Origin of the sequence: Pseudomonas kurunegalensis (assembly GCF_030291635.1) — a bacterium.
GTDB lineage: Bacteria > Pseudomonadota > Gammaproteobacteria > Pseudomonadales > Pseudomonadaceae > Aquipseudomonas > Aquipseudomonas monteilii.
Genome location: NZ_CP127871.1, coordinates 169,799 through 285,141 on the forward strand (window position 1 = coordinate 169,799; position 115,343 = coordinate 285,141).

Sequence of the window (115,343 nt, forward strand, 5' to 3'; positions counted from 1 at the left end):
CCTGCCGGTTTCGCCCGGTGGCGCGGTGTTTGGTGTGGAAGACACTGACTACGTGTTTGCATGGAGTGATTTCAAAACCACCGATGCCGATGGCAACACTGGCTTGTCCGTAACCATTACTTCGCTCCCGGCCGCTGGCACCCTGCAGTTCTTCAACGGTACGGCATGGGTGAACGTGACGGTCAACCAGGTGATCAGCCAGGCCGACATCACTGCCAATAACCTGAAGTTTGTGCCGGCCCTCAACCAGTCGGGCGCAGACAACTATGGTGGCAACGGCGTAGGCAACCAGCAGGCCGACTACGCGCAGTTCAAGTTCAAGCCGAACGACGGCACCAACCTGGGCAGCGAAGTGACCATGAAGGTCGACATCAGCCCGGTTGCCGACAAGCCGACCCTGAGCTTCGGCAGCGCTGATATCGACTCCAAAGGCCTGACCAAGGAAGTCTGGAACACCCTGAAAAACCTGGGTACTGGTGGTAATGGCATTACCGGTGACGACCTGAAGACGGTCTTTGCCAACTCTGGCAGTGCCAACTCCAGCAGCACCATTACCAACGTGCAGTCCGATGGCAGCGTCACCGCTGGCACCGGGTCGAAGACTTCGGGCCTGATCTACCTGGAGGCTGGCAAGACCTATACCTTCAGCGGTACTGCTGACGACAGCTTCGTGCTCACCATCGGCGGCAACACTGTGGTCACGGCTACCTGGGGTGCTGGTGGCAAGATTTCGGGCACCTTTACCCCGACCACCAGCGGTTACTACCCGATCGAGGTCTACCATGCCAACCAGTCCGGTCCAGGCAGCTATGACCTGAACATCCAGGTAGGCTCGGGTACTGTTACCGACCTGAGCAGCTCGAACATCAAGATGTACCAGAACGTGACCGAGATGGCCAACGCTGGCCTGGGCGTGTCCGATCTGCACACCGTGAATGGTCAGAGCTACTACGACGGCTACAAACTCAACGAAGGGCCGGAAGGTGGTTCGGTGAAACTGGTCGGTATCACCACCGCCCTGACCGATACCGACGGCTCGGAAACCCTGAACGTAACCCTCAGCGGCATTCCGAAAGGGACCGTGCTGAGCGATGGTGCTGGCCATACCGTAACGGTAGGCAGTAGCCCGGTTGATGTGACGGGCTGGAAACTCGGCAGCCTGACACTGACTCCGCCGGCTTACTACAAAGGCTCGTTCGACATCACGGTCACTTCGACTGCCACCGAAAGCCTGGGCGGCTCGGCCATCACTACCGGCAATATCCCGGTCACGGTGTATGCCGCAACCTACAAGGCCAGCGTGGGTACATCGGGTAACGACACGATGACCGGCAGCGAAGGCAACGACATCATCGTCGCTGACGTGGCGGGCCTGAACGTGGTTCAGGGCAAGAACTACAACATCGCCTTCATGGTCGACAGCTCGGGCAGTATGAGCGACAAGTCGATTGCCGACGCGAAGACGCAGCTGGCTTCGGTGTTCAATTCGCTCAAGGCCAGCCTGGGCTCCGACACCTCGGGTACCGTGAACATCTTCCTGGTCGACTTCGACACTCAGGTGAACAAGAACGTGGCGGTGAACCTTGCCGACCCGGATGCCCTGAGCAAGCTGCAGGCGGTGCTGAACTCGATGGTGGGTGGCTACTACGGTGGTGGTACCAACTATGAGGACGCGTTCAAGACGACGGCCAACTTCTTCAAGAGCACCATGGCCACCAGCAACACCGGTGCGGAGAACCTGACGTACTTCATCACCGACGGTAAACCGACGTACTACCAGAATGGAGAGTCGACCAACCCTCGTCTGTGGACAGGTGGCAAATACCTCGATGATGTTGTGAACGTCAACAATTTCAAAATTGGCGACTCGTTCAGCACCATGGTCGATAGCACGCACAAGCTGGAAATCAGCAGCAACGGGACAGTCACGCTTTATACCTACAAGAGCAATGGGCGCCTGGACTCGACCAACGAGCTGGGTACGATCCACGCTCAAGGTGACGGTACTTACGAGCTGTCTTACCTGGCTGGTAACGGCGGGACGAGCTCGAGTAACCTTTACTATGCTGCTGATGGTTCGACGGCCAGCTTCAGCCTGCTTTCTGGTGTGACCAAGGTGCAAGCCATCGGCCTGAACAGCGATGTCACCCTGAGCGACCTGAAACCATACGACAGTGCCGGCAAGCCGCAGACCAACATCGACCCGTCCGACCTGGCGAAGGCGATTCTCGGTCACACCGAAGCAACGGTGCCAGGTGCCGACACCATCGATGGCGGCAACGGCAATGACATCATCTTCGGTGACTTGATCACCCTCAACGGTGTTGTCAGCGAGGGTTACCAGGCCCTGCAGACTTACGTCGCGCAGAAGAGCGGTGTCGAGGTCAGCTCTGTTACCACCAGCAATGTCCACCAGTACATCACCGAGCACTACACCGAGTTCGATATCTCCGGTGCCAAAGACGGCAACGACATCCTGTCGGGCGGCAATGGCAACGATATCCTCTTCGGTCAGGGTGGTAACGACACGCTCGATGGCGGCAAAGGTAATGACATCCTGCTGGGCGGTACCGGCAATGACACCCTGATCGGTGGCCAAGGCAATGACATCCTGATCGGTGGCAGCGGTGCCGACACCTTCGTGTGGAAGGCGGGCGACATCGGCAACGACGTGATCAAGGACTTCAAGGTGGCCGAGGGTGACCGTATCGACCTGAAGGACCTGCTCCAGGGCGAGAAGGGCAGCACCATCGACAACTACCTGAAGCTCACCACGGTGGAAGGCACGACGACGCTGCAAGTCAGCAGCGAAGGCAAGCTGAACGCCGAAGGTGGTATCGCCAACGCTGACGTGACCATCAAGCTGGAAGGGGTGAACTGGTCCAACACCACGGTCAACTCGTTGATCAGCGGTGCCGACCCAACCATCATCATCCACAACAAAGACAGCTGATAGACCACCGGGGCCGCCTAGCGGCCCCGGCTCTTTCCTGCCATCCGCCAACAGCGCATACTCTTGCGCCGGGCCTGCGTGCCTGGCGATCTTTGCCTATGCTGCTGTCTACCAACAAGGAACCAACGTGACGAGGGACACCGCCATGTTCTACGTGCAACGCGACGCCGCTGGCCAGTTGCTGCGGGTAGAAGCAGCCGCTTTTGACCAGTTCACCGAAATGCTCCCCGCCGACCATGCCGATGTTCAGGAATGGTTCGCCGATGACGTTGTGGAAAACAGCCTGAACCAGCTCAAGCAAAGCGACCTGGACATGATCCGCGTGCTTGAAGACCTTATCGATGTGCTGACCGCCAAGGGCGTATTCAAGATCACTGACTTGCCCCCAGGCGCGCAGGCCAAGCTGCTCAACCGTTCCACGGCGCGCAAGGCGCTCAGCAGCCTAAACAACCTCATCGACGAAGAAGAGCAGGGCGGGCTGATCTGATCGCGGGCCGCCCCGCCCCCAGTGCTATGGTTATGCGTTAAAGGTATTTAAAATATTGCTCTTATGACTTTATAGTCACTTCCACTGCGTACCCGTCGACCAATCGATGCGCCGCACGACTTGAACCCACACGGGAAAACCCCGTGCGTTTCTGATCGTTGCGCGCCATTGAAGTCGCGCACTGCGTGGGAGTGAAAAATGTCAGCCGCCTTGAACGCCTTGTCGTCCATCGACAGCGCCCAGCCGCAAGTTTTCGAAATTCGCCCCTTCTCGGGTGCCGTCGGCGCCGAGATCATAGGCCTGGACCTGGCCAAACCGGTCAGCGCCGAGGATTTCACCCGTATCCATCGCGCCCACCTCGACCACCATGTGCTGGTGTTCCGCGACCAGCGGATCAGCCCGGAACAGCAGATCGCCTTCAGCCGCCGCTTTGGTGAGTTGCAGATCCATGTGCTCAAGCAGTTCCTGCTGACTGGCCACCCCGAGATCCTGATCGTTTCCAACATCATCGAAAACGGCCAGAACATCGGCCTGGGTGATGCCGGCAAATTCTGGCACTCGGACCTGTCGTACAAGGAGCTGCCAAGCCTTGGTTCCATGCTGCATGCCCAGGAACTGCCCAGTGAAGGTGGTGACACCCTGTTTGCCGACATGCACAAAGCCTGGGACGCTGTGCCTGACGCCCTGCGCAAAGTGGTCGAGGGCCGCAGTGCCGCTCACTCCTACACCGCCCGCTACGCCGAGACCAAATTCGAAGGCAACTGGCGCCCGACCCTGACTGCCGAGCAACTGGCGCAGGTAAAGGAAGTCATTCATCCGGTAGTCCGCACTCACCCGGAAAACGGCCGCAAAGCCCTGTTCGTCAGTGAAGGCTTCACCACCCGCATTGTCGGCCTGCCAGACGACGAAAGCCGTGACGTGCTGCAGCAGCTGTATGCCCTTAGCGTGCTGGAGCAGAACATTTACCGCCACCAGTGGCAGCCCCATGACCTGGTGTTCTGGGACAACCGCTCGCTGATCCACCTGGCCACCGGCTGCCCCGCGCACCTGCGGCGCAAGCTGTACCGCACCACCATCCAGGGCGATGCCCCGTTCTGACGACTGAGGAAACCATCATGCGCAAATCCATCAGCCGCCTGGCGGCAAGCATCGGCCTGGGCGCAAGCCTGGTCGTCGGCAGCCTGGCTGCCCCCGCCGTGGCCCAGGCCGAAGGCAAGATCCGCATTGCCGAACAATTCGGCATCGTCTACCTGCTGCTGAACGTGGTGCGTGACCAGCACCTGATTGAGAAACACGGTAAGGAGCAGGGCATCGACATCGAAGTCGACTGGGCGCAGCTGTCGGGTGGCTCGGCCATCAACGACGCACTGTTGTCCGGTTCGGTGGACATCGCCGGCGCTGGCGTCGGGCCGCTGTTGACCGTCTGGGACCGCACCAAGGGCCGGCAGAACGTGAAGGCCGTGGCTTCGCTGGGCAACTTCCCGTACTACCTGGTCAGCAGCAACCCCAACGTGAAGACCATCGCCGACATCTCCGACAAAGACCGTATTGCCGTTCCGGCAGTGGGTGTTTCGGTGCAGTCGCGCTTCCTGCAGTACGCCGCTGCTCAGCAGTGGGGCGACAAGGAATACAACCGCCTCGATAAATACACCTTGGCTGTGCCGCACCCGGACGCCACCGCCGCGCTGCTGGCGGGCGGTACCGAGCTGAACGGGCACTTCTCCAACCCGCCGTTCCAGGACCAGGTGCTGGCCAACAAGGACGTGCACGTGGTGCTCAACAGCTACGACCTGCTCGGCCCCAACTCGCCGACCTTGCTGTTTGCTACCGAGAAGTTCCGCAAGGACAACCCTAAAACCTACAAGGCCTTCGTCGATGCCCTGGCCGAAGCCGCAGACTTCGCCCAGAAAGACAAGGCGGCTGCCGCCGACACCTATATCCGCGTAACCAAGGCCAAGATCGACCGCGACGCGCTGATCAAGCTGATCGACAACCCACAGTACGAATTCACCGTTACGCCCAAGAACACCTACAAGCTGGCCGATTTCCTCTATCGGGTAGGCGCCATCAAGCACAAGCCGGAGTCGTGGAAGGACTACTTCTTCCAGGATGAACGCCCGCTGCAGGGGAGCTGACCGATCATGACCGCCCCATTGCCAGGCCACACGGCCAGCAACCTGAGCCGTGTCGCAACGCCGCCTTTGCTCAAGGTGGATAACCTCAGCCTCGAATACCGCACCGCGCAACGCGTGGTGCGGGCCACCCATCAGGTCAGCTTCGAAGTCGACCGCGCTGATCGTTTTGTACTGCTCGGCCCCTCCGGCTGTGGCAAGTCCACCCTGCTCAAAGCCGTGGCCGGTTTTATCCAGCCGCAAGAAGGGCAGATTCTGCTGCAGGGCCAGACAGTGCGTGGCCCAGGCCCCGACCGCATCGTGGTGTTCCAGGAGTTCGACCAGTTGCCGCCGTGGAAAACGGTGAAGCAGAACGTCATGTTTCCGCTGCTGGTGTCTGGCCAGCTCAAGCGTGCAGAGGCGGAGGAACGGGCGCTGCATTATCTGGAAAAGGTCGGTCTGGCCGCCTTTGCCGATGCTTATCCACACACGTTGTCCGGAGGTATGAAGGCACGTGTGGCAATTGCCCGGGCCTTGGCCACCCAGCCCAAGATCCTGTTGATGGATGAGCCGTTCGCCGCCCTGGATGCACTGACCCGGCGCAAGATGCAGGAAGAGCTGTTGCTGCTGTGGGAGGAAGTGCGGTTCACCCTGTTGTTCGTCACCCACTCCATCGAAGAAGCACTGGTGGTTGGCAACCGTATCCTGCTGTTGTCGCCGCACCCGGGGCGAGTGCGTGCCGAAGTGCACAGCCACCAGTACAACCTGGGCAGCCTGGGTGGTAGCGACTTCCAGGCCAGTGCCCGGCGTATTCACCGTTTGCTGTTCGACGAGGCGGATACCCCGGAACAGGCTGACGACCTTGGCTTCAACGATATCCGCATCGCCTACTGACAGGAGCTTCAGCCATGACCACTACACCTGTACGCCAGGAATACGAGGTGCAGCTGGAGCCGTTGCTCAGTGTGCCTTTGGAACGACAACTGCCGTTGGCCCAGCGCTTGTGGCAACAAGGCTGGCTGCGCAAGGCGGTGATCCTGCTGGTAATCGCCATGCTGTGGGAGGCCGTAGCCCGTTATCAGGGTAACGACCTGCTGCTGCCAAGCTTCTTGCAAACCGCCGCCGCCCTGTGGGACGGCCTGGCCAGCGGTGAACTGCCCGCCAAAGTCGGGGTTTCGCTGGTGATACTGCTCAAGGGCTATGTGCTGGGTATCGTCCTGGCCTTTGGCCTGACCAGTCTGGCGGTTTCGACCCAGCTGGGCCGGGACCTGCTAGGTACGCTGACGTCGATGTTCAACCCGTTACCGGCCATTGCGCTGTTGCCACTGGCCTTGCTGTGGTTCGGGCTGGGCGACAACAGCCTGATCTTCGTGCTGGTGCATTCGGTGCTGTGGGCGTTGGCGCTCAATACCTACGCCGGTTTCCTTGGTGTGTCGGAAACGCTGCGCATGGCTGGCCGCAACTATGGCCTGAAAGGGCTGCGGCTGGTGTTGCACATCCTGGTGCCGGCGGCCTTGCCGTCGATCCTGTCGGGGCTGAAGATCGGCTGGGCGTTTGCCTGGCGTACCCTGATCGCTGCCGAACTGGTCTTTGGTGCCAGCAGCGGCAAGGGCGGGCTAGGCTGGTACATCTTCCAGAACCGCAACGAGCTGTATACCGACAAGGTGTTTGCCGGGTTGGCGGTGGTGATCCTGATCGGGTTGTTGGTGGAAGGGCTGGTGTTCAACACCCTGGAGCGGCTGACTGTGCGGCGTTGGGGAATGCAGCGTTGACCTGATCCGGCCCTATCGCCGGCAAGCCAGCTCCCACAGGAAAGCCACAAACCTCAAGACCTGTGGAGTACCTGTGGGAGCTGGCTTGCCGGCGATAGGGCCAGTTCAGGCTATACAGTCTGGTACTGCGCAGCTGCATTACTGAGGATCTTGCCAATTTCCTCGCGCAACCCCGCAGGCTGCTCCACCACCACCCCATCCCCATGGCTCAACAGCCACCAGCGCAATGGCCAGCCATCGTTCACCGTGGCCCGCAACCGATGCCCATGCTCCAGCGCCGTCAGCTGCATATCGTTGCTCAACGGTGCAACCCGCAACTGCCGCGCCAGTGCGTCGCTGATCCGCGCCACCAGCTCCACACCTTCACCCTGCGTCGGTTGCAACGCGTCCCCCCGCAGGTGCGTCAGCAAGTCGAAATTACCGCGCAATTCGCCCACCGCACTTGCCGACCAGTGCCAGCCGAACGGGATGCTCTTGTCATTGCGTTCCAGCGGAAATATCAGCGAAAGCTCGTTGAGGTCACGCTCGACCGTGCGTTTGCTGACCGTGAAGCCCACGTCACGCAGGCGCCACACCAACTCGGCGCTGGTTATGCCTGGAGAGCGGCTGGGCAGCTGGCGCAGCAGTGCCCACTGTCGGCTGAGGGTGGCGCGGGTGGTGGCGAACGGCAAAAGATAACGTCCTTGTCTAGGCTTGCCGCAATAGGATGGCGGCACGCGAGGGGCATGGCAATTGGCCACAGCCTGCTCAGATCAAGGAAGTCGCATTTGGTTGCCTGGTACCGAATCGTTCGCGACAGGTTTTGACGTGACGTCACGCAGAATCACGCCTCATCACAGCCGAAGGTTGGGGTTGTGCGTCGTTCAATGAGGATGAACATGTCTGCTGCCAGCAATATCCATTCGCTGCTTGCCCGCCTTCTGCCCGAGCGGGTCATCGCTCCACCGACCCCCGTCGGGAGGCGGCTACCCCTGTTCGCCGGCGTGGGCTTGCCCAGCCAGCGCTCATTGCTGGTCAACCGCCTGGATGAGGCCAGTGATCTGCAGGCGGTATACGTCGACCTGCGCCGTCAGGCGTTGCAAGGCAGTGTGGCGGCCCTGAACGACCTCGGCTGGATCTGGCTCAACGGAAAGTACTGGCGCGCCGATACCGTTCTGGCCGGTCACCTGCTGCGCATGGCTGCTCTGCAGGGCAATGCCGCCGCCTGGTTCAATCTCGGGCAGCAGCATTATTTTGGCAAAGGCATCGACCCCTCCTACGTGCAGGCGGCGGAGTGCTACCGGCAGGCCTTCGAACGGGGCATGTTGCACGCGGCTGCAGCGTTGGGTGACCTGTATGAGGAGGAAGTGTGCGATAGCGACCAGGATTGGCAGGTCGACCTGGTGCAGGCTTACCAGTGGTTCATGCGTGGGGCCGAGCGGGGTGAGGCTCGCTGCCGTTTCGAGGTGGGTTACCGGTTGATGCACGGGCTGTATGTGGATGCCGACCTCAAGGCCGCGTTGTACTGGCTGGAGCTGGCGGCAGCGGCGGGGGTGGTACAGGCCGCCGAGGAGTTGGCGGTGCACTTCAGCAGCCGGGACGCGGTGCGCTACCAGGAGTGGCGGGACCGGGCGGTGCAGATGGGCAGTACATTGGCCCTGACCATGAAACTGGAAGATCAGATTCAGCCCTGACCTTCTGTCGTCTGTACCCGCGAAGAAGCCGGTACAGGCGAAAAAATGAACAACATTTAACCTGGGCTATCCGTCGCCCCCTGTTGACGACAGGGGGAGGGCAAGGCGTATATTGATAGTTAGCAAACTATGAATATCCTTGGTTCCTTCCATGTCCCTTGATCTCCTGCGCCTGCAAGTCAGCAGCGGCATGGTGGTTGCCGCCCGCCACTGGCGGCGCATCTGCCACACCGCCCTGACCGGTTACGGTATTTCCGAGGCCTGCGCCGCGCCTCTGCTGATGATCGTGCGCCTGGGTGATGGCGTGCATCAGGTGGCTGTTGCCCAGGCTGCCGGCCTCGAAAGCCCGTCGCTGGTGCGCCTGCTCGACCAACTGTGCAAGGCCGGCCTGGTATGCCGCAGCGAGGACCCACTGGACCGCCGCGCCAAAGCCCTGAGCCTGACCGCAGAAGGCCGCGCCCTGGCCGAAGCCATCGAAGCCGAGCTGGTTCGCCTGCGCCGCGATGTGCTGAACGGCATCGACCAGGCCGACCTGGAAGCTGCCTTGAGGGTGCTGCGTGCCTTCGAAGCGGCCGGCCTGGGCAGCACGGGCGGGGCGGCATGAACGGTTTCTTCAGCTCAGTCCCCCCGGCGCGTGACTGGTTCTACGGCGTGCGTACCTTCGCGGCCTCCATGATCGCCCTGTACATCGCGTTGCTCATGCAGTTGCCACGTCCCTACTGGGCGATGGCCACGGTGTATATCGTCTCTAGCCCGTTCGTCGGCCCGACCAGTTCCAAGGCCCTGTACCGCGCCGTGGGCACACTGTTGGGGGCCGGTGGTGCGATTTTCCTGGTGCCGCCACTGGTGCAGTCGCCGTTGTTGCTGAGCATCGCCATTGCCCTGTGGACGGGCACCTTGTTGTTCCTGTCGCTGAACCTGCGGACGGCCAACAACTACGTGCTGATGCTGGCCGGCTATACCCTGCCGATGATCGCCCTGGCGGTTGTGGATAACCCGCTAGCGGTATTCGATGTGGCGTCTTCCCGTGCTCAGGAAATCTGCCTGGGCATCGTCTGCGCGGCAGTGGTCGGCGCCATTTTCTGGCCGCGCCGGCTTGCCCCTGTGGTGGTTGGCGCCACCGGCAGCTGGTTCACCGAAGCGATCCGCTACAGCGATACCTACCTGGCCCGCGAAGTCAGTGCCGACAAGGTCGGTGGCATGCGCGGGGCGATGGTCGCCACCTTCAACTCGCTGGAGCTGATGATTGGCCAGCTCGGCCACGAAGGTGCCGGCCCCCACACCCTTAAAAACGCCCGCGAGTTGCGCGGGCGCATGATCCACTTACTGCCGGTGATCGACGCCCTTGACGACGCGCTGGTGGCCCTGGAAGGCCGTGCCCCAGCCCAGTTCACCCTGCTTCAGCCCGTGCTCGATGCTGCCCGCGAATGGCTCAAGGGCACTGCCGACAGCGCTTCGGTAGCGCGTTGGACCGCACTGCATGAACAGATCGATCGCCTGCAGCCCGGCGCGGCCGCCCTCGACCAGCGCGCCGAGCTGCTGTTGTCCAACGCCCTGTACCGCCTGAGCGAATGGGCGGATCTGTGGCAGGACTGTTGTACCCTGCAACACGCCCTGCGCACCGACGATGCCAAACCGTGGCGCGCGGTGTACCGCCACTGGCGCCTTGGCCGCCTGACGGCGTTCTTCGACCGTGGCCTGATGCTGTATTCCGTGGCCTCCACCGTACTGGCGATCGTTGTCGCCTGCGGCCTGTGGATCGGCCTGGGCTGGAATGACGGTGCCAGCGCGGTGATCCTCGCCGCTGTGTCGTGCAGCTTCTTTGCCGCCATGGACGACCCGGCACCGCAGATCTACCGGTTCTTCTTCTGGACGTTGATGTCGGTCATCTTCTCCAGCCTGTACCTGTTTCTGGTGCTGCCCAACCTGCACGACTTCCCGATGCTGGTGCTGGCCTTCGCCGTGCCGTTCATCTGCGTCGGCACCCTGACCGTGCAGCCGCGCTTCTACCTGGGTACCTTGTTGACCATCGTCAACACCTCGACCTTCATCAGCATCCAGGGCGCCTACGACGCCGACTTCTTCACCTTCCTCAACTCCAACCTGGCCGGCCCCGTGGGCCTGCTGTTCGCGTTCATCTGGACCTTGGTGATGCGCCCGTTCGGTGTGGAGCTGGCGGCCAAACGCATGACCCGCTTTGCCTGGCGCGACATCGTCGAAATGACCGAACCCGCCACCCTGGCCGAGCACCGCCAGGTGGGTGTGCAAATGCTCGACCGCCTGATGCAGCACCTGCCGCGCCTGTCGCAAACCGGCCAGGATAGCGGCGTGGCACTGCGCGACCTGCGCGTAGGGCTAAACCTGCTCGACTTGCTCGCCTACATGCCGCGTGCCGGCCAGCAAGCCCGCGAACGCCTGAACACGGTGGTCGAGGAAGTTGGCGCACACTACGCCGCCTGCCTGCGTGCCGGCGAACGTCTGCACGCCCCGGCCGCACTGTTGCGCAACATGGAGCGCGCACGCCTGGCGCTGAACCTGGATGAGCTGTACGAGCGTGGCGATGCCCGCACCCACCTGCTGCATGCCCTGAGCGGCTTGCGACTGGCGCTGCTGCCGGGTGTGGAAGTGATGCTCGAACCCGCCGAACAACCGCAACTGCCCCCCGGCCTCGACGGAGCGCCCCTGTGATTGGTGAACTGGATATCAGCGGGGTGTTCCTGCCCACGCTGCTGGTGATGATGTTTGGCACCTACCTGTTGTTCCTGGGGGTGCACGCGGTGCTGGTGCGCCTGCACTTCTACCGCCTGGTCTGGCACCGGGCGTTGTTCAACGTTGCCCTGTATGCCGTGCTGCTTGGCGCGGTGGACCACTTTTGCCGAAACCTGATGCTGCCATGAAAAAACCTTTGCTGACCCTGGGCCGTGTGGTCCTGACCTTGCTGGTAGTGACCTTCGCCGCCGTGCTCGTGTGGCAGATGGTGGTGTACTACATGTTTGCCCCCTGGACCCGCGACGGCCACATTCGCGCCGACGTGATCCAGATAGCCCCGGATGTGTCCGGGTTGATCCAGAAGGTCGAGGTGCGCGACAACCAGACCGTCAAACGCGGCGACGTGCTGTTCACCATCGACCAGGACCGCTTCACCTTGGCCCTGCGCCAGGCCAAGGCCACCCTCGGCGAGCGCCAGGAAACCCTGGCCCAGGCCTCGCGCGAAGCACAGCGCAACCGCAAGCTGGGCAACCTGGTTGCCGCCGAGCAACTGGAAGAAAGCCAGTCCCGCGAGGCCCGCGCCCGCTCGGCTGTCAGCGAGGCACAGGTGGCGGTCGATACCGCCCAGCTCAACCTCGACCGCTCGGTGGTACGCAGCCCGGTAGACGGCTACCTCAACGACCGCGCCCCGCGTAATCACGAATTCGTCACCGCCGGCCGCCCTGTACTGTCGGTGGTCGACAGCGCTTCGTACCACGTCGATGGCTACTTCGAAGAAACCAAGCTGGGCGGTATCCAGATCGGTGATGCCGTGGACATTCGCGTGATGGGTGACAACACCCGCCTGCGCGGCCATGTGCAAAGCTTCGCTGCCGGCATTGAAGACCGCGACCGCAGCAGCGGCGCCAACCTGCTGCCCAACGTCAACCCGGCGTTCAGCTGGGTGCGCCTGGCCCAGCGTATTCCGGTGCGCATCGCCTTCGACGAAGTGCCGGCAGACTTCCGCATGATTGCCGGGCGCACCGCCACGGTGTCGATCATCGAGGGCCAGCACCCATGAAACAGCTGATCCTGGCCGGCCTGTGCCTGTCGCTGGGGGCCTGCATGATGGTGGGCCCGGACTATGAGGTGCCGAAGGACGCGGCGGTACAACGCAGCGACCTTAGCGGCCCGTTGCGCCAGGATGCCGACAGCGTGGTTTCGGCACCGGTGCCTGAGGACTGGTGGCAGCTGTATCAGGATCAACGGCTGAACGAACTGGTGCGCCAGGCTTTGAGCGCCAATACCGAATTGCGCGTAGCCGCCGCCAACATCGCCAAGGCCCGCGCGCAGGTCGAAGTGGCCGAATCGCAAGGTGGCTTCAACGGCGGCGTCAAACTGGGTGCCCAGCGCCTGCAGGAGTCGGGTGAAGCCTTCCTGCTGCCCGAGAAGGTGCCGGTGGCCAACATCGGCGAGGCCATTATCAGTGCTTCGTACCAGTTCGACCTGTGGGGCACTTTCAAGCGGGGTACCGAGGCTGCCAAGGCCAATGCCGACGCAGTGCAGGCCGCTGCCGACACTGCCCGCATCACCCTGGTGGCGGATGTGGTCAAGGCTTATACCCAAGTGTGCTCGGCCAACGAGGAATACCACATCGCCCGCGAGTCGCTCGATTTGCAGGAGCAGAGCGTGAAGCTGAACCAGCGCCTGCGTGATGCCGGGCGTGGCGACGAAACCCAGGTCACCCGGTCGCAAACCCAGTTCAAGTCGTTGCGTGCCGAACTGCCGCGTTTCAAGGCCGAGCGCGAGACCGGCATGTATACCCTGGCGGCTCTGCTGGCCAAGCCTGTTGACCAGTTGCCTGCCGGTACCGCCGATTGTGCCGAGCTGCCGCACCTGAACCAGCTGGTGCCAGTGGGCGATGGTGCCGCGTTGCTCAAGCGCCGTCCCGACGTGCGTCAGGCCGAGCGCCAGCTGGCTGCGGCCACCGCGTACATCGGTGTGGCCACCGGCGCGTTGTACCCCGACATCAGCATCGGTGCCCAGGTTGGCACCATCGGCATCCTGGAGAACCTGGGTGAGCCCGCGACCAACCGCTGGGGCTTCGGCCCGCAGATCAGCTGGAGCATCCCTACCAACGGCACCCGTGCGCGCATTCGCATGGCCGAAGCCTCTACCCAGGCGGCCTTGGCAAACTTTGATGGCGTGGTGCTGAACGCCATTCGCGAAACCCAGACCCGCCTGGCGCAATACAGCGCGTTGCTGGACCGGCGCGATGCGCTGGCCGAGGCAGAAAAATCGGCCAAGGAAGCGGCAGACCAGACGCACCGGTATTACCAGGCGGGGCGTGAGTCGTTCCTGGCGGATTTGCAGGCGACGCGGACCTATACCGATATGCGTGCGCAGTTGGCAGCGGCCAATAGCCAGGTGGCGATGGGGCAGATAGGCGTGTTCCTGGCGCTGGGTGGCGGCTGGAAGGACACTGCCAAACGCTGAGGCACTAAAGCCGTAAGATATTTCCGAACCTGAAACCAAATGCTTCAGTTTGGATGCGCTGTCGAATTATCCTACGACACCTATCGAAAGCTGCTGACTTGGCGAGGAATGGCTCTGGGAATAACGTTCCTAAGGTCGCCTACCAAGGCGATTCGGGCGTGAGACACCCGGGTCATAGTAGCGTCGCTAAATGGCGGCCGTGCGCGTGCAGGCTTTGGCCTGGCCGGGTTCCCTATGTCCCGTGTCTCACCTCGCGCATGGCTGCCACCAATTCCGTGAGACGAAATGGAAGGCAGCTCCTAGCTTAATCATAGGAGCTACAAGATGATCAATGATCCAGTAAATACGTCTACTGCTGGCGTGGAAACTTTCGACCTTTTCCGCCTTCTACCCAACGTTCCCTTCAGTCACGCTTTCTCACAGTTATCGGTATTGCTCGGCTGTATCCGCCACCTGACCACCGAGGCGGAGATGGAAAACGACCGCATTGCCGGTAGTGCTGCTCGGATACTCAGTGAGATGGCCAAGGCACTGATCGATGATATGGAGCGAGGGCTGAGCAAGGTTCTTCAATAGCCTTCAGGAACTTGAGTCGCTGTTGGAGGCTTTGCGTTAGGGCTGGCAGGTGTTCGCCGCCAAATCCTCTATGCCTGTTAGATCGAGCGCCGCCCGCGCGGCGCATCGCGAGCAAGCTCGCTCCTACATTTTTTCGAGCGAGTTATTCCTGAGGCAGAGGCGCGCGGCCCTCTGGCGTTCACCTCAATATCGTGTGGAACAAACAAGGCGGTCGCGCACGTTAGCACAGGCGTTATTGGCCCGAAACAGATGTAGGAGCGAGCTTGCTCGCGATGCGCCGCGCGGGCGGCGCTCGATCTGACGGGCGAAGAAGACCCAGCGGCGAACTCTATGGCCATCCCGCCCCATCAAATTTGTAGCAAGATTTTTCATGAAATCCGCCCAGCACCCTTGAGGGAAGCCAAGTCGGAGTGAACAATGTTCTCTTTCGCATTCCCTTCGAGACTGGCCATGAAAACCCGTTCCCGTCTGCTTGCCTGGCTTCTGTGGCCGGTGCTGGCGCTGTGCAGCACCATGGCGATGGCCGAAGCCCCCGCCGAGGCCGCCAAGGCCTTGCACCTGCTCGATTACATTGGCGCCGACTACCCGCCGACTGTGCGCGAAGGCAAGGTGATCGACGATGGCGAATACCGTGAACAACAGGAGTTCAGCACGGTATTGGCCGACTTGGTGAAGGCCTTGCCGGCAAACGCCGAGCAAGCGGGCCTGGAGCAGGGCGTCCAGGCATTGAGGCAGGCTATCGACCAGCGTCAGGACGGCGCGACCGTAGCCAGGCAGGCCAGGCAGTTGGGTGCACGCCTGGCGGTGGCTTATGAAGTCAGTCAGGCCCCGGTGATTACCCCGGACCCTGCCCGTGGCGCTGCGTTGTATGCGCAGAACTGCTCCATCTGCCACGGCGACACGGGCGCAGGCGATGGTCCTGCGGGCGTTGGGTTGGAGCCTGCGCCTGCTAACCTGCGTGACGCTGCGCGCCTCGACCAGTTGAGCCTGTTCGACCTCTACAACACCCTGGCCCTTGGCATCGACGGCACCGAAATGCCGTCCTTCGCCGACCAGCTGGACGACCGTCAGCGCTGGGATGTGGCCGCTTACATCGCCAGTTTCTCAGCCAACCCACAGGCCGCCAAAGGCGACAAAACCTGGAACATCGCCGACCTGGCACGCCAGACCCCAGCCGAGGTCGCGGCCAACGAAGGCGCGGCGGTACTGGAGGCATTCCGCGCCCAGCGTGCCCAGCCGCCGCAGGTCAAACGTGGCCCGGCGCAATTGCTGGAATACACCGCCAGTACCCTGGACAAGAGCCTCGCCGCCTACCGTGCAGGCGATCACGACCAGGCCTATGACCTGTCGGTGGCGGCCTACCTAGAAGGCTTCGAGCTGGTGGAAAGCTCACTGGACAACATTGACACCCAAGTGCGCAAGGACACCGAAAAATCCCTGATGGCCTACCGCCAATCGTTGCAGGATGGGCTGCCCGTGGCCCAGGCTGAGCAGCGGCTGGCCGAAGCCAAGACCAAGCTCGACCAGGCCGCGAAGCTGTTGGGTAGCGACGGTCTGAGCTGGTCGCTGAGCTTTATCTCCGGCTTGCTGATCCTGCTGCGCGAAGGCCTTGAAGCCATTCTGGTTCTGGCGGCGATCCTGGCCTTCCTGCGCAACACCGGCCAGCAGTCGGCGGTGCGCAGCGTCAACATTGGCTGGGGCCTGGCGCTGGTTGCCGGCTTTGCCACCTGGGCGCTGGCGGCTTACGTGATCGATGTGGGTGGAGCCCAGCGCGAGCTGCTGGAAGGTTGCACGGCGTTGTTCGCTGCAGTGATGGTGTTGTGGCTCGGCGTGTGGATGCATGACCGACGCCACGCCGCAGCCTGGCAGAACTACATCAAGAGCAGCCTGGTCAGTGGCGGAGGGCGTTTCGGCTTCGCCTTGCTGGCGTTTTTCTCGGTGTACCGCGAACTGTTCGAAGTAATTCTGTTCTACGAAACCCTGTGGCTGCAGGCAGGCCCGGCCGGGCACCAGGCGGTGCTGGCGGGTGGCGCCACGGCGCTGGTGCTGTTGGTGGGGTTGGCCTGGGTGATCCTGCGTGGCTCGGCCAAGTTGCCGCTTTCACTGTTCTTCAGCATCAACGCCGCGCTGCTGTGCGCGCTGTCGGTGGTGTTTGCCGGGCATGGCGTGAAAGCGCTGCAAGAGGCTGGTGTACTGGGTACGCGGCCGGTGGCGTTCTTCGAGTTCGACTGGCTTGGGATTCATGCCGATGCCTACTCGCTGTCGGCGCAGGCGGTGGCCTTGCTGGCCATCATGTTCCTGTATGGGCGCTCGCGGTTGGCGGAAAAGCGCAGGGCGGCGGCCAACTGAGGCCGCCATCCTGAGAAACCTATTTGATCAGGCAGGTTGTGGCGCCTTGAGAATGTTCTGCAGCAGCTGGACACTTTCGACGGCGTCATGACCCAGGCTGGTCAGGTAGCCGCCATCGGGTTGATCGGTCAGCCCTTTTTCATGCAGACGTTGCGCAGCCGCGATCAGGGCAGGGGCGGCGGTGCTGGTTATCTTGATGCCTTCCTGGCTGCTGTCGTGTTTGAACAGCGCGAGTACTTCCAGTTCGTCGATCAGATCGGGGGTAAAAGGCATGGCGGCTCCTGACTTCCAGACAAGGATGGCGGCACCGTCAGCGGTGCCTGACCTTGGAGTGTAGTCGGATTATTCGTCCTCGCCTTGATCCATCTCAGGCGGCAGTTCAGGCAATGCACGCAGGGCATTCTCGTACCACTCGCCGTTGAACTCGCGGTCTTCCGTCAGCATGTTGTCGATCTCGAAGGCCAGCACATGGGCCATCAGGTTGAGGATGTCCTCGCGCTCGTAGCCAACCAGCGTCAGCTTGTTGAACGTGGCCTTGGCGGCTGGCGGCTCGCCGCTTTCGATCTGGTTTTCGATGGCCTGGGTCAGCGTTGCCTCGGCGAAGGCTTCGTCGTCGTCATTATCGATGTCGGTGGGCTCGCTCATGGCGGTACTCCTGTGATGGGATGCACAGTGTGCCACGCCTGTGGCGGCAATGCCCGGGCATTGACGGGGTGCATGACGCTGGTCAGGGGCGGGCGTACGGTCTATAAAAGCCGAGCCAACCCCTTACGGCCTGGAGGCTGTTACCCCATGCTCAAGCTTTACGGATTCTCGGTCAGCAACTACTACAACATGGTCAAACTGGCCCTGCTGGAAAAAGGCCTGCCCTTCGAGGAAGTCGCATTCTATGGCGGCCAGGCGCCACAGGCGCTGGCAGTGAGCCCTCGCGGCAAGGTGCCAGTGCTTGAAACCGAACACGGCTTTCTGAGTGAAACCAGTGTGATCCTCGACTATATCGAACAGACCCAAGGCGGCAAGGCACTGCTGCCGGCCGATCCGTTCGGGCAGGCCAAGGTGCGTGAGCTGCTCAAGGAAATCGAGCTGTATATCGAACTGCCGGCGCGTACCTGCTATGCCGAGTCGTTCTTCGGCATGTCGGTTGAGCCGTTGGTCAAAGAGAAAGCCCGGGCCGATCTGCTGGCCGGGTTTGCCACCCTCAAGCGTAATGGGCGCTTCGCACCCTATGTTGCGGGTGAGCAGCTGACGCTGGCAGACCTGATGTTCTGCTTCTCGGTCGACCTGGCTTATGCCGTGGGCAAAAAGGTGCTGAACATCGACTTCCTGGCGGACTTCCCGCAGGGCAAGGCGTTGCTGCAACTGATGGGTGAGAACACACACATGGCGCGGATCGTGGCGGACAAGGAGGCGGCGATGCCGGCCTTCATGGAGATGATTCGAAGCGGTAAACGCTAAAAGCTGGGGCTGCTTCGCAGCCCATCGCGACACAAGGCCGCTCCTACAGGAGATACGCGATCCCTTGTAGGAGCGGCCTTGTGTCGCGATGGGCCGCAAAGCGGCCCCAGGTTCTGATCAGCGCGAAGCCAGCAAGGCCTTGCCACGAACGACGGCCGCACGCACCTGCGCCGGCGCCGTACCACCAATGTGGTCACGGGCATTCACCGACCCTTCCAGGGTCAGCACGGCAAACACGTCCTGCTCGATCTGGTCGCTGAACTGGCGCAGTTCGTCCAGGCTCATCTCGGCCAGGTCCTTGCCGGTATCCACACCATACTTCACCGCGTGGCCAACGATTTCGTGGCAGTCACGGAACGGCAGGCCACGGCGTACCAGGTAGTCGGCCAGGTCGGTGGCGGTGGAGAAGCCGCGCAGGGCCGCTTCACGCATGATGGCGTGCTTGGGCTTGATCGCCGGGATCATGTCGGCAAAGGCACGCAGCGAGTCGCGCAGGGTATCGGCGGCGTCGAACAGCGGCTCCTTGTCTTCCTGGTTGTCCTTGTTGTAGGCCAGCGGCTGGCCTTTCATCAGGGTCAGCAGGCCGGTCAGGGCGCCGAACACGCGGCCGCTCTTGCCACGTACCAGTTCTGGCACGTCCGGGTTCTTTTTCTGCGGCATGATCGAGCTGCCGGTGCAGAAGCGGTCCGGCAGGTCGATGAACTGGAACTGCGCACTGGTCCACAGCACCAGCTCTTCGGAGAAGCGCGACAGGTGCATCATCGCCACGCTGGCAGCGGCGCAGAATTCGATGGCGAAGTCGCGGTCCGACACGCCGTCCAGCGAGTTGCCGGCCACGGCTTCGAAGCCCAGCAGCTTGCAGGTGAGTTCGCGGTCGATCGGGTAGGTGGTGCCCGCCAGCGCGGCACTGCCCAGCGGCATGCGGTTGGTGCGCTTGCGGCAGTCGACCAGGCGCTCGTAGTCGCGGCTGAGCATTTCGAACCAGGCCAGCAGGTGGTGGCCGAAGGTGACCGGCTGGGCCGTCTGCAGGTGGGTGAAGCCAGGCATGATGGTTTCGGCTTCACGCTCGGCCTGCTCCAGCAGGCCCTGCTGCAGGCGGGTGATTTCGGCCAGGATCAGGTCGATTTCATCGCGCAGCCACAGGCGGATATCGGTGGCCACCTGGTCGTTGCGGCTACGGCCGGTGTGCAGCTTCTTGCCGGTGATGCCGATACGGTCGGTCAGGCGTGCTTCGATGTTCATGTGCACGTCTTCGAGGTCGACGCGCCAGTCGAAGTTGCCAGCCTCGATCTCGCCCTGGATGGTTTTCAGGCCATCGATGATGGTGTCGCGCTCGGCATCGCTGAGCACGCCGACCTGCGCCAGCATGGTGGCATGGGCGATCGAACCCATGATGTCGTGGCGGTACAGGCGCTTGTCGAAATCGACCGAGGCGGTGAAACGGGCGACGAAGGCGTCGACGGGCTCACTGAAGCGGCCGCCCCAGGACTGATTGGTCTTGTCGGTGCTCATGGATTCACTCATTGCAGGCGTGAACGAAAAAGTGGCGCCGATGATAGCAGGGTTGGGCTGGCCGCCGCAGGGCGCTGGTCGAGAGAAATGCCCGGAAAATGGTGGTGAACGATTTTAAGGAATGAACGGCAGTGTTCCACGGACCGTCTACAGTTGGACAGAGGACTGGCAGTGAATCTGCCGGCCGAGTGAATCTTTGGCCATCGCACCGGTCTAGAGCGTGACCGCAGTGTCGCTCGAACCACACCTGTCTACGCTATACCTGTGCGAGACTCATTCAGGAATCCAGCGCAATTATGAATGTCCTGATCGTTGATGACGAACCCCAAGGCCGTGAACGGCTTAGCCGGCTGCTCGGCGAACTGGAGGGTTACACCGTGCTGGAGCCTAGCGCCACCAACGGCGAGGAGGCCCTGGCGCTGATCGAAAGCCTCAAGCCCGATGTGGTCCTGCTGGACATCGGCATGCCAGGCCTGGATGGCCTGCAGGTTGCCGCACGCTTGTGCGAACGCGAGGCGCCGCCGGCGGTGGTGTTTTGCACCGGGGATGATGAATACGGTGCCGAGGCATTCAAGGACAGTACCCTCAGCCATGTGACCAAGCCGTTCCAGGCCCAGGCGCTGCGCGATGCCTTGCGCAAGGCCGAAAAACCCAACCGCGCCCAGTTGGCGGCGCTTACCCGGCCGGCCAATGAAGGTGGCGGCCCGCGTAGCCACATCAGTGCCCGCACGCGCAAAGGTATCGAGCTGATCCCTTTGCCTCAGGTGATCTATTTCATTGCCGACCACAAATACGTGACCTTGCGCCATGAGGCCGGGGAAGTGTTGCTCGACGAGCCGCTCAAAGCCCTGGAGGATGAATTTGGCGAACGCTTCGTACGGATCCACCGCAATGCGCTGGTGGCCCGCGAACGCATCGAACGCCTGCAGCGCACCCCGCTGGGGCATTTTCAGTTGTACCTGAAAGGTCTGGACGGTGATGCCCTGACCGTCAGCCGGCGGCATGTGGCAGGCGTGCGCAAGATGATGCAAAGCCTCTGACTTCACTGGGGTTGCGCGTGTCTACAGCCGGCTGCATATTGCCTGTTGATCCACATCTGCAAGGGATACCGGCGATGCTGTTATCATCGACGGTATTTCTCTGGATCGGGGCGTTTCATGTCCACTCGCGAAATCCGCATTGCCACCCGTAAAAGTGCCTTGGCCCTGTGGCAGGCCGAATACGTCAAAGCCCGCCTCGAGCAGGCTCACCCCGGTCTGCTGGTGACCCTGGTGCCCATGGTCAGCCGTGGTGACAAGCTGCTCGATGCGCCGCTGGCCAAGATCGGCGGCAAGGGCCTGTTCGTCAAGGAACTGGAAACCGCCCTGCTGGACAACGAAGCCGACATCGCCGTGCACTCGATGAAGGACGTGCCCATGGACTTCCCCGAAGGCCTGGGCCTGTACTGCATCTGCGAGCGCGAAGACCCGCGCGATGCCTTCGTTTCCAATACCTTCGACAGCCTTGAAGCGCTGCCTGCCGGCAGCATCGTCGGCACCTCCAGCCTGCGCCGCCAGGCCCAGTTGCTGGCGCGCCGCCCAGACCTGCAAATCCGCTTCCTGCGAGGCAACGTCAACACCCGCCTGGCCAAGCTGGATGCTGGCGAGTACGACGCCATCATTCTCGCTGCAGCCGGCCTGATCCGCCTGGGCTTCGAAGACCGCATCACCTCCACCATCAGCGTCGATGACAGCCTGCCGGCTGGCGGGCAGGGCGCGGTGGGCATCGAGTGCCGCAGCGCCGACGTCGAGATCCACGCGCTGCTGGCGCCACTGCACCATGCCGACACTGCCGACCGGGTAGTGGCCGAACGTGCCCTGAACAAACGCCTGAATGGCGGCTGCCAGGTGCCGATCGCCTGCTACGCGGTACTCGAAGGCGACCAGCTGTGGCTGCGTGGCCTGGTCGGTCAGCCTAGCGGCGGTACTTTGTTGGTGGCCGATGCCCGCGCCCCTCGCTCTGCCGCTGAAACGCTCGGCGTACAGGTAGCCGAAGACCTGCTGGGCCAGGGCGCCGAGGCCATCCTCAAGGAAGTCTACGGCGAGGCCGGCCACCCGTGAGCCAATGGCGCCTGTTGCTGACCCGCCCTGCCGAGGACTGCGCAGCACTGGCGCAAAGCCTGGCGGCAGCGGGTGTGGGCAGCAGCTGCATGCCGCTGCTGGAGATAGAGCCCGTCACCGTGCAGGCCCGGCAACGCCTGTTGCTGGAAGGCCTGCATGGCTTCCAGGCGATCATCGCGGTCAGCAAACCTGCCGCCCGGCTGTTGCTTGAGCAACTGGCCGAGACCGGTTTGCAGCCGCCACGGCAAGGCTGGTTCACCGTGGGCGAGGCCACTGCCGCAGTGCTGCAGGAGAAAGGCCTGGAGGTGAGCTGCCCGCCGCGTGGCGATGACAGCGAAGCCTTGCTGGCGCTGCCGGCCCTGCGCCAGGCCGTTGCCGTGCCTGCACCGCGTGTGTTGATCGTTCGCGGCGTCGGAGGTCGCGAACTGCTGGCAGAGCGTCTTGCAGAGCAAGGTGCTAGTGTCGAATATCTGGAACTGTATCGTCGCTGCCTGCCGGCTTACCCGGCGGGCACCCTGAAGCGTCGCATCGAAGCGGAACGCCTCAATGGCCTGGTGGTCAGCAGTGGGCAGGGTTTTGAACATTTGCAGCAGCTGGCCGGCGCCGATTGGCCGCAGTTGGCACAGTTGCCGCTGTTCGTGCCCAGCCCGCGGGTCGCCGAGCAGGCCAGGGCCGCCGGGGCCCAACAGGTTGTGGATTGCCGTGGCGCCAGTGCCACGGCCTTGCTGGCAGCCGTGCAGCGCAGCGCTGCACCTGCCTCTTAAGGCGCTAAGCTGAACGCGATGCGCCCCCATGCAAAGGATGGATACGTGAGCGAGACTGTCTTGTCCAATAACGATCAGCCGTCGGCACAGGCGCCGTCGGAACCCGTCACCGCCCCACCCGCCAAGCGCTCCGGCAGTGGCCTGGCAGCGCTGGCCTTGCTGCTGGGTGCAGCCGGGGTGGCGGTAGGTGGCTGGGGTGTCTGGCAGGTACGCCAACTGCAAGGCAGTGAGTTCAACCAGGGCCAGCACATCGAAGCGCTGAACCAGCGCGCCGAAGCCCTGCAACAACGCGAACAGCAAATCAGCGCGCAACTGGCCAGCCTGCCGGCTGCCAGCGAGCTGGAAGACCGCCGCCGTCTGGTGGCGCAATTGCAAGGTGACCAGCAGCGCCTCAGCCAGCGTCTGGAAACCGTACTTGGCGAGAGCCGCAAGGAATGGCGCCTGGCCGAGGCCGAGCACTTGCTGCGCCTGGCCACCCTGCGCTTGTCGGCGCTACAGGACATCACCAGCGCCAAGGCCCTGGTCGAGGGCGCTGACGAAATTCTGCGCGAACAGAGCGACCCAGGTGCCTTCGCCGCCCGCGAACAACTGGCACGCAGCCTGGCCACGCTCAACAGCACCCAGCAGCCAGACCGTACCGGCCTGTTCCTGAAGCTGGCCGCTCAGCGCGAGCTGGTGCAGCAGCTCAGTGCCCAGTCCCCCGAGTTCACCAGCAACGCCGATGCACTCGGCGCCCTGACTGCCGACGGTGATGGTGCCAGTCGCCTGTCGCAGTGGTGGGCAGAAATCTCCAAGTACTTCCAGATCGACTTCAATGCCGATGACAACGTGCGGCCGTTGCTGGCCGGGCAGCAGCTGAACCAGCTGCGCCTGGCCCTGAGCCTGACCATCGAGCAGGCCCAGTGGGCCGCACTCAATGGTGATGCCAAGGTTTACACCCAGGCGCTGGACGATGCCCGCAGCGTACTGTTGGCCAACTTCAACGCCGACAACCCACAAAGCAAGGCCATGCTCGACAGCCTGAATGCCCTGGCCGATCAGCCGGTGTCGGTGGTTACCCCCGACCTCAGCGAGAGCCTGGCGGCCGTGCAGGCCTACATTCAGCGCCGCCACCTGCCGGCCGAGGCTGAAGGGGGCAAGCCATGAAGCGTGTCTACCTGCTGGCTGTGCTGGCGATCGTGGTCGCTGCGGCGTTGGGGATCGCAGTCGCCAAGCACAGCGGCTACGTGCTGATTTCCTATGGTGGCTTCCGCTATCAGTCGGGGCTGTGGGCGGCCTTGGCCGGCCTCCTGGCCGTGGTCGCACTGCTGTGGCTGTTGCGTTACCTGGTTGGCCTGGTGCTGACCTCCAGCGGCGTGGTCAACCCGTGGTCGCGGCGCAACCGTAGCCGGCGCATTCGCGTGGCCATCGAACAGGGCCAGCTGGACCTCGCCGAAGGCCGCTGGGCCAGCGCCCAGCGCCACTTGCACCGTGCCGCCGAGGCCGAGCGTCAACCGCTGCTGTATTACCTTGGTGCAGCGCGTGCCGCCAACGAGCAAGGACGCACCGAAGACAGCGACAACCTGCTGGAGCGGGCGCTGGAGCGCCAGCCGCAAGCGGAACTGGCCATTGCCCTGACGCATGCCCAGTTGCAGATGGACCGTGGCGAAAGTGACGGGGCCCTGGAAACCCTGCTGGCCATGCAGGAACGTCACCCGCACAACACCCAGGTGCTGCGCCTGCTGCAACGCCTGCACCTGGAACGTGGTGACTGGTCGGCCCTCATCCGCCTTTTGCCCGACTTACGCAAGGGCAAGGTGCTGCCGCCCGCCGAGCTGGCTGCCCTTGAACAACGCGCCTGGGGTCAGAACCTGAGCCTGGCCACCACCCGTGGCGAAGACGCACAAAGTGCGCGTCAGGCCCTGGAGCGAGCGTGGCAGCAATTGACCGCAGCCCAGCGTCAGGAGCCACAGCTGGTGCTGGCATACGCCGAGCAATTGCGCCAGGTGGGCGCGCAGAGCGAGGCCGAACAGGTGCTGCGCACTGCGCTCAAGCGTGACTACGAAAGCCACCTGGCCCGCTTGTACGGGTTGGTGCGCGGTGATGACCCGGCGCGCCAGCTGCAAACCGCCGAAGGCTGGCTCAAGGCTCATCCGCAAGACGCCAGCCTGCTGCTGACCCTGGGCCGCCTGAGCCTGCAGAACCGCCTGTGGGGCAAGGCACGTGACTATCTGGAAAGCAGCCTGCGCATGGAGCGCAACCCCGAGGCATGTGCCGAGCTGGCCCGCCTGCTTGCTGGCCTGGGCGAGACCGAACGCAGCAATCAGCTGTTCCAGGAGGGCCTCGGCCTGCTGGACGAGCGCCTGCTGGCCCTGCCGTTGCCAGAAGGCGTGCGCGCCTGACCCACCCCAAAGCCCGCGCCAAGGTGCGGGCTTTGGGGGTTGGTAATTTATCTACGCCTGCACGTTGGCGCTGCAATCCATTTCTTCAGTCACCTCCTACCGCCACTCTGGAAATTTCCTACACGATTCAGCGACTTGTCGTTGCTGTCGCGCCTTGAAACAAAGCGCGTCTTTCCTCTACCGTTTCAAGCCACTCCATCTTCCCCGGGACCTTCACCGCCCATGCTGCCGGCCCGTTTGCGCTCCTTTTTCCTTCCTGCCTGCCTGGCCGCACTGGCGGTGCTGGCTGCGTCTTTCCAACTGGAAAACATGCCAGGGCTGGTGCCGTGCCCCTTGTGCTTCAGCCAGCGTTTGCTGCTCGCGGCGTACGCGTTGCTGTGCCTGGGGGCTGTGCTGCAGGCGCCAGGCTTGCAGGGCATCCGCCAGTACGCGCGGGCGACGCTGGGCTGCTCGCTGGCCGGTGCGTTGCTGGCGGCGCGGCATGTCTGGTTGCAGGGCGCTGGTGCGGTCATGCATGTATGCCCGGTGCCGATTGGGCGGGTGTTCGAGCAATCCTGGGGCGAGGCGGCGCGGCAACTGTTGCTGGGTGGCCCGGATTGCAACTCGCTGACCTGGAGCTTTCTCGACCTGACACTGCCCGAGTGGAGCCTGCTGGCCTTCCTGCTGCTGGCGGCGCTGCCCTTGAGTTGCCTGCTGGCGTATCGTTTCCGCACCCTGGCAATAAACTGACCTGGCGCAAGGTTGCGTCATGAGTGCGACCAATGGCGATGTAACGGGGTATTAAACACTTGTATGAACTTTGTGCTCTGCGTACCTTGATGGGCAGCACGCGCGGGAATAATCTCGCAGCACGTATACCGAAAACACAACTGCTCGATGCCGTCCTGCTGATGTCACCTTTGTGCTGCGCGGTCGTGGTGCGAGGTGCAGCGGCATCTACCCAGAAGGGAAGAGATCGCCATGCTCGATAGTTGTCAGAATGCTCAGGAACGCTGGGGTGGGGTTCACAAGCTGATCGACCGTTGGCTGGAGGAGCGCCAGGAACTGGTGCAGGCTTTCCGCGCCCTGCGCGATGTGAAGCCGGCCTTCGCCGACAAGGATACGCACGGGGACTTCTGCGCACTCCTTGTCGACTACGTTTCGGCGTGGCACTTCGAGGTCAGCGAACAATTGGTCAGCGAAGCCAAGGCGTTTGGCGATACGCGCGGCCTGGAGCTGGCTACGCAGATCAATCCCCGTATTGATGACAGCACCCAGATTGCGCTGGCCTTCAACGACCATTGTGCAAAGGCCGAGTGCTCGGACCCGGAACGATTCGCCGAGAAGCTGGCGAAGTTGGGCGCCTTGCTGCACGAGCGCTTCGAACTCGAAGACTGCCTGATCGAAGTGCTGCACACCGCGCACAAGGAAGAGGGCGCTGTCCAGGCCTGAAGGTTGGCGTCAGTCGCCAACCGCCAGCAGCTCGATCTCGAATACCAGAGGTGTATAGGGTGCGATCAGGTCACCCGCTCCTTCGGCGCCGTAGGCCTGCGCTGAAGGAATCACCAGGCGCCATTTGGCGCCAGCGTGCATCTGCGGCACGGCCACCTGCCACCCTTCGATCACCGAATCCAGGCTGAACCACTGGGGTGTCTGGTTCTGGTCGAACACCGAGCCATCCGGCAGCCTGCCCACATAGCGAACCTGCACTTTGCCGCCTGCTTTGGGTTGCGCGCCCGTGCCTGCCTGCAGTTCACTGTACAGCACACCCTCCGGTAGTTCGTGCACACCATAACGTCCACGCTCATTGGCCATGAAGCGTGTTTCGGCTGCCCGCAGTTTCTGCGTGTCGGCATCACCTGCCTGTGCTTCATGCTGCTGGAGCACGGCCTGCATGCGTGCCTTGTCCAGCTTCAGTGGTTGGCCCTGATAGGACTGCTTCAGGCCTTCGACCAGTGCATCCAGTTGCAAGCCCGGCATCTCTTGGCGTAACCGCTCGCCCAGGCTTGCGCCCAGGCTGTAGGCCAGGTCGTGCTCGTCACTGTCGGCCATGGCGATGGGGGCCAGCAGGCATAAACCTAATACAAGATATCGAGGCAACACCCTGGCTCCCAAAGATCAGCAATGATTAATTCAGCAACTACACTTTCACGCAGCTGCAAGATAACAACTTTGCCCAGGCATGCAACGCGGCGTCACTATTACGGTCAACATGCCCTAGCGGCGGTAGCAGCAGAAGCATAGTATGAGCCGCAATCTCGTCAGCCAGGAGGTAAACCATGTCGGCCAAAAAGAAGCCAGTAAGTACGCCGTTACACCTGCTCCAGCAACTTTCGGGCAGCCTGCTCGAACACTTGGAAGATGCCTGCTCGCAAGCGCTGGCTGATGCGGAAAAACTGCTGGCCAAGTTGGAAAAGCAGCGTGGCAAAGCGCAGGAAAAACTGCACAACGGTCGCCTGAAATTGCAGGATGCGGCCAAGGCAGGTAAAGCCAAGGCACAGACCAAAGCGCAAAAAGCCATTGGCGAACTTGAAGAACTGCTCGATTCCCTCAAGGAACGTCAAACCCAGACCCGCTCTTATATTCAGCAACTCAAGCGTGACGCTCAAGACAGCCTCAAGCTGGCCCAGGGTGTAGGCAAGGTTCGCGAAGCAGCAGCCAAGGCGCTGGATTCGCGTGCTGCCAAAACCACCAAACCAGCGGCTGCCAAGCCAGCTGCCAGAACCGCTGCTGCTGCCAAGCCTGCCGCGAAGCCAGCTGCCAAAGCGACCGCTGCTGCCAAGCCTGCCGCGAAGCCAGCTGTCAAAGCGACCGCTGCTGCCAAGCCAGCCGCGAAGCCCGCTGCCAGGGCGACCGCTGCTGCCAAGCCTGCCGCGAAGCCAGCCGCCAAAGCGACCGCTGCTGCCAAGCCAGCCGCGAAGCCAGCCGCCAAAGCGACCGCTGCTGCCAAGCCTGCCGCGAAGCCAGCTGCCAAAGCGGCTGCTGCAGCCAAGCCTGCGGCGAAGCCAGCTGCCAAAGCGACTGCTGCAGCCAAGCCTGCGGCGAAGCCAGCTGCCAAAGCGACTGCTGCTGCCAAACCCGCAGCCAAGCCAGCCGCGAAACCAGCTGCCGCCAAAGCTCCGGCACGCAGGGCCGCCAAACCTGTTGCCAGCAAACCAGCCGAAGCCAAACCGGCTACGCCTGCCGCCAGCACCCCGGCTGCTGCAACCAACTCGGCCACCCCGGCTGCTTCGGTAGCATCGTCGACACCCGCCAGCACCCCGGCTCAGGCGCCGTCTTCGGCGTCCTGAAGCGTAGCCGCTGCGGCGCGCAACTGATCCAGCGCGTCGTGGCGGCGGGCAGGCTCCGGCGCCAGCCGGGCCAGCCAGTCGTCCGTGAGCCCATGCGAGTCCGTGGGCCACTGTCGCGAGCGCTCCTGCAAACGCTCAAGCAAGGTCTTTTCGGCCTGCAACTCCAGCCCCTTCACTTGTTCACGCAACGCCGCCAGTTGCGCATCACCCGATGCCGCCGTTCGCCATTGTTGGCGAAGGCAGCGTAACGGGGCGACCACGTCACGCTGCCAGGCCCCGGCTATTTCGGTTAACGCCTGCACGCGCTCATCCAGTACCGCCACGCCTCGCGCTTGCAGCCAGGTTGCGCACAACAGCAGGCAGACATCGCCACCCAGTGCCTGTAGCTCAAGGCAGGCCGCTTCCGCGCCGGGCCTGGCATAGAGGGCCAGGGCGTGATTCCACAGGTCGGTGTGCATGGTTCCACTCGCGCTATGGGCCGAGGAAGCTGGTAGACTCCGCGACCATCATGATCAGACTATCCAACCTCACTTTACAGCGTGGTCCGCAGCGCTTGCTAGAAGGCGCCGAGATGACCCTGCACGCCGGTCACAAGGCCGGCCTGATCGGCGCCAACGGTGCCGGAAAATCCAGCCTGTTCGCCTTGCTGCGCGGTGAGCTGTCACCCGATGCCGGTGACTGCCAACTGCCCGGTGACTGGCGCATCGCCCACATGCGCCAGGAGGTCGATACCCTCGACCGCCTGGCCGTGGACTATGTGCTCGACGGCGACGTGCGCCTGCGCAAGGTCCAGGCTGAACTGGCCGCCGCCGAGCAGGCCCACGACGGCACTGCCCTGGCGCGCCTGCACAGTGAGCTGGAAAGCGCCGACGGCTATACCGCCGATGCCCGCGCGCGCAAGCTGCTGGCCGGCCTGGGCTTCACCAACGAGCAGATGGATCGCCGCGTCGGCGACTTCTCAGGTGGCTGGCGGATGCGCCTGAACCTGGCTCAGGCGCTGATGTGCCCGTCCGACCTGCTGCTGCTCGACGAGCCCACCAACCACCTCGACCTGGACGCCATCCTGTGGCTGGAAGACTGGCTCAAGGGCTACCCTGGCACGCTGCTACTGATCTCCCACGACCGCGACTTCCTCGACGCTGTGGTCGACCATGTGCTGCACGTCGAGCAACGCAAGCTGAACTTGTACAAAGGCGGCTATACCGCCTTCGAGCGCACCCGTGCCGAGCGCCTGGCGCAGCAGCAGCAAGCCTACGAGAAGCAGCAGGCGCAGCGCGCGCACATGGAAAAATACATCGCCCGCTTCAAGGCCCAGGCCACCAAGGCTCGCCAGGCGCAAAGCCGGATCAAGGCCCTGGAGCGCATGGAAGAGCTGTCGGCGGCGCATGTGGATTCGCCGTTCGACTTCGTCTTCCGCGAGTCGCAGAAAATCTCCAGCCCGTTGCTGAGCCTGTCCGAAGGCCGGCTGGGGTATGGCGACAAGGCCATCCTCGACAAGGTCAAGTTGCAGCTCACCCCAGGCGCGCGTATCGGTTTGCTTGGCCCTAACGGCGCGGGCAAGTCGACGCTGATCAAGAACCTTGCGGGTGAGCTGGAACCGTTGTCTGGCCGCCTGGTACGGGGCGAGAACCTGGCCGTTGGCTACTTCGCCCAGCACCAGCTCGACTCGCTGGACGACAAGGCCAGCCCGCTGCTGCACCTGCAGCGCATCGCGCCCACCGAGCGTGAGCAGACCCTGCGCGACTTCCTCGGCGGTTTCGACTTCCATGGCGCTCGTTGTGACGAGCCGGTCGTGAACTTCTCCGGTGGCGAAAAGGCCCGCCTGGCGCTGGCGCTGATCGCCTGGGAACGGCCGAACCTGCTGCTGCTCGACGAACCGACCAACCACCTCGACCTGGAAATGCGCCTGGCGCTGACCATGGCCTTGCAGGAGTTCGCCGGTGCCGTGGTGGTGGTATCCCACGATCGACATTTGCTCAAGAGCACCACCGACGACTTCCTGCTGGTGGCCGATGGCAAGGTGGACGCCTTCGACGGTGACCTGGACGACTACAGCCGCTGGCTGGTCGAGTACCGCCAGCGCAGTGCGCCGGCCAGTAGCGCCCCGGTCAACCCGGACAAGACCGACAAAAAAGCCCAACGCCAGGCGGCCGCCGCTTTGCGTCAGCAGCTTGCCCCGCACAAGAAGGCCGCCGACAAGCTGGAAACCGAGCTGAACCAGGTGCATGCGCAACTGGCCGAGATCGAGACCGCATTGGGCGACGGTGGCCTCTACGAGGCCGCGCGCAAGGATGAGCTGCGTGACCTTCTGGCGCGCCAGACCAAGCTCAAACAACGCGAAGGTGAGCTGGAAGAAGCCTGGATGGAAGCGCTGGAAACGCTGGAGGGCATGCAGGCCGAGCTCGAGGCGCTGTCCTGATGGAGGAGCTGCGTTCGCTGCTGCCAGGGCAATGGATGGACACCTTCTGGCTGGGCTTGCAGATCCTGTTGATCCTGGTGGCAGCCTTCGTCCTGCAGCGTATCGTCGCCCGCGGGTTGAGCCGCCTGGGTCAGCGTTACCCGCTGCCACCGGAGCTGCTGGTGCCGGTGCGGGGCGGCTTGCGCTGGCTGATCATGGGCAGCGCGCTGTTGTTCGTGCTGGAGCGGCTGGGCGTTTCCGCAACGGTGCTGTGGACTGCACTGTCCGGCTTCGTCGCGGTGGCGGCAGTGGCCTTCTTCGCCATGTGGAGCGTGCTGTCCAACCTGTTGTGCGCGGTGCTGATTTTCACGGTGGGGCCGTTTCGCATCGGCGATGTGGTCGAGCTGGTCGATACCCTGGACAAGCCGGGCGTAAAAGGCCGGGTGATCGCCATCAACCTGCTGTTCACCACGCTGATGGAGCTGCCCGAGGCGGGTGGGGCGCTGGTGCAGGTGCCCAATAGCCAGTTCTTCCAGAAGTCGGTGCGGCGCTGGCGCGGGGCTGAAGTGCAGGCGATGCACAAAGATCCGACGGTCGAGGCAGATTAAACCTGAAGAATTTGCTGGTTATTTTTTCACCAACGCCTTAGCTTAACGTTTTGCAACATATGTTCGAGCGAGGTGTGTGATGTCGATGGAAGTATGGCTGGGCTTCTTTGCCGCCTGTTGGGTGATCAGCCTTTCACCCGGTGCCGGGGCGATTGCCTCGATGTCCAGCGGCCTGCAATACGGCTTCTGGCGTGGTTACTGGAATGCCTTGGGCCTGCAACTGGGCCTGATCGTACAGATCGCCATCATCGCCGCCGGCGTCGGTGCCATCCTTGCCGCCTCGGCCACGGCCTTCCAGATCATCAAATGGTTTGGCGTCGCTTACCTCGTCTACCTGGCCTACAAGCAATGGCGTGCCTTGCCGATGGACATGGCCGATGAGTCTGGCGTGCGCCCGATCGGCAAACCGCTGAGCCTGGTGTTCCGCGGTTTCCTGGTCAACGTCAGCAACCCCAAGGCACTGGTGTTCATGCTGGCGGTGCTGCCGCAGTTCCTCAACCCGCATGCGCCGCTGCTGCCGCAATATGTGGCGATCACCGTGACCATGATCAGTGTGGACATGTTGGTGATGGCGGGCTACACCGGGTTGGCTTCGCGGGTGTTGCGTCTGCTGCGTACGCCCAAACAGCAGAAGCGCCTGAACCGTACCTTTGCCGGGTTGTTCATTGGGGCGGCCACCTTCCTGGCCACGTTGCGCCGCGCACCTCTCTGATAGCCAGCTGGGGCCTTGTAGAGGCCCCAGCTATTTCTGTTTGTCCACCAATCCCTTGAGCAGATCCACCGGCAACGGGAAGACAATGGTCGAGCTCTTGTCCCCGGCAATCGTCCCCAGCGTCTGCATGTAGCGCAACTGCATCGCCCCCGGCTCCTTGCTCAGCATCTGTGCCGCCTGCATCAGCTTCTCCGACGCCTGCAACTCGCCTTCGGCATGAATGACCTTGGCCCGCCGTTCACGTTCGGCCTCGGCCTGGCGGGCGATGGCACGCACCATCGACTCGTTCAGGTCGACATGCTTGATCTCGACATTGGCCACCTTGATGCCCCAGGCATCGGTCTGCGCATCCAGCACCTGGCGGATGTCCAGATTCAACTGCTCGCGTTCGGCCAGCAACTCGTCCAGTTCATGCTTGCCCAGCACCGCGCGCAATGTGGTCTGGGCCAACTGGCTGGTCGCCACCAGAAAATCCTCGACCTGGATAATCGCCTTCTGCGGATCGAGCACGCGGAAGTACACCACCGCGTTGACCTTGACCGAGACGTTGTCGCGTGTGATCACGTCCTGCGGTGGCACATCCAGCACCACGGTGCGCAGGTCGACCCGTACCATCTGCTGGACCACCGGGATCAGCAGGATCAGCCCCGGCCCTTTGACCTGCCAGAAGCGGCCCAGCTGGAACACCACGCCCCGCTCGTATTCGCGCAGGATGCGAAACGCCGATAGCAACAGCATCGTCAACACGATCAGCACCGCGCCGAAACCCACTTGCATGAACATGCTCATTCTCCTTGCGCCGCAGGCGTGGCGGCGCTCACTTCCAGCATCACGCCATGGCGCGCGGTCACCCGCACGTTCTGGCCAGCTTGCAGTGGCGTTGCACACTGCACTTGCCATTGCTCGCCCTGGGCCAGCACCACGCCACAGAACGGGTTGCCTGGCATCACCTGGGTGACGCTGGCCAGGCTGCCGACCAAACCGGCGTCGCCGCTCACCAGCGCCCGCCGTCGTGCCTTCAGGGCCATGCCCAGCACGCCACCGATCAGCAGCGCCGAGAGCACGGCCAAGGTACCGATCAAGGTCAGCGGGATACCGAAGCCTGGGGCATCGGTGTCGATCAGGATCAACGCGCCGACCACGAAGGCGACGATGCCGCCAAAGCCGACCACGCCGAAGCTGGGCAGGAAGGCTTCGGCGATCATGAAGGCGATGCCCAGCAGGATCAGCGCCATCCCGGCGAAACTCACCGGTAGCAGTTGCAGGGCATACAACGCCAGCAGCAGGCAAATGCCGCCGACCACACCGCCCACCGTAGAGCCGGGGTTCATGAACTCGAACAACAGGCCGTACACGCCGATCATGATCAGGATCAGTGCAACGCCGGGATTGGTAATCACGGCCAGCACCCGTGTGCGCCAGTCCGGCAGGTGCTCGACCAGGCTGGCGCCGACAGTCTGCAGCGGGTGCGGTTGGCCGGCGACCTGCAGCGTTTTGCCATCCAGCTTGCGCAAAAGGTCGGGCAGGTCATCGGCTATCAGGTCGATCACATTCAGCCGCAAGGCTTCGCTGGCGGGCAGGCTGACGGCCTCGCGCACGGCCTTCTCCGCCCACTCGGCATTGCGGCCACGCAGTTGCGCCAGGCTGCGGATGTAGGCCGCAGCGTCGTTGACCTGCTTGCGTGCCAGGGTTTCATCATCGCTGCCCTTGGTCTTGTCGTCCTTGGGTGAACCTGGGGGGCCGCCGATCTGTACGGGGGTGGCGGCGCCCAGGTTGGTCCCGGGCGCCATTGCGGCAACATGGCTGGCGTAGAGGATATAGGTGCCAGCGCTGGCGGCGCGGGCACCGCTGGGCGCAACGTAGGTGGCCACTGGCACGGGGCTGGCGAGAATCGCCTTGATCATCTGGCGCATGGCGCTGTCCAGCCCGCCTGGGGTATCCATGCGGATGACCACCAGCTGCGCGCCCTGCGCCTGGGCCTGGTCGAGGCTGCGTACCAGGTAATCGGCGCTGGCAGGGCCGATGGCATCGTCGATGCCCAGCACCCACACTGCGCCGGGCGCTGCTTGACCGCCGGGCGTAATGCCAAGCAGCAACAGCAGCAACAGCCAGCGCCAGCAGCGGGCGATCACCTGTCGTCACCTCGTTTGCCTCTATTGCACAAGTTTAGCCCTGCCTGCCGCTGCCAGGCCTAAAATTGGAGATTGGGGGGCGAAACCGGAGGTGCATCATGCGTATGGCTAAAACCCTGCAGGCCCGCCTGGACAAGGCCAACTGCGATTACGACATCATTCCCCATCCCCATTCGGCCACCAGCCTGGAGTCGGCCCGTACGGCCGGCGTGCCCGCCGAGCGGGTCGCCAAGTCGGTGATGCTCGATGACCGTCATGGCAACTACATCATGGCCGTGCTACCGGCCAACCGGCACCTGGACATGACCAAGGTGCGCATGTCCGGGGCCTGGCAACTCACCCGGGAAAGCGGCTTGCCTAGCCTGTTCAGTGACTGCGAGTGCGGCGCCGTGCCGGCCCTTGGTGATGCCTACCAGATAAAAATGCTGCTCGACCCGAGCCTTACCCGCCAAGGCGATGTCTACCTGGAGGCGGGTGACCACGATCACTTGATCCACATGAGCATGGAGCAGTACATGAAACTGGTGCCGCACGCCGAAGTGCGCGAGCTGTGCTGATGTTTTCACACCACTGCCAGGCGGGCGTCGTGGACGGCTTGCCTGGCACCGAGGAGGAACCATGGAAGCGCCGATTCATCGCTTTGCCGACCTGTTCAAACAGCTGGGCCTGCCCGACGATCCCAAGAGTATCGATCAGTTCATCACCAGCCATTCACCGCTGAAGAACGAAATCAAGCTGGTGGATGCGCCGTTCTGGACCGACTCTCAGCGTGCCTTTCTCAAGGACAGCATCATTGAGGATGCCGATTGGGCGGAGCCTTTCGATCAACTCAACGAAGCGTTGCGCCGCCCCCGAAAATAAAGCGCCGAGCGGCACCTGACGAGTGATTGGCCGTTGCTATGCTCAGGAAAACAATAAGGGGATAGCGCGATGAAAGATCCCTACGCACCAGGCTTCTGGTGCTCCGTGACGATCCTGGGCACCCTGACGGCCAGTTACTTCTACGGCATCAGGCAGACGCAGCAGATGAACCAGGCAGTGCATTTCCTGTATGCCGCTGCCGCAGTCACTGTGGCGGTTGCACTGGTGGCGCTGACCTGGATTGCCTGGCAGCAGTTGCACCTGAACAAGCGTGAAGTGATTCAGGGGCGAACGTTGCTGACCATCTGGAACACCAAGGTGGCGCTACGCCGCGTCGAAACGGTATTCGACCGCTACTTCTGGGGCAGTTACTGGCATTCGGGGCGTACGTTCGAAGAGGTCATGGGCGAGCTCAAGGGCACGCCGCTGGAGCAGAGCCTGGATGCCCTGAAGCGCCAGTGCCGAGCACTGGACCGTGAAATCCATGACCACCATCACCACTGGCTGGCCAACGCCCGCGACCTGTCCAGCGTGGCCCAGGCCATGGCCCGTGAACGCTACCAGCTGGACCTGGGCGAGCCCACCTGCAGTGGCCATGGCAATACAGCCGTGCTCAACCGAGACCTTGAGGTGCTGGTGTACACCTGGTCGGCGCGCCTGCGCAGCTTCGACCATCAGCTGGACGAGCTGGAGCGCGCCTACCATTGAGGGGCATCATTCACCGCGGATGTACTGCTCCAGTTGCAGGATCAGGCTGGCCTGTTCGGCGATGGTTTCCTTGACCAGGTCACCGATCGACAGCAGGCCCAGCAGTTCGCCATTGCTGACCACCGGCAGGTGGCGCAGGTGGCGGTTGGTCATCAGGTTCATGCAGTACTCAAGGTTCTGCTTCGGTTCTACGGTAACCACCGGAGCGCTCATGATTTCGCGCACAGGGGTGGCGGCGGACGAGCGGCCCTTCAGTACCAGTTTGCGCGCATAGTCCCGTTCACTGACGATACCCACCACCTGGTTGCCCTCGACCACGGGCAGCGCACCGACGTTTTTCTCCGCCAGCATTTTCAGGGCGTCGAGCACCGAGTCATCCGGGCCGATGGTGTACACGGTCTGGTGCTGGGACTTGGTCTTGAGGATTTGTTCGACGGTCTTCATACGGGCCTCTGCGGGTGAAAAAAGCGCTGTCTCGGAGTAACTAAAGCATCCGGCACGGCGCTCTGCACGGCAATGCAGGAAACGGCATGGAGTCGATTGAAAAACGTCATGGGTGATCGCCTGTTCCGGCCTCTTCGCGGCTGAAGCCGCTCCCACAGGAACTACACCGCCTTCGAAATCTGTGCGATCCCTGGACTGCCCCCAAGAAGTTGGACACCAATCCAATTTCTTGGGGTGTCCACATGAGCAAGTATTCAGACCAATTCAAGCTTACTGCCGTTCAGGCTTACTTGGAGAGTGGTGAAGGCTTCCGAACAGTAGCCCGCCGATTTTCCGTGGATTTCAGCCTGCTGCGGCGCTGGGTCTCAAGCTTCCAGAAACATGGACAGTTCAGTCTGCGCAAAATAGGCCAGCGGTACAGTGCGACCTACAAGTGCTCAGTCCTTGAGTACATGCACAAGCATCAGCTTTCCTTGCGTCAGACCGCCGCCCATTTCGGTCTCGGCCAGTCCTCGCAGGTAGGCATTTGGGCGCGGCAACACTACAGTGGTGACCCTGCACTGCCTGCTCCCAAGAAAAGAAAACCTGCTGCCATGCCGAAAAAGCCTTATCCCATCAAACCTACGACTTCCGATGACACAGAGAAAAGCCGCGACCAGTTGCTGGCCGAGCTTGAGTGGCTGCGCATGGAGAACGCCTACCTAAAAAAGCTGGAAGAACTGAAGAAGCAGGAACGAAGGCAGCCCAAAAAGCCCTGATCGTCTCGGCGCTCAAGGACCGGTTTCCCTTGGCCGCCGTTCTACAGTTGGCGGATCTGCCACGCAGTACGTTTTATTACCAGCTTCAAGCGCAGGCCAAACCTGACAAGCATGCTGCTCTGAAGCAGATGATTCAGCGTGTCTATCACGAGGAAAAAGGGCTATACGGTTACCGGCGCGTTGCAATCGTGATCCGCAATGGCGGCACCTTGGTTAACAAGAAGGTGGTGGAGCGTTTGATGGTCGAGCTTGATCTTCGCTCACTAGTACGGCCAAAAAAGTACCGGTCGTACAAGGGGGTTGTCGGCACCATCGCGCCCAACCTGCTGGAGCGAAACTTCCTCGCGCAGCGCCCGAATCAGAAGTGGGTGACCGATGTTACCGAGTTCAAAGTGGCTCAGGAAAAGATCTATCTCTCCCCTGTGATGGACTTGTACAACGCCGAAATCGTGGCCTACGAAGTGGCCAGCAGGCCGTGCCTTGGGCTGGTTACCAACATGCTGGACAAGGCCTTCGAGCGCCTGGGAAACAAGCCGAAACTGGTGCTTCACTCAGATCAAGGCTGGCACTACCAACACTCGCAGTACCGCCACAAGCTGGCAGAGCAAGGGCTGAAGCAGAGCATGTCACGCAAAGGAAACTGCCTGGATAATGCGGCTATGGAGAGCTTTTTTGGTACGCTTAAGTCCGAGTTTTTCTACCCGAAGCGCTTCGAGAGCGTTGAAGAACTGAAAGCTGGTCTGGATGAGTACATCCACTACTACAACCATGACCGCATCAAGCTAAAGCTCAATGGCATGAGCCCTGTGAAATACAGGACCCATGCTGCGGCTGCTAGCTGAAACTGTCCAACTTTTCGGGGGCAGTCCACCCTGTGGGAGCGGGTTTACCCGCGAAGAGGCCAGTACAGCCAATCAAAGCTTAGGCATCTGCCCAAGGCGCGCCACCATCTCGCTCACGATCTGCAGGTCCAGCATGAACTGCTCCACCGTCTTGAACTCGTTGTCGTTGTGCCCGGTGTATTTCACATCCGGCATGGCCAGGCCGAACTGCACACCGTTGGGCAGGTCGTGCACCGAGGTTGCGCCGGCTGAGGTGCCGAACTCATGCTTCATGCCCAGGTTCTCGGTGGCCACCGCGAGCAGGGCCTTGACCCATTCGCCTTCGGGGTTGCGGTACATCGGCTCGTCCAGGCTGTAGTCGAAGGCTACCGAGGTGTGGCTTTGGCGGGTCCACTTGCCCAGTTTGTCAGCCAGTTCGTCCTTGATCGTGGCGATTGGCTTGCCCTTCGGAATACGCAGGTTCACCGCCAGTTTCAGGCCTTTGTCATCCACCCCGACAAACGTCAGCGAAGCAGTCAGCGGGCCCATGAATGCGTCCTTGAACGCCACGCCGAGTTTGTTGCCCAGGTAGTCCAGGCCCCAGTTGTCGGCAGCATAGCGGGCGGCGTCGGTGAAGTGGTTGTGCTTGAGCGGTAGCTGCTTGCCCACGCCGTTGATGAAGTCGAGCATACGGGCCACCGGGTTCACCCCGGACTCCGGCTCTGAAGAGTGGGCGGAAACACCGGTCACCGTGAGCAGCACGTTGTTGCCCTCAGCTTTGGCGTCGATGCTGAAGTCGCCGCCATGCTGCTTCACGTACTTGGCACCGGCTTGCTGCAACTGTTTGGCCAACTGCGTCGGGTTGTCTGAAGCCACGGTCGCTACCGAGGTGGTCGGGATCTGGTTGGTGGCCAGGCCGCCAGTCAGGTTGACGATTTCTGCGCCCTTGCCAGTGCCCGCCCGTTTGCTGAAGCTGGCCATGACCGTGCCGTAGCCTTTCTCGGCGATTACCACCGGGTAGCCGCCGTCGAGGGCCAGGTTGTAGTCGGGGGTGGGGTTGCGCTCGAAGTAGTAGGGGATGGCGTCACCGCTGGTTTCTTCGGTGGTGTCGATCAACAGCTTGAACTGCCGGGCCAGCGGCAGGTTCTCGTCCTTGGCCACTTTCAGCGCGTACATCGCCACCACGATGCCGTTCTTGTCGTCTTCGGTACCACGGCCGTACATGCGGTCGCCAACCAGGGTGACCTTGAACGGGTCCAGGCGTGTGCCGTCGGCCAGCTTCCAGTTGTCCGGGTTGACCGGCACGACGTCGGCATGGGCATGGATGCCGATCACTTCCTTGCCGCTGCCGAGCGAAATCTCGTACACCCGGTTGTCGATGTTGCGGAAGGCCAGGCCAAAACTGTCGGCCAGGGCTTTGATCTTGTCGGCAATCTTGAGGAACTCAGGGTTCTGGTACTGCGGCGTACCCTCGACATTGAAGGTGGGGATGGCCACCAGCTCACGCAGGGTTTCGGTGGCGGCCTTGCCATACTTGATGCGGGTATACAGGCCAAGCAGGCGGTTGATCTCGTCTTGCTGCTCGGCGGCCAGTGGCTTGCCGGCCAGGTAGGCGTCGAGGGTAGCTTCAAGGTTGTCGGCCTTGGCCAGGTCACTGCCTTTGAGCTTGCCGAGGAACTGCTTGAAATCGCTTGGGTTGCTGCCGTCGAAGGTTTTGACGATGGCAGCGGACTGCTGCTGGGTGAGGTTGGCCTGGGCCGGCTGGGTGAACAGGCCGATGCTGGCCAGCAGCAGGGTGGTGGCGGTGAGTTTTTTCAGGTGCATGGTTGCGTGCATTCCTTCGCCAATCATTGTTGTGGGTTACCCGTTCGAAAAACGGGAAGACGCCCACGCTAACACCAATGACCCGTGGCACGGGAGTGCCAGAAACGCGACATGTCGCATGTCTAGTCCTGAAATAGGTTTACACCTGTTCAGGTAGGCCGATAGGCCTCAAAACGCCCGATGCACCGCATCGGGCGTTTTGTTTTTCAGGGCCATGTGGGGCCGCTCTGTGTTGTAGATTTGCACTGCCTCATCAACCATCTTCCTTGCCTGCTCCAGGTTTTCAGGGTTACTCAGCAGCAGTTCTGTTTTGAGGATTCCGTTAATGCGTTCGGCTAACGCGTTCTGGTAGCAGTCATATCCATCAGTCATCGAGCATTGGACTCCGTGCCGCGCATGCAGTGACTGGTACAGCGCCGAGCAATATTGGATGCCGCGGTCCGAGTGATGGACCAGTGGCTGGCGATGCCGCCGCTTGCGCAGAGCCTGTCTGAAGGCTTGCGCAACTGACTCGGCGTGCAGGCTTTCGTGTACGTGGTGACCAACAATTTTTCTGGAGTACGCATCCGTTACCAGGCTTAGGTACAACGGGCCGCTACTAGCTGGCAGGTAGGTAATGTCCGCGACCCAAACGTGCTCCGGCCCTGACGGGATAACCTGATTCGGGCCCGGTTTGAGTAGGTTCGGATGGCGGTAGAAGTGATGAAAGCTTTGTGTTGTCTTGTGATACGCCCGCTTGGGTAGCACCAGCAAGCGGCGCTCTCCCAAAACCTGAAATAGTCGGTCTCGACCAACCTGGACTCGCCTATCAGGCTGGCAATGCAGCAGATAGTGCAGCTTCCGTGTGCCTAGCCGTGGCTGACGCATCCGGATTTGTTGAACAACCTCGACAACCCGATCTGCCTGGCGATCTTTGCCATCAGCAGCTCGATTGCGCTTGTAGTAAGCCTGCCGGCTAATGCCTAGAAACTGACAAGCCCTGGCAATGCTCAGTCCTGCGACTTGACCTTGCGAGAGGACTTGCCGGATCGCTTTTTTACGACTGATACACCGTAGTCATTTTTCAGGACATCAACGACGGTCTCGAAGAACTGAGCCTTCTGGCTCATCAGCTCAAGCTGCTGCTCAAGCTCTTTGATCCGCTGCTCTGGAGTGAGCGTTTTAGGGTCGGACATCGCGCAGCTCCTCTCGGCCCGGATCGACGCCCCTTGGCTCCAATCCTGCCGACCATGCTTACGCAACCATACCAGAACCGTCGAGCGACCCTGGATGCCATACCGCACCTGAGCCTGCTTGTAGGTCAGCTCGCCTTTTTCGATCTGATCAACGACGGCCAATTTAAAAGACAGCGAGTAATCTCGCTGTGTGCGCTTTACACCTTGCTCCATCTAGCTCTCCGGAAAATCGGGATGAGAGGTGTAAACCTTATTCAGGACGGGACAGCACAAACGAAAAAGCCCCGGTCAGGCCCAGGGCTTTTTTGATATGGCGCACTCGGCGGGATTCGAACCCACGACCCCTGCCTTCGGAGGGCAGTACTCTATCCAGCTGAGCTACGAGTGCAACGCGCACGCATGATACCCATCTGAATCGGTGGCGTCCATCGCCTTGATCTGTAGCTGTTTTTACCTGCCAAGTCACTCCGGCTGGGCGTTTAGCCCGATCAGAGCGCGATCAGTTCTGGCCTTAGCCCTTCCACGCGACGTACTGGCGGCAGGTAACCGCCAGTTCCCGTAATCTGGTGCAGCACCTTCTCGCGCAGGCCATGCAGTGCAACGCCTGTGCGCAACCGGGGGTGCGGCAGGTCGATTTCCACCACCGACTTGATCCTGCCCGGGCGTGGCTCCAGCACCACGACCCGGTCCGCCAGGTACGTCGCCTCTTCGGCATCGTGGGTGACCAGCAAGGTGGTGATGCCGGCACGTTCGCGAATGGCCAGCAACTCGTCCTGCAGTTGCTGGCGGGTCAGCGCATCCAGCGCGCCGAATGGCTCGTCGAGCAGCAGGATCCGAGGGCTGGCGACCAGGCCACGGGCGATAGCCACGCGCTGTGCCATGCCGCCGGACAGCTGGTGCGGGTAAGCCGATTCGAAGCCCACCAGCCCCACCAGTTGCACGAACTCATGCACGCGCCGCGCACGTTCACCTTGCGTCAGCGACTCATTGACCAGGCCCAGGGCAATGTTCTGTTCCACGGTCAGCCATGGGAACAGACGATGCTCCTGGAACACGATGCCGCGCTCACCACCAATGCCTTTGACGGTATGGCCGTCGACGCGAATGCTGCCGCTGTAGTCGGTATCCAGCCCAACCAGCAAGCGCAGCAAGGTGGACTTGCCACAACCGGATGCGCCGACAATGGCGATGAACTCGCCTTCGTTGATCGACAGGTTGAAGTTGCGGATGGCCTCGAACGGTTGGCCGTCAACGGTGAACACCTTGCCGACCCCTTCGAAGCTGACCAGGGGCGGGGTGGTGTCGGGCTGGTTGGCCGCGTGCAGGTGCGAGGTGTTGAAGGCGTTCATGCGGTTCTCCAGCGCGTGGCGCGCGATTCGAGGCGTTGTCCAAGGTTGCCGAGCAGGGCGCCGACCAGGCCGATCAGGACCATGGCGGCCATTACCTGGTCCATGCGGAACAGTTGCTGGGCGCCGATCATCAGGCTGGCGATACCGCCGTCCGAAGGCATGAAGTATTCGGCGCCGATGGTGCCCAGCCAGGCGTAGATCAGCGACAGGCGCAGGCCGGCGAAAATCGCCGGGGCCGCACCGGGCAGTACCAGCAGACGCAAGCGTTGCCACAGGTTCAGGCGCAGCGTGCGGGCGGCTTCGCCCAGCTGTGGCGAGAGGCTGGCGATACCCCGCTGGGTAGCGATCAGCAACGGGAAGAACGCGGCCAGGCCTACGAAAACGTGCTTGGCCCCTTCACCCAGGCCGAACCAGGCGGTGAGCAGCGGCACCCAGGCGAACAGCGCCACCTGGCGCAAAGCTGAAAGGCTTGGCCCGAAAAGGCGTTCTGCGTGGTTTGAAAGCCCTAGCAGCAACCCGGTCAGCAGGCCGGCGCCACCCCCCAGCAGCAGGCCGGTGAGGGTGCGTTCCAGGCTCAGCAGCAAGGCCTGCGGCAGCGACCCATCGGCCAAACCGACCAGCAGCGTGCGCAGTACCTCAAGAGGTGAGGTGAGAATGTTCGGGTCAACCCAGCCAAAGCTGCTGCTGGCTTGCCACACTGCCAGCAGTGCCAGTGGCAGCAGCAGGCTTTGCCAGCCCCGTGGCACTGGCCCGCGCTGCTGTTCGCCGGTGGCCGGTTGTGGCCAGAACAGCACGTGCTTTTCCAGGGCCGAGAAGCTGCGCTCCAGCACGGCACCGACCAGGCCGATCACCAGGATGCACAGCAGCACAAGGTCGAGCATGAACAGCTGCCGACCCCACACCATCAGGTAGCCGATCCCTTCGCTGGAGGCCAGCAACTCGACTGCCAGCAGCGAGGTCCAACCGGTGGCAAGGGCAAGGCGCACGCCGGTGAGAAACGCGGGCAGGGCAGCCGGTAGCAGCAGGCGCAGAAACAGCAAGTGCCGGGGCAAGCGCAGGGCCAACGCGGCTTCACGCAGTTTGGGCTGGGCATCGCGCACACCTACCAGCGTGTGCAAGGTGACGGGAACCACCACGGCCTTTACCAGCACCACGAGCTTCAACAACTCGCCGATGCCGAAGAACAGCATGAACAACGGAATCCAGGCCAGCGTAGGAATCTGTGCCAGTGCCACGAAGGTTGGCAGCACCAGTGTCTGTGCCCGCTGCGAAGCGCCCAGCCATACGCCCAGCAGCAAGCCGCTGCCGATACCTACCGCCAGCCCCCAGAACAAGCGTTGCAAGCTTATCCACAGGTGCCCCCAAAGCTCACCGGAGCCGAACTCCACTGCGCTCTGCCACACCAGCGCTGGCGCCGGCAGAATCTGCTCGCTCATCCAGTGCTGCCGGCTGGCTATCACCCACAGCAGTGCAATTGCCACAGGCAACACCCACGACAGAACCCGCTTTGCGGAGAAGACGCGGACCCTGTGGGAGCGGCCTTGCGCCGCGAATGGGCCGCGTAGCGGCCCCCCCCGATTCCTGCTCAGAACTCCATTCATCGGCCATCTCTCAAAGCGTTGTTATGTTATTCACTTATGGAATTAGAAATTCTCAAAAGCACATTTCAAGAGATAAGAGCATGCGTCCCCTGCATACGGAAGCCCCCCGCCGTTGCGTTTTCCTCATATTTTCCATGCGCTTTTCGCAAGCCTGTCGCAGGCCCGCATGCCGCCTAATTTATGCCTTTCAGTTACTAAAAAATGAAGTTTTGATCTTTGTAGGTTCTAACCAGACCTGCCTAGCTTCTGGCCAAAGCGCCGGCCATCGCCGGTGGCAGCCTGCCAAGGAGCCTTGCCATGAAAACCCCGTTGCGCCACCTGATCACCGCCCTTGGGCTGGCATTCACCCTCAGCGCCCATGCGACCGAGCCAGCCAAGCCTGAAAGCATCCGCATCGCCGTACCCGACCTCAGCGCCGGCAGCAAGCCCAGCGCGGGCGGCGTAGTCGATGTATTGCGTGACCAGCAGTTGCTGGAGAAGGAATTCGCCAAGGATGGCATCCGCATCGACTGGCACTTCTTCAAGGGGGCCGGCCCTGTGGTGAACGAGGCGTTGGCCAACGGCCAGGCTGACTTTGCGTACCTGGGTGACCTGGCTGCGATCGTTGGCAAGGCCAATGGCCTGGATACCCGCGTGTTGACGGCGGGCGTGCGTGGGGTCAAGAGCTACCTGGGCGTGGTGCCTGGCTCTGGCATCAAGACCCTGCACGACCTCAAGGGCAAGCGCGTAGCGGTGTTCCGCGGCACAGCCAACCAGCTGTCGTTCGCCAGCGCCCTGGCCAGCCAAGGGCTGACCGAGCGTGAGCTGAAAGTGATCAACCTGGACTTCAACGCCGCCAACGCTGCGCTGGCGGCCAAGCAGATCGACGCCACCTGGGGCCTGTCCAACCTGCTGTCGCTGCGTGAACGCGGGCTGGTCGAGCTGCCGGTCAACTCGCGGGACCTCGAAGGCGCCGGTAGCACCCAGGCAGTGCTGCTGGGCACGGGTGACTTCATCCGCAAGTACCCCGAACTGGTCCAGCGCCTGGTCAACGTCCAGGAGCAGGCCAGTACCTGGTTGCGTGACGAACATAACCGCGACGCCTACATCAACCTGGTGGCCAACAACGCCAACTGGCCACGCAGCATCCTCAGCGATGACCTGGCCAAGGAAGACCTCGCCCACTACTTCGACCCACGCCTGGACGCCGAATTCGTCGGCCAGTTGCAGCAGGGCGTCGACCTGGCAGCCAAGGAGCGGCTTATCCGCCGTGGCTTCCAGGTTGCCGACTGGATCGAACCGCGCTTTCTCGATGCCGCGCTGAAACAGGAACAGGCCGTGCAGGCCGCCCGCTGAACCTTCAAAAACCCGACAATGACCGTAAGGACCACGACCATGAGCAATGCCGCCCTGGCCACCGCGCCACAAACCCTCGACCTCGACATTCACCCGGTTGCCGGCCGTATCGGCGCCGAAATTCGCGGTGTGCGACTGTCTGCCGACCTCGATGCCGCCACCCTGGACGCCATTCAGGCGGCGCTGGTGAAGCACAAGGTGATCTTCTTCCGTGGCCAGACCCACCTGGATGACCAGAGCCAGGAAGCCTTCGCCAAGCTGCTTGGCGAGCCGGTAGCCCACCCCACCGTGCCGGTGGTGGACGGCACCAGCTACCTGCTGCAACTCGATGGCGCCGAAGGCCAGCGGGCAAACTCCTGGCACACCGACGTGACCTTCGTCGACGCCTACCCCAAGGCCTCGATCCTGCGCAGCGTGGTGGCGCCGACATCGGGTGGTGATACCGTGTGGGCCAACACCGCTGCGGCCTATCAGGAGTTGCCCGAGCCGCTGCGTGAGCTGGCCGACAAGCTGTGGGCGGTGCACAGCAACGAATATGACTACGCCAGCATCAAGCCCGATGTGGACCCGGCCAAGCTGGAGCGCTATCGCAAGGTATTCACATCGACCGTTTACGAGACCGAGCACCCGGTGGTGCGTGTGCACCCGATCAGTGGCGAGCGGGCGCTGCAACTGGGGCATTTCGTGAAGCGCATCAAGGGCTATTCGCTGGCGGATTCACAGCACCTGTTTGCGGTGTTGCAGGGGCATGTGACGCGCCTGGAGAACACCGTGCGCTGGCGCTGGCAGGCGGGGGATGTTGCGATCTGGGATAACCGGGCGACGCAGCACTATGCGGTGGATGACTATGGGACTCAGCCACGAGTAGTGCGCAGGGTGACGTTGGCGGGTGAGGTGCCGGTGGGGGTGGATGGGCAGTTGAGTCGGACTACGCGTAAAGGCTGATATCGCCGGGGCCGCTTTGCGGCCCTTTCGCGACACAAGGCCGCTCCTACAGGCGATCGCGTACCCCTGTAGGAGCGGCCTTGTGTCGCGAAACGGGGGCAAAGCCCCCGCCAGCTACAACTCGGTATCACAGGCAATAAGCTGCCTGACCAGCCCCTGAGCCAGCGGCGACAAGCCATACCCCACCCGGCTCACCACCCCATAACGGGTATAGAACGTCTCCTCCTGCTCCGCTGTCAGGTCCGCCAGCTTCAACGCCACCAGCCCCCGCTCCATCTCATACGGCCGCAAATTGGCATTGCAGGCAATGCCGATGGTGTCCGAATGCATCACCACATTCAGCAACGCATAGCCATGCTCGCACTCCACCGATGGCAGGAAGTCCTGCCGCCCGCTCAGGTCGCTGAGGATTTTGCGGATATTCGGCGGCCTGAAGGTCGTGGCCAGCGGGTAGTCGAACAGGTCACGCGCCTGCACGCTCTCCTGTTCGGTCAGCGGGTGCCCGGCGCGGCAGCAGAAATGCCAGCGTTGCGGGGCCAGCTTGTGCACCTGGTAATCCGGGTCGGACTCGAACTGGCGGGTGTCGGCAACAAAGAACTCGATCTCTTCGGCAACCAGCTTGCGGTTCAGCGCCTGCCAGTTGTCCACCTGGAAGCAGGTGCGCGCCGCCGGGTACTCGGCCACGAAGCGCGCCACCGCCCGTGGCACCAACCCTCCGGCTGGCGCCGGGCCGGAACCGAAGCGCACCACGCCCGTGGTGGCGCCGTTGAACTGGTGGATTTCGTTGACCAGGTTGTGCGCCCCATGCACCAGCCGCCGCGAATGCTCCAGCACCAACAAGCCTTGGCGGGTGGGCGCCAGCTCCTTGCTGGCGCGGTCCACCAGGCGGCAGCCAATGTTGTGCTCCAGGGTCTGGATGCTGCGGCTGAACGCCGATTGCGACAGGTTCACGGCAGCCGCAGCGGCCACGAAACTGCGGTGCTCGACAAGGGCGATGTAGTGGCGCAACTGACGCAGATCGATATGCATTTTCTACATTAAAACCTTCGGTCAAATGCAATTGCTGACAAGGGTGAGTCCCCTTATAAAGGGAGTTACTTATTCCACTAAATATGAATTGCAAATATTTATATCACTTAAAAGAATATAAGCCCGACTGACCGCGATTCGGTTCCGCCAACGGAAATGCTCGCCAGGGCCCATGCCTCAAGGAGCATTTGCATGTCCGGACTTTCCCGTTGGCCTGCGCGCGCGTCGCGTTTCACCTTGCAACCCTTGGCCGCTGGCGTTCTGCTGGCGGCGTCCTCTGGCAGCTTCGCCGAAGAACCGGTCAGCGCCAGCCCGGCGGTGGAGCAGGAAGCCAAGCTTGGCACCGTCACGGTCAATGCCCGCCGCCGCGAAGAAACCGCGCAAAGCGTGCCCACGCCGATCAGCGTGCTGGACAGCGAGACCCTGGAAACCCAGCGCATCTACCGCGTGCAGGATCTGCAACAGCTGGTGCCCAGCACCAACGTCGCCTATGTGCATGCCCGCCAGTCGAGCATCTCGATCCGCGGCCTGGGCAACAACCCGGCCAGCGATGGTTTGGAGGGCAGCGTCGGCATCTACCTGGATAACGTCTACCTCGGCCGCCCCGGCATGGCGGTGTTCGACCTGCTGGACGTGGAGCAACTGGAGGTGCTGCGCGGCCCGCAGGGCACGCTGTTCGGCAAGAACACCACCGCTGGGGTGCTGAACATCACCACGCGCAAACCCACCTTCCACCGTGAGGGCAGCATCCAGCAGTCGATTGGCGAAGACGGCTACCTGCAGACTCAGGGCAGCTTCTCGGGGCCGATCAGCGAGACGCTGGCTGGGCGCATCAGTGCCTACCGTACCGAAGACGATGGCTATGTGAAGAACATCCACAACGGCGACGACCTCAACGGCGGCAAGCGCCAGGGCTTTCGTACCCAGTTGCTGTTCAAACCCAGCGAAACTTTCAACCTGCGCTGGATCGGCGAGTACAACGAGGAGGATTCCAACAACGGCATCCTTAGCCTGTACAGCACCGGCCCGACCATCAACGGCGTCAACCGTTACGAAAGCCTGGCCGCCCAAGCGGGCGCGACGCTGGTGTCGGGCAAGGACCGCAAGGTCAATTTCGACGCCGATCAGCAGGTGACGGTGTTCCAGGGCGGCACCTCGGTAGAGGCCAACTGGACGCTGCCCAACGACTTCACCCTGACCTCGATCACCGCCTACCGCTGGTGGGACTTCACCCCGCGCAACGACGATGGCCTGAACGTGCCGGTGTTCTACAGCGCCGGGGTGTCGGTGCGTGACAAGCAGTACTCGCAGGAAATCCGCCTGGCTTCGCCCACCGGTGGCGCCTTCGACTATGTGCTGGGGGCGTACTACTTCAAGCAGGACCTGGACAACAAGTCCTTCACTTATTACGGACCGCAGGCGGATGTCTGGAACCTGACGCCCGCCGGTGCCTTGAACAATGTCGACACCATCGGCAACGGCCATATCGACACCGACAGCTACGCGCTGTTCGCCCAGGGCACCTGGCATGTCACCGACCGCCTGGATTTCACTGCCGGCATTCGCGGTACCTATGAGGAGAAGAGCGCCTGGGTAACCCGCGATGCACCAAGCGGCGGTGCGGCTGTAACGGGTGCTGCTGCAGCGGCGCGGCAGGCCCGGATAGGGGCCTACGATTCGGGCGACCTCAACCAGTACAGCTTCAGCCCCTCCGGCCTGCTGGGCCTGAGCTACCGCTTCAACGAGCAGTTGCTGGGCTACGCCACCCTGACCCACGGCGAGAAGTCGGGCGGCGTCAACCTTACCGTTGGTGCTGCGCCACGGTTGGGTACCGATTCGCTGCTGGTGGGCACCGAGCGGGTCAACAACGCCGAACTGGGTTTGAAGAGCACCCTGTTCGACGGCCGCTTGCAGCTCAACAGCAACCTGTTCTGGGCTGAAGTGCATGGCTACCAGGCCAACGTCTACGACCAGATCAACCGCGTGCAGTACCTGGCCAACGCCGGTCGCGTACGTTCGCGAGGCCTGGAGTTCGAAGCCACGGCGCTGCCAATCCGTGGCCTTACGGTCAACTTCAACGGCTCGTGGAACGATGTGCGCTACACCGAGTACAAGGATGCCCCGTGCCCACCTGAGGTGAGCCTGGCCAATGCCACCGCCACCTGCGACTTGTCCGGCCACCAGGTGGTCGGTGCCTCCAAGTACATCGCCAACCTCAACACCCAATACAAGTGGCAGGCCACCGAGCACGTAGAACCCTACGTCACTGCCAGCTACGCCTTCCGCTCGAAGGCGGTGGGCACCATCGACGATTCCGACTTCGGCCAGATCCCCAGCTACGCGCTGGTCAACCTTTCCGCCGGCGTACGCCTGGACCAGGGCGACGGCGTGGTCGACCTGTCGCTGTGGGTGAAAAACGCCGGCGACAAAACCTATTTCACCAGCCTGTGGAACTCCGCCAACGGTGGCTATGCCGGTGTACTCGGCACCCCGCGCACCTTCGGCGCAACTGCCCGTTACGACTTCTGAGCACAAGGAGCTTTGCCATGAATGCCAAGACTGAAACCCCTGCATTGCCTGAAGGCGCCTGCCTGACCGCGAAAGTGCCGGAACGCGACGAAACGCTGCTCGGCGACGTGGTGGTCAACCCGTACCGGCTGGCACCGCTGACCGCGATTATCCGCGACGGTGGGCGCAGCCTGAGCGATGCGCATGTGCGCGTACTGGGGCGCGGCGAGCGCGGTGTGGACATTGTCTATGACGTGTCTGATCGCTCGTTATGGACCTACGGCGGCATCCCGGTGTTCGGTTTGTACCCGGATTACGTCAACCAGGTGGAAGTGACCTACAAGCTGGACGGCGAGCGTATTCGCCAGCAGTACCAGATCTACGCCCCGGCCGTGCGCCTGCCGGTGGTGGCGAAGCAGACCGCCGCGTTGCCGGAAGTGGAGCCGATCAAGGTGGCGCCGGGCTTTGAAAAGCGCCTTTACCTGTTCAATCACTTGCAAGGTGACATCCCGGGTGGCCGTGCCTTCAAGTGGAACGCTCTGGGCGGTGCGGCGGAGTGGGACCAGGTGGGCAACAATTGGATCGCCGACACCAATGGCGACGTGCGCTGGTACCTGGATATCGAGCAGATCCACGACTCCAGCCGGCGTGACAGCCTGGGTGGCACCATGGGCTTCCAGCAGACCCGCGATGGCAAGCTGATCTGGGGCCAGGGCCAGACCTATTCCAAGTACGACCTGCTGGGGCGGCGCATCTGGCAGCGCACGCTGCCCGACAAATTCGCGGATTTCTCCCATGAAATCCGCGAGACCACCAATGGCACTTATCTGCTGCGGGTGGGTACCAGCGACTATCGCCGCCCGGACGGTAAGCGCGTACGTTCGATACGCGACCACATCATCGAGGTTAACGAGGCCGGGGATGTGCTGGACTTCTGGGACCTCAACCAGATCCTCGATCCGTATCGAGGCGACTTGCTGGAAACCTTGGGCAAGGCCGCCATTCAGCTGCCGGAGGGCGTGCAGAAGCAGGACGACCGGCTGGCCAACGAACTGGCCGAGGGTGATCTGCCCTTTGGCGATACCCCGGGCGTGGGTACCGGGCGTAACTGGGCACACGTCAATGCCATCGACTACGACGCCGATGACGACAGCATCATCGTTTCAGCACGGCACCAGGGCGTGGCGAAGATCGGCCGCGACAAGCAGGTGAAATGGATTCTGGCCTCGCCCCAAGGCTGGCCGCAACATCTGCGTGAAAAGGTACTGAAACCGGTCGAAAGCGAGGGTTTCGACTGGTCCTGGACCCAGCACACGGCCTGGCTGACCGGCAAGGGTACGCTGACCGTGTTCGACAACGGCTGGGGCCGTGACTTTGCACCGACCAAGCTGAGCGGCAACTACAGCCGGGCAGTGGAATACCGCATCGACGAGGCCAAGGGCACGGTCGAGCAGGTGTGGGAATACGGCAAGGAGCGCGGTGACGAGTGGTACAGCCCGGTCACTTCGGTGGTGGCTTACCGGCCGGAGACTGATACCCAGTTCATCTACTCGGCTTCGGTAAACTTCCTGACGCCGGAGAAGCTGACCACGACCGTGCTCAACGAGGTACGGCGTGGGACCCAGGAGGTGCTGGTGGAACTGAAGGTGCACAGCCGACAGCCGGGCAGTGTCGGCTACCGGGCACTGGTGATCGACCTGGCCAAGGCGTTCTGAGCTTGGTAGGCCTGACGTAGATTTTGTGTGGGTGCGTAGATCGAGCGCCGCCCGCGCGGCGCATCGCGAGCAAGCTCGCTCCTACATTTTTTTCGGGCCAGTAACGCCTGCGCCAACGCGCGCGACCGCCTTGTTTGTTCCACGCAATATCGAGGTGGACTCCAAGGGGCCGCGCGCCTCCGCCTCAGGAATAACTGGCCCGAAACAGATGTAGGAGCGAGCTTGCTCGCGATGCGCCGCGCGGGCGGCGCTCGATCTCACAAGTGCCAAAAATCCCACGGCGTGCCCCACTTTTCACATTTCCCTCCGCTCGATCGTCTAACCTGAAGCGACATTTCCGGACGGGGTGTTCAACCATTCGTTCTTTTTTTCGAACAGCCTATTGTCCAACACCCCAGCAGCCGCTTAGCATTCGTTTGAGATTTCAAACGCTCGATGCCCTGCCTTGGGCGCTTTTCAACAATCAACAATTCGGGAAGCCGACATGCAGCTCAAAGACGCTCAGTTGTTCCGCCAGCAAGCCTATATCAATGGTGAGTGGCTGGATGCGGACAACGGCCAGACCATCAAGGTGACCAACCCGGCCACCGGTGAAGTCATCGGTACCGTGCCGAAGATGGGCACCGCGGAAACCCGCCGCGCCATCGAAGCCGCCGACAAGGCCCTGCCGGCCTGGCGTGCCCTGACCGCCAAAGAGCGTTCGACCAAGCTGCGTCGCTGGTTCGAACTGATGATCGAGAACCAGGACGACCTGGCTCGCCTGATGACCACCGAGCAAGGCAAGCCACTGGCCGAAGCCAAGGGCGAAATCGCCTACGCCGCCTCGTTCATCGAGTGGTTCGCCGAAGAAGCCAAGCGCGTCTACGGTGACACCATCCCTGGCCACCAGCCAGACAAGCGTCTGATCGTCATCAAGCAGCCAATCGGCGTTACCGCGGCCATCACCCCGTGGAACTTCCCGGCCGCCATGATCACCCGTAAAGCCGGCCCGGCCTTGGCCGCTGGCTGCACCATGGTGCTCAAGCCTGCTTCGCAAACCCCATACTCCGCCCTGGCCCTGGTCGAGCTGGCCCACCGTGCCGGTATCCCGGCTGGCGTGCTGAGCGTCGTTACCGGCAGCGCTGGCGAAGTGGGCGGCGAGCTGACCGGCAACTCCCTGGTTCGCAAACTGTCCTTCACCGGCTCGACCGAAATCGGTCGCCAGCTGATGGAAGAATGCGCCAAGGACATCAAGAAGGTTTCCCTGGAGCTGGGTGGCAACGCCCCGTTCATCGTGTTCGACGACGCCGACCTGGACAAGGCGGTCGAGGGCGCGATCATCTCCAAGTACCGTAACAACGGCCAGACCTGCGTCTGCGCCAACCGTATCTACGTGCAGGACGGCGTCTACGACGCGTTCGCCCAGAAGCTGGCCGCCGCTGTCGCCAAGCTGAAGATCGGTAACGGCCTGGAAGAAGGCACCACCACTGGCCCGCTGATCGACGGCAAAGCTGTCGCCAAGGTTCAGGAACACATCGAAGACGCCGTTGGCAAAGGTGCCAAGGTGTTGTCCGGTGGCAAGATCATCGAAGGCAACTTCTTCGAGCCGACCATCCTGGTCGACGTACCGAAGACCGCTGCCGTCGCCAAGGAAGAAACCTTCGGCCCACTGGCGCCGCTGTTCCGCTTCAAAGACGAAGCCGAAGTCATCGCCATGTCCAACGACACCGAGTTCGGCCTGGCTTCGTACTTCTACGCCCGCGACATGAGCCGTGTGTTCCGTGTTGCCGAAGCCCTGGAATACGGCATGGTGGGTATCAACACCGGCCTGATCTCCAACGAAGTGGCACCGTTCGGTGGCATCAAGGCTTCGGGCCTGGGCCGCGAAGGTTCCAAGTACGGTATCGAGGACTACCTCGAAATCAAATACCTGTGCATCAGCGTCTGATAGCACGGTAAAGGCTTTACCTCTGCCAGCGGGGCGCGAGAGCGACGTCTCGCTGGCCTTTTTTACATCGCAGTACCTGGTGGCCAGGGCGTTTGCGGCAGTCGATCAACGAATACTGTTCGCGAGCACTCCCAGCCACCCCCGAATAAAAGCGCCATTCCTGTCGGCGCAATGAGGGCATTATGAGCAAGACCAACGAATCCTTGATGCAACGTCGTGTAGCTGCCGTCCCACGTGGCGTCGGCCAAATCCACCCGATCTTCGTCGACACCGCGAAGAACTCGACCGTGATCGACGTTGAAGGCCGCGAACTGATCGACTTCGCCGGCGGCATCGCAGTACTGAACACCGGTCACCTGCACCCGAAAGTGGTTGCAGCCGTGCAAGATCAGCTGACCAAAGTCAGCCACACCTGCTTCCAGGTGCTGGCCTACGAACCCTACGTAGAGCTGTGCGAAAAGATCAACAAGCTGGTACCAGGCGACTTCGACAAGAAGACCCTGCTGGTCACCACCGGCTCCGAAGCCGTTGAAAACGCCGTAAAAATCGCCCGTGCTGCCACTGGCCGCGCTGGCGTCATCGCCTTCACCGGCGGCTACCACGGCCGTACCATGATGACCCTGGGTCTGACCGGCAAGGTCGTGCCGTACTCCGCTGGCATGGGCCTGATGCCAGGCGGCATCTTCCGCGCCCTGTTCCCGAGCGAACTGCACGGTATCAGCGTTGACGACGCCATCGCTTCGGTCGAGCGCATCTTCAAGAACGACGCCGAGCCACGCGACATCGCCGCGATCATCCTCGAGCCAGTACAAGGCGAAGGCGGCTTCCTGCCAGCGCCGAAAGAGCTGATGAAGCGCCTGCGCGAGCTGTGCGACAAGCACGGTATCCTGCTGATCGCCGACGAAGTACAGACCGGCGCTGGCCGTACCGGTACCTTCTTCGCCATGGAACAGATGGGCGTTGCGCCTGACCTGACCACCTTCGCCAAATCCATCGCTGGCGGCTTCCCGCTGGCCGGTGTGTGCGGCAAGGCCGAATACATGGACGCCATCGCGCCAGGCGGCTTGGGCGGCACCTACGCCGGTTCGCCGATCGCTTGCGCCGCGGCCCTGGCCGTGATCGAAGTGTTCGAAGAAGAAAAACTGCTGGACCGCAGCAAGGCTGTGGGTGAGCGCCTGACCACTGGCCTGCGCGAAATCCAGAAGAAGTTCCCGATCATCGGCGACGTCCGTGGTCTGGGCTCGATGATTGCTGTTGAAGTCTTCGAGAAAGGCACTCACACCCCGAACGCTGCTGCTGTTGGCCAGGTTGTTGCCAAGGCACGCGACAAGGGTCTGATCCTGCTGTCCTGCGGCACCTACGGCAACGTCCTGCGTATCCTGGTACCGCTGACTGCTGAAGACGCCCTGCTGGACAAAGGCCTGGCCATCATCGAAGAGTGCTTCGCTGAACTCGCTTGATGTGACACGCTTCAGAAAAAACCCGCCTCGGCGGGTTTTTTTTGTGCCCAGAAAAGCCATGGGGCGCTATCGTTAGCGGAGGATTTGCTTTGGAAGCTGCGACGGACTGTGTGTCAGGCTAATCAGGAGCTGTTGGCGATGAGCGCTGCAAACCCCACCGCACCAAACGTACTGATTGTCGAGGGCGATCCCTGGGTACGTGACATGCTCAGCGAGATGCTGCTCAGCGTGCGCTGTGATGCCCGGCTGCAGGTATGCGCCGACGGCTCGCAGGCACTCAACCTGTTGGCCAACAAGCCTGACCTGATCATCGCCGCCCGCGAGCTGGCCGGTGTCGACGGCCTGGACCTGCTGCGCAAGGTCCGCGCCAAAGGGCCGGGCTTGCCGTTTATCCTCATGAGCAACCGCAGCGACAGCGCCAGTGTGCGCGAGGCGTTGCCTTTGCACCCTACCGCCTACCTGAGCAAACCACTGAACCTGGATAACCTGCGCAAGCGCCTGGAAGAGCTGCTGGTGGCGGTTGGCGAAGAGATCGCCTGCCCGGTGGCGCCGGCCTTGCAGGCTGGCGCCAGCCTGCCCGCTTACCTTGAGCAGCGCCGTGCTACCGCCGATGGTGGGCCGCTGTTGGCCGATGTGCAGGTGGCGATCAAGCGAGCGCTCAACCCCCAGGGCCTGAACCTGAAGGTGCTCGAAGAGGAAGTGCGTAACGACCCTCAGGTTACCGCCGTGTTGATTGCCGCCGCCAACAGCGCCGCGCTGCACCGTGACGCCCCGGTACAAACGTTGCTGCAGGCCTTGAACAAGCTTGGCAGTACCCAGAGCATGAACCTGATCCTGGGCATGACCCTCAAGCGCAGCGCACGCCTCAGCGACCCGTTGCTGGCGGAACATGCGGCCCGTTACTGGGACCTGTCGCTGCATACTGCCGAGTATGGTCGTACCTTGGCGCGCATGCTCGAACTGGACGAAGGACGTTGCTATTGCGCGGGCTTGCTGCATTGCCTGGGTGACCTGGCGGTGCTGCGTTGCCTGCAGGAGTGGCGCCTGGCCGGCGGCGAGCTGGACGAGGACAAGGTGCAGCTGTCGCTTAATGAATTCGGTGCGGCGTTCGGCTCGGCGCTGCGCACCCGCTGGCGCTTGCCGTTGGCGCTGCGGGAGTTGATCGCGGCCATTTACCAGCTTGGCGGTGGCGTCTACTCGCGGGAGATTCTGGCCATGAACCTGGCTGGGCAGTTGTCGCGGCTGCCGGCCGAGCAGGGGATGGAGAAGGTAGCCAGCGGCAAGACGGCGCGGTTGCTCAAGCTGGGTTTGCCGGAGTTGAGCCGCCTGCGCAAGGTGGAAAACCCCGAAGCGAAACCCGTGCAGTTGGCCGAGGCACCCTTGAAAATCGACGAACCGACGCCCCCCGAGCAGCCCGAGCCAACCGAGCCAACCGCTTGAGCGTGTGCATGCGCTGTGCGCCCCAGGGTGGCCGCGCAGCGCCCTGAACCCGCTACCAGACCGCTGCTTCATTTTGTGTTAGTTGCGACAAAACACGACTTTTCGTGTGGGAATTGCTTCACAAAAAGCTATTTTTCACCAATTTTCTTCCCATCTGCTGCAACTTTTCCTGCTCTCGCCCGTCACATCGCCCGATAAACGCTTCCGTACTTATCGGTCCACAAGGATGTGATATGCCTACCATCGCCCTCCGCCTGCTCCTGCTGGCCGGCTGCCTGAGCGCAGCGCAAAGCAGCCTTGCTGCCACAGCCGACGACCCACTGCTGCGCCAACAGCAGCGCGAACGGGCATTGCGTGAGCAGCTTGAAGCCCAGCCGGATGTGCGCCTGGACGCGCCCACCACCGCACACGGAATACTGCCCGCCCGAGAAACCCCGTGCTTCAGGATCAACGATATTCGGCTGATCGGCGACGCCGCCGAGCAGTTCCAGTGGGCCCTGGCGGCGGCCAACCCCAACGGTGACCCGGCGCTGGGGCGCTGCCTGGGGTCGGGTGCTATCAACCTCACTATGAAGCGCTTGCAGAATGCGATTATCGAAAAGGGTTACGTCACCACCCGTGTACTGGCCGAAGCACAAGACCTGAGCAGCGGCATCCTGGTACTGACCCTGCTGCCGGGGCGCATTGGTGATATCCGTTTTGCCGAAGGCACAAGCCGCCGCGCCAACCTGTGGAACGCCATGCCGGCCCAGCCCGGAGACCTGTTGAACCTGCGCGATATCGAGCAAGCGCTGGAGAACTTCAAGCGTGTGCCCACAGCAGAAGCCGATATCCGCATTGCCCCCGCCAGCGGTCACAAGGCCAAGCCCGGTGAGAGTGATGTGATCATTGCATGGCGCCAGCGCTTCCCGGCGCGCCTGAGCCTGTCAGTGGACAACGGCGGTAGCAAGACAACCGGCAAATACCAGGGCGCTGTCGCGCTGTCGCTGGACAACCCGTTGAGTCTCAACGACCTGTTCTACGCCAGTTTCAACCATGACCTGGGCGGTGGCGAGTCGGGCGACAAAGGCTCCAAGGGCCATACGCTGCATTACTCGGTGCCGCTTGGTTACTGGCAGCTGGCGGTGACCAGCAGTGAATACGACTACCACCAGAATGTGGCCGGGGTTAACCAGAGCTTCCAGTACCGTGGCGAGAGCCGTAACAACGAACTGCGCCTGTCGCGCCTGGTTTACCGCGATGCCGTGCGCAAGACCACGCTGTGGAGCAGCCTGTGGACGCGCTCGTCCGACAATTTCATCGATGACACGCAGATCCAGCAACAGCACCGACGCATGGCTGGCTGGCAGGCGGGCTTCAACCACCGCGAGTTTATCGGGCCTGCCACGCTCGACCTGGGGGCCAGCTACCGCCGTGGCACCGGTGCCCATGGTTCGCTGGAGGCCCCTGAAGAGGCGATTGGGGACGGCTCGTCGCGCTCGAAAATCATCCTGGCCGATGCCCAGTGGCAAGTGCCGTTCAGCGCCTATGACCAGCGTTGGCGTTATCTGGGTGCGTGGCGCGCACAGTGGAACCGCACCGAACTGGTTCCCCAGGACCGCTTCAGCATCGGTGGTCGCTACAGCGTGCGTGGCTTCGATGGTGAAAACATCCTGGCCGCCGACCGCGGCTGGACGTTGAGCAACGAACTGGGCCTGGCCTTGGGCAGCAGCGGCCAAGAGCTCTACACCGGTGTCGATTACGGCGAGGTGGGCGGCAATTCCGCCGACTACCTGGTTGGCCGGCGCCTGGCCGGCGCTGTGGTGGGAGTACGCGGCGGGTACCGCAACCTGTCCTACGACTGGTCATGGGGCACGCCGCTGAAAAAGCCGGACGGTTTCGAGACTGCCCACTTCACCAGCGCCTTTACCGTCGCGTTGTCTTTCTGAGTGGCCATCATGCGATTCGACACCTTTGAAATCACGGCCCCTGGCGTGTTCGACGAGCCTTGGAACGAGGCCACGGCGCTGGGCAGCGCCACCTGGTTGTGGATGCACTCCCAGGCGCACCGTGACGTGCCGCTGCACACCCTGTCGAGCCTGTTGCTACCGGCCCTGAAGCACCGCCAGTTCGTGCTGGGCAGCGAGGGTGGCAAACCGGTGTTCTACCTGTCGTGGCTAAGCCTGGACGAGGCCGCCGAGCGCCGCTACCTGACACGCTCGCCCATCGAGATGGAAGACGCTGACTGGTGCAGCGGCCAGCGTCTGTGGGTCAACGACTGGGTTGCGCCGTTTGGCCACACCGAGGCGCTGAGCCGGCTGTTGCTAAGCCGCGTGTTCCCCAACAGTTGCGCCCGCGCGCTCTACCATAAGGGCGAACAGCGTGGCCTGAAGATCAAGACATTTCATGGCATCGGCGTGATCCCCGAACAGGCCCGTGCCTGGTTTGCCGCCCACCCCGTCGTCACCGCTGCCTGACCTGCAAGCGCAAAGGGAATTGCAATGAACAAGCACCTTTACCGGATCGTTTTCAACAAGGCGCGCGGCCTGCTCATGGTGGTGGCCGAAAATGTCAGCGCACAGGGCAAGGCACCGGGCAACACACAGGCGCCAGGGCGCAGTGCCGGGCAGTGCATCGCAACCTTGGGCCGCTTGCGCTTTGCCGTGATGGGTGCCCTGGGCTTGGTAAGCCTGAGTGCTGCGCCAGCCTGGGCTGCGGGCATTGTTGCCGACCCATCGGCTCCGGGCGGCCAGCGGCCTATGGTGATGGAAAGCGCCAACGGCACACCTTTGGTCAACATCCAGGCGCCCAGTGCAGCAGGTGTTTCGCACAACACCTACAACCAGTTCGACGTCGATGGCCGAGGTGCCATCCTCAATAACGCCGGGAGCAACAGCCAGACGCAATTGGGCGGTTGGGTCGAAGGTAACCCGTACCTGGGCAATGGCAGCGCGCGTGTCATTCTGAACGAAGTCAACGCCAGCAACCCTAGCCAGTTGCGCGGTTATGTCGAAGTGGCCGGCAAGCGCGCCGAGGTTGTGATCGCCAACCCGGCGGGTATTACCTGTGACGGCTGCGGCTTCATTAACGCCGACCGCTCCACGCTGACCACCGGGCGTGCCCAGCTGGAGAATGGCCAGATCACCGGCTACCGCGTTGAAGGCGGTACCTTGAGCATCTCTGGCAAGGGCCTGGATGCCCGTGACAGTGACTACACCGACCTGATTGCACGCACCGTCGAGGTTAACGCCGGGGTGTGGGCCAGCGACCTGAAAGTCACCGCCGGGCGCAACCAGGTCAATGCAGCTAACACCCAGGCTACTGCGCTTGCAGGCGACGGCAGCGCCAAGCCGGAAGTGGCAATTGATGTGGCTGCACTGGGTGGCATGTACGCCGGCAAGATCAAGCTGGTGGGCACCGAGGCTGGCGTGGGCGTGCGCAACGCCGGGCAAATCGGCGCCATGGCCGGTGACGTAGTGGTCAGCGCCGATGGCAAGCTGGTCAACCAGGGGGCGATCAGCAGTGCCAGTGCCTTGCAGGTAGCGGCCGGGGCTGTTGATAACAGCGGCAGTGCGTATGCCAAAGGCTCACTGGAGGTGACCAGCGCCGGTAGCGTGACAAACAGTGGCGTGCTGGCTGGCCAAGGCGATGTGAGTATCCAGGCCGCCACGCTCAGCAACAGCAAGGCGTCCTTGCTGGCGGCTGGCGTAGATAGCGCAGGCAAGTCCAGTGGCAATGCCCGCCTGCAAGCCAGGGCAGAACAGATCGCGGCCAATGGTCAGGTCCATGCCAGTGGTACGCTGGACCTGCAAGGCAAAAGCGTCGACCTGCAGGGTAGCCAGACCCAGGCCGGTGACATGCGGCTTGATGCCACTCAAGGTGACCTGGACCTGGCCGGCAGCCAGCTCAACAGTGCAGGCACGCTCAATGCCAGCGCCAGTGGCACCTTGCGCAGCGACAGTGCCAAGGTCAACGTGGGTAACCTGCAACTGACGGCCAAGCACATTGCCAACGTCGGTGGCGAGTTGGTGCAGACAGGCCAAGGCGCTTCCAGCCTCCAGGCCGCAGGCACGCTGGACAATCACGACGGGCGCATCGCCAGCAATGGCCAGGGCCTCACCCTGCAAGCCCGCCACCTGAACAACCAGCAAGGCAAGGTTGAACACGCTGGCAGCGGGCAACTGAAGGTGCGTGCCGATCAGTTCGACGGCAAGGCGGGGACCTTGGCCAGTAACGGCAGCTTGCAACTGACGGCGCAGGACGCCGTGCTCGCCGAGGGGCAGACCCAGGCCCGCAAGCTGGTGCTCGACACGCGTACCCTCGACACCCGCGATGGCACGGTCATCGCCACGCAGGGCGGCACCCTCGAAGTGCGCAGTGCCCAGCGCCTGGACAACCGCGGTGGCACGCTTGCCGCCGGTGGCGCGGCCAGTTTCAACGTGGGTGAGTTGCTCAACGACGATGGCACCCTTAGCGCTGGCGGCGCCTTGAACATTCAGGCCCAGCGCCTGAGCAACCTGGCCGGCACCGTGGCGGCCACTCAGGCCATGCAAGTGATGGCCGGCCAACTGGACAATAGCGGCGGGGTACTCGGCTCGGTGAATGCCCGCTTGCAGCTCACGTTGGATAACAGGCTGCTCAACCTGGGCGGGCGCCTGGAAGCGATGGGGGACATTCAGCTGAGTGCAGCGGGTGTGGATAACCGTCAAGGTGTGGTCAGTGGCCGCAACCTGTTGCTCGACAGTCGCGGCCAAAGTGTCGAGAACAGCGGTGGCACGCTCGATGCTGTTGCCACGCTCGACTTGCGCAGTGGCGAGTTGCTCAACGCCGCTGGCCTGATCCAGGCCGGTGGCCGCCTGCTGGTCGACACCGGCGACAAGGCGTTGCGCAATAGCGATTCTGGCACCACACAGGGCATTGTCGGCCAGGGTGAAGTGCAACTGCACAGCGCACAGCTGATCAACGACCAAGGTTTCATCGCCGGCAAGGGTGACGTATTGCTGACTGCCGAAACCCTGGTGAACCACGGCCAGATCATCGGCGAAAGCCAGGTCCGGCTGATCGGCACCCAGCTGGATAACCAGCAGGGTGAAGTCCAGGCTCGCGGTGCGCTGACAATCGAGCAGGCCAGCACGGTCGACAACCGCAACGGCCTGTTGCGCAGCGCCGGCCAGCTCACCTTGACCACGGCGCAGTTGGACAACAGCACCAGTGGGGGCCTGGACCAAGGCATTGAAGGCCAGTCGCTGCTGCTGCGCGCCGACAGCCTGGACAACCGTTCGGGCGCACTGCGCGCCGACAGCGATATCGACCTGGGCCTGAGCGCGGGCCTGAACAACGATGCAGGCCTGATTTCGGCAGGCCGCAAGCTGTTACTGGCCGACCGCGACAGCAATGCGGCGCGCCTGCGCATCGACAATGGCAGCGGTACCCTGCTGGCCGGCAGCCTGCTGTCGATGAATGCCGCCTACTTCAGCGGCAGCGGCCAAGCCTTGAGCCTGGGCGACTTCATCCTGCGCCAGCAGGGCGACCTGACCACCCGCGGGCGCCTGCAAGCCAATGGCACGCTGGACATCGCTATTGGCGGCAACCTGAGCAACAGCGGTCAGCTATTGGCCGGCAAAGCCCTCACGCTCAGCAGCCAGACGCTGGATAACCAGGTCAGTGGCGAGCTGTCTGCCACCGCAGTGAATGTGCGCGTCGGTGGCCAACTGACCAACCGGGGCCTGTTCGACGGCCAGCACGTGCGGCTCCAGGCCACTACCCTCGACAACCTTGGCACCGGGCGCGTTTACGGCGACCAGTTGGCCATCTCTGCCAGCGCGTTGAACAACCGCGACGAGCAGGGGCGTGCGGCGGTGATCGCTGCCCGCGAGCAACTGGACATCGGCGCCCAGTCCATCGACAACCGCGAAGACGCGCTGTTGTTCAGCGCCGGCGATCTGGCCATTGGTGGTGCACTCGACGCCGACGATCACGCCACCGGCAGTGCCGCAGCGTTGCGCAATGCCAGCGCCACTGTCGAGTCGCTGGGTGACCTGCGCCTGGCGGTGGCCGCATTGCGCAACACCAACGAACATTTCAGTACCGCCCAGGTGCAGGTCAGCAGCGAGCAACTGCGTGAGTACCAGATCAGCGGCTCGCCGAACCGCTACAGGCCGGACGAGGTCAGCGTCTACAACGACGAAGTGGACCATCTGCGCACCCCCACGGGCACCCGCGACAACTTCAACCGCTACGACTACACCCGTACGGTGACCGAAACCCGTATTTTGGCCTCGGCGCCAGGACAGATCCTGGCCGGTGGCAACCTGACCTTCAGCGGCGATTCGGTTTACAACGACAAGAGCCGCATCCTCGCGGGTGGCCTGCTGCAGGCCGGGGCAGCCACGGTGACCAACACTGAGGTGGATGGCCAGCGTGTAACTACCGACGCCGGTACCGCCACCAACTTCTACCGTATCCAACGCAAGGGACGTGACCGCCAAGGCACCAGCATCACCGCCTATCGCCCGGCCCCCTTGATCCAGGACATCGACCTCACTCCCACCGAGTATGGCGAGCACGCCACCATCAACGGCAGCGGCACCCAGATCAACGGGCGTGAGCAACAGGCGGTGGGCCAGCAGGTCGCGGCGGTGGGGGATGTCGATGCGCAGGTCAGCCAGCAGCACCAGGTGGGCGCTGTGGTAGAGGTGAAGCTTGATGATGGCCAGGGCGTCGCCGACCTGGTACGCAGCGGCGCCCCGAGCCTGGCACTGCCGAGCAACAGCCTGTTCCAGACCAACCCCGCAGGCACCCAGGGTTACCTGATCGAGTCGGACCCGCGCTTCACCAGCTACCGCCAATGGCTGTCGTCGGACTATATGCTCGACCGCCTGCAAGTAGACCCGGCCACCACCCAACTGCGCCTGGGCGATGGCTTCTACGAACAGAAGCTGATCCGCGAACAGGTCGCCCAGCTCACCGGGCGCCGATTCCTCGACGGTTATGCCAGCGACGAAACCCAGTACCGGGCGCTGATCAATAATGCCGTGACCCTGGCCAACGACTGGAACCTGGTGCCGGGCGTGGCCCTGACTGCCGGGCAAATGGCCCAGTTGACCAGCGATATCGTCTGGCTGGTGCAGCGCTCGGTAACCCTGGCCAACGGCGAGACACGCCAGGTGCTGGTGCCGCAGGTGTATGTGCGGGTGCGTGAAGGCGACCTTACTGGCAATGGTGCCCTGATCGCCGGCCAGCAACTCAAGCTCGACCTCAGTGGCGACCTGCTCAACAGCGGCAGCCTGGGTGGGCGCAGCGTGATGGCGCTGACCGCGCAGAACATCGACAACCTCGGTGGGCGCATCCAGGCCAACAACGTGTCATTGCAGACCCGCGACAGCCTCAATAACCTCGGCGGCCTGATCGGTGCCACCGACAGCCTGGCCATCGACGCCGGGCAGGATATCAATGTGCGGTCGCTGACCCGCGACAGCAGCAGCGAACAAGGCAGCCGCACCAACGTGTCGCGGGTGGCCGGGCTGTTTGTCAGCGGCGCCGAGGGCACGATGCGGGTGTCGGCCGGCAATGACCTCAACCTGGCCGCGGCGCAGGTAGTCAACACTGGCGCTGGGGGCGTCACCCAGCTTGAAGCCGGGCGTGACGTCAACCTGACCACGCTTGGCGAAAGCCATCAGCAGTCGCTGGTGTGGAACTCCAGCAACTGGCGCAACGAGGCCAGCCGTGGCGAGGCTGGCAGTACGGTGCAGACCACCGGCGACCTGCGCGTCCAGGCCGGGCAGGATATCGCGGCCCGCGGCGCTACCTTGAGCAGTGAACAAGGGATGGTGCTGGCCGAAGCCGGGCGCGACCTGACACTGGCCGCATCCGAGCAGTACCAGTTCGCCGATGAAGCCCACAAGTTCAAGGGCAGCAACGGGCTGTTCTCCAGCAAGACCACCACCCTGCGCGACACCGTGAGCCAGACCCAGGCCAGCGGCAGCACGCTCAGTGCCGAGCAGGCCTACCTGCAAGCGGGCCGCGACATCAACGTGCGCGGCAGCGATGTGGTATCCACCAGCCAGACCGTGCTGGCGGCTGACCGCGATATCAATATCGAAGCCGCCAGCGAAAGCAGCAGCGAGCGCCATGACAAGGCCACCAAGAAAAGTGGCCTGTTCAGTGGTGGCGGTATCGCGGTCACCATGGGCACCCAAGAGCAGAGCGTCAAAGACCTCACCACCCGTGAAACCGCGCGCGCCAGCACCGTTGGCAGCACCGAAGGCGACATCCTCATCGAAGCCGGTCGCGAGTACCGCCAAGTGGGTAGCGACGTGATGGCGCCCAAAGGCGATATCGATGTGTTGGCCCAGCAGATCGTTATCACCGAGGCCCGGGAAACCACCGAGCGCACTCGTGAGACCCTCTTCAAGCAGACCGGCTTCACCCTGACCATCACCAACCCGGTGATCAGCGCCATCCAGACCAGCCAGCAGATGCACGACGCCTCGAAAAAAACCGAGGACGGCCGCATGCAGGTACTGGCGGCGGCGACCAGCGCGCTGGCAGTCAACAACGCCGCTACTGCCGTGGCCCAGGACCCAGGCATGGCCGGCGGCATCAACATCAGCCTGTCGCTCGGCACCAAGCAGCAACAGAGCACCACTGTGCAGCAAAGCGATGCCGCCGCAGGTTCCACCCTCGTTGCCGGCAATGACGTGCGCCTGCACGCCACTGGTGCGGGCAGCAACAGCGATATCACCGTGCAGGGCAGCGACATCCGCGCCGGGCAGGATGCGTCGCTGGTAGCCGATGGTGATATCAACCTGCTCGCTGCGCGTAACACCAGCCAGCAAGACAGCGACAGCAAGGGCAGCAGCGCCAGCGTGGGCATCGGCTTCTCGTTGGGCGGCAGTCGCAACGGCTTTACCCTCGACCTGGGGGTGAGTGGCAACCGCGGCGAGGCCGACGGCGACACTCTGACCCACACCAACAGCCATGTGCAGGCTGGCAATACCGCCACGCTGGTGTCCGGTGGCGATACCAACTTGCGCGGTGCGGTGGTCAGTGGCAAGCAGGTGATTGCCGATGTTGGCGGTGACCTGAACATCGAAAGCCTGCAGGACACCGACACCTTCAAGGTCGACGAGAGCAGCATGGGCTTTGGCCTCAGCCTGTGCATCCCGCCGTTCTGTGCCGGCGTGAGCTCGGTGTCGGTGGACGGCGCCAGTGCCAACTTCGGCGGCACCAACATGGACTCGGACTACGCGAGCGTCACCGAGCAGTCCGGCATCAAGGCCGGTGATGGCGGCTTCGACGTGCGTGTAGGCGGCAACACCGACCTGGTCGGTGCAGTCATTGCCAGCAGCGACAAGGCCGTACAAGACGGCAACAACCGCCTGGTTACCGCCAGCCTGACCAGCAGCGACATCCGCAACAAGGCCGAATACGACGCCAGCACATTCAACATCGGAGGCGGCTGGAAGGCAGCGGGCAAGGACCAGGAAGGCCAGGTACAGACGGGCGGCAAGGTCAGTCCAGGCACCGAACTGCCAACCAACGAAGATGAACTGGGTGCCAGCCTGCCCATCGCGATCAGCGCCAGCGACAGTGCCAGCAGCGTGACCCGTAGCGGCATCAGCGGCGGATCGATCCTGATCACCGACGAAGCCGCCCAGCGCGAGCGCACCGGCCAGGGCGCAGAGCAGACCATTGTCGAGCTCAATCGCGATGTGTCCAGCGACCGCGACAGCAGCAACGCGCTCAAGCCGATCTTCGACGAAGAGCAAATCCGCGCAGGCTTCGAGATCGTCAATGCCTTTGCCAACGAGGCCGGGACCCTGCTGGCGAACAAGGCCAAGGAAGTGGACGACAAGCGCAAAGCCGCCGACGAGGCCGACGCCAAGGCGCGCTCCAGCACCGATGATGAGGTCGCGCAGGCCCTGCGTGACGAAGCCCAGCGGCTGCGCGGCCAGGCCGATGGCATCGCCGGCAACTGGGGCTCCGGCGGTACCTACCGGCAGATCACCACCGCCCTGGTGGCGGCTGCCAGCGGCAATATCAGCGCCGGCAACGGCGCCTTCCTGCAGGGCATGGTGGTCAACTATGTGCAGCAGCAAGGCGCTGGCTATATCGGTGACCTGGTGGCCAACGGCACCTTGGTCGAAGGCTCGCCCCTGCACGCGGCCTTGCACGGCATCGTTGCCTGCGCCGGCGCGGCGGCCAGCAGCCAGAGCTGTGGCAGCGGCGCGGCTGGCGCGGCGGCGTCGAGCTTGCTGACCGGGTTGTTCTCGGAAGCTAGCCCGACCGAAAGCGAACGCCAACGTGAAGCCAAACGCAACCTTATCGTCAGCCTTGTCACCGGCCTTGCGGCTACCACCGGCCTGGATGCTGCGACCGCGACGGGTGCGGCTTCGGGGGCTGTGGATAACAACTGGTTGGCGACACAGCAGCTGGTGCAGGCGAAGAAGGAGCTTAAAGAGGCCGACGGCGTAGTCGCTGAACTGAAGATCCTGGCGAAGTGGGGCTTTATCAGCAAGAAGCAGGATTTGATTACTCAAGCTGGGGTCGGCGTGGGGCTGGTCCAAGCTGGCTTCAACGATATCCAGGGCTTGGCCGAGTTTATCGCTAACCCGATCGACAGCCTCAATGGCATGAAGGCCTTGATCAACGATTCCGAGGCCCGCAAGGCCTTTGGCGATCAAGTGGTCAACGAACTGAGCGGCAAGATCGACCGCATGAAAGTGGCCTTGGAGCAGGGTGGGGACGAGCAGGCGTTGCAGCTTGGGCGGGACCTGGGCGAGCTGGTGTGGCAAGTGGGTGGCATTGCTACTGGTGCCGGTGCCGTGGCCAAAGGTGGCGTGAAGCTGGCTACCGTCGGCATCAAGCTTGGGCGGGGAACGCTGGAGAAGATGGCGGCGGATGGGGCCAAGCTTGCGAAAGTGGAAGCGGTGGCCGGGGATGCAGGCAAAGCGGTCCCCTCCAAACCAATTACCGAGCCACCGGCAAATACGAGCGCAGACGTAGCAGGTACTGGTAAGCCTGTTCAAAGCCCCGAAGGCAAGCCTGAACCCAGCAAAGCCGACCCGGCACCTACGGTTGTGCAAATGGACGAATTCGCTGTCGAACCGTTCAACCCCTACAACAGCAAGAAATTCAAGGCCATGACGCCTGAGCAGCAGCAGGCATATCTGAAGGAATACAACAAGCAGTTGCAGGCGCAGCAGGATGCGCTTAACAACCTCACCTTGGATCAGTACAAGCAGGCACGAGATTACTACAAGGATATTGGTCGTAATCCTGACGCTGAGGCGGCTCAGAAAAAATTTGGCAAAGAATTCGAAGAAAGGGTAAGAGACAGCCTCATTGAGAGCTTGATGAACGATAAAAAAGATTTCAAAACGGCTACCGCTGAAGCGACCGAACGAGCCAAGGAAATTCGCTCGAGCCTGGCGGCCTTGCACGATCCCGATATGGTGGCCGGTGGCTGGGGTACTCCCAAACCTGTCAGAATGGGCAATCCGCAGGTCAATTCAGCGATTGGAGGTAGTTGGTCAAGTCGGCTGAGCGCCTTGGACAACGCCGTCGATGCGGCCATCGCCAACGGGGCAGGCTCAGCGAACATGAATGTGAAGCTGGAGCTGCTCAGAGGAGGAATCAAGTGAGAGACGAATTTTTCCAGCAATTTATCGAGACATTCGGAGAAGCCTCGACACGCGAAACCGTTCCTGACTCAAGCATCGAAAAGTATCGATCAAAATTGCCAGACGCTTTATTGCGTTATTGGCAGGAAGAGGGTTGGGGATCTTACGCTCAGGGGCTTTTCTGGATTGTCGACCCCGATAATCACAAAGATACGCTCGACATGTGGCTTGCTGACACAGAGTTGGCGGATATTGATAACTACCATGTCATCGCCAGGGATGCGTTTGGATCCCTGTATGCCTGGGGCGAGCGTTATCATCGCGGCTTTACCGTATCCAGTTTGGCCGGTGGCATCGTTGCGCTGAAAAATCAGCTGCAAAAACCGAACCCCAATCCTGACCGTTCGCTAGGCATTTTTTTTGGCGCTTCTACGCCCGATCGATTTGATTTTGACGACAGGGACGGGAAGCCGCTGTTCCAGCGGGCACTGAAGAAGCTGGGAGCCGTTAGTCAAAGTGAGATGTATGCCTTTATTCCCGCATTGCGGATCGGAGGAAAGGCTGATCTTGAGCACTTGGCCAAGGTCGATATGGACGTTCATTTGGCGATTCTGGACCAGCTCAGGCGCTGAGGGGCTGGACGGTTGTTTGTTCCACCCGAGCGAGCGCCATGGAGAGCATGCCCGGCGCGAATTCCCAAGGCGTATCTGATGGATGATCAAGAGATATATCAGAAAATCGGACAGCTCTTAGTGGATGTGGGCCCAGCCGATGCGAAGAAGCTGATAGTTAGAGCTGAACTTTTTCCTGAGGGAGATGGCGGAAAGTATGAGTTTGACTATGTTGATGAAGCAGGCGCTCTGAACTGGTTTGACCCAGATGGTCGATCCGTGGGGGACTTGACGTATCTGTTGGTTCAGCTGCGTGAATACTTTGCTACCTGTAAATTGACTGCCGGAGCAGGTGTCTGGATCGGCTGCGAGATTTGCTTGGCCGTTAATGAAATGAACGTTGAAATCAAATTTACATATTAGGGCATGTTTCAATACGTGCTCACCCAACATCTGCCTCGTGCAGCGGGCTGTGCATGACTACCGGTGACGAGATTTACCAAGGTATAGGCAGGAATTCTGCTAACTATTGCGCCAGCTCAGGTAACCGAATATGAATAGCCTACGCAGCATCCTGAGCCAACACCGCCAATGGCTTTTCCAGGCTGAGGGCATGGTGGCGCGCGAACTCGACTATATCGATGAGGACCTTGCCGAGGGGTCGCTGGGTGGCTTGGCGAATGTCTCCGACTCGTTGGGGATGTTGGCGACGTACCACGGTATTCAAGGCGAAGTTGCGATCTGCTCTGGCGACGCCAGTGGCTGGCGTGCAGTTTCGATTGCGTTGGTCTATCGGTATTGGGCGCTCAAGCTCAAAGCCCATGGATTTTCTGCAACACACTTCCTTGGAAGCCTGAACAAGGGGCCTAACCTCACCAATCAGTTGAGCAATGCGGGCTGCTTGTTGGCGGCGTTCATTGCTGCAGACCGGCGCGATCTGGCCGGGTCCGTCGCTGAAATGTTGGCTGGGATGTTGCGCGTAGAGAGGGCCATCGATGCTCATTATTTGAAGCGTCGTCAGTTCGAGCCTTTCATGCTCTGGCTTTATGGACGGTATTTGGCGCAGGCCACTGCGCGAGTGGGCTCTGAACTCGGTGTTTATCAACAGGTCATCGATTGTTGGGTTGACGAGCAAGGGCTTGGCGAGGCGTTGCGAGAGGTGTCTCAGTACCATTTGGCCAATATGGATGACCAAGGCGGAGATTGGGACCCGGAGTTCAAGCACCCACCTTTCGATCTGCTGCCGCTTGAGGTTGTTGCCATTCTCAAGGTTCGGCAGAAAGTCGGATTGGCTTCACCGGTTATCGAGCATCCCCTGATCTGCACGCAGACAATAGCCGTGGAGCAACTGGTTCTGGAGCCGGATGACGTTGTTCGGAAAGTCGAAGCGGCTTATGAGGCTTTGAGGGGATGAAAGGCTTGGCTGTCATGCACGATTCGTTCGATTCGGAGGGCGGTTTCAGCGACGAAGTGTTGGGGTTCGTCATTACCTGCCTGTTTTGCGGGGCTATCAACTGTGAAGAGCTGCAGATTTGGAGTGCGCAGGTATTGGCGTCTTACCAGGCGCCAGCATTTCTGAATGATCTGATGACATTTGACGAGCCACTGTTCAAGGTTTTTGCCGTGATTGGACATGTGCCACATTGGCCGCATGTTGATACTGAGGAGCACGCGCTGTATGGCATTGCCGTGTGCAGAGGCATTGAGCCTTTCGACATGCCGGTGTCCCTGCAGGAGGCCAGGCAGGCGCTAGTGGCTGAGCCTGCTATCGAAGCTGCGTTCCGTCAGGTATTCGACTTTATTGCCTGGTGAGGCGCACGTAGGTGTTGCGCAAGATTTGAAGGCTTCATCACTCCCTGAGTGAGCAACTGTTTTGCACAAAACCTAAACGCTGGCGCGATCACCGTGAGAGCGGGCGAAGCCCGTGCCATCCACCGCGCAGCCCAAGGGGCTGCCAGTCTCCTCACAGGCTGGCGTATCAGCCGCAGACGATCTGGTTCTTGCCCTGCCGCTTGGCCTTGTACATGGCTGCATCTGCCCGTGCATACAAACTGTCCAGCGTTACATCCTCATCCGTCAGCCCAGTCAGCCCTTGGCTCACCGTCACCCCGTAGGTCTGCTCTTCATGGCTGAAGCTCAAACGCTGGATCGCCCGCTGCAAGCGCTCGGCAATCTGCTCCGCCGCCTGGGCATTGCAACCCGGGAACACCGCCGCGAATTCCTCGCCACCAATACGCCCGAACAAGTCGCCACGGCGTAGCACGGCCTTGCCGCTGTCGGCGATGCGTTGTAGCACCTGGTCGCCTTCCTGGTGGCCGTAGCTGTCGTTGATGCGCTTGAAATCATCGATATCCAGCAGCAGGAAGGCCAGCGGCGTGCCATCTTCGCGGGCGTTGTCGAAGGCTTGCTGAGCACACTCGAAAAAGTGCCTGCGGTTGCTGCTCTGGGTCAGCACGTCAGTGGTGGCCAGGCGTTGCAACTCGCCTTCAAGCTGCTTCTTTTCGGTGATGTCTTCGGCGATGCCGACAATGATCACCCGGTCGCCGTCGTGCTGCTGGTTGATGTAGCACTTGTCGCTCAGCCAACGCAGTTGGCCGTCGGCATTGAGAATGCGGTATTCGCGGTCTTCCACCGAGCCCTTGAGGAGCACCTGGGCCAGGCTGCGCTCGGCGTACTCCAGGTCGTCGGGGTAGATGCTGTCGCGCCATTCGTTGTAGTCGGCCAGCACCAGGCTGACCGGGCGGCCGAAGATTCGCTCGTAGGCGGGGCTTACGTACAGCACCTGGCGGGTTTCCCAGTCGAAGGCCCATAGCACCGCATTGACGCTGTCGAGCAGTGAACTGAACAGTTGCTCGCGTTCGCTCAGGCGGGCGACTTCGCCTTGGGCGTGGAGCAAGGCCAGCAGGGTCTGGGCGGCTTCAGGAGGCGGGGTACCGGGCAGGATCGTGGGGATGTTCTTGGCCATGTGCACGAATCAGGTCTCGACTTGAAAGCGTGCGGCCAGCATCCTGCCCGCCACGCGGGCGATGTGCGAGTTTGAGTGGTGGCGAGGGGGCGAAGTTCCGAACGGCATGCCCCGAAAGGGGGCATGCCGACTAACGGCGGTCAGGCGCCGGAGGGGCGTAGGGAATAGGTTTTCAGCTGCGCTGCGAAGTCGCGCAGGGCATGAATGCCGCTGGTTTCGGCCTCGTGTACCCAGTCCTTCATGGCCGCTAGCATGTCGTGCCCGTTGGCGCTGGTACGCGCCCAGATCTGCTGCAGGGCCAGGCGTTTTTCGTAAATGGTCTTCAACGCCTGGCTGTGCGCAAGCATGGACTCGATGCGCATGTGGTGGCGGTCTTCCAGCAGGCTGGTTTCACGCGACAGCAGGCGTTTGGCGCGGCGGAAGTGGTGACTTACCGAGGCGTCTACCCGGGCCAGCTCCTGCTTGACCAGCGGGCCGATCACCAGCTTGCGGTACTGCGCCATGATCTGGAAGCGGTTGTTGAGGATGGCCATGGCGGTGTCCATGTCCAGGCTGGCCTTGCCCGCCACCCGGTGAGCGATCGGCGCCACACGCTGCACCTTGGCCAGGCGCAACAGGCAGAACAGGCGTATCCAGGCCCAGCCCATGTCGAACTCCCAGCGCTTGACCGACAGCTTGGCCGAGTTGGGGTAGGTGTGGTGGTTGTTGTGCAGTTCCTCACCCCCGATGACGATGCCCCACGGCACCAGGTTGGTGGCTGCGTCGCGGCATTCGAAGTTGCGATAACCCAGTGCGTGGCCCAGGCCGTTGACCACGCCGGCCGCCCAGAACGGAATCCACATCATCTGCACGGCCCAGATGGTGATACCGATGGTGCCGAACAGCAGCAGGTCGATAACGGCCATCAGTGCAATACCGCCCAGCTTGTAGCGCGAATAGAGGTTGCGCTCGATCCAGTCCTCAGGGCAGTTCTTGCCATAAATGCGCAGGGTTTCGGGGTTGCGCGCCTCTTCCCGGTACAGCTCGGCGCCCTTGCGCAATACCGTGCTCAGGCCCTTGTGCACCGGGCTGTGCGGGTCGTCGGGGGTTTCGCATTTGGCGTGGTGTTTGCGATGGACAGCGGTCCACTCGCGTGTGTTCTGCGCCGTGGTCAGCCACAGCCAGAAGCGGAAGAAGTGCTTGAGCGCGCCGTTGAGCTCCAGGGCCCGGTGCGCGGAGTAGCGATGCAGGTAGACCGTGACGCTGACGATGGTCACATGGGTCATCAACAGAGTGATGCCGACCAGTTGCCAGGCCGACAAGTCGAGCAGGCCGTTGTACCACATAGGTGTAAAAACCCTCGGAATGCAGGAGGAGGGGCTGATTATCCCTCGGGAGGGAAATAAAACCAGTCACCCGTTCAGATAGGAGGTCACGACATGTTTCAGCCTTTATACTGCCCCATTATTTCTGATGGGCTATCCCACCCGACATGTCTGTTTCCGTTCGCGACGCCTTGCGCATGGCTGCGCTGTATGTGGTGCTCTCGATCCTCTGGCTGGTGCTGGCCGAGGTGGTGCTGCACGGCATGACTGACGATCCCCTTGCATTGACCGTAGGGCGGCAGATCAATGTGGTGCTGTGGGTGCTGTTCAGTGCCTTGCTGATTTACGTGTCGCGGGTGCGCCTGCTCAACTTCATCGGCCGTGGTGCCCGCTTGCGCTGCGAAGACCGGGAACGGCTGCGCATGGCGGCTGCGGTGTTCGACAGCACACTCGAAGGGGTGTTGGTCACCGACCGCCAGGGTCTGATCGTGCACGTCAACCGTGCGTTCATGCGCATCACCGGCTACCAGCAGGATGAGGTCATCGGGCAGCGCCCGAACAAGTTCAAGTCAGGCCGCCATGGGTTGCCGTTCTACGAACAGATCTTCGCCACGCTGGCCGATAAGGGCGAGTGGAGCGGTGAAATCTGGAACCGGCGCAAAAGCGGCGAAATCTATCCGCAATGGCAGACCATTTGCGCCATTCGCGACGACGATGGTGAACTGAGCCATTACGTGGCGGTATTCAGTGACATCAGCGCAATCAAGCATTCGGAGCGGGAACTGGCCTACCTGGCCCACCACGACCCGCTGACCGGCCTGCCCAACCGCCTGCTGTTCACCGACCGCGTCGAGCAGGCCTTGGCGGCGGCCCAGGCCAACAAGCGCGGTTGTGCCCTGTTGCTGCTGGACCTGGACCACTTTCAGAGCATCAACGATGGCCTGGGCCACACCATTGGTGACCAGTTGCTGAAGCTGGTGGGCGAGCGCCTGGGTGAGGTACTGGGTGCAGGCGTGACCTTGGCGCGCCTGGGCGGCGACGAATTTGGCGTGCTGGCGGAGAACTGCCAGCAGGTCGGCCAGGCGGGCAAGCTGGCGCAGTGCATCATCGAGCGTATGCGCGAGCCGTTCCAGTTCGATGGCCATCGCCTGTTCATCAGTGTCAGTGCGGGCATCAGCCTGTTCCCCAGCGATGCGTTGAGTGCCGAACAACTGCTGCGCAATGCCGATTCGGCGCTGTTCAAAGCCAAGAGCAACGGGCGGGCGTGTTATGCGCTGTATACCGAAGAGCTGACCGCCCATGCCCAGCACCGGGTAGAGACTGCCGGTGAGCTGCGCCGGGCCTTGGAGCAGAATGAGCTGCGGGTGTACTTCCAGCCGGTACATGACCTGGCTTCAGGCCGACAAGTCGGGGTCGAAACACTGGTGCGCTGGCAGCACCCCCAGCGCGGCCTGGTGCCGCCGGGCGAGTTCATCCCGATTGCCGAGCGCACGGGGCTGATTGCCGAGATCGACACCTGGGTGCTGCGCCAGGCCTGCCGGCAAATGGTGCAGTGGCAGGCCGAAGGCCGGCAGCTGGCGTTCGTGGCGGTAAACATCTCCAGCCGCCTGTTTGGCCAGCACGAGTTGTACCGGCAGGTGGCCGAAGTGCTGCACGAGACGGGCCTGGCCCCGGCCCTGCTGGAGCTCGAAGTAACCGAAAGCGCGGTGATGGAAGACCCGGAAGTGGCCCTGGAGCAGTTGCACCGGTTGCGTGAGCTGGGGGTGACCTTGGCCATCGATGACTTTGGCACCGGGTATTCGTCGCTGCTGCGGCTCAAGCGTTTGCCGGTGCAGAAGCTGAAAATCGACCAGGGCTTCGTGGCCGGCTTGCCGCATGATGAAGACGACATCGCGATCGTGCGGGTGATCATCGCCCTGGCCCACAGCATGGGTATGCAGGTGCATGCCGAGGGCATCGAGCAGGCAGAGCAGGCCAGCTTCCTGTTGCAGGAGCAGTGTCAGCTGGGGCAGGGCTATTGGTTCGGGCGACCGGTGCCGGCTGGGGATCTTCGCTGGGATTGAGATCTTGGGGCCGCTTTGCGGCCCTTTCGCGACACAAGGCCGCTCCTACAGGCGACCGCGTACCCATGTAGGAGCGGCCTTGTGTCGCGAAAGGGCTGCAAAGCAGCCCCCGGCATTCAACGCTTGTTCAAGCCCTTCGCCAGGCGGTCCCCGCCCAGCTGGATCAACGCCACCAACGCCACCAGCATGGCGATCACGGTCAGCATGATCTGGCTGTCGAAACGCTGGTAGCCATACCGGTAGGCAATATCCCCCAACCCTCCCGCACCAATCGCGCCGGCCATGGCCGAAGAGTTGATCAGGGTTACCAGGGTAATGGTGAAGCCGCCAACAATGCCGGGCAGCGCCTCAGGCAAGAGCACATGCCAGACGATGTGCCAGCGCCGGCAGCCCATGGCCTGCGCAGCTTCCACCAGGCCATGGTCCACTTCGCGCAGGCTGACCTCGGCAATCCGCGCGAAGAACGGTGTGGCGGCAATGGTCAGCGGCACCACCGCCGCCCATACGCCGTAAGTGGTGCCGACCACCAGGCGGGTGAAGGGGATCAGCGCGACCATCAGGATCAGGAACGGGATCGAGCGGAACAGGTTGACGAAGGCGCCCAACACGCGATTAAGCAGCGGTGCTTCGAAGATGCCACCCTTGTCACTGGTGACCAGCAGCACCGCCATCGGCACCCCTACCAGCAGGGCGATCAGCGACGACACGCCGACCATCAGCAGGGTATCGAGCAAACCTTCCAGCAGGCGATCAAACCACATGGCCCAGTACCTCCACGTCCTCGGCCCAGCGGCGGGCGCGCTCCAGTAATTGATGCGTGTCATGCGGCGAGTGCCGCACCGACAGGATCAGTTGGCCCAAGGCATGTTCGCCAATGGTCTCCACGCCGCCCTGCAGCAGGCGCACACGCCCGCCCAGTTCGTTGAACAGGGCAGACAGTTCAGGTTCGCCCAGCACCGTCAGTTTCAACACCACGGCACTGTCGCGGCTCGCCGGGCTGGCTTGCAGGCTGGCTTGCAGCGCGGCAGGCAGCCTGGCCTGCAGTGGCGCAAGCAAGGTGCGGGTGACCTCGTGGCGAGGCGAACCGAACACCCGCCAGACCTCGCCCTGTTCGACCACTTCGCCACGTTCGAGCACCACCACCCGGTGGCAGATATCGCGGATCACGGCCATTTCGTGGGTGATCAGCACGATGGTCAGCCCCAGGCGCTGGTTGATGTCGCGCAGCAGTTCAAGGATCGAGGCCGTGGTTTCCGGGTCCAGCGCGGAGGTGGCTTCGTCGCACAGCAGAATCTCGGGGTCGTGTACCAGCGCCCGGGCAATACCGACGCGCTGCTTTTGCCCGCCGGACAGCTGCGCCGGGTAGACGTGGTGTTTTTCCTGCAGGCCAACCAGCTCCAGCAGTTCACGCACCTTGCGCTGGCGCTCGGCCTTGGCCACGCCGGCCACTTTCAACGGCAGCTCGACGTTCTGCCACACGGTCTTGGCCGACATCAGGTTGAAGTGCTGGAAGATCATGCCGATGCGCCGACGCAGCGCCACCAGGCGGTCTTCGTCGAAGGGGGCGATGTCCACCTGATCGATCAGCACCCGGCCCTGGCTGGGTTGCTCCAGCCGGTTGATGGTGCGCAACAGCGATGACTTGCCGGCCCCGCTGCGGCCGATGATGCCGAAGATCTCGCCATGGCGGATGTTCAGGTCGATGCCTTGCAAGGCCGGTTGTGCCTGGCCAGGGTAGGTCTTGCCCAGGCCGATGAAGCGCACATGGGCTTCATTGACCTCCGGGCGCAGGGCCTGTTCCTTGACCGTTGGCGGCAATGGTTGGGGGGTAGGCGCCCTGAGCGCGCTGGCCTGGCTCATGTCAGCCTTCCCAGCCGGCTTGGTAGAGCTTGCCGTGGGCTTTGTCGAGCGCTGCACGCACGGCTGGCGAGTGCTGGTAGATGTCAACGAACTTGGCCAGGCGCGGGTCGTCCTTGCTCTGTGGGCGAATGACGAACTGGATCACGTATTCCTTGTTCTCCAGGCCGTCGAACAGCAGCGCAGAGCCTGCGTCGAAGCTGTTGGCCAGGCGGATGTAGGCCGGGTACCCCTGCACCAGGTCGGCGTCATCGTAAGCGCGGACCAGCTGAACCGCCTCGACCTGAAGGATTTTCAGCTTTTTCGGGTTGGCGACGATGTCGTCCTCGGTGGCCTTGTAGCCAACGCCCGGCTTGAGGGTAATCAGCCCGGCCTTGGCCAGCAGTTGCAGGCCACGGCCGCTGTTGATCGGGTCGTTGGCAATGGCCACGCTGGCGCCTTCAGGCAGCTCGGCAAAGCTTTTGTACGTTTTCGAGTACAGGCCAACGTTGTTGATGATGCCCGGTGCGTAAGGCACCAGGTTGAAGCCGGCAGCGGCCTTGGCGTTTTCCAGGAACGGGATGTGCTGGAAGTAGTTCACGTCGATGTCGCCGCTGTTGAGGCTGACGTTGGGTGCGATCCAGTCGCTGAACTCGATCAGCTTCACTTCCAGGCCTTGCTTGTGCGCTTCTTCCACGGCGGCTTCCAGCGGGATCGCAAAGGCCGAGGTGGTGCCGATCTTCAGTGGGTCGGCTGCGAGGGCGTGGGCGGACAGGCCAAGGGTAAGGGCAATGGCCGCGACGGGCCGGAACAGTTTCTCAAGCATGGTGCGGGACTCCAGTCGGGGCAGGGGAAGGGACAAAGCGATAGGCCGAACCAGGGTGATCGGCGGGCAAGTGCGGGTGGTCGGCCTGGAACAGCTTTTCGCGCAGGGTGCCTTCGGCGTAGGCCGTTTTGTAGCGGCCACGCTGCTGCAGTTGCGGGATGACCAGGTCGATGAAGTCTTCGAAGCTTTCCGGGGTGACGGTGCGGGTCAGGTTGAAACCGTCCAGGCCGGTTTCATCAATCCACGCGATCAACTGCTCGGCCACCTGGTCAGGTGAGCCGACCAAGGTTACGTAGCGGCCACCAAGGGCGTGCTGCTCAAGCAGACGGCGGCGGGTCCAGGCGTTGTCTTGCAACTGGCGCGTGGCGGACTGAATGGCGTTGCCCTGGCTGAAGCCGATTGGCTCGTCCAGTTCATAGGCCGCAAAGTCGATGCCGGTGGATGCCGCGAAGTGCGCGACGCCGGCTTCAGGGCTTGCATGGCGCAAGTACTCGGCATGCTTGGCCTGGGCCTCTTGCTCGGTGGCTGCGACGATCACCGTGATACCCATGAACACCTTGATCGCCTGCGGGTCGCGGCCGGCGGCCTGTGCAGCGGCGCGCACCTTGTCGACCTGTGCGCGGGTGGCGGCTTTGTCCTGGCCACTGATGAACACGCATTCGGCATGATTGCCGGCAAAGGCCAGGCCGCGCTGCGAGCTGCCGGCCTGGAACAGCACCGGCGTGCGCTGTGGCGAGGGTTCGCTCAGGTGATAGCCGTCAACGTTGTAGAACTCGCCGTGGTGGCTGACTTTGCGCACCTTGTCGGGCTGGGCGTACACGCGCTGCTGGCGGTCGGCGACCACCGCATCGTCGGCCCAGCTGCCTTCCAGCAGCTTGTACAGCACCTGCAGGTATTCGTCGGCCTGGTCGTAGCGGCGGTCATGCTCCGGTTGTTGCGCCAGGCCCATGGCCCGGGCGGCGCTGTCGAGGTAGCCGGTGACGATGTTCCAGCCCACCCGGCCATTGCTCAGGTGGTCGAGGGTGGACAGGCGCCGGGCGAACAGATACGGCGCCTCGTAGGTGAGGTTGGCGGTAAGGCCGAAACCCAGGTGGCGGGTAACTGCTGCCATGGCCGAGACCAGCAGCAGCGGATCGTTGACCGGCAGCTGGATCGACTCCTTGAGGGTGACGTCCAGCGACTGACCGTAGATGTCGTAGGTACCCACGATGTCGGCAATGAATAGCCCATCGAACAGGCCGCGTTCCAGCAGGCGTGCCAGGTTGGTCCAGTAGTCCAGGGTCTTGTACTGGGTCGAAGTGTCCCGTGGGTGGGTCCACAGGCCGTGGTTGATGTGCCCGATGCAGTTCATGTTGAAGGCATTGAGCAGGAGCTGCTTGGCCATCAGATAGTCCCCCTGCGTGGCGGGTTGGCATCGTTGAGGTAGTAGTTGCCGATGGCGTGGTACTTCCAGCGCACCGGGTCGTGCAGGGTGTGCACGCGGGCGTTGCGCCAGTGGCGGTCGAGGTTGTGTTCGGCCAGGGTGGCCTGGCTGCCGCCCAGTTCGAACAGGGCGGTACCGGCGGCAAGGGAAATCTCGGTGCTGATGGCCCGTGCTTCGGCCACGGCGATGGAGGCGGCGGCCACATTGTCGGCGGTGCTGTCGTCGCGGGCGCGGTCGAGGTATTCACCGGCGCGCTCCAGCAGGGCCTCGGCGGCGTGCAGGCGGATGGCCAGGTGGCCGAAGCTTTTGAGTGTCAGCGGATCATCGGTGGCCTTGTCCAGCCCGGAATCGACCCACGGGCGGCTGCGGGTACGCACGAAGTGCAGGGCATCTTCATAAGCGGCGCGGGCGATGCCGGTGTCGATGGCGGCATGAAGGATCTGCGCCAGCGGGCCGACCGGAGTAGGGCGCTCGAAGGCGCTCTGGAACGGCACGACGTCGGCAGCGCTGACGTACACGTTGTCGAACACCACCGAGCCACTGCCGGTGGTGCGTTGGCCGAAACCGCTCCAGTCGTCGATCACTTGCAGGCCCTGGCTGTCGGCCGGGACGAAGGCCAGCTGTTGCACACCCTGTTCGTCGACGACCGAGGTGGGAATGCGCTGGGCGTAGATGGCGCCAGTGGAATAGAACTTGCGGCCGTTGATGCGGAAACCGTCACCGTCACGGCTCAGGCGGGTGGTGCGCTCGTTGGCGGTTTTGGTACCCAGCTCGGCCAAGGCGTTGCCGAAACGCCTGCCGGCCAGTACTTCGGCGTACAGGCGTTGCTGCTGCTCGGGTGTACCGTTTACCCGTAGCACTTCCAGGCCGTAGAAGTGGTTTTGCGGGATTTGCCCGAGCGAGCCGTCGGCCTGGGCGATACGGGCAATGACCTTGGCCAGGGTGACGTTGGACACGCCAGCGCCGCCGAAGGCCTTGGGTACGCTGATGGCCCACAGGCCGGAGCGGGTGAACAGCTCCAGTTCGGCGTGGGGCAGGCGACGTTCGCGGTCGCGCAGGGCGCTGTCGCGGCGCAGTTGCTGGGCGATGTCTTCGGCGACGGCCAGGGCTTCGGTGTCGCTGGTGATGATATTTGTAGTCATGGTGTTCTCCGGGGCCACTGGGGCCGCTTTGCGGCCCATCGCGACACAAGGCCGCTCCTACAGGGGTACGCGATCCCATGCCGGCATGGGATTTCATGTCGGAACTCGATCCCGTGTAGGAGCGGCCTTGTGTCGCGATGGGCTGCAAAGCAGCCCCCAAGGCCCAAAAATCAGATCCAGGAATGCCGCGCAGGCAGGGTGCCGTTAAGGTGGTACGCGCCCACCGCGTGGTACTTCCAGCGCACCGGGTCATGCAGGGTATGCACCCGGGCATTGCGCCAGTGGCGGTCGAGGTTGAACTCGGCAAGGGTGGCGCGGCTGCCAGCCAGCTCGAACAGCTTCTCGCTGGCTTGCAGGGAAATCTCGGTGGTCAGCACCTTGGCCTCGGCCACGGCAATCGAGGCTCGCGCCGCACTGGCTGCGTCGATTGGCGCGGCATTGACTTCGTCCAGTACCCGCGCAGCCTTGCGTAGCAGGGCTTCGGCGGCGTGCAGCTCAAGCTTCAGGCGGCCGATGTCGGCGATCACATACGGGTCGTCACTGGCACGGTCTACGTTGGCTTCGATCCACGGGCGAGACTTTTCGCGCACGAAGGTGATCGCATCATCAATCGCCGCTTCAGCGATGCCGGCATCGATTGCCGCCTGGATCAGCTGTGAAGCCGCACCCTGGATGTTGGGGATATCACGCTGGCGCCAGTTGTCGATCACCAGCTCCGCGTCGACCGGCACCTGGTCCAGCAGCACGGTGCCGCTGGCGGTGGTGCGCTGGCCAAACCCGGACCAGTCATCGACGATGCGCAACCCCGGGCTGCCACGGCGCACGAACGCCAGGCGCTGACGGCCTTCGTCGTCCAGTGCCTTGACGGCCACCCAGTGGGCGAACAGGGCGCCGGTGGAATAGAACTTCTCGCCGCTGATGCGATAGCTATCGCCAGCGCGAGTGATCCGGGCCTTGAGGGTGAGGGTGTCTTTGGTGCCGCGCTCGGGGCCGGCATTGCCGATGCGCCAACCGTCCAGCACGCTGCGGAAAATCAGCGCCTGTTGCGCCTCGGTGGCTGTCAGGCGAATCAGTTGCAGCATGCCGAACTGGTTCTGCGGGATCTGCCCCAGGGCCGGGTCGGCGGCGCTGATCACGCGGAACACTTCGGCAACGGTTTCGAACGACACGTCGGGGCCGCCGTGGGCTTTGGGTACGCTGATGCTGCCCAGGCCGCTGCGGGTGAACAGTTCGATTTCCGCCCAAGGCAGCTTGCGTTGCTGATCGCGGCGTGCGGCCTGCTCGCGGGCGACCTCAGCCAGTTCGCGGGCCGCTTGCAAGGCTTCGGCGTCGTTGCGCAGAACCTTGGCCGGCAGCAGCAAGGGCGAGCTGTCGAGATCGCTGTGGAATTGGGTGTTTGGCTGGCTGGACATCAGTACCGCTCCTTGGCTGCACTCAATGCCCTGGCGTTACGCACTGGGGTGATTGTGATCCTGACCATTCCTGACCTCACAAAAAAGTTGTGCCGCTACAGCTGATCGCGACAGATATGTGCTGGTCCGGTGGTCCGGTTTATATACCCTAATGCTTTATAAAAGGTTTATGAACTAACTCTTTGGAATATGTATAGATGGAAGGGGCAGAGTAATTGTTCGAGACAGGCACGCTCGGTGTAGGAGCGGCCTTGTGTCGCGAAAGGGCTGCGCAGCAGCCCCGGCAATCTCAGCTGTGGTGCTGAAATCCTGGGGCCGCTGCGCGCCCCATCGCGACACAAGGCCGCTCCTACAGGGATCTGCGTCTGTGCGTGTTTACTCGGAGGCGGCAGTACCCAGGAACTTGCGCAAGAACTGCCGGGTACGCTCTTCCTTTGGCGCCGCAAACAGTGCCTTGGCTTCACCCTGTTCCACGATCACGCCCTTGTCGAAGAAGATCACCCGGTTCGCCACATCCCGGGCAAAGCTCATTTCATGGGTGACGATGATCATGGTGCGCTTCTCCTCGGCCAGGCCGCGGATGGTCGCCAGCACTTCACCCACCAGCTCCGGGTCCAGTGCCGAGGTGGGTTCGTCGAACAGGATTACCTCCGGCTCCATGGCCAGGGCACGGGCGATAGCCACCCGTTGCTGCTGGCCCCCGGACAAGCGCCGGGGGTAGGCGTCTTCCTTGCCTGCCAGGCCAACCTTGGCCAGCAGGCGCCGGCCAAGGTCGATGGCCTGCTCGCGGGGCGTCTTCTTGACGATCACCGGCCCCTCGATCACGTTCTCCAGGGCGGTGCGGTGCGGGAACAGGTTGAAGTTCTGGAACACGAACCCTGCTTGCTGGCGCAATCGGCGAATCGCACTTTGCTGCCCGCCCAGCGGGCGGTTGGCATCGATGCTGATAGCGCCGATCTGGATTTGCCCGGCATCCGGGGTTTCCAGCAGGTTGAGGCAGCGCAGGAAGGTGGTCTTGCCCGAGCCACTGGGGCCAATGATGGCCACCACTTCGCCGGGCTGTACGGTCAGGTCGATACCGTTGAGCACGGTCTGGCCCTTGAACCGCTTGGTCAGGCCTTTGACTTCAATCATGCTCAGTGCTCCTGGTCATGCTGGTTGACCCGCGCTTCCATGCGGTTCTGGAAGTGCGCGAGGATGCTGCACAGCACCCAGTAGATGACCGCCACCGCCACGTACATGGTGAACACTTCGAAGGTGCGTGCGGTAATCAGCTGCGCCTGGCGGAACAGTTCGGGCACCTGGATGGTGGCCGCCAGGGCGGTGTCCTTGACCAGCGAAATGAAGCTGTTGCCCAGTGGTGGCAGGGCAGTGCGCAAGGCTTGTGGCAGGATCGCCCGGCGCATGGCCTGGACGCGGGTCATGCCGATGCTGGCGGCCGCTTCCCACTGGCCACGGTCGATCGAGGAGATGGCTGCGCGCAGGATCTCGCAGATGTAGGCCGCCATGTTCAACGACAGGCCGATCAGCGAGGCGGGGATGGGGTCGAGTTCGATGCCGATCTGCGGCATGCCGAAATAGATGACGAACAGCTGCACCAGCAGCGGCGTACCGCGGAAAAACGATACGTAGATCCGCGCCAGCCAGTTCAGCGGCAAGATTTTCGACAGCCGCATCAGCGCCAGGGCAAAGCCCAGCACCAGGCCGAAGAACATGCCGCCAACGCTGAGCAGCACCGTATAACCCGCGCCCTTCAGCAGGAAGGGCGTGGAGTCGACAACGAGTTGCAGGCTTTCAGCGATCATTTGGTGACATCAGCACCGAAGTATTTCTCGGACAGCTTGGCCAGCGTGCCGTCAGCCTTGAGCTTATCGATGGCCTTGTTGATGGCAGCCAGCAGCTCTGGCTCGCCCTTGCGCAGGGCCACGCCGCTTTCCAGGCGCGAGAAGGCATCGCCGGCCAGCTCCGTGTCCTTGGCTTTTTGCGCGTATTCCAGTGCGGCCAGGCGGTCGATCAGGATGGCGTCGATGCGGCCGTTACGCAGGTCGGCGAACTTGCTCGGGTCGTCTTCATAGGTGCGCACATCGGCTTGCGGCACGTCTTTTTTCACCCACTGTTCGTAGTTGGTGCCCAGGCCCACGCCCACTTTCTTGCCGGCCAGGTCGGCGGCCTTGTGGATGTTCAACTGCTCGGCCTTCTTCTTCAGGATCAGCGCCTGGATGCCGGAGATGGTGTAGGGCTCGGAGAAGTCGTACTTCTTCTTGCGCTCTTCGGAAATCGTCACCTGGTTGATGACTACGTCCAGGCGCTTGGACTCCAGCGCAGCGAGGATGCCGTCCCATTTGGTCGGCTGGACCTTGGCCTTGACCCCCAGCTCCTTGGCCAGCAACTCGGACAGTTCCACTTCGAAGCCGGTCAGCTTGCCGTTTTCGTCCTGGAAGCTGAACGGTGGGTAGGTGCCTTCCAGGCCGACGTTGATCACGCCTTTTTCCTGGATGGTCTTCAGCTGCTCGCCCGCGAAGGCCTGGCTGAGCAGGCCGGTACCCAGCAGAACAGCCAGGGTAGCGTTGAGTAGCGGTTTGGCGAATTTCGACATGTCAGAGCCCCGCGCTTGTTGTGTAAGTAGTGAGGTGGCGACTATAGGGTTGGCTGCTTAGGCCAGGAAATACTAAAAAATTATTTTGTTATTTCCATTTTGATTGGTGCCAGGAGCTGGCTGCTTTGAGGGTAGGCGAGGATGCCTGTGCCGTCATCGCGGCTTATGCCTGACTTAGCGCAGGATGGAATAAAGCGTTGTTTTTTCCAAGAGGCTGATTTGCCGTAGAGTGGATCGCATGTAGGCAGGCCCGGCCTCTTCGCGGGCCTGGCGACACCATTAGATGGCCTATACGGCAGGAGAAAACCGTGAGCGAACAACCTTCATCCGCGCACTGGCAGTTGCAGAGCATCGTCAGTGGCCTGCGCGGCGCCCGTGAGCAATGGCGCACCCGTAATGGCCGCAGCATTGGCGAGCAGGGTGGGCGCGAGTTGCCGTCGCGCGAGGCGATGCGCCAGATTCTGGAGCAACTGTGCGGCGCGCTGTTCCCCATGCGCCTGGGCCCGGTCGATTTGCGCGAAGAAAGCGAAGACTTCTACGTCGGCCATACCCTGGATGCCGCGCTGACCGCCTTGCTTGCCCAGGCTCGCCTTGAACTGCGCTATGCGGCACGGCAAAGCAAGGCTGAGCTGGCTGGCGTCGATGCCCATGCGCTGAGCCTGATCCAGGGTTTCGCAGCTGCGCTACCGGAGCTGCGCGTACTGCTCGACACCGACGTGCTGGCCGCCTACCACGGCGACCCGGCAGCGCGTAGCGTGGATGAAGTGCTGCTGTGCTACCCGGGTATCCTGGCGATCATCCATCACCGCCTGGCGCACCACCTGTACCAGGCTGGCTTGCCGCTGCTGGCGCGGATCAGCTCGGAGCTGGCGCATTCGGCCACCGGTATCGACATTCACCCTGGCGCGCAGATTGGCCCGAGCTTCTTCATCGACCACGGGACCGGTGTGGTGATTGGCGAAACCGCGATCATCGGCGAGCGCGTGCGCATCTACCAGGCCGTGACCCTGGGCGCCAAGCGCTTCCCGAGCGATGAGTCTGGGACCCTGCACAAAGGCCTGCCACGGCACCCGATTGTCGAGGACGATGTGGTGATCTATGCCGGGGCTACGGTGCTGGGGCGCATTACCATCGGCAAAGGTTCGACCATTGGCGGCAATGTGTGGCTGACCCGCAGTGTGCCGGCCGAGAGCAACATCACCCAGGCCAACCTGCAGCTGGATTGCCAGGACAAGAACTGATCTAACCTTGCGGTAGGCCGCGACGAGGCTGGAACGAGAGGGCGCCAATCGGCGCCCCAGTTCGCAATGAAATTCGATCCATGTTTAACTTGAACGCTTGTTCAATGAAAAACGCTGGTCCGCTGCCGGTGTTCAACAGGAGGATTCCTTTGCTGAACCCGTTCATTCCGAACCTCACGTCATTCGACGAGGTGCATACCTCATGAGTGCGCCGATCCCTTCCAACAGCACGATCCGCATGAACCCTCCGGTGTTCTATTTCGCGGCAAGTTTCATCCTCATTTTTGGCCTGGTAGTCATTTCCAACCCGCAAGCCGCAGGTGACTGGTTGCTGGCAGCGCAGAACTGGGCGGCCAACACGGTCGGCTGGTACTACATGCTGGCCATGACGCTGTACCTGGTCTTCGTAGTGGTCACCGCCTTGTCCGGCTACGGCAAGATCAAGCTCGGTGCCGACCACGACGAACCCGAGTTCAGTTACCTATCGTGGGCCGGCATGCTGTTTGCCGCCGGTATCAGCATCACGCTGTTCTTCTTCTGTGTTTCCGAACCGCTGACCCACATGCTGCAGCCGCCCCAAGGCGAAGCGGGCACGGCAGAGGCCGGGCGCCAGGCGATGCAGATTCTGTTCCTGCACTGGGGCCTGCATGGCTGGGGGGTGTTCGCCTTCGTCGGCATGGCCCTGGCCTATTTCGCCTACCGGCACAACCTGCCGCTGGCGTTGCGTTCGGCGCTGTACCCGCTGATCGGAAAGCGCATCAACGGGCCGATCGGCTACGCAGTGGATGGCTTCGGCATCATCGCCACGGTGTTCGGCCTGGGGGCCGACATGGGCTTTGGCGTGCTGCACCTGAACGCTGGCCTGGACTACCTGTTCGGCATCAGCCACAGCCAGTGGGTGCAGGTGATCCTCATCACCCTGATGATGGGCGCGGCGGTAGCCGTGGCCGTTGCCGGGGTGGAGAAGGGCGTGCGGGTGATGAGCGACATCAACCTGTTCCTGGCCTGCGCACTGCTGCTGTTCGTGCTGTTCGCCGGGCCGACCCAGCACCTGTTCAATACGCTGATCCAGAACCTTGGCGACTATCTGGGCGCCTTGCCGCGCAAGAGCTTCGATGTATATGCCTACGGTGAAAACCGTGACTGGCTGGGCGGCTGGACGGTGTTCTACTGGGCCTGGTGGATTGCCTGGGCGCCGTTCGTGGGCCTGTTCATCGCCCGTATCTCCCGTGGCCGTACCATCCGCGAGTTCGTTTTTGGGGTGCTGCTGATTCCGTTGGGGTTCACCCTGGCGTGGATGTCGATCTTCGGCAACAGCGCGCTGGACCAGGTGATCAACCATGGCATGACCGCACTGGGCCAGTCGGCACTGGATAACCCGTCGATGAGCCTGTACCTGCTGCTGGAGACCTACCCCTGGAGCAAGGCGGTGATCGCCACCACGGTGTTCATCAGCTTCGTGTTCTTCGTCACGTCGGCCGACTCGGGTACCGTGGTGCTGTCGACCTTGTCGGCAAAGGGGGGTGAAGCCGATGAGGACGGGCCGAACTGGCTGCGCATCTTCTGGGGCGCGATGACCGCGCTGATTACCAGTGCGCTGTTGTTCGCGGGCAGCATCGACTCGCTGAAGTCGGCGGTGGTGCTGACCTCGCTGCCGTTCTCGCTGATTCTGTTGTGCATGATGTGGGGCTTGCACAAGGCGTTCTACCTGGAGTCGCAACGGCAGATCGCGCAGATGCACTCGCTGGCCCCGTTCGCCCAGTCACGTCGCGGCCGTGGTGGCTGGCGCCAGCGTTTGAGCCAGGCCGTGCACTTCCCGTCGCGTGATGAGGTGTACCGCTTCATGGACGACGTCGTGCGCCCGGCGATTGCCGAGGTACGTGAGGTGTTCGAGCAGAAGGGCCTGGTGCTGATTACCCAGGATGACCCCAGCCACGACAACGTCAGCCTGAAGATTGGCCATGGCGAGGAGCAGCCGTTCATCTACCAGGTGCAGATGCGTGGGTATTTCACGCCGTCGTTCGCCTTGGGTGGGCTGGGCACGCAGGAGTTGAAGAACCGCCGTTATTACCGGGCGGAGGTGCACCTGAGCGAAGGCAGCCAGAACTATGACCTGGTGGGCTACAGCAAGGAGCAGATCATCAACGACATCCTCGACCAGTACGAGCGGCACATGCAGTACCTGCATCTGGTCCGGTAGAAAGCCGGGGCCGCTTTGCGGCCCATCGCGACACAAGGCCGCTCCTACAGAGGTACGCGATCTCCTGTAGGAGCGGCCTTGTGTCGCGAAAGGAGGCCGAAGGCCTCCCAAAATCTGTCAGAAGGGTGCATCCCCCAGGATGGTTGCCCGATGCATCACCCGCCGGTTTGGCCGGTAGTCATCCACCGCAAAATGCTGGGTCACGCGGTTGTCCCAGAACGCCACGTCATTCTCCTGCCAGCGCCAGCGAATGCTGAACTCCGGCCGCGTCGCATGGGCGAACAGCAGCTTCAACAGCGCCTCGCTTTCCAGCTCGCTCAGCTCATTGATGCGCGTGGTGAACCCTTCATTGACGAACAGCGCCTTGCGCCCGCTCACCGGGTGAGTGCGCACCACCGGGTGTGACAGCGGCGGGTTGTTGCGCCGCGTTGCTTCCCAGCGCGCCAGGTCTTCCGGCGTGGTGCCAAAGCGCTCCAGCGGGAACGATTTGGTGAAGTCGTGGGTAGCGGTCAGCCCATCAAGCATTTCGCGCAGTGGCGCCGACAAGGCTTCGAAGGCCGCAATACCGCTGGCCCACAAGGTGTCGCCACCGTATGCGGGCAACTGCTTGGCGCTGAGTACCGCGCCCAGTGCCGGGGTTGGCAAGAACGTCACGTCGGTGTGCCACACGGCGTTGTCGCGCACATCGGTCACCGCCGTGTCGAGCACCAGCACCTGCGGGGTTTCCGGCACGTTGGGGTAAATCGGGTGAATGTGCAGGTCGCCGAAGCGGGCGGCAAAGCGCGCTTGCTGTTCCGGGTTGATCGGCTGGTCGCGGAAGAACAGCACCTGATGCTGGAGCAGCGCCTGTTCGATGGCATCGCGCTGTTCGGCCGAGATCTCGCGGCTGATATCCACGCCGCTGATCTGAGCACCGAGGGCCGGGCTGAGGGGGGTAACGGTCAGGCTCATGTCTTTTCTCGTTCTAGGCGCCGGGTTGCCGGCGTGGTCAGTCGGCAATCAGTGGCTCTGCCCGTGCCAGGGCACCAGTTTGCGTTGCAGGGCACGCAGGCCCATTTCCAGGGCGAAGGCGATCAGGGCGATCAGCAGGATGCCCAACACCACCACATCGGTGACCAAAAACTGCGCCGCCGACTGCACCATGAAGCCCAGGCCGCTGGTGGCAGCAATCAGTTCGGCAGCCACCAGGGTCGACCAGCCGACCCCCAGGCCGATGCGGATGCCGGTAAGGATGTCGGGCAGTGCACTGGGCAGGATCACATGGCGGATCAGCTGGGCCTTGCTGGCGCCCAGCGACTGCGCCGCACGCAGCTTGGCCGGGTCGACCGTGCGCACGCCGGTGGCGGTGGCAATGGCGATGGGGGCGAAGATCGCCAGGTAGATCAGCAGCACCTTCGACAGCTCGCCGATGCCGCACCAGATGACGATCAGCGGCAGGTATGCAAGCGGCGGTATCGGCCGGTAGAACTCGATCAGCGGGTCGAGGATGCCACGGGCCACGCGGTTGTAGCCGATGGCGATGCCCACCGGGATCGCGGTCAGGGTCGCGGCAACCAGCGCCAGGCCGATGCGGCCCAGGCTTGCGCCCAGGTGCTGCCACAGGCTGGCGTCCATGTAGCCTTGGGTCAGCAGGGTCCAGGCCTTGGCCAGGATATCGCCGGGCGAAGGCAGGAACAGCGGCTCGATCCAGCCGGCGGCGGTCACCAGCCACCAGACCAGCAGCAGGCTGGCCAGGGTCAGGGTACTGATCCAGCGGGTAGAGAGTTGGCGGCGTACTGTTGCAACAGGCCGGGTTTGGGGGTCGTGCTTGCCGGCAACCGGCAGGTCCAGGCTGCTCATGCGCGCTCCTGCAGGCTTTGGCGTTGGGAGAACACCCGCGCCAGCACATGCTCGCGGGTTTCGATGAAGCGTGGGTCGGATTTGATTGCCCGGGCCGATTCGCCAGCGGCATAGCGCTGGCCGAAGTCCAGCTGCAGGCGCTCTACTACGCGGCCCGGGTTGGGTGCCAGTAACACCAGCTCACTGGCTAGGAACACCGCTTCTTCAATGTCGTGGGTAATCAGGAACACAGGTTTGGCGGTGCGTTGCCAGACCTGCAGTAGCAGTTCCTGCATCTGTTCGCGGGTGAAGGCGTCGAGGGCGCCGAACGGTTCATCCATCAGCAACACCCGTGGGTCGGCCGCTAGTGCGCGGGCCAGGCCTACGCGCTGCTTCTGGCCACCGGACAATTGCCAGATGCGTCGCTCGCCGAAGCCATCCAGGTCGACGAGTGCGAGCATTTCACGGGCCTTGGCTTCACGCTGGGCGCGGGGCACGCCAGCCAGTTCGAGGCCGAAGGCGACATTGCCCAGCACGTTCTGCCATGGCAGCAGGGCGTCGTCCTGGAACACTACGCCGCGCTCGGCACCTGGGCCTTGTACCGGTACGCCATCGAGAGTGATTCGCCCGCCACTTGGGGCGACGAAGCCGGCGATCAGGTTGAGCAGCGAGGTCTTGCCGCTGCCGGACGGCCCCAGGGCCACCAGCAGCTGGCGCGGGCCCAGGCTCAGGTTGATGTCGGCCAGCACCGGGGTGCTGGCGCCAGGGTACTGTGCGCTGATGCGCTCCAGTTCAAGCAAGGCCATGACGGGCTCCGGATCAGTTTGGAAGGAACTTGGCGCTGACGTACGGCGAGTAGTCCGGCAGCACGGCGTCGACCTTGCCTTGCTGCTTGAGGAAATTGGCCGTGTCGGTCAGTGCCTGGGTGGTCGGTGCGCCCAGGGCATTGATCTGGTCGGCGGCCAGCGGGTAGACGTTGCCCTCCAGCAGTACCGGGATATCGCTGGCCTTGGCGCCCGAGAGCTTCACCAGTTTGTCGACGTTGCCTTTGTCGGCCAGCCAGGCTTTCGGGTCTTTGCGGTAGTCGGCGTAGGCGTCCAGGGTGACTTTGGCAAAGGCTTTGACCACCTCAGGGTGCTTGTCGGCGAAGTCTTTGCGCACGATCCAGGCATCGAAGGTGGGGGCGCCTTTCTGGGCCAGTTCGCCAGAAGTGATCAGCACCTTGCCGTTTTCCTTGGCTACGCCCAAAGCTGGGTCCCACACGTAGGTGGCGTCGATGTCACCGCGTTTCCAGGCAGCAATGATGGCCGGTGGTGCCAGGTTGAGGATCTGTACCTTGGACGGGTCGATGTTCCAGCTTTTCAGTGCTGCCAGCAGGCTGTAGTGGCCGGTGGACACGAACGGTACGGCGACTTTCTTGCCGATCAGGTCTTGCGGGGTCTTGATGCTGTCGCGGGCGACCAGCGCTTCACCGGCACCAATCTGGGTGGCGATGAGGAAGGTTTCTACAGGCAGCTTGCGGGTAGCGGCTGCGGCCAGCGGGCTGGAACCCAGGTAGCCGATCTGCACATCACCGCTGGCCACGGCGGTGATCACGTCGGCGCCATTATCGAATTTGCGCCAGTCGATGCTGGCCTTGCTGGCTTTTTCGTAGTCGCCATCGACCTGCGCCACTTTGGCAGGGTCGACGGTGGTCTGGTAGGCCACGGTCAGGTCGGCAGCCTGGGCAAACCAGCTAGTGCTGGCGAGGGTCAGGGCGGCGAACAGGCGCAGCGGAGCGTGCGGGATCATGGTGGACCTCTCGTCAGGCAATCGATGTGATGGATGGCGAGAAGACTAAATGATCTAAGAATTTAAAAATAAATAACTTTTTTGCATTAGCTTAGGAGCCAAATGCTTTAAGCCCAGGATCGGTGATTACCCTCGATGGCGAATGTCGAGGCACCTGCTAGGCTTTTTCGTCCCTATAGAACGATACGGAATTAGGTTATGAGCAAACGTTTGCAAATAACCAAAGGTTATGAATGGCGTTGTGGCTACAACGAATGGCAGTAAAGGTTCCTAACATATTCCGTAAAAATCTTACAAATTCATAAAACGGTCATTTTGGATTTATAGGATTGTCATTATCCTGTAGCGCAGGTGGCGCCTTAGACCAAAGTCTCGAAACGTTTAGAAACGATTGACTTATGAGTCACGCTTTGGGACTAAATCGCCAATCCACGGTGAGCGGGGCAGCAGACCTCGCCGCCAGAGATACACAAGAATTAGAACGTAGAGGAGCAAATTATGTACAAGTCCAGCCTGGCTCTGGCCGTGGCACTGGGGGTTCTCGCCCAACAAGCAGGCGCTGCCGGTTTCGTTGAAGACAGCAAACTGTCGCTCAGCTCGCGCACCATGTACTTCAACAACGACAACCGTGATGGCGGTGCCGACAACCGTGAGTCGGGTCAGGGCTTCAAGCTCGACTACATCTCCGGCTTCACTGAAGGCACCGTTGGCTTCGGTGTCGATGCCCAGGCCCTGTGGGGTATCCACCTGGATGGTGGCCGTGGCAAGCACCCAGACAACAGCAGCTTCTTCCCGAGCGACACCGACGGTTCGGCTGTAAGCCAGTGGGCTCGTGTTGGCGCCAACGCCAAGGCACGCTTCTCGAAGACTGAGGTTCACTACGGTAGCGCCCTGGCGCCAAACCTGCCGATCCTGGTCTCCAACGATGGCCGTCTGCTGCCGCAAACCTTCGAGGGTGGCACCATCCAGTCGAAGGAAATCGACAACCTGACCATCAACGCCGGTCAGCTGACCCACGCCATGGGCCGTGCTTCGAGCAACCGTACTGGCCTGTCGGTTAACGGTGCGACTGCAGACAGCAACAAGTTCATCTACGGCGGCCTGGACTACAAGCTCACGCCAGACCTGACGCTGCAGTACTACTACTCGAACCTGAAAGACTTCTACAAGCAGCACTTCCTGGGCGCGACCCACGTGTTCAAGATTGCTGACGACCAGTCGTTCAAGACCGACCTGCGCTACTTTGACAGCAGCAGCGACGGCAAGAACGGCGGACCGGGCGCGTACAACTTCAACAACAATGGTGGTTACGAGAAGAATGACGGCAAGGTCGACAACAAGACTTGGTCGGCCATGTTCACGTACACCTTGGGTGGCCACTCGCTGATGCTGGGCCACCAGCAAGTCAGCGACGATGGCGGCTTCGTCTGGTTGAACCAAGGCTCCGTCCGTGATGGCAACGGCCGTCCGGAAGGTGCCGGCGGTGCCAGCTTCTACCTGTTCACTGATAGCATGATCAACCAGTTCGCCAAGGCTGGTGAAAACACCACCTTCGGTCAGTACGCCTACGACTTCGCTCGTTTGGGCGTGCCCGGCCTGAAGGCCTCGGTTGCCTACTTGAAAGGTGAAGACGGCAAGAACGCCGTTGGCGGCGGTACCTTCAGCGAATGGGAACGTGACGCCCGCGTTGACTACGTCATCCAGGAAGGCACCTTCAAAGGCCTGGGCGCCAGCCTGCGTCACGGCGTATACCGTGGCACCGGCACCAGCTCGCTGGCTGACCAGGATCAGACCCGTCTGATCTTCAACTACACTTACAACTTCCTGTAAGCCGTAGCTGAACCAGAAGCCTCGCCTAGTGCGAGGCTTTTTTGTGCCTACAAATTATTATGCACTATGGTTATAAATAAATCGTTATTTATTCTTTTTGTTTTTAACCGAATGCAGGCACATTGAATCCATACGGTACAGAACCCAGCCAAGGAGCCGCAGCCCATGAGCCTCAAACTCGGCGATATCGCCCCCGATTTCGAACAGGATTCCAGCGAAGGCAAAATCCGCTTCCACGAGTGGCTGGGCAACAGCTGGGGGGTATTGTTCTCCCACCCCGCCGACTTTACCCCGGTGTGCACCACCGAGCTGGGCCTGACCGCCAAGCTGAAAGATGATTTCGCCAAGCGTGGGGTCAAGGCCATCGCCTTGTCGGTGGACCCGGTCGACTCGCACCACCGCTGGATCGATGACATCAACGAAACCCAGAACACCGTGGTCAACTTCCCGATCATCGCCGACGCCGACCGCAAGGTGTCTGACCTGTATGACCTGATCCACCCGAACGCCAGCGACACCCTCACCGTGCGTTCGCTGTTCGTGATCGACCCGAACAAGAAGGTGCGCCTGACCATCACCTATCCGGCCAGTACCGGGCGCAACTTCAATGAAATTCTGCGGGTGATCGACTCGCTGCAGCTGACCGACAACCACAAGGTCGCCACGCCAGGTAACTGGCAGGACGGTGACGAGGTGGTGATCGTGCCTTCGCTTAAAGATGAGGATGAGATCAAGCAGCGCTTCCCGAAAGGTTACCGGGCGGTCAAACCCTACCTGCGTCTGACCCCACAGCCGAATCGTTAATGCATTCCTCGTTGTATTGCTCTTAGCCAAGCAGGGATTTTCGGGCCGTTTCGACGGCCCTTTTTTATAGCTGCAAGTTTCAAGCGGCAAGCTGCAAGGTGACCGGCTTCTCCTTGAAGCTTGTAGCTTATCGCTTGTATCTTAATGGAATAAACAAATGAAAAAATATGATTTCTAGATATATGTGGCAGCTGTTAATGTCACTTCCAACAGAACCCAAGGAAGCGCTGCAATGCTGGTCGTCTCAATCGGTGGTAGCCCCAGTACCCGTTCACGCTCCGGCGTGCTGCTAGAGCGTTCACGCCAGTGGCTGCAAGGCCGTGGCGTCGAAGTAGTGACGTTCCAGGTACGTGACTTCCCCGCCGAAGACCTGCTGCATGCCCGTTTCGACAGCCCGCAGGTACAGCACTTCCAACAGTTGGTAGCCCAGGCCGATGGCCTGATCGTTTCCACCCCGGTGTACAAGGCTTCGTTTTCTGGCGCCTTGAAAACCCTGCTCGACCTGCTGCCCGAACGCGCCCTGGCACACAAGATCGTGTTGCCGATCGCCACCGGTGGCAGCATCGCCCACATGCTGGCGGTGGATTACGCATTGAAACCCGTGCTGTCGGCACTCAAGGCCCAAGAGACCCTGCAAGGGATCTTTGCCGACGACAGTCAGGTTGCTTACGCAGAAGGCACAAAACCCGCGCAGCTGGTACCGGCGCTGGAAGAACGCTTGCTGGACTCGCTGGAAACCTTCCACGTTGCCTTGGCCCGCCGGCCACGCCCCGTGGCCCCCGGCGTACTGAATGAACGCCTGATCAGCGCTCGCTGGAGCATCTGACCGGCACAACCCGCTTCACCACCTTACTCGCCCGACAACGAGGCAAGCAGGTGCAACCCGAACCCAAACGTACAGGAGAGCGCCATGCGCACAGTCTTCTTGCGTCGCGGTCTGGTCGCCCTGTTTGCGGCGGCTGTGTCCTTCGGCGCCATTACCCAAGCCCAGGCCGAAAGCCTGCGTATCGGTTACCAGAAATACGGCACCCTAGTGCTGCTCAAGGCCAAGGGCACGCTGGAAAAGCGCCTGGCAGAGCAGGGCGTGCAGGTGCAGTGGACCGAGTTCCCCGGTGGCCCGCAGCTGCTTGAAGGGCTGAATGTCGGTTCCATCGATTTCGGCGTGACTGGCGAGACCCCGCCTGTATTCGCCCAGGCTGCCGGCGCCGACCTGCTGTATGTGGCTTACGAGCCGCCAGCACCACACAGCGAGGCGATCCTGGTGCCGAAAGGCTCACCGATCCAGTCGGTGAAAGACCTCAAGGGCAAGAAAGTCGTCCTCAACAAAGGCTCGAACGTTCATTACCTGTTGGTGCGCGCGCTGGAAGATGCCGGCCTGAAATACAGCGACATCCAGCCCGTGTACCTGCCACCCGCCGATGCCCGCGCTGCCTTCGAGCGGGGCAGTGTGGATGCCTGGGTCATCTGGGACCCGTACCAGGCCGCCGCCGAGCAACAGCTGCAGGCCCGTACCCTGCGTGATGGCAAGGGCCTGGTCGACAACCACCAGTTCTACTTGGCCACCCGCAACTACGCGACCCAGCACTCGGCGGTGATCAACACCGTGATCGAGGAAGTGCGCGCCGTGGGCGAGTGGTCCCAGGCCAACCCGCAAGAAGTGACCGACCAGGTCGCACCGCTGCTCGGCCTGCCCGCCGACATCACCCTGACCTCGGTCAAACGCCAAGGCTACGGTGCTGCGCCGCTCACCCCCGAGGTCGTGGCCGCACAACAGAAAATCGCCGACACCTTCCAGGCGCTCAAGCTGATACCCAAGCCACTGAGCATCAAGGACGTGATCTGGACACCCCCGGCCAAGGTCGCTAGCGCGCCTTGATTGATTCGCCTGTGCCGGGGCGTCGCCCTGGCTTGAGCCACCCTTGAGGAGACAACTCCAATGAGCCTTAACATTTTCTGGTTCCTCCCAACCCACGGTGACGGCAAGTACCTGGGCACTTCCGACGGCGCCCGTGCGGTCGACCACGGTTACCTGCAGCAGATTGCCCAAGCCGCTGACCGTCTGGGCTTTGGCGGGGTGCTGATCCCCACCGGGCGCTCCTGCGAGGACTCCTGGCTGGTGGCCGCGTCGCTGATCCCTGTGACCCAGCGCTTGAAATTCCTGGTGGCCCTGCGCCCAGGCATCATTTCGCCAACCGTGGCAGCACGCCAGGCGGCAACGCTGGACCGCCTGTCCAATGGCCGTGCCCTGTTCAACCTGGTAACCGGTGGCGACCCGGACGAACTGGCCGGTGATGGCCTGCACCTGAGCCATGAAGAGCGCTACGAAGCCTCGGTCGAGTTCACCCGTATCTGGCGCAAGGTGCTGGAAGGCGAAAACGTCGATTACGACGGCAAGCACATTCAGGTGAAGGGGGCCAAGCTGCTCTACCCACCGATTCAGCAACCACGTCCGCCGCTGTATTTCGGCGGTTCGTCCGAGGCAGCACAGGACCTGGCCGCCGAGCAGGTCGAGCTGTACCTGACCTGGGGTGAGCCACCGGCGGCCGTTGCCGAAAAAATTGCCCAGGTGCGTGAAAAAGCGGCCGCTCAAGGCCGTGAAGTACGCTTCGGTATCCGCCTGCATGTGATCGTGCGGGAAACCAACGAAGAGGCCTGGGCCGCTGCCGACAAGCTGATTTCGCACCTGGACGATGACACCATCGCCCGTGCCCAGGCCTCGCTGGCGCGCTTTGACTCGGTGGGCCAGCAGCGCATGGCTGCCCTGCATGGCGGCAACCGCGACAACCTGGAAGTCAGCCCCAACCTGTGGGCGGGTGTTGGCCTGGTGCGTGGCGGCGCCGGTACCGCATTGGTGGGCGATGGCCCGACTGTCGCGGCACGGGTGAAGGAGTACGCCGAGCTGGGCATCGATACGTTCATCTTCTCGGGTTATCCACACCTGGAAGAGTCCTACCGGGTTGCCGAACTGCTGTTCCCGCACCTTGATGTACAACGCCCGGAGCAACCGAAAACCGGCGGCTACGTAAGCCCGTTCGGCGAGATGGTAGCCAACGACATCCTGCCCAAGTCCGTGTCGCAGAGCTGAGGGCCGGGCCATGAGTCGTGCAACTTCCTCCAACCTGACCCAGCGCCTGGCGCCGTGGGCGCTGCCGGTGCTGCTGTTGGCAGTCTGGCAGCTGGCGGTCAGCGCAGGCTGGCTGTCGACGCGCATTCTGCCGGCACCTAGCGCTGTGGTCAGCGCGGGTGTCGAGCTGGTGCGCAGCGGCGAAATCTGGACCCACCTGGCCATCAGTGGTTGGCGTGCCGGCCTGGGCTTCGTCATCGGCGGCAGCATCGGCCTGGTGCTGGGCTTCATCACCGGCTTGTCGAACTGGGGCGAACGCCTGCTCGACAGCTCGGTGCAGATGATCCGCAACGTGCCACACCTGGCGCTGATTCCGCTGGTGATCCTGTGGTTCGGTATCGACGAGTCGGCAAAGATTTTCCTGGTCGCGCTGGGCACGTTGTTCCCGATCTACCTGAACACCTACCACGGCATTCGTAATGTCGACCCGGCATTGGTGGAGATGGCGCGCAGCTATGGCTTGTCCGGCTTCAGCCTGTTCCGCCAGGTGATCCTGCCGGGGGCGCTGCCATCGATTCTGGTGGGTGTGCGCTTCGCGCTGGGCTTCATGTGGCTGACCTTGATCGTGGCGGAAACCATCTCGGCAAACGCCGGCATCGGTTACCTGGCAATGAATGCCCGTGAGTTCCTGCAGACCGACGTGGTGGTACTGGCCATCGTCTTGTACGCCGTGCTCGGCAAGCTCGCCGACCTCGCCGCTCGCGGCCTGGAGCGTGTGTGGCTGCGCTGGCACCCGGCCTATCAAGTCGCCAGGAAGGAGGGCGCATGACCGTGCTCAAGGAACAGCCGCCACGCCTGCTGCGTGGCATCCCGCTGGCCTCCAACGGCCTGCGCAAGACCTTTGGCCAGCGCGAAGTGCTGAAAGGTATCGACCTGCACATTCCGGCCGGTCAGTTCGTTGCCATCGTTGGCCGCAGCGGCTGCGGCAAGAGCACCTTGCTGCGCCTGTTGGCCGGGCTCGATCAACCCACCGCCGGCCAACTGCTGGCTGGTGCTGCGCCGCTGGAAGAGGCCCGTGAAGAAACCCGCCTGATGTTCCAGGACGCACGCCTGCTGCCCTGGAAGAAGGTGATCGACAACGTTGGCCTGGGCCTGTCTGGCGACTGGCGCCCGCGTGCGCTGGACGCGCTGGAGGCGGTGGGCCTGGCTGACCGCGCCAATGAATGGCCGGCCGCGCTTTCGGGTGGCCAGAAGCAGCGCGTGGCCTTGGCCCGGGCGCTGATCCACCAGCCGCGTCTGCTGCTGCTGGACGAGCCGCTCGGTGCACTGGATGCGTTGACCCGTATCGAGATGCAGCAACTGATCGAGCGCCTCTGGCGTCAGCATGGCTTCACCGTGCTGTTGGTTACCCATGATGTCAGCGAAGCGGTTGCCGTGGCTGACCGGGTGATCCTGATCGAGGACGGCGAGGTCGGGCTCGACCTCACTGTCGACCTGGCACGGCCCCGGGCGCGTGGTTCGCACCGCCTGGCCGCGCTGGAAAGCGAAGTGCTCAACCGTGTTCTGTCGGCCCCGGGTACTGCGCCCGAGCCGGACCCTGTAGCTCCCCTGCCCACGCAGTTGCGTTGGGCGCACTGATTGACTCACTTACCAGACTGAAGCCATAGAGAAGGAATGACATCATGACCATCAAAGCCATCAACGTCCGCAACCAGTTCAAAGGCACTGTAAAAGAAATCCTCGAAGGCCCGGTATTGTCGGAAATCGACGTGCAGACTGCCTCGGGTATCGTTACCTCGGTCATCACCACCCGCTCCGTGCGTGAGCTGGAGCTGCAAGTTGGCAGTGAGGTAATTGCTTTCGTGAAGTCGACTGAAGTGTCCATTGCCAAGCTGTAAACATGCACCCCCTGGGCTGCCAGGCAGCTCAGGGGGTGATGTGTTTTCAGCGGGGCGGCCTCAGGTTGCCGAATAGTCGGTTGGCCTGTGCCTCGCTCATGCTCCCCCGCCACGCGCCTTCGCCCAGGTCGCGTTCACTGGCCAGTTTCAGGTGGCCTGCTTCCAACCGGGTAAAACCCTGTGCGGGTTTCTGCCTGAAGTGAAAATGCGCGTACCACAGTGGCTGTTGGGTAACACGGTCATCGATGCGGTACTCCTCCAGGTATTCGACAGGGTTGCCCTTGCGATCCGTTTTCGGTTTCAGCGTACGCGACCAGGCAATTTGCACCTCTTGCTGCTCAAGCAGGTCTTCCAGGTAACCCACGGTGGGCTTGCTGGTAGCTTTGGTCTGGGCGGTCCGCAGCTGGCGACCCAGCGCGTGCATCTGGTTGGCGGCTGTTTCCAGCCTTTGCGTCAGGTTGGCGTGCTCCGGGGCCAGCAAGCTGCCGGCCTTCTGCCGAATTCTGTTGGCAATGAAGCGCAGTTGCTGTGCGTGGCCTTCAGCAATGTCCTCCAGGTCTACGGGAACCGCATGTGGGGTTTGGTACTGCCGCAACCGGGCCTGCTGCCTGGGTATGTCGTCCAGCCGGGTGGTGGCCGCGTCGACGAGGCCAGACATCGTTTGTGTGGGCGCTGCGCGTTCTGGTGCGGACAACTGCCATTGGCCCGCCTGGTTTCTGTCATAAACCGCATGGGGTAGGTCCGAGTCCGGCTGGTTGATGCGCATGCGCGTCCGGCCCTGCTCGATGTACTCATGGCCGATAAGCGGCCTTTCGGCGGTTTCGAACAGGCGCGGGCGGCTGGGGCCTCGACCGGGCTGAGCGGTAGGGCGTGGCCGCTTTGCAGTGGCTTTGGCGAGGTTGTCCTCGATGTCGGCGATCAGTTGGCGCATAAGCTGGCGTAGCGACTGCGTTTCGTTTGGCGACAGCAAGTCCTTGAACGTGTCCTCCCAGGCCGTGACATGGTTGAGGTAGCGCGCATAGTGGCTTTGCGCACTGGCCAGGAAGCTGCGCTCCTGGGCGCGCGTCAGACCGGCTTCGGGTAATTGCACATGGCTGTAAAGGGTGCTGCGCAAGTCGACACCCTTTTCGTGGAAGTGCAGCATGAATGCACCCATCTGTGGGTGTTCGATGGCGTTTGTATTGAACAACGTCAACGAAAGGATGGAGGTTCGAACCAGCTGAGCATTCGCTACATCCAGCTTTAAATTTGTGCCTTCCACCTTCATCAAATAATCGGTCAACGCTCGGCCTTGCAAGTGATTGCGTCGGGCGTGATGGCGTGTGGCCAGGCGTTCGACTTCCTGCAAGGTCTCGATCATTTCCTGATTTGCAATCAGTGAGTTCCTGGTCAGGCGTTTCACCTGTGCGATTGAAACTGTGCGCCCGCTCAGGGCCTGGAGTGCGCTGATTGCCGACTGCACCTGGTCTGCGGCCAAGGTAAAACGCTCTGCCACCAGGTGCATGTCGAGCACGCTCAGATCACTGATATTTTTCTCGCACAGCGACGTGAACCGGGTGTAATCCGCACGGTTCAACGTTGAGCGCTGCGCCCTGAGGCGCTGTATGCTGCCCGTGTTGAAGGCGATGTTGCGGTTAATTTCATCGCTCAGTTGCCTGCGCGCATTGGCGATCGTTTCCTTTTGAGCGTCAGTCAGTGAAACCCCTTCGGCTGGCGCTTGTGTGGCTGTTTGATAGGCCGCCTGTTTAGAACGCATGCGCGCCACGATGCGTATCAACTCGTCGTTTATGTCGTGTGCCAGTTCCATGCCCGTGAGTGGCTGCGGCTGCCGGCGCAGGCGTACTCGCCAGTAGGCGACGCCCTGGTTGTAGAGGGTCGTAAGCGCACCACCGCCACCCGCCAGGCCATTGTCGACCAGCAGGCCACCCAGCCTGCCAGGGGTGTCCCATATGCCCTGCTCAGTCAAGCGCACGGGCTGCCGGTAAGCGCGGGTGCCCTGAGGCTTGAGCCGCCAGGTTAGGTAGGCTGGGTCCCATTCCACGCCATACCAGGCGTTGCTCCGCGAAATGTAATGCTGCTGACTGGCGGTATGCTCGAACACGCCTGCTCCATGCGCCAGTGTGGAACGCACCATCGGGCCTGCTGGCAATTCCGCTTCGTAACCGAGGAATGGGCTGGGAGGCGACTTGCGAACCCCGGTCATGGGGAGGCGTGGGTCAAGGCGCTGGCGGTGCTGTGTCTGCAGGCGAGCCGTGAGCGCAGGCTTGGCTGTGCCCGCCACCAGCGGTGCAAGCGTGAGGATGGCATCGGTCAGGCACTGCAGCAGGCCGAGCAGGTGTTGCAGGCCCTCTTCCAGGTGGCCCTTCCCGAATGCCCTGACGGCATCGTTCGCTACATGCCAGCCATCGTACAGTGCCAAGACCGTGCCTGCCCCGGGCAAAATGCCAAGCGCCAGCCTCAGCCCCAGGAAGAAGTAACGATCGAACTGTTCCGGTGCAGCAAGGGCGAGGTCGGCCTGGCTACGGGATGTGGCGCGATGGCTGCGAATGAGCTCGCCCATGTCTTGCCGGCACTCATAGGTAGGCAGGGTCTCGGTGCGCGATGAACCTACGCCGATAAAGGTCGAGTGCTGCTTCTGCAGGGCAGTGTTGATGAAGCTTTCGTGCTCGTCTGGGTCGCCAGACTGGGCCTGAAGCGCCAGAAAACGGGCCATTTTGGGGGCCAGCGCCATGTCCTGTAGTGCCTCGCAAGCGGCATGGGGGCTGGCATGCTGGCTGATGATCGTGCCATTGGGCGCATCCGGCATGTACAGCAGCACGGGGCCACTGGCGCCGTTGATCAGGTGAATGGATGAAAGCCCCACACTGTCACTGGAACCATCCGCTGCGGTGCCGGGCCTGAGCTGTAGCGATTGGTGTTCGACCGTTCTGGCGGCAACAGCGTTGACCTGCTCGTGGCAAAAGGTTTCCAGCAACCGCTGGCCATCGTCGTCAAGGTGGGTTGGCCTGCACAGTACCAGCAGGCGAAGGCGATGCTCGTAGGGGGCGCGAAACGTTTCGTGGCGCCATTCCACTTGCCACGGTGATTCCTGGTCAAAACCCAGGTACGCATTGGTGATGCGTGTTTCATAACGGCCTGCAGCGTCCAGCTGCGCAATCAACCTGGCAATGTAGGCCGTTGTAAGTGTCTGCTCCAGTACCGGGTTGCCAGCGGGTTGGAACGTGAGAGTGGCATTACCCAGTCGCAGCCGCCTTTCATCATCCAGCGCCCCGAGGATGAAGGATTCGAGGCTCACATCACTTCGTGTCTCGCTGAACACGGGTACGTCTCGTGCCCCGGCACCGCCCAATGCGGATTGGCCGGTCACTTCTTTTTTCAGCGTGACGGTGTCGGCGATGTTCAGGGTTATTTCAGGCAGGTTCTGAAGGCCGAATTCACGGCGCAGGTACTGGCGCAGGGTGCGCCGTGCAAATTGCCTGGGCGTTGGCAGGCTCGACTTGAGCAAGTCGACCGCGGCGCGTAACGCGTTTTTCTGTGCATCCACCTGGTTGGCCAGCTCGACCAGCTGATCGTCGTCAAGGTGGTGCAACGGCATGAGATGTGTCTGGGCATGGCTGCTGCGGTTCTTTTCGGCGAACCGCGCCAAAGCAGTTGCCCTGGCGCGGTTTTCACTTATGCACAGGCGCTGGCGAGCTTGCTCCCGTCGGGTATTGGCGGGCAGGGTGGCGACAATGGCCTGCACGCAATGCTGCATGAAGTGAGCCTGTATCGGGGAGTGGTTGACCGTGACCGAAGGGGCTGTGGAGAGGGCGTCCAGCAGGGGCGTGCCTTCGGGTGTGTAGGCCGACTCCAGCAGCGCGTCGGGCCATGCGCCATGGAGCGTTGCAATCAAGCCTCGGGCAAGCGCGGCCTCATCGTCGAATGCCAGGAGCCCGCCACGGTGGCCTGGCCTGTACAACAGCAAGGTGTGGTCCTGGGGGGCGTCGTTCTGTTGGTGGATAGCGCGAAATGTCAGGTAGCCACACAGTTGCCAGGTACGGTCTGCGCAGGCTAGCTCCAGCGTGCAGACCTCTACCGAACGTTGCAGGCTGGATTCCGGCCTGTCGGCAAGTTGTTCGACCCAGCCAAGATGAGTATCGGAAAGCTCGCCCATCGTGTTCTGCAGGCGTGCCTCTTTGAGCAGGGCCTGGCATAGCCCTTCAGTGATTTGCTGTACCCGGGTCTTTTCATCGATGCGAACCTGCAGGTCGGTACGGGTTACCTCGTCGGGCAAATCCAGCAGGTAGATGTCATGCGAGTCCTGCAGCATGTCCAGTGCTGCCTGGCGTTCTCGCAAGAGCGTTACCTTGGCGGATGAAGGGGCTGTGTCCGCCTCCAGATAATGCTCCAGCAGTGACTCCTGGCGTTCGATGAGCTGCTGACGCCAGCCCAGGGGCAGGTGTTGTTCCAGGCAGGGAAAATGCACCTCGTCTTTTGCCTGTGCAGCATCGCTTGCGCTGATTGCGTCGATGGCGGTCACAACGGTAGGGAGCAGCGCTTCCAGTACCATGGTGCGGCGTTGGTCCTCCCAGGCTTGCAGGTTGGTCCAGTCCAGGGGGCCGTTGCTGCTTTGCTCGATGGCCTGAAGCAGGTGGTGGTCGGCGATTGCCTGGTACTGCCGCAGTGTTTCTGCCATCAGGGCGCTGTGCCCATCACCCTGTAGCGCCGTGACAAGAACGTTGTCCCGTGTACCTGCGGTAACAGCTGTCCTGGGGTCTGACCATATTCTGTAGCGGCTCTGGAATACCCAGTCATGCAGGCGCTCAAGGTCGCTGAAGGCCTGTACGGTGTTGAGCATTCCCGGTAGGTAAAGCAGCCAGTGCGTCTCGTCAGATTGCGGGCCTATCACCAGCGCTGCGGTGCTGGTCAGTTTTCTTCCGTTCGCAGCCTGCCACTGCAGTTGCAAGTAACGGGGTTGGGGCTGTCGCCCTTGCAGCCATCCATTGGTTTCCAGCAAGCCCAGGCCATAGGCAAGGTCCAGGCTGCAGGTGAAATGCTGGCGCAGCAGCGTGGTCGCGTGGGCCTGGCGTGAAATGTCGGTGCCTGGCATCCGTGCGTCCCAGTAGCCACGGGTAGCCTGCAATTTGGCCTTGTTCACGATCGGCGCTAGGTAGGTGACCCAGTCAGCTGCGGTCATTTTCGCGTGTGCGGTGGTTTCGGCCAGCCCCCAGGTGGACCAACCGGAAAACGGGTTGGCGTATACCGGGCTTGCTGCCAGGCGGGCCGCGAACGTCAGCAGGGTCACTTGGCGATCACCTTGGCATAGCCCGCAATGGTAAGGGTCGACCTGCAGGTGGTCTTTCAGTGCGGTGTGCAAGGTTTGTTGCAAGCCGGGTGCATTGCTCAACAGGCTGCGCAGTTGCCTCGTGCTGCGATCGAGCGTGTGTTGTGCCAGTGTCAGCAGGTTGCCTTTGCCGGCCAATTGTTGGCGCAGGGGATCGGTGTCTGAAGGTGGAAGTGCCTGAACGATGTCCCGTTGGCTGATATCAGAGGTGGGCATGAGCAATGATTTCTCCGAGAGGTTGCATGTGCTGAACCCTCATTGAAATGTTTGCTGTGGAGCGCCTGGTGGTAGTTGTGTCTGCTCAGCCAGCGCTGCGCATAGGCAGGAAGGGCGGGAGGTAAAGCGAAAGGTACGCCTCGAACACGCGCATGCCTTCTTCCGCCATGCGTGGTGTGATCTGCTCGAACAACTGCATCGAGCGGGCGTAGACGCGGTCGCTCAGCTCCATGGCCAAGGCGAATACATCCACATCACCCGGCATGGCCGGCAGCTGGAAATGCCGGTCGAACAGGCTGTGCATCAGCTTGCCCAGCTCCATGTCGTGCTGGCGGTCAGCCTGCACCACTTCACTCAGCCCGTGCTGGGCGAGGATCAACTGGCGTGCAGCGGCATCTTCGTTGTAGATGGCAAGCATGCGTTGCTCGATCAGCCGCGACAGTTGGTGCCAGGTTGCAAAGGCGTGGCTGTCGATGGGGGCACTCAACGCTTCGCGAAACGCCCGATGCACATCGGCCGTCAACGCTTCCAGCAACGCTGGCACGCTGGCGAAGAAGTGATACACCGAAGAGGGCGGAATCTGTGCCCGTTCGGCCACGCTGTAGATGGACAGTGCCGCCACCCCTTGCTCGGCCAGCAACTCGCGTGCAGCCGCCAGGATCGCTTCGATCCTGGCCTGGCTGCTGGCGCGTGGCTTGCGCGGGGTGGCGGTGCGGTTCATCAGTTGCTGATTGCCAGGATACTGGCCTGGTAGGCGCCGACGAACAGGTCGAAGTCACCGACTTCTTCCTGTTCCAGCTCGGACTGCTTGGCGAGCGATTCACGGGCCAGTGTTTCGAAGGCCTGTTGCTGCTCGTTGCTCAGAGGCTGCTCGCGGAACGTTTCGGCGTGGATCCGGCTTTGGCGCAGAGAGAACTGGACGAAGGTTTCGTCGTGTTCGGTCATGCGTGCCAGCACCTGGGCCGACGGGGTCAGCGAAGCGTCGTCGACCTTGGCTTGCTGCGCATCCAGGGCCTTGGCGTGATCCTCACCACCTTGCGCCTGGTCGAGCAGATCGGCCAACGGTCGAATACGCTGGATCAGTTCGCTGGCCCAGTCTTTCAGGCTGATCGGCTGGCCATTGCGGTGCAGCTCAAGGCCCGGGCGGCGGCCTTCCTTGACCACGGTCAGGAAGTTGCTGGTGCACTGGCCGCATTCGCCGTTGTCCAGCTGCGGGCTGTCTTCCAGTGCGCAGAACAGCAGGAACGCATCGAGGAAGCGTGCCTCGGGCAGGTCGATGCCCACCGGCAGGAACGGGTTGATGTCCAGGCAACGCACTTCCACGTACTGCACGCCACGCGAAGTCAGGGCCTGGATCGGCCGTTCGCCGGTGTAGGTGACCCGCTTGGGGCGAATGTTCGAGTAGTACTCGTTTTCGATCTGCAGGATGTTGGTGTTCAGTTGCACCCACTCGCCGTCCACGTGGGTACCGACTTCAACGTAAGGCGGGTAGGGCGTGCCCACGGCCTTGCGCAGGCTATCGGTGTAGCTGGCCAGGTTGTTGTAGCACGGCGTGAGGCCGGCCTGGGCGTTGCTCTGGTAGCCCAGGTCGCTCATGCGCAGGCTGGTGGCATAGGGCAGGAACAGGGTTTCGGCATCCAGCTCTTCGAGCTGGTGCGGGCGGCCACGCAGGAAGCCTTTGTCCAGGGCTGGCGAAGCGCCGAACAGGTACATCAGCAGCCAGCTGTATCGGCGGAAGTTGCGGATTAGCGCGATGTAGGCCGACGACTGGTAGTCACGGTCGTCTTCAGTGCTGCCTTCGGCTTCGCGCAGCAGCGGCCACAGGGCCTCGGGCAGCGAGAAGTTGTAATGGATACCGGCGATGCACTGCATGGTGCGGCCGTAGCGCAGGGCCAGGCCCTTGCGGTAGACGTGCTTGAGCTTGCCGATGTTCGAGGTGCCGTACTCGGCAATCGGGATGTCCTCCTCGGCCGGCAGCGTGCATGGCATCGACGGGCTCCACAGGTATTCGTCGCCCAGCTTGCTGTAGACGAAGCGGTGTGTCTGTTCGAGGCTTTCGAGTACCTTGGCCGGGTCGGGCAGGGCTGGGGTGATGAACTCCAGCAGCGACTCGGAATAGTCGGTAGTGATCTGCTCGTTGGTCAGTGCCGATCCCAAAGCTTCCGGGTGCGGGGTCTGGGCCAGGCGACCTTCGTCGGTCACGCGCAGGCATTCGCGCTCAATACCGTGCAGGCACTGCTTGAGCAGGGGAAGATTGGCGCCGAGCAGGCTCAGGCGGCGGTTGAGGAGGTCGCTCAAGATGTATTCCTTCACGCGTCAGTCGCCCCAATATGGGGGTAGAGATAACGGTCTACAAGGGTAGGAAGAAAGGAACTGGCGTTGTCGCCTGGTTTACGCGGTTCCAGCAGTGCCAGCGCACTGCTGAAAATACCGCAGATACAGCTTGGTGAGCTAGAGAACCGCGAAGGTTCCTTGCGCTTTTGCCACCAGTTTGTCGCCCTGGACTACGTCGGCGTCGACCACCAGGGTACGCCGCCCGGCGTGCAGCACGCGGGCGGTACACAGCACTTCGCCGTCACTGACGGCGCGCATGTAGTTGATCTTGCACTCGATGGTGACGCTTTGCTGGTCAAAGCCATGGCTGGCCGAGCAGGCCAGGCCCATGGCGATGTCCACCAGGCTGAAGATCGCCCCGCCGTGCAGCTTCTGGCCCCGGTTGCGCAAGTGCGGCTCGAGGGGCAGGGCCACCTCGGCAACACCGGTTTCCAGGCGTTGCAGACGGCAGCCCAGCAGCTGGCTGAAGGCGCTTTCGACGTATTCGCGGGGTACGTCCATCACTTCTTCTTCAACTGCTTGGCGTTGGCGAACAGCGAGGCCATGGCATTGTTGGCCGGTGCGGCAGTGGCGGTTTCACGCGGGCGCGGGGCCTGCTGCTGGCGGTTGCCGCCATTGCCACGGTTACCGCCGCGATTGCCTTCGACCTTTTCGCCCGGTGTGTCGCTCATGCGCATGGACAGGCCGACGCGTTTACGCGGGATGTCCACTTCCATGACCTTGACCTTGACCACGTCGCCGGCCTTGACCGCTTCACGCGGGTCTTTGATGAACTTCTCCGACAGCGCCGAGATGTGCACCAGACCGTCCTGATGCACGCCGATGTCGACGAAGGCGCCAAAGTTGGTGACGTTGGTCACCACGCCTTCGAGGATCATGCCCGGCTCCAGGTCCTTGAGGTCTTCGACGCCGTCCTGGAAGGTGGCGGTCTTGAACTCGGGACGTGGGTCGCGGCCCGGCTTGTCCAGCTCCTGCAGGATGTCGGTGACGGTCGGCAGGCCGAAGGTTTCGTCGGTGAACTTTTTCGGGTCCAGGCGCTTGAGGAAGCTGCTGTCGCCGATCAGCGAGCGGATGTCGCGGTCGGTGTCGGCGGCAATGCGTTGCACCAGCGGGTAGGCCTCGGGGTGTACCGCAGAGGCGTCCAGCGGGTTGTCGCCGTTCATCACACGCAGGAAGCCGGCGGCTTGTTCGAAGGTTTTCTCACCGAGGCGGCTGACCTTTTTCAGGGCTGCACGGGTAGCGAACGGGCCGTTGGCATCGCGGTGGGCGACGATATTCTGCGCCAGCGTGGCGTTAAGGCCGGAAATACGGGTCAGCAGTGCCACCGAGGCGGTGTTCACGTCCACGCCCACGGCGTTCACGCAGTCCTCGACCACGGCATCCAGGCCACGCGCCAGTTTCAACTGGGACACGTCGTGCTGGTACTGGCCGACACCGATGGATTTCGGGTCGATCTTCACCAGCTCTGCCAGTGGGTCCTGCAAGCGGCGGGCGATCGACACGGCGCCACGGATCGACACGTCCAGGTCCGGGAACTCGCGGGCGGCCAGTTCCGATGCCGAGTACACCGAAGCACCGGCTTCGGAGACCATGATCTTGGTGATTTTCAGCGCTGGGTATTTTTTGACCAGCTCGGCCACCAGCTTGTCGCTTTCGCGGCTGGCGGTGCCGTTGCCGATGGCGACCAGCTCCACCGAGTGCTTGGCGCACAGCGCGGCCATGATGGAAAGGGTGCGGTCCCAGTCGTTTTTCGGCGCGTGCGGGTAGACCGTGGTGTGGTCCAGCAGCTTGCCGGTGGCATCGACCACGGCAATCTTGCAACCGGTGCGCAGGCCCGGGTCGAAGCCCAGGGTGGCGCGCGGGCCGGCCGGTGCGGCCAGCAGCAGGTCGTGCAAGTTGTGGGCGAACACGTTGATCGCCTCGCCTTCGGCGTTGTCGCGCAACTCGCCGAACAGGTCGGTTTCCAGGTGGGTGTACAGCTTGACCTTCCAGGTCCAGCGCACCACTTCACCCAGCCACTTGTCGGCCGGGCGGCTGCGGTTTTCGATGCCGACGTGGCTGCCGATCATCACTTCGCACGGGTGCAGGGTGCCAGGCAGCTCTTCGCCCACTTTCAGCGAGGCACTCAGCACGCCTTCGTTGCGCCCGCGGAAGATTGCCAGGGCGCGGTGCGACGGGGCGGTGCGCAGCAGTTCGTCGTGGGCGAAGTAGTCGCGGAACTTGGCGCCTTCTTCTTCCTTGCCCGCTACCACGCGGGCGCTGAGCACCGACTCCTGCTTGAGGAAGTTGCGCAGTTTTTCGAGCAGCGAGGCGTCTTCGGCGAAACGTTCCATCAGGATGTACTTGGCGCCTTCCAGCGCAGCCTTGACGTCGGCCACGCCTTTTTCGGCGTTTACGAAGCGTGCGGCTTCGCTTTCCGGTGCGAGGGTCGGGTCGTTGAACAGGCCGTCGGCCAGCTCGCCCAGGCCGGCTTCCAGGGCGATCTGGCCCTTGGTGCGGCGCTTTTGCTTGTACGGCAGGTACAGGTCTTCGAGGCGGGTCTTGGTGTCGGCCAGCTTGATTTCGCGGGCCAGCTCCGGGGTCAGCTTGCCTTGTTCCTCGATGCTGGACAGGATGCTGGCGCGGCGCTCGTCGAGTTCGCGCAGGTAGCGCAGGCGCTCTTCCAGATGGCGCAGTTGGGTGTCGTCCAGGCTACCGGTCACTTCCTTGCGATAACGGGCGATGAAAGGCACGGTCGAGCCTTCGTCCAACAGGCCCACGGCCGCCTCGACCTGCTGGGGGCGTACGCCCAGTTCCTCGGCGATACGGCTGTTGATGCTGTCCATGTAAACCACCTGACATTTGTGAATACGGGGGTCGCCTGTGGGCTTTTCGCCCGGCGGCGCTGGATGAAAGCCGCGCATTATACCCATCGCAAACGGCTTGCGGTGATGGCGCCCGGCCAGCCGGAACTGGCGCCCGGGGAAAAATCTGCTAACAATGCTCACGCAACGTGCAGCAATGGCTACGCCATAATGCGCGGCGATATCAGAGGAGTTATTCATGACCGGCACCGCAAACACCGCTGAAGGTGACAAGATTCTCATCGTCGACGACGACCCGGGGCTAAGCAGCCTGCTGGAACGTTTCTTCACCAGCAAGGGCTACCGTGCCCGTGCAGTGCCCAACACCGAACAGATGGACCGCCTGCTGCAACGCGAGGTGTTCAACCTGGTGGTGCTCGACCTGATGCTGCCGGGCGAAGATGGCCTGTCCGCGTGCAAGCGCCTGCGCCAGCAGAACAACCAGATCCCGATCATCATGCTCACCGCAAAAGGCGATGAGTTGAGCCGTATCAAAGGCCTGGAGCTGGGCGCCGACGACTACCTGGGCAAGCCGTTCAACCCGGACGAGCTGATGGCCCGGGTCAAGGCCGTGCTGCGCCGCCAGGCACCCGCTGTACCCGGGGCACCGGGTAGCGAAGACGAATCGGTCACTTTCGGTGATTACGAGCTGTCGCTGGCTACCCGCGAACTCAAGCGTGGCGATGAAGTGCACATGCTCACCACCGGTGAGTTCGCCGTGCTCAAGGCCTTGGTGATGCACGCCCGCGAACCGCTGACCCGCGACAAGCTGATGAACCTGGCCCGTGGCCGCGAGTGGGATGCACTGGAGCGCTCCATCGACGTGCAGATCTCGCGCCTGCGCCGCATGATCGAGCCGGACCCGTCCAAACCGCGTTACATCCAGACCGTCTGGGGCGTGGGCTACGTGTTCGTGCCAGACGGAAACGCCGGTAAATGATGCCTGGCCGTCGATGAAAACACCGCTCTGGTTTCCGCAAAGCTTCTTCGCCCGCACCCTGTGGCTGGTGTTGATCGTGGTCCTGTTCAGCAAGGCCTTGACCCTGGTCTACCTGCTGATGAACGAGGACGTGCTGGTCGACCGTCAGTACAGCCACGGTGTGGCGCTGACCTTGCGTGCCTATTGGGCTGCCGACGAAGAAAACCGCGACAAGATTGCCGAGGCGGCGGGCCTTATCCGCGTGACCGGCTCGGGTGTGCCCGAGGGTGAACAGCACTGGCCCTACAGCGAGATCTACCAGCGGCAGATGCAGGCCGAACTGGGTGAGGACACCGAGGTGCGGCTGCGCATTCATGCGCCACCGGCACTGTGGGTGAACGCGCCAAGCCTGGGCCCCGGTTGGCTGAAGGTACCGCTGTACCCGCACCCGCTGCGCGGGCAGAAGATCTGGAACGTGCTGGGCTGGTTCCTGGCCATTGGCCTGTTGTCCACCGCCTCGGCCTGGATCTTCGTGCGCCAGTTGAACCAGCCGCTCAAGCGCCTGGTGTTCGCCGCTCGTCAGCTGGGCCAGGGGCGCAGTGTGCGCCTGCCGATCAGCGATACGCCCAGCGAAATGACCGAGGTGTACAAGGCCTTCAACCAGATGGCCGAGGACGTCGAGCAGGCCGGGCGCGAGCGTGAGCTGATGCTGGCCGGGGTGTCCCATGACCTGCGCACACCGCTGACCCGTTTGCGCCTGTCGCTGTCACTGCTGAACAGCGACAGCGATTTGAGTGACGACATGGTCCGCGATATCGAAGACATGGACGCGATCCTCGATCAGTTCCTGGCCTTTATCCGCGATGGCCGTGACGAGCCGGTAGAAGAGGTCGACCTGGCGGATCTGGTGCGTGAAGTGGTGGCACCGTATAACCAGCCGGAAGAACGTGTGCGCCTTTGCCTGGAGCCTATTCCGCCATTTCCGCTGCGCCGGGTTTCGCTCAAGCGCATGCTGGGCAACCTGATCGGCAACGCCCTGCACCACGCTGGCAAAGGGGTCGAGGTGGCGGCTTATGTGTCGGGTGACGAGAGTGCGCCGTATGTGGTGCTGAGCGTGCTGGACCGTGGTACAGGGATCGACGAGTCGGAGCTGGAGACCATCTTCAACCCGTTCATTCGTGGTGACCGGGCGCGGGGCGGCAAGGGCACCGGGCTGGGGCTGGCGATCGTCAAGCGGATCGCGGCGCAGCATGGCGGGAATGTAGAGCTGCGCAACCGGTCCGGTGGTGGGATCGAGGCGCGGGTGCGGTTGCCGCTAGGGTTGTTGTTACCGCGTAATGCTGTGTGATTGCTGGGGCTGCAAAGCAGCCCCAAAATTTCAGCCCTTACCCTTGGTCCGGGTCTGATTAGGCCCGCCGTTTTTCTCCAGGTGTTCGATGATCATCCCGGCCACGTTCTTGCCTGTGGTCACCTCGATGCCTTCCAGCCCCGGCGACGAGTTCACCTCCATCACCAGCGGCCCATGGTTGGAACGCAAGATATCCACACCTGCCACGCTCAACCCCATCACCTTGGCTGCACGAATCGCGGTAATCCGCTCTTCGGGGGTGATTTTGATCAGGCTGGCGACGCCCCCCCGGTGCAGGTTGGAGCGGAACTCACCCGGCTTGGCCTGGCGCTTCATGGAGGCAATTACCTTGTCGCCCACCACGAAGCAGCGAATGTCGGCGCCACCGGCCTCCTTGATGTACTCCTGAACCATGATGTTCTGCTTCAGGCCCATGAACGCCTCGATTACCGACTCGGCCGCCTGGGTGGTTTCGCACAGCACCACGCCGATGCCCTGGGTGCCTTCCAGCACCTTGATCACCAGCGGGGCGCCATTGACCATCTGGATCAGGTCGGGGATGTCGTCGGGTGAGTGGGCGAAGCCGGTAATGGGGAGGCCGATACCGCGGCGTGACAGCAATTGCAGCGAACGCAGTTTGTCGCGGGAGCGGGCAATGGCTACCGACTCATTGAGCGGGTACACGCCCATCATCTCGAACTGGCGCAGCACCGCGCAGCCGTAAAAGGTCACCGAGGCACCGATACGCGGAATAACCGCATCGAAGCCCTCCAGCGGCTTGCCGCGATAGTGAATCTGCGGCTTGTGGCTGGCAATGTTCATGTAGGCCCGCAGGGTATCGATCACCACCATTTCGTGGCCACGCTGGATACCGGCTTCGACCAGGCGGCGGGTGGAATACAGACGCGGATTGCGCGACAGCACAGCGATCTTCATGCAGCACCTGTGGCAGGAGAAAGAGTGGCCGGAAAGGCCGGTTTGTCTTGTACGTATTTCAGGCCAGGGTTGACCACCAACTGGCCGTGAATCAGGGCCTTGGAACCCAGCAACAGGCGATAGCGCATGTTCTTGCGGCAGGCCAGAGTGAACTCCACTTCCCAGACACCATCGCCCAAGGCCAGTGACGTGCGGATGACATAACGGGTCTGGGCCTGGCCGTTGGAGCTCTTGATGGTTTTCATGGTCACCAGCGGCGCTTCGCAACGGCGGTGGCGCAGTTGTACCACCGAGCCCAGGTGCGCAGTGAAGCGGACCCAGGGCTTGCCGTCGCGCTCGAAGGGTTCCACCTCGGTGGCGTGCAGGCTGGAGGTGCTGGCGCCGGTGTCGATCTTGGCGCGCAACCCGGCCACGCCGAGGTCAGGCAGGGCGACCCACTCGCGCAGGCCGATCACAGTCAAATGGTCAAATGTCTTCACGAAGCGCACCCTGCGAATGAGGTGGTGAACTGTAAGCACGGCGGGGATTTTTTGCATCCGCTGGTTACGGTAGTACAGTTCGATGAAACACAGTGTTCGAGGTAACGGGATGGCACAAAAAGCCGAAGACGACGACAAGGTTCGCCTGGACAAGTGGCTGTGGGCGGCGCGCTTCTACAAGACGCGGGCGCTGGCCAAGGCGGCGATCGAGAGTGGCAAGGTGCATTGCCGGGGCGAGCGTTGCAAGCCGGGCAAGGAGCCGCGTGTGGGGGACGAATTTGTACTGCGCACCGGGTTTGATGAGCGCACCGTGGTGGTGAAGGCGTTGTCGGTGGTGCGGCGTGGGGCGCCGGAGGCGCAGACGTTGTACGAGGAAACCGAAGAAAGTGTGCGCCGGCGCGAGCAGGCAGCTGAAATGCGCAAGGCCGGGGCCATGGGCGTGACCACCGATGGCCGGCCGACCAAGAAGCAGCGCCGGCAGATTCACCAGCTGCATGGGAGCTTTGATTGAATGGGGCCGCAAAGCGGCCCCAACGATTCAGCGGATAACCGCCAATCGCCTGACCAACGGTAGCTTGGCCGCGATGTTGAACAACGGCGCCGTCCAGCGCATCAACGCTGCGCTACCCTTGGCCGCCAGCGGCGTGTAATAGCTCCAGCCCAACGCCAGCACCGCCATCAGCAACCCGCCGATGTAGTCATCCTGCCCCCAGTGAGCACCGGCCACCAGGCGTGGCAACATGAACAGCACCGCCAGCCCCCAGATCACCAGGTACTGCACCAGCCGACGGCTGAACACGCTCATGAACAGCGCCCAGATCAGCAACACCGAGGCGTGATCCCCCGGGAAACTCTTGCTGGAACGGTCTTTCAGCTCCCAGGCCGCCTCCAGGTTCGGGTAGTAGTCACTGAGGTGGACGACGTCGTCAAACATCATCGACGGGCTCTTGTGTTGCCATCCGGCTGCATCCACCCACTTGGAAAACAGCGCGCGAATCACCACTAAGAGGAGTAGCGTGACCAGAAAGCCGAAGAAGGCCTGGCGAACTTGAGCGGCCTTGAACACCCAGTCGCCCCGGATAAGCACCGCCAGTAGGATCAGGCCGACGACGATGTCGAACGGGCGCAGGCTGCCGACGGTCCAGATGTAGCGCCAGGTGGTGCTGTCGGCCAGCGGCGCATTGAGGCTGTGGAACAGCCACTCGTCGAAAGTCAGGCACAAGATCTGGCCAATGGGCCATAACCAGAAACACAGTAGAGCGATGGGTAGCAGCGTGCAGGCTGCCAATGGCCCCAAGGACCACCTTGCTTGGAACAGTGGTCGATTGTCCATAAAATACCTCTATTGCAAACAGGAATCGGAGCGCCTTGTGAGCGCTCTGTCACGGGTTCTCGCAGGTTTTTCGATAACCCTTGTAACCATTTTGTCATCATTTTTAGATAGCCAAAACCTATGAGCGATTTGCCTGATACCGATTTCACCCAACGTTTCATCTTCGACGAGCGCGATGTGCGCGGCGAGTGGGTGTCTCTCGACGACAGCTACGCTGCGGTGCTGGCGCGTCATGAGTACCCTCAACCGGTCAAGGCACTGCTCGGCGAACTGATGGCCGCCACCGCCTTGCTGGTGGGGGCATTGAAGTTCGATGGCCTGCTGATTCTGCAGGCGCGTTCCGCAGGGCCGATTCCGCTGCTGATGGTGGAATGCTCCGGTGACCGCGACATTCGCGGCATGGCCCGTTACGAGGCAGACCAGATTCCGGCAGACGCCACCCTGTCGCAGTTGATGCCCGACGGCCACCTGACCCTGACCATCGATCCGGTCAAGGGCCAGCGCTATCAGGGCACCGTGGACCTCGATGGCGCCAACCTGTCGGAGTGCTTCACCAACTACTTCGTTCAGTCGCAACAGCTCAATACCCGCTTCTGGCTCAATGCCGAAGCCGGCAAGGCCCGTGGCCTGCTGCTGCAGCAACTGCCGCGTGATCGTCAGCCGGACGACGAAGAGCGTGAAGAAAGCTGGCAGCACGTCGTGGCATTGGCCACCACGCTCAAGGCTGATGAGTGGGCGCTGGACAACGAAACCCTGCTGCACCGCCTGTACCACGAAGACGCCGTGCGCCTGTTCGATATTCAGCCTCTGCGCTTCAATTGCAGCTGCTCGCGCGAGCGATCCGGTAATG

At 62.3% G+C, this 115,343-nt stretch carries 96 protein-coding genes and 1 tRNA gene (2 of these 97 running past the window's edge); 59 read left to right on the forward strand and 38 right to left on the reverse strand.

The window, feature by feature from the left end:
• From QQ992_RS00655 to QQ992_RS00680, 6 genes are all read left to right on the forward strand, one after another.
• Nucleotides 1-2,953 carry the 3' end of an immunoglobulin-like domain-containing protein gene (locus tag QQ992_RS00655; protein ID WP_286111931.1) on the forward strand. Its footprint begins 27,926 nt before the window's first position, so 2,953 of the gene's 30,879 nt are visible here — the last part of the coding sequence; the start codon falls outside the window, past its left edge; the stop codon is at nucleotides 2,951-2,953.
• Between the two features lie 145 nt (nucleotides 2,954-3,098).
• The gene (locus QQ992_RS00660; RefSeq protein WP_105947449.1) at nucleotides 3,099-3,440 is read left to right on the forward strand and encodes a tryptophan synthase subunit beta; all 342 of its coding nucleotides are present in this window, start codon (nucleotides 3,099-3,101) and stop codon (nucleotides 3,438-3,440) included.
• A gap of 198 nt (nucleotides 3,441-3,638) precedes the next feature.
• On the forward strand, nucleotides 3,639-4,538 hold the full coding sequence (locus tag QQ992_RS00665; protein ID WP_110741942.1) for a TauD/TfdA dioxygenase family protein: 900 nt from the start codon (nucleotides 3,639-3,641) through the stop codon (nucleotides 4,536-4,538).
• A 17-nt stretch (nucleotides 4,539-4,555) separates the two neighbouring features.
• Nucleotides 4,556-5,575 carry an ABC transporter substrate-binding protein gene (locus tag QQ992_RS00670; RefSeq protein WP_119368430.1) on the forward strand — a complete coding sequence of 340 codons (1,020 nt, stop codon included), beginning with the start codon at nucleotides 4,556-4,558 and terminating at the stop codon, nucleotides 5,573-5,575.
• Nucleotides 5,576-5,581: 6 nt separating this feature from the next.
• A complete protein-coding gene (locus QQ992_RS00675; RefSeq protein ID WP_016714392.1) occupies nucleotides 5,582-6,445 on the forward strand; it encodes an ABC transporter ATP-binding protein in 864 nt (287 codons plus the stop codon).
• Nucleotides 6,446-6,459: 14 nt separating this feature from the next.
• The gene (locus QQ992_RS00680) at nucleotides 6,460-7,323 is read left to right on the forward strand and encodes an ABC transporter permease (protein WP_019097413.1); all 864 of its coding nucleotides are present in this window, start codon (nucleotides 6,460-6,462) and stop codon (nucleotides 7,321-7,323) included.
• A 110-nt stretch (nucleotides 7,324-7,433) separates the two neighbouring features.
• Here the strand turns inward: QQ992_RS00680 and QQ992_RS00685 are convergent, their stop codons facing one another.
• Nucleotides 7,434-7,994 (reverse strand): WCX domain-containing protein, encoded by a 561-nt coding sequence (locus tag QQ992_RS00685; protein WP_286111932.1) that lies wholly within the window; start codon nucleotides 7,992-7,994, stop codon nucleotides 7,434-7,436.
• A gap of 207 nt (nucleotides 7,995-8,201) precedes the next feature.
• Here QQ992_RS00685 and QQ992_RS00690 point away from each other — a divergent pair, with 207 nt between their 5' ends.
• From QQ992_RS00690 to QQ992_RS00725, 8 genes are all read left to right on the forward strand, one after another.
• The gene (locus QQ992_RS00690; protein WP_286111933.1) at nucleotides 8,202-8,996 is read left to right on the forward strand and encodes a tetratricopeptide repeat protein; all 795 of its coding nucleotides are present in this window, start codon (nucleotides 8,202-8,204) and stop codon (nucleotides 8,994-8,996) included.
• Nucleotides 8,997-9,147: 151 nt separating this feature from the next.
• Nucleotides 9,148-9,600, forward strand: coding sequence for a MarR family winged helix-turn-helix transcriptional regulator (locus tag QQ992_RS00695; protein ID WP_060499478.1), 453 nt, complete (start codon nucleotides 9,148-9,150; stop codon nucleotides 9,598-9,600).
• Nucleotides 9,597-11,684, forward strand: a complete 2,088-nt coding sequence (locus QQ992_RS00700; RefSeq protein ID WP_286111935.1) for an FUSC family protein — start codon at nucleotides 9,597-9,599, stop codon at nucleotides 11,682-11,684. The genes QQ992_RS00695 and QQ992_RS00700 overlap by 4 nt, the downstream gene beginning before the upstream one ends.
• A complete protein-coding gene (locus tag QQ992_RS00705; RefSeq protein WP_003255905.1) occupies nucleotides 11,681-11,893 on the forward strand; it encodes a DUF1656 domain-containing protein in 213 nt (70 codons plus the stop codon). Before QQ992_RS00700 ends, QQ992_RS00705 begins: the two co-directional genes overlap by 4 nt.
• Nucleotides 11,890-12,765, forward strand: a complete 876-nt coding sequence (locus tag QQ992_RS00710; RefSeq protein WP_019097418.1) for an efflux RND transporter periplasmic adaptor subunit — start codon at nucleotides 11,890-11,892, stop codon at nucleotides 12,763-12,765. Before QQ992_RS00705 ends, QQ992_RS00710 begins: the two co-directional genes overlap by 4 nt.
• Nucleotides 12,762-14,180: an efflux transporter outer membrane subunit gene (locus QQ992_RS00715; protein ID WP_286111937.1), complete on the forward strand. Its 1,419-nt coding sequence runs from the start codon at nucleotides 12,762-12,764 to the stop codon at nucleotides 14,178-14,180. Before QQ992_RS00710 ends, QQ992_RS00715 begins: the two co-directional genes overlap by 4 nt.
• A gap of 324 nt (nucleotides 14,181-14,504) precedes the next feature.
• The gene (locus tag QQ992_RS00720) at nucleotides 14,505-14,756 is read left to right on the forward strand and encodes a DUF3077 domain-containing protein (protein WP_286111938.1); all 252 of its coding nucleotides are present in this window, start codon (nucleotides 14,505-14,507) and stop codon (nucleotides 14,754-14,756) included.
• Nucleotides 14,757-15,173: 417 nt separating this feature from the next.
• Nucleotides 15,174-17,105 (forward strand): cytochrome c/FTR1 family iron permease, encoded by a 1,932-nt coding sequence (locus QQ992_RS00725; protein WP_286111940.1) that lies wholly within the window; start codon nucleotides 15,174-15,176, stop codon nucleotides 17,103-17,105.
• Between the two features lie 27 nt (nucleotides 17,106-17,132).
• On the opposite strand, the gene QQ992_RS00730 is transcribed toward QQ992_RS00725, so the two are convergent.
• Together QQ992_RS00730 and QQ992_RS00735 are read right to left on the reverse strand one after the other, a co-directional pair.
• Entirely contained in the window at nucleotides 17,133-17,378 is a 246-nt protein-coding gene (locus QQ992_RS00730; protein WP_016714401.1) for a TIGR02647 family protein, read from the reverse strand.
• Nucleotides 17,379-17,447: 69 nt separating this feature from the next.
• Nucleotides 17,448-17,750 carry a hypothetical protein gene (locus tag QQ992_RS00735; RefSeq protein WP_119368439.1) on the reverse strand — a complete coding sequence of 101 codons (303 nt, stop codon included), beginning with the start codon at nucleotides 17,748-17,750 and terminating at the stop codon, nucleotides 17,448-17,450.
• Between the two features lie 147 nt (nucleotides 17,751-17,897).
• On the opposite strand from QQ992_RS00735, the gene QQ992_RS00740 reads away from it, so the two are divergent.
• On the forward strand, nucleotides 17,898-18,560 hold the full coding sequence (locus tag QQ992_RS00740) for a glutathione S-transferase (RefSeq protein WP_286111941.1): 663 nt from the start codon (nucleotides 17,898-17,900) through the stop codon (nucleotides 18,558-18,560).
• Between the two features lie 117 nt (nucleotides 18,561-18,677).
• On the opposite strand, the gene argH is transcribed toward QQ992_RS00740, so the two are convergent.
• Nucleotides 18,678-20,072 (reverse strand): argininosuccinate lyase, encoded by a 1,395-nt coding sequence (gene argH, locus QQ992_RS00745; protein ID WP_014861057.1) that lies wholly within the window; start codon nucleotides 20,070-20,072, stop codon nucleotides 18,678-18,680.
• A gap of 296 nt (nucleotides 20,073-20,368) precedes the next feature.
• Here argH and QQ992_RS00750 point away from each other — a divergent pair, with 296 nt between their 5' ends.
• The 7 genes from QQ992_RS00750 to rsd all read left to right on the forward strand — a co-directional run bounded on the left by QQ992_RS00750 (nucleotide 20,369) and on the right by rsd (nucleotide 26,747).
• A complete protein-coding gene (locus QQ992_RS00750) occupies nucleotides 20,369-21,112 on the forward strand; it encodes a LytR/AlgR family response regulator transcription factor (RefSeq protein ID WP_087501868.1) in 744 nt (247 codons plus the stop codon).
• A gap of 117 nt (nucleotides 21,113-21,229) precedes the next feature.
• Nucleotides 21,230-22,171: a hydroxymethylbilane synthase gene (hemC, locus tag QQ992_RS00755; RefSeq protein ID WP_016714405.1), complete on the forward strand. Its 942-nt coding sequence runs from the start codon at nucleotides 21,230-21,232 to the stop codon at nucleotides 22,169-22,171.
• The gene (locus QQ992_RS00760; protein ID WP_286111944.1) at nucleotides 22,168-22,935 is read left to right on the forward strand and encodes a uroporphyrinogen-III synthase; all 768 of its coding nucleotides are present in this window, start codon (nucleotides 22,168-22,170) and stop codon (nucleotides 22,933-22,935) included. Before hemC ends, QQ992_RS00760 begins: the two co-directional genes overlap by 4 nt.
• A 45-nt stretch (nucleotides 22,936-22,980) precedes the next feature.
• On the forward strand, nucleotides 22,981-24,081 hold the full coding sequence (locus QQ992_RS00765; protein ID WP_286111945.1) for a uroporphyrinogen-III C-methyltransferase: 1,101 nt from the start codon (nucleotides 22,981-22,983) through the stop codon (nucleotides 24,079-24,081).
• Nucleotides 24,078-25,316 carry a heme biosynthesis protein HemY gene (locus QQ992_RS00770; RefSeq protein WP_016714408.1) on the forward strand — a complete coding sequence of 413 codons (1,239 nt, stop codon included), beginning with the start codon at nucleotides 24,078-24,080 and terminating at the stop codon, nucleotides 25,314-25,316. The genes QQ992_RS00765 and QQ992_RS00770 overlap by 4 nt, the downstream gene beginning before the upstream one ends.
• A gap of 222 nt (nucleotides 25,317-25,538) precedes the next feature.
• Nucleotides 25,539-26,045 (forward strand): disulfide bond formation protein B, encoded by a 507-nt coding sequence (locus QQ992_RS00775; RefSeq protein WP_286111946.1) that lies wholly within the window; start codon nucleotides 25,539-25,541, stop codon nucleotides 26,043-26,045.
• Nucleotides 26,046-26,276: 231 nt separating this feature from the next.
• Complete coding sequence (gene rsd, locus QQ992_RS00780; RefSeq protein WP_286111947.1) at nucleotides 26,277-26,747, forward strand: sigma D regulator; 471 nt, start codon at nucleotides 26,277-26,279, stop codon at nucleotides 26,745-26,747.
• 9 nt (nucleotides 26,748-26,756) lie between these two features.
• Here the strand turns inward: rsd and QQ992_RS00785 are convergent, their stop codons facing one another.
• Nucleotides 26,757-27,395: an FKBP-type peptidyl-prolyl cis-trans isomerase gene (locus QQ992_RS00785; protein ID WP_286111948.1), complete on the reverse strand. Its 639-nt coding sequence runs from the start codon at nucleotides 27,393-27,395 to the stop codon at nucleotides 26,757-26,759.
• Nucleotides 27,396-27,574: 179 nt separating this feature from the next.
• On the opposite strand from QQ992_RS00785, the gene QQ992_RS00790 reads away from it, so the two are divergent.
• A complete protein-coding gene (locus QQ992_RS00790) occupies nucleotides 27,575-28,585 on the forward strand; it encodes an AlgP family protein (RefSeq protein ID WP_286111949.1) in 1,011 nt (336 codons plus the stop codon).
• On the opposite strand, the gene QQ992_RS00795 is transcribed toward QQ992_RS00790, so the two are convergent.
• Complete coding sequence (locus tag QQ992_RS00795) at nucleotides 28,561-29,043, reverse strand: TIGR02444 family protein (protein WP_119368448.1); 483 nt, start codon at nucleotides 29,041-29,043, stop codon at nucleotides 28,561-28,563. The two genes, QQ992_RS00790 and QQ992_RS00795, sit on opposite strands and share 25 nt — an antisense overlap.
• Before the next feature lie 50 nt (nucleotides 29,044-29,093).
• Here QQ992_RS00795 and QQ992_RS00800 point away from each other — a divergent pair, with 50 nt between their 5' ends.
• The 3 genes from QQ992_RS00800 (at nucleotide 29,094) to QQ992_RS00810 (ending at nucleotide 32,303) form a co-directional block, all read left to right on the forward strand.
• A complete protein-coding gene (locus tag QQ992_RS00800) occupies nucleotides 29,094-31,004 on the forward strand; it encodes an ATP-binding cassette domain-containing protein (protein ID WP_028699562.1) in 1,911 nt (636 codons plus the stop codon).
• Complete coding sequence (locus QQ992_RS00805) at nucleotides 31,004-31,591, forward strand: mechanosensitive ion channel family protein (protein WP_060499459.1); 588 nt, start codon at nucleotides 31,004-31,006, stop codon at nucleotides 31,589-31,591. The genes QQ992_RS00800 and QQ992_RS00805 overlap by 1 nt, the downstream gene beginning before the upstream one ends.
• A gap of 79 nt (nucleotides 31,592-31,670) precedes the next feature.
• The gene (locus QQ992_RS00810) at nucleotides 31,671-32,303 is read left to right on the forward strand and encodes a LysE family transporter (protein WP_105947429.1); all 633 of its coding nucleotides are present in this window, start codon (nucleotides 31,671-31,673) and stop codon (nucleotides 32,301-32,303) included.
• Nucleotides 32,304-32,333: 30 nt separating this feature from the next.
• Here the strand turns inward: QQ992_RS00810 and QQ992_RS00815 are convergent, their stop codons facing one another.
• Nucleotides 32,334-33,086 carry a slipin family protein gene (locus QQ992_RS00815; protein WP_105947428.1) on the reverse strand — a complete coding sequence of 251 codons (753 nt, stop codon included), beginning with the start codon at nucleotides 33,084-33,086 and terminating at the stop codon, nucleotides 32,334-32,336.
• 2 nt (nucleotides 33,087-33,088) lie between these two features.
• Nucleotides 33,089-34,435: an NfeD family protein gene (locus QQ992_RS00820; protein WP_286111950.1), complete on the reverse strand. Its 1,347-nt coding sequence runs from the start codon at nucleotides 34,433-34,435 to the stop codon at nucleotides 33,089-33,091.
• Between the two features lie 98 nt (nucleotides 34,436-34,533).
• On the opposite strand from QQ992_RS00820, the gene QQ992_RS00825 reads away from it, so the two are divergent.
• The 3 genes from QQ992_RS00825 to QQ992_RS00835 all read left to right on the forward strand — a co-directional run bounded on the left by QQ992_RS00825 (nucleotide 34,534) and on the right by QQ992_RS00835 (nucleotide 36,004).
• Nucleotides 34,534-34,992, forward strand: a complete 459-nt coding sequence (locus QQ992_RS00825) for an aminoacyl-tRNA deacylase (protein ID WP_286111951.1) — start codon at nucleotides 34,534-34,536, stop codon at nucleotides 34,990-34,992.
• 61 nt (nucleotides 34,993-35,053) lie between these two features.
• Complete coding sequence (locus QQ992_RS00830; protein WP_016714420.1) at nucleotides 35,054-35,296, forward strand: DUF2789 domain-containing protein; 243 nt, start codon at nucleotides 35,054-35,056, stop codon at nucleotides 35,294-35,296.
• 69 nt (nucleotides 35,297-35,365) lie between these two features.
• Nucleotides 35,366-36,004 carry an NADH:ubiquinone oxidoreductase subunit N gene (locus QQ992_RS00835; RefSeq protein WP_105947425.1) on the forward strand — a complete coding sequence of 213 codons (639 nt, stop codon included), beginning with the start codon at nucleotides 35,366-35,368 and terminating at the stop codon, nucleotides 36,002-36,004.
• 6 nt (nucleotides 36,005-36,010) lie between these two features.
• Here the strand turns inward: QQ992_RS00835 and QQ992_RS00840 are convergent, their stop codons facing one another.
• Nucleotides 36,011-36,448, reverse strand: coding sequence for a CBS domain-containing protein (locus tag QQ992_RS00840; RefSeq protein ID WP_198749564.1), 438 nt, complete (start codon nucleotides 36,446-36,448; stop codon nucleotides 36,011-36,013).
• A gap of 242 nt (nucleotides 36,449-36,690) precedes the next feature.
• Between QQ992_RS00840 and QQ992_RS00845 the strand changes: the two genes are divergently transcribed.
• Nucleotides 36,691-38,048 (forward strand): IS3 family transposase gene (locus QQ992_RS00845; protein WP_286110417.1). Its coding sequence is split into 2 segments (ribosomal slippage): nucleotides 36,691-37,159 and nucleotides 37,159-38,048, totalling 1,359 coding nucleotides; the frame shifts between segments, so codons are not numbered across the junction.
• Nucleotides 38,049-38,120: 72 nt separating this feature from the next.
• Here the strand turns inward: QQ992_RS00845 and QQ992_RS00850 are convergent.
• The 5 genes from QQ992_RS00850 to QQ992_RS00870 form a co-directional block, all read right to left on the reverse strand.
• Entirely contained in the window at nucleotides 38,121-39,851 is a 1,731-nt protein-coding gene (locus QQ992_RS00850) for a dipeptidase (protein WP_286111952.1), read from the reverse strand.
• 168 nt (nucleotides 39,852-40,019) lie between these two features.
• Nucleotides 40,020-41,239, reverse strand: a protein-coding gene (locus QQ992_RS00855; RefSeq protein WP_286110958.1) for an IS3 family transposase whose coding sequence is annotated in 2 segments (ribosomal slippage) — nucleotides 40,020-40,891 and nucleotides 40,891-41,239 — 1,221 coding nt in all. Because the reading frame shifts where the segments join, the coding sequence is not laid out codon by codon here.
• A gap of 98 nt (nucleotides 41,240-41,337) precedes the next feature.
• Nucleotides 41,338-41,414: transfer RNA gene (locus QQ992_RS00860), tRNA-Arg, on the reverse strand.
• 100 nt (nucleotides 41,415-41,514) lie between these two features.
• Complete coding sequence (locus QQ992_RS00865) at nucleotides 41,515-42,375, reverse strand: ABC transporter ATP-binding protein (protein WP_016714424.1); 861 nt, start codon at nucleotides 42,373-42,375, stop codon at nucleotides 41,515-41,517.
• Nucleotides 42,372-43,976: an ABC transporter permease gene (locus tag QQ992_RS00870; protein ID WP_267898398.1), complete on the reverse strand. Its 1,605-nt coding sequence runs from the start codon at nucleotides 43,974-43,976 to the stop codon at nucleotides 42,372-42,374. The genes QQ992_RS00865 and QQ992_RS00870 overlap by 4 nt, the downstream gene beginning before the upstream one ends.
• 297 nt (nucleotides 43,977-44,273) lie before the next feature.
• On the opposite strand from QQ992_RS00870, the gene QQ992_RS00875 reads away from it, so the two are divergent.
• Entirely contained in the window at nucleotides 44,274-45,311 is a 1,038-nt protein-coding gene (locus tag QQ992_RS00875; RefSeq protein WP_286111953.1) for an ABC transporter substrate-binding protein, read from the forward strand.
• A 39-nt stretch (nucleotides 45,312-45,350) separates the two neighbouring features.
• Nucleotides 45,351-46,256: a TauD/TfdA dioxygenase family protein gene (locus QQ992_RS00880; RefSeq protein ID WP_286111954.1), complete on the forward strand. Its 906-nt coding sequence runs from the start codon at nucleotides 45,351-45,353 to the stop codon at nucleotides 46,254-46,256.
• Between the two features lie 114 nt (nucleotides 46,257-46,370).
• Here the strand turns inward: QQ992_RS00880 and QQ992_RS00885 are convergent, their stop codons facing one another.
• Nucleotides 46,371-47,285 carry a LysR family transcriptional regulator gene (locus QQ992_RS00885; protein WP_286111955.1) on the reverse strand — a complete coding sequence of 305 codons (915 nt, stop codon included), beginning with the start codon at nucleotides 47,283-47,285 and terminating at the stop codon, nucleotides 46,371-46,373.
• Nucleotides 47,286-47,477: 192 nt separating this feature from the next.
• Here QQ992_RS00885 and QQ992_RS00890 point away from each other — a divergent pair, with 192 nt between their 5' ends.
• The 12 genes from QQ992_RS00890 (at nucleotide 47,478) to QQ992_RS00945 (ending at nucleotide 70,361) form a co-directional block, all read left to right on the forward strand.
• Nucleotides 47,478-49,814, forward strand: coding sequence for a TonB-dependent receptor (locus QQ992_RS00890; protein WP_286111956.1), 2,337 nt, complete (start codon nucleotides 47,478-47,480; stop codon nucleotides 49,812-49,814).
• A 17-nt stretch (nucleotides 49,815-49,831) separates the two neighbouring features.
• Nucleotides 49,832-51,508, forward strand: coding sequence for an aryl-sulfate sulfotransferase (locus QQ992_RS00895; RefSeq protein ID WP_286111957.1), 1,677 nt, complete (start codon nucleotides 49,832-49,834; stop codon nucleotides 51,506-51,508).
• Nucleotides 51,509-51,992: 484 nt separating this feature from the next.
• Nucleotides 51,993-53,435: an NADP-dependent succinate-semialdehyde dehydrogenase gene (gene gabD / locus QQ992_RS00900; RefSeq protein WP_286111958.1), complete on the forward strand. Its 1,443-nt coding sequence runs from the start codon at nucleotides 51,993-51,995 to the stop codon at nucleotides 53,433-53,435.
• 182 nt (nucleotides 53,436-53,617) lie between these two features.
• Nucleotides 53,618-54,895, forward strand: coding sequence for a 4-aminobutyrate--2-oxoglutarate transaminase (gabT, locus tag QQ992_RS00905; protein WP_105947416.1), 1,278 nt, complete (start codon nucleotides 53,618-53,620; stop codon nucleotides 54,893-54,895).
• A gap of 138 nt (nucleotides 54,896-55,033) precedes the next feature.
• Nucleotides 55,034-56,335, forward strand: coding sequence for a response regulator (locus tag QQ992_RS00910; protein WP_286111959.1), 1,302 nt, complete (start codon nucleotides 55,034-55,036; stop codon nucleotides 56,333-56,335).
• Between the two features lie 233 nt (nucleotides 56,336-56,568).
• A complete protein-coding gene (locus QQ992_RS00915; protein WP_286111960.1) occupies nucleotides 56,569-58,263 on the forward strand; it encodes a ShlB/FhaC/HecB family hemolysin secretion/activation protein in 1,695 nt (564 codons plus the stop codon).
• 9 nt (nucleotides 58,264-58,272) lie between these two features.
• The gene (locus tag QQ992_RS00920) at nucleotides 58,273-58,791 is read left to right on the forward strand and encodes a toxin-activating lysine-acyltransferase (RefSeq protein ID WP_286111961.1); all 519 of its coding nucleotides are present in this window, start codon (nucleotides 58,273-58,275) and stop codon (nucleotides 58,789-58,791) included.
• Between the two features lie 24 nt (nucleotides 58,792-58,815).
• Nucleotides 58,816-67,959 carry a two-partner secretion domain-containing protein gene (locus QQ992_RS00925; RefSeq protein ID WP_286111962.1) on the forward strand — a complete coding sequence of 3,048 codons (9,144 nt, stop codon included), beginning with the start codon at nucleotides 58,816-58,818 and terminating at the stop codon, nucleotides 67,957-67,959.
• Nucleotides 67,956-68,570 (forward strand): GAD-like domain-containing protein, encoded by a 615-nt coding sequence (locus QQ992_RS00930; protein ID WP_286111963.1) that lies wholly within the window; start codon nucleotides 67,956-67,958, stop codon nucleotides 68,568-68,570. Before QQ992_RS00925 ends, QQ992_RS00930 begins: the two co-directional genes overlap by 4 nt.
• Before the next feature lie 78 nt (nucleotides 68,571-68,648).
• Nucleotides 68,649-68,972 (forward strand): hypothetical protein, encoded by a 324-nt coding sequence (locus QQ992_RS00935; RefSeq protein ID WP_286111964.1) that lies wholly within the window; start codon nucleotides 68,649-68,651, stop codon nucleotides 68,970-68,972.
• Between the two features lie 130 nt (nucleotides 68,973-69,102).
• On the forward strand, nucleotides 69,103-69,963 hold the full coding sequence (locus QQ992_RS00940) for a hypothetical protein (RefSeq protein ID WP_286111965.1): 861 nt from the start codon (nucleotides 69,103-69,105) through the stop codon (nucleotides 69,961-69,963).
• A gap of 14 nt (nucleotides 69,964-69,977) precedes the next feature.
• Nucleotides 69,978-70,361, forward strand: a complete 384-nt coding sequence (locus tag QQ992_RS00945) for a hypothetical protein (protein ID WP_286111966.1) — start codon at nucleotides 69,978-69,980, stop codon at nucleotides 70,359-70,361.
• Nucleotides 70,362-70,527: 166 nt separating this feature from the next.
• Here QQ992_RS00945 and QQ992_RS00950 read toward each other — a convergent pair whose 3' ends face one another.
• Both QQ992_RS00950 and desA read right to left on the reverse strand, forming a co-directional pair.
• The gene (locus QQ992_RS00950; protein ID WP_286111967.1) at nucleotides 70,528-71,514 is read right to left on the reverse strand and encodes a GGDEF domain-containing protein; all 987 of its coding nucleotides are present in this window, start codon (nucleotides 71,512-71,514) and stop codon (nucleotides 70,528-70,530) included.
• Between the two features lie 140 nt (nucleotides 71,515-71,654).
• Nucleotides 71,655-72,839, reverse strand: coding sequence for a delta-9 fatty acid desaturase DesA (gene desA / locus QQ992_RS00955; RefSeq protein WP_019096488.1), 1,185 nt, complete (start codon nucleotides 72,837-72,839; stop codon nucleotides 71,655-71,657).
• Nucleotides 72,840-72,985: 146 nt separating this feature from the next.
• Here desA and dibA point away from each other — a divergent pair, with 146 nt between their 5' ends.
• A complete protein-coding gene (gene dibA / locus QQ992_RS00960) occupies nucleotides 72,986-74,881 on the forward strand; it encodes a phosphodiesterase DibA (protein ID WP_286111968.1) in 1,896 nt (631 codons plus the stop codon).
• Between the two features lie 116 nt (nucleotides 74,882-74,997).
• On the opposite strand, the gene QQ992_RS00965 is transcribed toward dibA, so the two are convergent.
• The 9 genes from QQ992_RS00965 to tcyJ form a co-directional block, all read right to left on the reverse strand.
• Entirely contained in the window at nucleotides 74,998-75,642 is a 645-nt protein-coding gene (locus QQ992_RS00965; RefSeq protein ID WP_008096606.1) for a methionine ABC transporter permease, read from the reverse strand.
• Complete coding sequence (locus tag QQ992_RS00970) at nucleotides 75,632-76,741, reverse strand: methionine ABC transporter ATP-binding protein (RefSeq protein ID WP_119368464.1); 1,110 nt, start codon at nucleotides 76,739-76,741, stop codon at nucleotides 75,632-75,634. Before QQ992_RS00970 ends, QQ992_RS00965 begins: the two co-directional genes overlap by 11 nt.
• A gap of 1 nt (nucleotide 76,742) precedes the next feature.
• Entirely contained in the window at nucleotides 76,743-77,543 is an 801-nt protein-coding gene (locus QQ992_RS00975) for a MetQ/NlpA family ABC transporter substrate-binding protein (protein ID WP_105947409.1), read from the reverse strand.
• Nucleotides 77,536-78,927, reverse strand: coding sequence for an LLM class flavin-dependent oxidoreductase (locus tag QQ992_RS00980; protein ID WP_286111969.1), 1,392 nt, complete (start codon nucleotides 78,925-78,927; stop codon nucleotides 77,536-77,538). Before QQ992_RS00980 ends, QQ992_RS00975 begins: the two co-directional genes overlap by 8 nt.
• Complete coding sequence (locus tag QQ992_RS00985; protein WP_286111970.1) at nucleotides 78,927-80,108, reverse strand: SfnB family sulfur acquisition oxidoreductase; 1,182 nt, start codon at nucleotides 80,106-80,108, stop codon at nucleotides 78,927-78,929. Before QQ992_RS00985 ends, QQ992_RS00980 begins: the two co-directional genes overlap by 1 nt.
• 170 nt (nucleotides 80,109-80,278) lie before the next feature.
• Nucleotides 80,279-81,520, reverse strand: coding sequence for an SfnB family sulfur acquisition oxidoreductase (locus tag QQ992_RS00990; protein ID WP_105947406.1), 1,242 nt, complete (start codon nucleotides 81,518-81,520; stop codon nucleotides 80,279-80,281).
• Nucleotides 81,521-81,895: 375 nt separating this feature from the next.
• The gene (gene tcyN, locus QQ992_RS00995) at nucleotides 81,896-82,654 is read right to left on the reverse strand and encodes an L-cystine ABC transporter ATP-binding protein TcyN (RefSeq protein ID WP_060499433.1); all 759 of its coding nucleotides are present in this window, start codon (nucleotides 82,652-82,654) and stop codon (nucleotides 81,896-81,898) included.
• Between the two features lie 2 nt (nucleotides 82,655-82,656).
• Nucleotides 82,657-83,325 carry a cystine ABC transporter permease gene (gene tcyL / locus QQ992_RS01000; RefSeq protein WP_016714445.1) on the reverse strand — a complete coding sequence of 223 codons (669 nt, stop codon included), beginning with the start codon at nucleotides 83,323-83,325 and terminating at the stop codon, nucleotides 82,657-82,659.
• Nucleotides 83,322-84,116 (reverse strand): cystine ABC transporter substrate-binding protein, encoded by a 795-nt coding sequence (gene tcyJ, locus QQ992_RS01005; protein WP_110741922.1) that lies wholly within the window; start codon nucleotides 84,114-84,116, stop codon nucleotides 83,322-83,324. Before tcyJ ends, tcyL begins: the two co-directional genes overlap by 4 nt.
• Nucleotides 84,117-84,424: 308 nt before the next feature.
• Between tcyJ and epsC the strand changes: the two genes are divergently transcribed.
• Nucleotides 84,425-85,357: a serine O-acetyltransferase EpsC gene (epsC, locus tag QQ992_RS01010; RefSeq protein WP_016714447.1), complete on the forward strand. Its 933-nt coding sequence runs from the start codon at nucleotides 84,425-84,427 to the stop codon at nucleotides 85,355-85,357.
• A 238-nt stretch (nucleotides 85,358-85,595) separates the two neighbouring features.
• Entirely contained in the window at nucleotides 85,596-87,557 is a 1,962-nt protein-coding gene (gene betT, locus QQ992_RS01015) for a choline transporter BetT (RefSeq protein WP_164525217.1), read from the forward strand.
• 117 nt (nucleotides 87,558-87,674) lie between these two features.
• Here betT and tauD read toward each other — a convergent pair whose 3' ends face one another.
• From tauD to tauA, 4 genes are read right to left on the reverse strand one after another with little or no spacing between them, the layout of a single operon-like run.
• Complete coding sequence (gene tauD / locus QQ992_RS01020) at nucleotides 87,675-88,508, reverse strand: taurine dioxygenase (protein WP_286111971.1); 834 nt, start codon at nucleotides 88,506-88,508, stop codon at nucleotides 87,675-87,677.
• Nucleotides 88,509-88,556: 48 nt separating this feature from the next.
• On the reverse strand, nucleotides 88,557-89,396 hold the full coding sequence (tauC, locus tag QQ992_RS01025; protein ID WP_286111972.1) for a taurine ABC transporter permease TauC: 840 nt from the start codon (nucleotides 89,394-89,396) through the stop codon (nucleotides 88,557-88,559).
• Nucleotides 89,393-90,181: a taurine ABC transporter ATP-binding subunit gene (tauB, locus tag QQ992_RS01030; RefSeq protein ID WP_019096905.1), complete on the reverse strand. Its 789-nt coding sequence runs from the start codon at nucleotides 90,179-90,181 to the stop codon at nucleotides 89,393-89,395. The genes tauC and tauB overlap by 4 nt, the downstream gene beginning before the upstream one ends.
• A 13-nt stretch (nucleotides 90,182-90,194) precedes the next feature.
• Nucleotides 90,195-91,166, reverse strand: coding sequence for a taurine ABC transporter substrate-binding protein (gene tauA / locus QQ992_RS01035; RefSeq protein WP_286111973.1), 972 nt, complete (start codon nucleotides 91,164-91,166; stop codon nucleotides 90,195-90,197).
• 498 nt (nucleotides 91,167-91,664) lie between these two features.
• Here tauA and QQ992_RS01040 point away from each other — a divergent pair, with 498 nt between their 5' ends.
• From QQ992_RS01040 to QQ992_RS01075, 8 genes are all read left to right on the forward strand, one after another.
• A complete protein-coding gene (locus tag QQ992_RS01040; RefSeq protein ID WP_286111974.1) occupies nucleotides 91,665-92,996 on the forward strand; it encodes an OprD family porin in 1,332 nt (443 codons plus the stop codon).
• Between the two features lie 165 nt (nucleotides 92,997-93,161).
• Nucleotides 93,162-93,800 (forward strand): peroxiredoxin, encoded by a 639-nt coding sequence (locus QQ992_RS01045; RefSeq protein ID WP_286111975.1) that lies wholly within the window; start codon nucleotides 93,162-93,164, stop codon nucleotides 93,798-93,800.
• A 232-nt stretch (nucleotides 93,801-94,032) separates the two neighbouring features.
• A complete protein-coding gene (gene ssuE, locus QQ992_RS01050; RefSeq protein ID WP_286111976.1) occupies nucleotides 94,033-94,626 on the forward strand; it encodes an NADPH-dependent FMN reductase in 594 nt (197 codons plus the stop codon).
• 84 nt (nucleotides 94,627-94,710) lie between these two features.
• Entirely contained in the window at nucleotides 94,711-95,676 is a 966-nt protein-coding gene (locus QQ992_RS01055) for a sulfonate ABC transporter substrate-binding protein (protein ID WP_286111977.1), read from the forward strand.
• A gap of 60 nt (nucleotides 95,677-95,736) precedes the next feature.
• The gene (gene ssuD, locus QQ992_RS01060; protein ID WP_016714457.1) at nucleotides 95,737-96,885 is read left to right on the forward strand and encodes an FMNH2-dependent alkanesulfonate monooxygenase; all 1,149 of its coding nucleotides are present in this window, start codon (nucleotides 95,737-95,739) and stop codon (nucleotides 96,883-96,885) included.
• Between the two features lie 10 nt (nucleotides 96,886-96,895).
• Nucleotides 96,896-97,693 carry an aliphatic sulfonate ABC transporter permease SsuC gene (ssuC, locus tag QQ992_RS01065; RefSeq protein ID WP_105947397.1) on the forward strand — a complete coding sequence of 266 codons (798 nt, stop codon included), beginning with the start codon at nucleotides 96,896-96,898 and terminating at the stop codon, nucleotides 97,691-97,693.
• Nucleotides 97,690-98,502, forward strand: a complete 813-nt coding sequence (ssuB, locus tag QQ992_RS01070; RefSeq protein ID WP_012270046.1) for an aliphatic sulfonates ABC transporter ATP-binding protein — start codon at nucleotides 97,690-97,692, stop codon at nucleotides 98,500-98,502. The genes ssuC and ssuB overlap by 4 nt, the downstream gene beginning before the upstream one ends.
• Nucleotides 98,503-98,546: 44 nt before the next feature.
• A complete protein-coding gene (locus tag QQ992_RS01075) occupies nucleotides 98,547-98,762 on the forward strand; it encodes a TOBE domain-containing protein (protein WP_003255829.1) in 216 nt (71 codons plus the stop codon).
• 46 nt (nucleotides 98,763-98,808) lie between these two features.
• Here QQ992_RS01075 and QQ992_RS01080 read toward each other — a convergent pair whose 3' ends face one another.
• The 5 genes from QQ992_RS01080 to QQ992_RS01100 form a co-directional block, all read right to left on the reverse strand.
• The gene (locus tag QQ992_RS01080) at nucleotides 98,809-104,301 is read right to left on the reverse strand and encodes a dermonecrotic toxin domain-containing protein (protein WP_286111978.1); all 5,493 of its coding nucleotides are present in this window, start codon (nucleotides 104,299-104,301) and stop codon (nucleotides 98,809-98,811) included.
• Between the two features lie 85 nt (nucleotides 104,302-104,386).
• Nucleotides 104,387-105,022: a TetR/AcrR family transcriptional regulator gene (locus QQ992_RS01085; RefSeq protein ID WP_119368478.1), complete on the reverse strand. Its 636-nt coding sequence runs from the start codon at nucleotides 105,020-105,022 to the stop codon at nucleotides 104,387-104,389.
• Nucleotides 105,022-106,599, reverse strand: a complete 1,578-nt coding sequence (gene gshA / locus QQ992_RS01090; protein ID WP_286111979.1) for a glutamate--cysteine ligase — start codon at nucleotides 106,597-106,599, stop codon at nucleotides 105,022-105,024. Before gshA ends, QQ992_RS01085 begins: the two co-directional genes overlap by 1 nt.
• Before the next feature lie 153 nt (nucleotides 106,600-106,752).
• On the reverse strand, nucleotides 106,753-107,136 hold the full coding sequence (locus QQ992_RS01095) for a PaaI family thioesterase (RefSeq protein ID WP_110741914.1): 384 nt from the start codon (nucleotides 107,134-107,136) through the stop codon (nucleotides 106,753-106,755).
• Nucleotides 107,136-109,460, reverse strand: a complete 2,325-nt coding sequence (locus tag QQ992_RS01100) for a Tex family protein (RefSeq protein ID WP_286111980.1) — start codon at nucleotides 109,458-109,460, stop codon at nucleotides 107,136-107,138. The genes QQ992_RS01095 and QQ992_RS01100 overlap by 1 nt, the downstream gene beginning before the upstream one ends.
• Before the next feature lie 217 nt (nucleotides 109,461-109,677).
• On the opposite strand from QQ992_RS01100, the gene ompR reads away from it, so the two are divergent.
• Together ompR and QQ992_RS01110 are read left to right on the forward strand one after the other, a co-directional pair.
• Complete coding sequence (gene ompR, locus QQ992_RS01105; RefSeq protein WP_016484407.1) at nucleotides 109,678-110,418, forward strand: osmolarity response regulator transcription factor OmpR; 741 nt, start codon at nucleotides 109,678-109,680, stop codon at nucleotides 110,416-110,418.
• 13 nt (nucleotides 110,419-110,431) lie between these two features.
• Nucleotides 110,432-111,745 carry an ATP-binding protein gene (locus QQ992_RS01110; RefSeq protein WP_060501261.1) on the forward strand — a complete coding sequence of 438 codons (1,314 nt, stop codon included), beginning with the start codon at nucleotides 110,432-110,434 and terminating at the stop codon, nucleotides 111,743-111,745.
• 30 nt (nucleotides 111,746-111,775) lie between these two features.
• On the opposite strand, the gene rimK is transcribed toward QQ992_RS01110, so the two are convergent.
• Both rimK and rimB read right to left on the reverse strand, forming a co-directional pair.
• Nucleotides 111,776-112,681 carry a 30S ribosomal protein S6--L-glutamate ligase gene (gene rimK / locus QQ992_RS01115; protein WP_008099005.1) on the reverse strand — a complete coding sequence of 302 codons (906 nt, stop codon included), beginning with the start codon at nucleotides 112,679-112,681 and terminating at the stop codon, nucleotides 111,776-111,778.
• On the reverse strand, nucleotides 112,678-113,160 hold the full coding sequence (gene rimB, locus QQ992_RS01120) for a retropepsin-like aspartic endopeptidase RimB (protein ID WP_119368482.1): 483 nt from the start codon (nucleotides 113,158-113,160) through the stop codon (nucleotides 112,678-112,680). Before rimB ends, rimK begins: the two co-directional genes overlap by 4 nt.
• 109 nt (nucleotides 113,161-113,269) lie before the next feature.
• Between rimB and QQ992_RS01125 the strand changes: the two genes are divergently transcribed.
• Nucleotides 113,270-113,671, forward strand: a complete 402-nt coding sequence (locus QQ992_RS01125) for an RNA-binding S4 domain-containing protein (RefSeq protein WP_016714465.1) — start codon at nucleotides 113,270-113,272, stop codon at nucleotides 113,669-113,671.
• Between the two features lie 27 nt (nucleotides 113,672-113,698).
• Here QQ992_RS01125 and QQ992_RS01130 read toward each other — a convergent pair whose 3' ends face one another.
• The gene (locus tag QQ992_RS01130) at nucleotides 113,699-114,493 is read right to left on the reverse strand and encodes a phosphatase PAP2 family protein (protein ID WP_019096895.1); all 795 of its coding nucleotides are present in this window, start codon (nucleotides 114,491-114,493) and stop codon (nucleotides 113,699-113,701) included.
• A 120-nt stretch (nucleotides 114,494-114,613) separates the two neighbouring features.
• Here QQ992_RS01130 and hslO point away from each other — a divergent pair, with 120 nt between their 5' ends.
• On the forward strand, nucleotides 114,614-115,343 hold the 5' portion of the coding sequence (hslO, locus tag QQ992_RS01135) for an Hsp33 family molecular chaperone HslO (RefSeq protein ID WP_019096894.1). Its footprint extends 170 nt past the window's final position; the window shows 730 of its 900 coding nt (coding positions 1-730); the start codon lies at nucleotides 114,614-114,616; its stop codon lies beyond the right edge, outside the window.

Coding starts and splice junctions, on each gene's coding strand:
- QQ992_RS00810 (WP_105947429.1), top strand. CDS start 31,671: ATGTCGATGGAAGTATGGCTGGGCTTCTTTGCCGCCTGTTGGGTGATC.
- ssuE (WP_286111976.1), top strand. CDS start 94,033: ATGCTGGTCGTCTCAATCGGTGGTAGCCCCAGTACCCGTTCACGCTCC.
- QQ992_RS00805 (WP_060499459.1), top strand. CDS start 31,004: ATGGAGGAGCTGCGTTCGCTGCTGCCAGGGCAATGGATGGACACCTTC.
- QQ992_RS00980 (WP_286111969.1), bottom strand. CDS start 78,927: ATGGCCAAGCAGCTCCTGCTCAATGCCTTCAACATGAACTGCATCGGG.
- QQ992_RS00925 (WP_286111962.1), top strand. CDS start 58,816: ATGAACAAGCACCTTTACCGGATCGTTTTCAACAAGGCGCGCGGCCTG.
- QQ992_RS00790 (WP_286111949.1), top strand. CDS start 27,575: ATGTCGGCCAAAAAGAAGCCAGTAAGTACGCCGTTACACCTGCTCCAG.
- QQ992_RS01080 (WP_286111978.1), bottom strand. CDS start 104,301: ATGCCCACCTCTGATATCAGCCAACGGGACATCGTTCAGGCACTTCCA.
- QQ992_RS00740 (WP_286111941.1), top strand. CDS start 17,898: ATGCTCAAGCTTTACGGATTCTCGGTCAGCAACTACTACAACATGGTC.
- QQ992_RS00660 (WP_105947449.1), top strand. CDS start 3,099: ATGTTCTACGTGCAACGCGACGCCGCTGGCCAGTTGCTGCGGGTAGAA.
- QQ992_RS00945 (WP_286111966.1), top strand. CDS start 69,978: ATGCACGATTCGTTCGATTCGGAGGGCGGTTTCAGCGACGAAGTGTTG.
- QQ992_RS00730 (WP_016714401.1), bottom strand. CDS start 17,378: ATGCCTTTTACCCCCGATCTGATCGACGAACTGGAAGTACTCGCGCTG.
- rsd (WP_286111947.1), top strand. CDS start 26,277: ATGCTCGATAGTTGTCAGAATGCTCAGGAACGCTGGGGTGGGGTTCAC.
- QQ992_RS00965 (WP_008096606.1), bottom strand. CDS start 75,642: ATGTGGTTTGATCGCCTGCTGGAAGGTTTGCTCGATACCCTGCTGATG.
- QQ992_RS00710 (WP_019097418.1), top strand. CDS start 11,890: ATGAAAAAACCTTTGCTGACCCTGGGCCGTGTGGTCCTGACCTTGCTG.
- QQ992_RS01085 (WP_119368478.1), bottom strand. CDS start 105,022: ATGAACCGCACCGCCACCCCGCGCAAGCCACGCGCCAGCAGCCAGGCC.
- QQ992_RS01130 (WP_019096895.1), bottom strand. CDS start 114,493: ATGGACAATCGACCACTGTTCCAAGCAAGGTGGTCCTTGGGGCCATTG.
- QQ992_RS01045 (WP_286111975.1), top strand. CDS start 93,162: ATGAGCCTCAAACTCGGCGATATCGCCCCCGATTTCGAACAGGATTCC.
- QQ992_RS00875 (WP_286111953.1), top strand. CDS start 44,274: ATGAAAACCCCGTTGCGCCACCTGATCACCGCCCTTGGGCTGGCATTC.
- QQ992_RS01095 (WP_110741914.1), bottom strand. CDS start 107,136: ATGGACGTACCCCGCGAATACGTCGAAAGCGCCTTCAGCCAGCTGCTG.
- QQ992_RS00920 (WP_286111961.1), top strand. CDS start 58,273: ATGCGATTCGACACCTTTGAAATCACGGCCCCTGGCGTGTTCGACGAG.
- tauB (WP_019096905.1), bottom strand. CDS start 90,181: ATGGCCTTGCTTGAACTGGAGCGCATCAGCGCACAGTACCCTGGCGCC.
- QQ992_RS00865 (WP_016714424.1), bottom strand. CDS start 42,375: ATGAACGCCTTCAACACCTCGCACCTGCACGCGGCCAACCAGCCCGAC.
- QQ992_RS00770 (WP_016714408.1), top strand. CDS start 24,078: ATGAAGCGTGTCTACCTGCTGGCTGTGCTGGCGATCGTGGTCGCTGCG.
- QQ992_RS00700 (WP_286111935.1), top strand. CDS start 9,597: ATGAACGGTTTCTTCAGCTCAGTCCCCCCGGCGCGTGACTGGTTCTAC.
- QQ992_RS00675 (WP_016714392.1), top strand. CDS start 5,582: ATGACCGCCCCATTGCCAGGCCACACGGCCAGCAACCTGAGCCGTGTC.
- QQ992_RS00975 (WP_105947409.1), bottom strand. CDS start 77,543: ATGCTTGAGAAACTGTTCCGGCCCGTCGCGGCCATTGCCCTTACCCTT.
- tauC (WP_286111972.1), bottom strand. CDS start 89,396: ATGAGCAGCCTGGACCTGCCGGTTGCCGGCAAGCACGACCCCCAAACC.
- QQ992_RS00940 (WP_286111965.1), top strand. CDS start 69,103: ATGAATAGCCTACGCAGCATCCTGAGCCAACACCGCCAATGGCTTTTC.
- argH (WP_014861057.1), bottom strand. CDS start 20,072: ATGAGCACCGACAAGACCAATCAGTCCTGGGGCGGCCGCTTCAGTGAG.
- QQ992_RS00720 (WP_286111938.1), top strand. CDS start 14,505: ATGATCAATGATCCAGTAAATACGTCTACTGCTGGCGTGGAAACTTTC.
- QQ992_RS00880 (WP_286111954.1), top strand. CDS start 45,351: ATGAGCAATGCCGCCCTGGCCACCGCGCCACAAACCCTCGACCTCGAC.
- QQ992_RS00735 (WP_119368439.1), bottom strand. CDS start 17,750: ATGAGCGAGCCCACCGACATCGATAATGACGACGACGAAGCCTTCGCC.
- QQ992_RS01125 (WP_016714465.1), top strand. CDS start 113,270: ATGGCACAAAAAGCCGAAGACGACGACAAGGTTCGCCTGGACAAGTGG.
- QQ992_RS01055 (WP_286111977.1), top strand. CDS start 94,711: ATGCGCACAGTCTTCTTGCGTCGCGGTCTGGTCGCCCTGTTTGCGGCG.
- QQ992_RS00750 (WP_087501868.1), top strand. CDS start 20,369: ATGAATGTCCTGATCGTTGATGACGAACCCCAAGGCCGTGAACGGCTT.
- QQ992_RS00835 (WP_105947425.1), top strand. CDS start 35,366: ATGAAAGATCCCTACGCACCAGGCTTCTGGTGCTCCGTGACGATCCTG.
- ompR (WP_016484407.1), top strand. CDS start 109,678: ATGACCGGCACCGCAAACACCGCTGAAGGTGACAAGATTCTCATCGTC.
- QQ992_RS00870 (WP_267898398.1), bottom strand. CDS start 43,976: ATGAATGGAGTTCTGAGCAGGAATCGGGGGGGGCCGCTACGCGGCCCA.
- QQ992_RS00910 (WP_286111959.1), top strand. CDS start 55,034: ATGAGCGCTGCAAACCCCACCGCACCAAACGTACTGATTGTCGAGGGC.
- hemC (WP_016714405.1), top strand. CDS start 21,230: ATGTCCACTCGCGAAATCCGCATTGCCACCCGTAAAAGTGCCTTGGCC.
- QQ992_RS00665 (WP_110741942.1), top strand. CDS start 3,639: ATGTCAGCCGCCTTGAACGCCTTGTCGTCCATCGACAGCGCCCAGCCG.
- QQ992_RS01040 (WP_286111974.1), top strand. CDS start 91,665: ATGTACAAGTCCAGCCTGGCTCTGGCCGTGGCACTGGGGGTTCTCGCC.
- QQ992_RS00950 (WP_286111967.1), bottom strand. CDS start 71,514: ATGGCCAAGAACATCCCCACGATCCTGCCCGGTACCCCGCCTCCTGAA.
- QQ992_RS00915 (WP_286111960.1), top strand. CDS start 56,569: ATGCCTACCATCGCCCTCCGCCTGCTCCTGCTGGCCGGCTGCCTGAGC.
- QQ992_RS00670 (WP_119368430.1), top strand. CDS start 4,556: ATGCGCAAATCCATCAGCCGCCTGGCGGCAAGCATCGGCCTGGGCGCA.
- tauA (WP_286111973.1), bottom strand. CDS start 91,166: ATGATCCCGCACGCTCCGCTGCGCCTGTTCGCCGCCCTGACCCTCGCC.
- ssuB (WP_012270046.1), top strand. CDS start 97,690: ATGACCGTGCTCAAGGAACAGCCGCCACGCCTGCTGCGTGGCATCCCG.
- QQ992_RS00725 (WP_286111940.1), top strand. CDS start 15,174: ATGTTCTCTTTCGCATTCCCTTCGAGACTGGCCATGAAAACCCGTTCC.
- QQ992_RS00850 (WP_286111952.1), bottom strand. CDS start 39,851: ATGCACCTGAAAAAACTCACCGCCACCACCCTGCTGCTGGCCAGCATC.
- ssuD (WP_016714457.1), top strand. CDS start 95,737: ATGAGCCTTAACATTTTCTGGTTCCTCCCAACCCACGGTGACGGCAAG.
- QQ992_RS00815 (WP_105947428.1), bottom strand. CDS start 33,086: ATGTTCATGCAAGTGGGTTTCGGCGCGGTGCTGATCGTGTTGACGATG.
- tcyJ (WP_110741922.1), bottom strand. CDS start 84,116: ATGTCGAAATTCGCCAAACCGCTACTCAACGCTACCCTGGCTGTTCTG.
- tcyN (WP_060499433.1), bottom strand. CDS start 82,654: ATGATTGAAGTCAAAGGCCTGACCAAGCGGTTCAAGGGCCAGACCGTG.
- rimK (WP_008099005.1), bottom strand. CDS start 112,681: ATGAAGATCGCTGTGCTGTCGCGCAATCCGCGTCTGTATTCCACCCGC.
- QQ992_RS00795 (WP_119368448.1), bottom strand. CDS start 29,043: ATGCACACCGACCTGTGGAATCACGCCCTGGCCCTCTATGCCAGGCCC.
- QQ992_RS00885 (WP_286111955.1), bottom strand. CDS start 47,285: ATGCATATCGATCTGCGTCAGTTGCGCCACTACATCGCCCTTGTCGAG.
- QQ992_RS00800 (WP_028699562.1), top strand. CDS start 29,094: ATGATCAGACTATCCAACCTCACTTTACAGCGTGGTCCGCAGCGCTTG.
- QQ992_RS00990 (WP_105947406.1), bottom strand. CDS start 81,520: ATGTCCAGCCAGCCAAACACCCAATTCCACAGCGATCTCGACAGCTCG.
- QQ992_RS00970 (WP_119368464.1), bottom strand. CDS start 76,741: ATGAGCCAGGCCAGCGCGCTCAGGGCGCCTACCCCCCAACCATTGCCG.
- QQ992_RS00895 (WP_286111957.1), top strand. CDS start 49,832: ATGAATGCCAAGACTGAAACCCCTGCATTGCCTGAAGGCGCCTGCCTG.
- QQ992_RS00935 (WP_286111964.1), top strand. CDS start 68,649: ATGGATGATCAAGAGATATATCAGAAAATCGGACAGCTCTTAGTGGAT.
- QQ992_RS00830 (WP_016714420.1), top strand. CDS start 35,054: ATGGAAGCGCCGATTCATCGCTTTGCCGACCTGTTCAAACAGCTGGGC.
- betT (WP_164525217.1), top strand. CDS start 85,596: ATGAACCCTCCGGTGTTCTATTTCGCGGCAAGTTTCATCCTCATTTTT.
- QQ992_RS00840 (WP_198749564.1), bottom strand. CDS start 36,448: ATGAAGACCGTCGAACAAATCCTCAAGACCAAGTCCCAGCACCAGACC.
- QQ992_RS00890 (WP_286111956.1), top strand. CDS start 47,478: ATGTCCGGACTTTCCCGTTGGCCTGCGCGCGCGTCGCGTTTCACCTTG.
- gabD (WP_286111958.1), top strand. CDS start 51,993: ATGCAGCTCAAAGACGCTCAGTTGTTCCGCCAGCAAGCCTATATCAAT.
- QQ992_RS01110 (WP_060501261.1), top strand. CDS start 110,432: ATGAAAACACCGCTCTGGTTTCCGCAAAGCTTCTTCGCCCGCACCCTG.
- QQ992_RS01075 (WP_003255829.1), top strand. CDS start 98,547: ATGACCATCAAAGCCATCAACGTCCGCAACCAGTTCAAAGGCACTGTA.
- QQ992_RS00680 (WP_019097413.1), top strand. CDS start 6,460: ATGACCACTACACCTGTACGCCAGGAATACGAGGTGCAGCTGGAGCCG.
- QQ992_RS00985 (WP_286111970.1), bottom strand. CDS start 80,108: ATGACTACAAATATCATCACCAGCGACACCGAAGCCCTGGCCGTCGCC.
- QQ992_RS00775 (WP_286111946.1), top strand. CDS start 25,539: ATGCTGCCGGCCCGTTTGCGCTCCTTTTTCCTTCCTGCCTGCCTGGCC.
- gabT (WP_105947416.1), top strand. CDS start 53,618: ATGAGCAAGACCAACGAATCCTTGATGCAACGTCGTGTAGCTGCCGTC.
- QQ992_RS00715 (WP_286111937.1), top strand. CDS start 12,762: ATGAAACAGCTGATCCTGGCCGGCCTGTGCCTGTCGCTGGGGGCCTGC.
- QQ992_RS00825 (WP_286111951.1), top strand. CDS start 34,534: ATGCGTATGGCTAAAACCCTGCAGGCCCGCCTGGACAAGGCCAACTGC.
- QQ992_RS00690 (WP_286111933.1), top strand. CDS start 8,202: ATGTCTGCTGCCAGCAATATCCATTCGCTGCTTGCCCGCCTTCTGCCC.
- QQ992_RS00695 (WP_060499478.1), top strand. CDS start 9,148: ATGTCCCTTGATCTCCTGCGCCTGCAAGTCAGCAGCGGCATGGTGGTT.
- QQ992_RS01100 (WP_286111980.1), bottom strand. CDS start 109,460: ATGGACAGCATCAACAGCCGTATCGCCGAGGAACTGGGCGTACGCCCC.
- ssuC (WP_105947397.1), top strand. CDS start 96,896: ATGAGTCGTGCAACTTCCTCCAACCTGACCCAGCGCCTGGCGCCGTGG.
- desA (WP_019096488.1), bottom strand. CDS start 72,839: ATGTGGTACAACGGCCTGCTCGACTTGTCGGCCTGGCAACTGGTCGGC.
- tcyL (WP_016714445.1), bottom strand. CDS start 83,325: ATGATCGCTGAAAGCCTGCAACTCGTTGTCGACTCCACGCCCTTCCTG.
- tauD (WP_286111971.1), bottom strand. CDS start 88,508: ATGAGCCTGACCGTTACCCCCCTCAGCCCGGCCCTCGGTGCTCAGATC.
- dibA (WP_286111968.1), top strand. CDS start 72,986: ATGTCTGTTTCCGTTCGCGACGCCTTGCGCATGGCTGCGCTGTATGTG.